The 115,343-nt window shown below is 39.9% G+C and carries 120 protein-coding genes and 1 other RNA gene (1 of these 121 running past the window's edge); 53 read left to right on the top strand and 68 right to left on the bottom strand.

Annotated features, from left to right (window positions below; translation table 11 throughout):
* Positions 1–66: 66 nt before the first annotated feature.
* Positions 67–483, bottom strand: a complete 417-nt coding sequence (locus ACWPWK_RS13095; protein WP_109371887.1) for a DoxX family protein — start codon at positions 481–483, stop codon at positions 67–69.
* A gap of 270 nt (positions 484–753) precedes the next feature.
* Here ACWPWK_RS13095 and ACWPWK_RS13090 point away from each other — a divergent pair, with 270 nt between their 5' ends.
* On the top strand, positions 754–2,772 hold the full coding sequence (locus tag ACWPWK_RS13090) for an oxidoreductase (RefSeq protein WP_109371889.1): 2,019 nt from the start codon (positions 754–756) through the stop codon (positions 2,770–2,772).
* 105 nt (positions 2,773–2,877) lie between these two features.
* On the opposite strand, the gene sstT is transcribed toward ACWPWK_RS13090, so the two are convergent.
* The gene (gene sstT, locus ACWPWK_RS13085; RefSeq protein ID WP_109371891.1) at positions 2,878–4,131 is read right to left on the bottom strand and encodes a serine/threonine transporter SstT; all 1,254 of its coding nucleotides are present in this window, start codon (positions 4,129–4,131) and stop codon (positions 2,878–2,880) included.
* A gap of 713 nt (positions 4,132–4,844) precedes the next feature.
* On the opposite strand from sstT, the gene ACWPWK_RS13080 reads away from it, so the two are divergent.
* The 5 genes from ACWPWK_RS13080 (at position 4,845) to ACWPWK_RS13060 (ending at position 7,356) form a co-directional block, all read left to right on the top strand.
* Positions 4,845–5,504 carry a DedA family protein gene (locus ACWPWK_RS13080; RefSeq protein WP_109371893.1) on the top strand — a complete coding sequence of 220 codons (660 nt, stop codon included), beginning with the start codon at positions 4,845–4,847 and terminating at the stop codon, positions 5,502–5,504.
* Between the two features lie 267 nt (positions 5,505–5,771).
* A complete protein-coding gene (locus ACWPWK_RS13075) occupies positions 5,772–6,077 on the top strand; it encodes a DUF883 family protein (RefSeq protein ID WP_098941181.1) in 306 nt (101 codons plus the stop codon).
* Between the two features lie 6 nt (positions 6,078–6,083).
* Entirely contained in the window at positions 6,084–6,494 is a 411-nt protein-coding gene (locus ACWPWK_RS13070) for a phage holin family protein (protein WP_109371895.1), read from the top strand.
* The gene (locus ACWPWK_RS13065) at positions 6,475–6,780 is read left to right on the top strand and encodes a YqjK-like family protein (RefSeq protein ID WP_232797544.1); all 306 of its coding nucleotides are present in this window, start codon (positions 6,475–6,477) and stop codon (positions 6,778–6,780) included. The genes ACWPWK_RS13070 and ACWPWK_RS13065 overlap by 20 nt, the downstream gene beginning before the upstream one ends.
* Before the next feature lie 183 nt (positions 6,781–6,963).
* On the top strand, positions 6,964–7,356 hold the full coding sequence (locus ACWPWK_RS13060) for a DoxX family protein (protein ID WP_109371897.1): 393 nt from the start codon (positions 6,964–6,966) through the stop codon (positions 7,354–7,356).
* Between the two features lie 86 nt (positions 7,357–7,442).
* On the opposite strand, the gene ACWPWK_RS13055 is transcribed toward ACWPWK_RS13060, so the two are convergent.
* Positions 7,443–8,345 carry a LysR family transcriptional regulator gene (locus ACWPWK_RS13055; RefSeq protein WP_023582840.1) on the bottom strand — a complete coding sequence of 301 codons (903 nt, stop codon included), beginning with the start codon at positions 8,343–8,345 and terminating at the stop codon, positions 7,443–7,445.
* A 113-nt stretch (positions 8,346–8,458) separates the two neighbouring features.
* On the opposite strand from ACWPWK_RS13055, the gene ACWPWK_RS13050 reads away from it, so the two are divergent.
* Positions 8,459–9,163, top strand: a complete 705-nt coding sequence (locus tag ACWPWK_RS13050; protein ID WP_109371899.1) for a pirin family protein — start codon at positions 8,459–8,461, stop codon at positions 9,161–9,163.
* A 67-nt stretch (positions 9,164–9,230) separates the two neighbouring features.
* Here ACWPWK_RS13050 and rnpB read toward each other — a convergent pair.
* Together rnpB and rsmI are read right to left on the bottom strand one after the other, a co-directional pair.
* Positions 9,231–9,606: RNase P RNA component class A (gene rnpB, locus ACWPWK_RS13045), an RNA gene on the bottom strand.
* A 60-nt stretch (positions 9,607–9,666) separates the two neighbouring features.
* A complete protein-coding gene (gene rsmI, locus ACWPWK_RS13040; RefSeq protein WP_023582842.1) occupies positions 9,667–10,545 on the bottom strand; it encodes a 16S rRNA (cytidine(1402)-2'-O)-methyltransferase in 879 nt (292 codons plus the stop codon).
* Between the two features lie 61 nt (positions 10,546–10,606).
* Here rsmI and ACWPWK_RS13035 point away from each other — a divergent pair, with 61 nt between their 5' ends.
* From ACWPWK_RS13035 to dolP, 4 genes are all read left to right on the top strand, one after another.
* On the top strand, positions 10,607–12,364 hold the full coding sequence (locus tag ACWPWK_RS13035; RefSeq protein WP_454209035.1) for a penicillin-binding protein activator: 1,758 nt from the start codon (positions 10,607–10,609) through the stop codon (positions 12,362–12,364).
* Between the two features lie 80 nt (positions 12,365–12,444).
* Positions 12,445–12,822: a YraN family protein gene (locus tag ACWPWK_RS13030; protein WP_109371903.1), complete on the top strand. Its 378-nt coding sequence runs from the start codon at positions 12,445–12,447 to the stop codon at positions 12,820–12,822.
* 22 nt (positions 12,823–12,844) lie between these two features.
* Complete coding sequence (diaA, locus tag ACWPWK_RS13025; protein WP_004245257.1) at positions 12,845–13,435, top strand: DnaA initiator-associating protein DiaA; 591 nt, start codon at positions 12,845–12,847, stop codon at positions 13,433–13,435.
* Positions 13,436–13,444: 9 nt separating this feature from the next.
* Positions 13,445–14,023, top strand: a complete 579-nt coding sequence (gene dolP / locus ACWPWK_RS13020) for a division/outer membrane stress-associated lipid-binding lipoprotein (protein WP_023582845.1) — start codon at positions 13,445–13,447, stop codon at positions 14,021–14,023.
* 113 nt (positions 14,024–14,136) lie between these two features.
* Here the strand turns inward: dolP and ureG are convergent, their stop codons facing one another.
* The 7 genes from ureG to ACWPWK_RS12985 are packed head-to-tail and all read right to left on the bottom strand — an operon-like array spanning position 14,137 to position 19,176.
* Complete coding sequence (gene ureG, locus ACWPWK_RS13015) at positions 14,137–14,754, bottom strand: urease accessory protein UreG (protein ID WP_006535303.1); 618 nt, start codon at positions 14,752–14,754, stop codon at positions 14,137–14,139.
* Between the two features lie 9 nt (positions 14,755–14,763).
* Entirely contained in the window at positions 14,764–15,429 is a 666-nt protein-coding gene (locus ACWPWK_RS13010; protein WP_160229966.1) for an urease accessory protein UreF, read from the bottom strand.
* A 24-nt stretch (positions 15,430–15,453) separates the two neighbouring features.
* A complete protein-coding gene (gene ureE / locus ACWPWK_RS13005) occupies positions 15,454–15,954 on the bottom strand; it encodes an urease accessory protein UreE (protein WP_109371907.1) in 501 nt (166 codons plus the stop codon).
* 26 nt (positions 15,955–15,980) lie between these two features.
* Positions 15,981–17,684, bottom strand: a complete 1,704-nt coding sequence (ureC, locus tag ACWPWK_RS13000) for an urease subunit alpha (RefSeq protein WP_109371909.1) — start codon at positions 17,682–17,684, stop codon at positions 15,981–15,983.
* Positions 17,681–18,007 carry an urease subunit beta gene (locus tag ACWPWK_RS12995; protein ID WP_069368686.1) on the bottom strand — a complete coding sequence of 109 codons (327 nt, stop codon included), beginning with the start codon at positions 18,005–18,007 and terminating at the stop codon, positions 17,681–17,683. Before ACWPWK_RS12995 ends, ureC begins: the two co-directional genes overlap by 4 nt.
* A gap of 8 nt (positions 18,008–18,015) precedes the next feature.
* The gene (locus tag ACWPWK_RS12990) at positions 18,016–18,318 is read right to left on the bottom strand and encodes an urease subunit gamma (RefSeq protein WP_023582851.1); all 303 of its coding nucleotides are present in this window, start codon (positions 18,316–18,318) and stop codon (positions 18,016–18,018) included.
* A 21-nt stretch (positions 18,319–18,339) separates the two neighbouring features.
* Positions 18,340–19,176 (bottom strand): urease accessory protein UreD, encoded by an 837-nt coding sequence (locus ACWPWK_RS12985; protein ID WP_109371911.1) that lies wholly within the window; start codon positions 19,174–19,176, stop codon positions 18,340–18,342.
* Between the two features lie 493 nt (positions 19,177–19,669).
* Here ACWPWK_RS12985 and ACWPWK_RS12980 point away from each other — a divergent pair, with 493 nt between their 5' ends.
* Positions 19,670–20,560: an AraC family transcriptional regulator gene (locus ACWPWK_RS12980; RefSeq protein WP_109371913.1), complete on the top strand. Its 891-nt coding sequence runs from the start codon at positions 19,670–19,672 to the stop codon at positions 20,558–20,560.
* A 5-nt stretch (positions 20,561–20,565) separates the two neighbouring features.
* Here the strand turns inward: ACWPWK_RS12980 and mtgA are convergent, their stop codons facing one another.
* The 3 genes from mtgA to arcB form a co-directional block, all read right to left on the bottom strand.
* A complete protein-coding gene (gene mtgA, locus ACWPWK_RS12975; RefSeq protein ID WP_109371915.1) occupies positions 20,566–21,264 on the bottom strand; it encodes a monofunctional biosynthetic peptidoglycan transglycosylase in 699 nt (232 codons plus the stop codon).
* Between the two features lie 20 nt (positions 21,265–21,284).
* Entirely contained in the window at positions 21,285–21,935 is a 651-nt protein-coding gene (gene elbB, locus ACWPWK_RS12970; protein WP_109371917.1) for an isoprenoid biosynthesis glyoxalase ElbB, read from the bottom strand.
* Between the two features lie 236 nt (positions 21,936–22,171).
* Positions 22,172–24,508: an aerobic respiration two-component sensor histidine kinase ArcB gene (gene arcB / locus ACWPWK_RS12965; RefSeq protein WP_109371919.1), complete on the bottom strand. Its 2,337-nt coding sequence runs from the start codon at positions 24,506–24,508 to the stop codon at positions 22,172–22,174.
* 674 nt (positions 24,509–25,182) lie between these two features.
* Between arcB and gltB the strand changes: the two genes are divergently transcribed.
* The 4 genes from gltB to ACWPWK_RS12945 all read left to right on the top strand — a co-directional run bounded on the left by gltB (position 25,183) and on the right by ACWPWK_RS12945 (position 34,117).
* Positions 25,183–29,643: a glutamate synthase large subunit gene (gene gltB, locus ACWPWK_RS12960; protein WP_109371921.1), complete on the top strand. Its 4,461-nt coding sequence runs from the start codon at positions 25,183–25,185 to the stop codon at positions 29,641–29,643.
* A 9-nt stretch (positions 29,644–29,652) separates the two neighbouring features.
* The gene (locus ACWPWK_RS12955) at positions 29,653–31,050 is read left to right on the top strand and encodes an FAD-dependent oxidoreductase (RefSeq protein ID WP_109371923.1); all 1,398 of its coding nucleotides are present in this window, start codon (positions 29,653–29,655) and stop codon (positions 31,048–31,050) included.
* A 509-nt stretch (positions 31,051–31,559) separates the two neighbouring features.
* Complete coding sequence (gene dcuC, locus ACWPWK_RS12950) at positions 31,560–32,834, top strand: C4-dicarboxylate transporter DcuC (protein WP_109371925.1); 1,275 nt, start codon at positions 31,560–31,562, stop codon at positions 32,832–32,834.
* Between the two features lie 14 nt (positions 32,835–32,848).
* Positions 32,849–34,117, top strand: coding sequence for an amidohydrolase (locus ACWPWK_RS12945; protein ID WP_109371927.1), 1,269 nt, complete (start codon positions 32,849–32,851; stop codon positions 34,115–34,117).
* A gap of 115 nt (positions 34,118–34,232) precedes the next feature.
* Here the strand turns inward: ACWPWK_RS12945 and sspB are convergent, their stop codons facing one another.
* The 5 genes from sspB to zapE form a co-directional block, all read right to left on the bottom strand.
* Positions 34,233–34,742: a ClpXP protease specificity-enhancing factor gene (gene sspB / locus ACWPWK_RS12940; RefSeq protein WP_109371929.1), complete on the bottom strand. Its 510-nt coding sequence runs from the start codon at positions 34,740–34,742 to the stop codon at positions 34,233–34,235.
* Between the two features lie 6 nt (positions 34,743–34,748).
* Positions 34,749–35,390: a stringent starvation protein SspA gene (gene sspA, locus ACWPWK_RS12935; RefSeq protein ID WP_023582862.1), complete on the bottom strand. Its 642-nt coding sequence runs from the start codon at positions 35,388–35,390 to the stop codon at positions 34,749–34,751.
* Between the two features lie 656 nt (positions 35,391–36,046).
* Positions 36,047–36,439, bottom strand: coding sequence for a 30S ribosomal protein S9 (rpsI, locus tag ACWPWK_RS12930; RefSeq protein WP_004245284.1), 393 nt, complete (start codon positions 36,437–36,439; stop codon positions 36,047–36,049).
* A gap of 15 nt (positions 36,440–36,454) precedes the next feature.
* On the bottom strand, positions 36,455–36,883 hold the full coding sequence (gene rplM / locus ACWPWK_RS12925; protein WP_109371931.1) for a 50S ribosomal protein L13: 429 nt from the start codon (positions 36,881–36,883) through the stop codon (positions 36,455–36,457).
* Between the two features lie 434 nt (positions 36,884–37,317).
* Positions 37,318–38,433, bottom strand: a complete 1,116-nt coding sequence (zapE, locus tag ACWPWK_RS12920) for a cell division protein ZapE (RefSeq protein WP_109371933.1) — start codon at positions 38,431–38,433, stop codon at positions 37,318–37,320.
* Between the two features lie 203 nt (positions 38,434–38,636).
* Here zapE and zapG point away from each other — a divergent pair, with 203 nt between their 5' ends.
* From zapG to degS, 3 genes are all read left to right on the top strand, one after another.
* Positions 38,637–39,041 (top strand): Z-ring associated protein ZapG, encoded by a 405-nt coding sequence (gene zapG / locus ACWPWK_RS12915; RefSeq protein ID WP_023582864.1) that lies wholly within the window; start codon positions 38,637–38,639, stop codon positions 39,039–39,041.
* Between the two features lie 231 nt (positions 39,042–39,272).
* Complete coding sequence (gene degQ / locus ACWPWK_RS12910) at positions 39,273–40,664, top strand: serine endoprotease DegQ (protein WP_109371935.1); 1,392 nt, start codon at positions 39,273–39,275, stop codon at positions 40,662–40,664.
* 206 nt (positions 40,665–40,870) lie between these two features.
* Positions 40,871–41,941, top strand: a complete 1,071-nt coding sequence (gene degS, locus ACWPWK_RS12905; RefSeq protein ID WP_109371937.1) for an outer membrane-stress sensor serine endopeptidase DegS — start codon at positions 40,871–40,873, stop codon at positions 41,939–41,941.
* Positions 41,942–41,967: 26 nt separating this feature from the next.
* On the opposite strand, the gene ACWPWK_RS12900 is transcribed toward degS, so the two are convergent.
* The 9 genes from ACWPWK_RS12900 to mlaF form a co-directional block, all read right to left on the bottom strand.
* Positions 41,968–42,213 carry a CPCC family cysteine-rich protein gene (locus ACWPWK_RS12900; protein ID WP_109371939.1) on the bottom strand — a complete coding sequence of 82 codons (246 nt, stop codon included), beginning with the start codon at positions 42,211–42,213 and terminating at the stop codon, positions 41,968–41,970.
* 33 nt (positions 42,214–42,246) lie between these two features.
* A complete protein-coding gene (locus ACWPWK_RS12895) occupies positions 42,247–43,308 on the bottom strand; it encodes a DUF2157 domain-containing protein (RefSeq protein WP_109371941.1) in 1,062 nt (353 codons plus the stop codon).
* Between the two features lie 194 nt (positions 43,309–43,502).
* A complete protein-coding gene (gene murA, locus ACWPWK_RS12890) occupies positions 43,503–44,765 on the bottom strand; it encodes a UDP-N-acetylglucosamine 1-carboxyvinyltransferase (RefSeq protein WP_088493805.1) in 1,263 nt (420 codons plus the stop codon).
* A 47-nt stretch (positions 44,766–44,812) separates the two neighbouring features.
* Complete coding sequence (ibaG, locus tag ACWPWK_RS12885; RefSeq protein ID WP_006535338.1) at positions 44,813–45,067, bottom strand: BolA family iron metabolism protein IbaG; 255 nt, start codon at positions 45,065–45,067, stop codon at positions 44,813–44,815.
* Positions 45,068–45,207: 140 nt separating this feature from the next.
* Entirely contained in the window at positions 45,208–45,501 is a 294-nt protein-coding gene (mlaB, locus tag ACWPWK_RS12880; RefSeq protein WP_109371943.1) for a lipid asymmetry maintenance protein MlaB, read from the bottom strand.
* 1 nt (position 45,502) lies between these two features.
* A complete protein-coding gene (gene mlaC, locus ACWPWK_RS12875) occupies positions 45,503–46,132 on the bottom strand; it encodes a phospholipid-binding protein MlaC (RefSeq protein WP_109371945.1) in 630 nt (209 codons plus the stop codon).
* A 96-nt stretch (positions 46,133–46,228) separates the two neighbouring features.
* Entirely contained in the window at positions 46,229–46,765 is a 537-nt protein-coding gene (gene mlaD, locus ACWPWK_RS12870; RefSeq protein WP_109371948.1) for an outer membrane lipid asymmetry maintenance protein MlaD, read from the bottom strand.
* A 3-nt stretch (positions 46,766–46,768) separates the two neighbouring features.
* Positions 46,769–47,548 (bottom strand): lipid asymmetry maintenance ABC transporter permease subunit MlaE, encoded by a 780-nt coding sequence (mlaE, locus tag ACWPWK_RS12865; RefSeq protein WP_109371950.1) that lies wholly within the window; start codon positions 47,546–47,548, stop codon positions 46,769–46,771.
* Positions 47,549–47,551: 3 nt separating this feature from the next.
* Positions 47,552–48,364, bottom strand: a complete 813-nt coding sequence (mlaF, locus tag ACWPWK_RS12860; protein WP_100159974.1) for a phospholipid ABC transporter ATP-binding protein MlaF — start codon at positions 48,362–48,364, stop codon at positions 47,552–47,554.
* 239 nt (positions 48,365–48,603) lie between these two features.
* On the opposite strand from mlaF, the gene ACWPWK_RS12855 reads away from it, so the two are divergent.
* The 12 genes from ACWPWK_RS12855 (at position 48,604) to rnk (ending at position 57,261) form a co-directional block, all read left to right on the top strand.
* On the top strand, positions 48,604–49,584 hold the full coding sequence (locus tag ACWPWK_RS12855; protein WP_109371952.1) for a calcium/sodium antiporter: 981 nt from the start codon (positions 48,604–48,606) through the stop codon (positions 49,582–49,584).
* Positions 49,585–49,602: 18 nt separating this feature from the next.
* Positions 49,603–50,577, top strand: coding sequence for an arabinose-5-phosphate isomerase KdsD (gene kdsD, locus ACWPWK_RS12850; protein ID WP_109371954.1), 975 nt, complete (start codon positions 49,603–49,605; stop codon positions 50,575–50,577).
* Positions 50,578–50,604: 27 nt separating this feature from the next.
* A complete protein-coding gene (gene kdsC / locus ACWPWK_RS12845; protein ID WP_109371956.1) occupies positions 50,605–51,162 on the top strand; it encodes a 3-deoxy-manno-octulosonate-8-phosphatase KdsC in 558 nt (185 codons plus the stop codon).
* Positions 51,163–51,178: 16 nt separating this feature from the next.
* Positions 51,179–51,757: an LPS export ABC transporter periplasmic protein LptC gene (gene lptC / locus ACWPWK_RS12840; protein WP_075671457.1), complete on the top strand. Its 579-nt coding sequence runs from the start codon at positions 51,179–51,181 to the stop codon at positions 51,755–51,757.
* Entirely contained in the window at positions 51,738–52,271 is a 534-nt protein-coding gene (gene lptA / locus ACWPWK_RS12835; protein WP_075671459.1) for a lipopolysaccharide ABC transporter substrate-binding protein LptA, read from the top strand. The genes lptC and lptA overlap by 20 nt, the downstream gene beginning before the upstream one ends.
* A 6-nt stretch (positions 52,272–52,277) precedes the next feature.
* The gene (gene lptB / locus ACWPWK_RS12830) at positions 52,278–53,003 is read left to right on the top strand and encodes an LPS export ABC transporter ATP-binding protein (RefSeq protein WP_006535352.1); all 726 of its coding nucleotides are present in this window, start codon (positions 52,278–52,280) and stop codon (positions 53,001–53,003) included.
* A 59-nt stretch (positions 53,004–53,062) separates the two neighbouring features.
* On the top strand, positions 53,063–54,544 hold the full coding sequence (rpoN, locus tag ACWPWK_RS12825) for an RNA polymerase factor sigma-54 (protein ID WP_109371958.1): 1,482 nt from the start codon (positions 53,063–53,065) through the stop codon (positions 54,542–54,544).
* 23 nt (positions 54,545–54,567) lie between these two features.
* Positions 54,568–54,855 carry a ribosome hibernation promoting factor gene (hpf, locus tag ACWPWK_RS12820; protein ID WP_036913954.1) on the top strand — a complete coding sequence of 96 codons (288 nt, stop codon included), beginning with the start codon at positions 54,568–54,570 and terminating at the stop codon, positions 54,853–54,855.
* A 149-nt stretch (positions 54,856–55,004) separates the two neighbouring features.
* Positions 55,005–55,472 (top strand): PTS IIA-like nitrogen regulatory protein PtsN, encoded by a 468-nt coding sequence (ptsN, locus tag ACWPWK_RS12815; protein ID WP_023582879.1) that lies wholly within the window; start codon positions 55,005–55,007, stop codon positions 55,470–55,472.
* A 79-nt stretch (positions 55,473–55,551) separates the two neighbouring features.
* On the top strand, positions 55,552–56,406 hold the full coding sequence (gene rapZ, locus ACWPWK_RS12810) for an RNase adapter RapZ (RefSeq protein WP_023582880.1): 855 nt from the start codon (positions 55,552–55,554) through the stop codon (positions 56,404–56,406).
* Positions 56,403–56,675, top strand: coding sequence for a PTS phosphocarrier protein NPr (gene npr / locus ACWPWK_RS12805; RefSeq protein WP_006535359.1), 273 nt, complete (start codon positions 56,403–56,405; stop codon positions 56,673–56,675). The genes rapZ and npr overlap by 4 nt, the downstream gene beginning before the upstream one ends.
* 175 nt (positions 56,676–56,850) lie before the next feature.
* Positions 56,851–57,261 (top strand): nucleoside diphosphate kinase regulator, encoded by a 411-nt coding sequence (rnk, locus tag ACWPWK_RS12800; protein WP_075671465.1) that lies wholly within the window; start codon positions 56,851–56,853, stop codon positions 57,259–57,261.
* A gap of 116 nt (positions 57,262–57,377) precedes the next feature.
* On the opposite strand, the gene pmbA is transcribed toward rnk, so the two are convergent.
* Complete coding sequence (gene pmbA, locus ACWPWK_RS12795) at positions 57,378–58,706, bottom strand: metalloprotease PmbA (protein ID WP_109371960.1); 1,329 nt, start codon at positions 58,704–58,706, stop codon at positions 57,378–57,380.
* 187 nt (positions 58,707–58,893) lie between these two features.
* On the opposite strand from pmbA, the gene yjgA reads away from it, so the two are divergent.
* Entirely contained in the window at positions 58,894–59,454 is a 561-nt protein-coding gene (gene yjgA / locus ACWPWK_RS12790; protein ID WP_088495963.1) for a ribosome biogenesis factor YjgA, read from the top strand.
* 73 nt (positions 59,455–59,527) lie between these two features.
* Here the strand turns inward: yjgA and ACWPWK_RS12785 are convergent, their stop codons facing one another.
* The 10 genes from ACWPWK_RS12785 to mreB form a co-directional block, all read right to left on the bottom strand.
* The gene (locus ACWPWK_RS12785) at positions 59,528–59,809 is read right to left on the bottom strand and encodes a barstar family protein (RefSeq protein WP_109371962.1); all 282 of its coding nucleotides are present in this window, start codon (positions 59,807–59,809) and stop codon (positions 59,528–59,530) included.
* On the bottom strand, positions 59,809–60,309 hold the full coding sequence (locus ACWPWK_RS12780; protein ID WP_109371964.1) for a ribonuclease: 501 nt from the start codon (positions 60,307–60,309) through the stop codon (positions 59,809–59,811). The genes ACWPWK_RS12785 and ACWPWK_RS12780 overlap by 1 nt, the downstream gene beginning before the upstream one ends.
* An 86-nt stretch (positions 60,310–60,395) precedes the next feature.
* On the bottom strand, positions 60,396–61,841 hold the full coding sequence (tldD, locus tag ACWPWK_RS12775; protein ID WP_109371966.1) for a metalloprotease TldD: 1,446 nt from the start codon (positions 61,839–61,841) through the stop codon (positions 60,396–60,398).
* Positions 61,838–62,698 carry a deaminated glutathione amidase gene (nit1, locus tag ACWPWK_RS12770; RefSeq protein ID WP_109371968.1) on the bottom strand — a complete coding sequence of 287 codons (861 nt, stop codon included), beginning with the start codon at positions 62,696–62,698 and terminating at the stop codon, positions 61,838–61,840. Before nit1 ends, tldD begins: the two co-directional genes overlap by 4 nt.
* Positions 62,695–66,495 (bottom strand): AsmA2 domain-containing protein YhdP, encoded by a 3,801-nt coding sequence (yhdP, locus tag ACWPWK_RS12765; protein ID WP_109371970.1) that lies wholly within the window; start codon positions 66,493–66,495, stop codon positions 62,695–62,697. The genes nit1 and yhdP overlap by 4 nt, the downstream gene beginning before the upstream one ends.
* A 45-nt stretch (positions 66,496–66,540) precedes the next feature.
* Entirely contained in the window at positions 66,541–68,010 is a 1,470-nt protein-coding gene (gene rng, locus ACWPWK_RS12760) for a ribonuclease G (protein WP_109371972.1), read from the bottom strand.
* Positions 68,007–68,594, bottom strand: coding sequence for a Maf family protein (locus ACWPWK_RS12755; protein ID WP_109371974.1), 588 nt, complete (start codon positions 68,592–68,594; stop codon positions 68,007–68,009). Before ACWPWK_RS12755 ends, rng begins: the two co-directional genes overlap by 4 nt.
* Positions 68,595–68,646: 52 nt before the next feature.
* The gene (mreD, locus tag ACWPWK_RS12750) at positions 68,647–69,135 is read right to left on the bottom strand and encodes a rod shape-determining protein MreD (RefSeq protein WP_100159963.1); all 489 of its coding nucleotides are present in this window, start codon (positions 69,133–69,135) and stop codon (positions 68,647–68,649) included.
* A 5-nt stretch (positions 69,136–69,140) separates the two neighbouring features.
* Complete coding sequence (gene mreC / locus ACWPWK_RS12745) at positions 69,141–70,193, bottom strand: rod shape-determining protein MreC (protein WP_109371976.1); 1,053 nt, start codon at positions 70,191–70,193, stop codon at positions 69,141–69,143.
* Positions 70,194–70,284: 91 nt separating this feature from the next.
* On the bottom strand, positions 70,285–71,328 hold the full coding sequence (mreB, locus tag ACWPWK_RS12740) for a rod shape-determining protein MreB (RefSeq protein WP_023582893.1): 1,044 nt from the start codon (positions 71,326–71,328) through the stop codon (positions 70,285–70,287).
* A 687-nt stretch (positions 71,329–72,015) separates the two neighbouring features.
* On the opposite strand from mreB, the gene acuI reads away from it, so the two are divergent.
* From acuI to fis, 9 genes are all read left to right on the top strand, one after another.
* Complete coding sequence (gene acuI / locus ACWPWK_RS12735) at positions 72,016–72,990, top strand: acrylyl-CoA reductase (NADPH) (protein ID WP_109371978.1); 975 nt, start codon at positions 72,016–72,018, stop codon at positions 72,988–72,990.
* Between the two features lie 478 nt (positions 72,991–73,468).
* Positions 73,469–73,912, top strand: a complete 444-nt coding sequence (gene aroQ / locus ACWPWK_RS12730; protein ID WP_006535378.1) for a type II 3-dehydroquinate dehydratase — start codon at positions 73,469–73,471, stop codon at positions 73,910–73,912.
* Positions 73,913–73,945: 33 nt separating this feature from the next.
* The gene (gene accB / locus ACWPWK_RS12725; protein ID WP_023582895.1) at positions 73,946–74,416 is read left to right on the top strand and encodes an acetyl-CoA carboxylase biotin carboxyl carrier protein; all 471 of its coding nucleotides are present in this window, start codon (positions 73,946–73,948) and stop codon (positions 74,414–74,416) included.
* A 12-nt stretch (positions 74,417–74,428) separates the two neighbouring features.
* Positions 74,429–75,778: an acetyl-CoA carboxylase biotin carboxylase subunit gene (gene accC / locus ACWPWK_RS12720; protein ID WP_109371980.1), complete on the top strand. Its 1,350-nt coding sequence runs from the start codon at positions 74,429–74,431 to the stop codon at positions 75,776–75,778.
* 272 nt (positions 75,779–76,050) lie between these two features.
* Positions 76,051–76,299, top strand: a complete 249-nt coding sequence (locus ACWPWK_RS12715; RefSeq protein WP_023582900.1) for a YhdT family protein — start codon at positions 76,051–76,053, stop codon at positions 76,297–76,299.
* The gene (gene panF / locus ACWPWK_RS12710; RefSeq protein WP_109372079.1) at positions 76,289–77,734 is read left to right on the top strand and encodes a sodium/pantothenate symporter; all 1,446 of its coding nucleotides are present in this window, start codon (positions 76,289–76,291) and stop codon (positions 77,732–77,734) included. The genes ACWPWK_RS12715 and panF overlap by 11 nt, the downstream gene beginning before the upstream one ends.
* Positions 77,735–77,757: 23 nt before the next feature.
* The gene (gene prmA, locus ACWPWK_RS12705) at positions 77,758–78,639 is read left to right on the top strand and encodes a 50S ribosomal protein L11 methyltransferase (protein WP_109371982.1); all 882 of its coding nucleotides are present in this window, start codon (positions 77,758–77,760) and stop codon (positions 78,637–78,639) included.
* Between the two features lie 321 nt (positions 78,640–78,960).
* Complete coding sequence (gene dusB, locus ACWPWK_RS12700) at positions 78,961–79,932, top strand: tRNA dihydrouridine synthase DusB (RefSeq protein ID WP_069368388.1); 972 nt, start codon at positions 78,961–78,963, stop codon at positions 79,930–79,932.
* Between the two features lie 20 nt (positions 79,933–79,952).
* Entirely contained in the window at positions 79,953–80,249 is a 297-nt protein-coding gene (fis, locus tag ACWPWK_RS12695; protein ID WP_004245342.1) for a DNA-binding transcriptional regulator Fis, read from the top strand.
* Between the two features lie 1,069 nt (positions 80,250–81,318).
* Here the strand turns inward: fis and ACWPWK_RS12690 are convergent.
* The 15 genes from ACWPWK_RS12690 to ACWPWK_RS12620 all read right to left on the bottom strand — a co-directional run bounded on the left by ACWPWK_RS12690 (position 81,319) and on the right by ACWPWK_RS12620 (position 92,152).
* Positions 81,319–82,980 (bottom strand): terminase large subunit, encoded by a 1,662-nt coding sequence (locus ACWPWK_RS12690; protein WP_109371984.1) that lies wholly within the window; start codon positions 82,978–82,980, stop codon positions 81,319–81,321.
* The gene (locus tag ACWPWK_RS12685; protein WP_004245345.1) at positions 82,977–83,330 is read right to left on the bottom strand and encodes a phage terminase small subunit P27 family; all 354 of its coding nucleotides are present in this window, start codon (positions 83,328–83,330) and stop codon (positions 82,977–82,979) included. Before ACWPWK_RS12685 ends, ACWPWK_RS12690 begins: the two co-directional genes overlap by 4 nt.
* A 273-nt stretch (positions 83,331–83,603) precedes the next feature.
* The gene (locus ACWPWK_RS12680; protein ID WP_049237069.1) at positions 83,604–84,050 is read right to left on the bottom strand and encodes an HNH endonuclease; all 447 of its coding nucleotides are present in this window, start codon (positions 84,048–84,050) and stop codon (positions 83,604–83,606) included.
* Positions 84,051–84,353, bottom strand: coding sequence for a head-tail connector protein (locus tag ACWPWK_RS12675; RefSeq protein ID WP_049237071.1), 303 nt, complete (start codon positions 84,351–84,353; stop codon positions 84,051–84,053).
* Complete coding sequence (locus ACWPWK_RS12670; RefSeq protein WP_049237073.1) at positions 84,340–84,681, bottom strand: phage head closure protein; 342 nt, start codon at positions 84,679–84,681, stop codon at positions 84,340–84,342. The genes ACWPWK_RS12675 and ACWPWK_RS12670 overlap by 14 nt, the downstream gene beginning before the upstream one ends.
* A complete protein-coding gene (locus ACWPWK_RS12665) occupies positions 84,678–85,898 on the bottom strand; it encodes a phage portal protein (protein ID WP_109371986.1) in 1,221 nt (406 codons plus the stop codon). Before ACWPWK_RS12665 ends, ACWPWK_RS12670 begins: the two co-directional genes overlap by 4 nt.
* On the bottom strand, positions 85,898–86,452 hold the full coding sequence (locus ACWPWK_RS12660) for an HK97 family phage prohead protease (protein ID WP_109371988.1): 555 nt from the start codon (positions 86,450–86,452) through the stop codon (positions 85,898–85,900). The genes ACWPWK_RS12665 and ACWPWK_RS12660 overlap by 1 nt, the downstream gene beginning before the upstream one ends.
* Before the next feature lie 57 nt (positions 86,453–86,509).
* Positions 86,510–87,661, bottom strand: a complete 1,152-nt coding sequence (locus ACWPWK_RS12655; RefSeq protein ID WP_109371990.1) for a phage major capsid protein — start codon at positions 87,659–87,661, stop codon at positions 86,510–86,512.
* Positions 87,662–87,902: 241 nt separating this feature from the next.
* Positions 87,903–88,160, bottom strand: coding sequence for a hypothetical protein (locus tag ACWPWK_RS12650; protein ID WP_102086848.1), 258 nt, complete (start codon positions 88,158–88,160; stop codon positions 87,903–87,905).
* A gap of 12 nt (positions 88,161–88,172) precedes the next feature.
* A complete protein-coding gene (locus ACWPWK_RS12645) occupies positions 88,173–88,733 on the bottom strand; it encodes a hypothetical protein (protein ID WP_109371992.1) in 561 nt (186 codons plus the stop codon).
* Between the two features lie 246 nt (positions 88,734–88,979).
* On the bottom strand, positions 88,980–91,307 hold the full coding sequence (locus ACWPWK_RS12640) for a primase-like DNA-binding domain-containing protein (protein ID WP_109371994.1): 2,328 nt from the start codon (positions 91,305–91,307) through the stop codon (positions 88,980–88,982).
* The gene (locus ACWPWK_RS12635) at positions 91,300–91,620 is read right to left on the bottom strand and encodes a hypothetical protein (RefSeq protein ID WP_109371996.1); all 321 of its coding nucleotides are present in this window, start codon (positions 91,618–91,620) and stop codon (positions 91,300–91,302) included. Before ACWPWK_RS12635 ends, ACWPWK_RS12640 begins: the two co-directional genes overlap by 8 nt.
* Positions 91,621–91,622: 2 nt before the next feature.
* Positions 91,623–91,793 carry a DUF4222 domain-containing protein gene (locus ACWPWK_RS12630; protein ID WP_075204518.1) on the bottom strand — a complete coding sequence of 57 codons (171 nt, stop codon included), beginning with the start codon at positions 91,791–91,793 and terminating at the stop codon, positions 91,623–91,625.
* Entirely contained in the window at positions 91,786–91,983 is a 198-nt protein-coding gene (locus ACWPWK_RS12625) for a hypothetical protein (protein WP_109371998.1), read from the bottom strand. Before ACWPWK_RS12625 ends, ACWPWK_RS12630 begins: the two co-directional genes overlap by 8 nt.
* Entirely contained in the window at positions 91,976–92,152 is a 177-nt protein-coding gene (locus tag ACWPWK_RS12620) for a host cell division inhibitor Icd-like protein (RefSeq protein ID WP_109372000.1), read from the bottom strand. The genes ACWPWK_RS12625 and ACWPWK_RS12620 overlap by 8 nt, the downstream gene beginning before the upstream one ends.
* Before the next feature lie 193 nt (positions 92,153–92,345).
* Here ACWPWK_RS12620 and ACWPWK_RS12615 point away from each other — a divergent pair, with 193 nt between their 5' ends.
* Positions 92,346–92,528 (top strand): YlcI/YnfO family protein, encoded by a 183-nt coding sequence (locus ACWPWK_RS12615; RefSeq protein ID WP_075206332.1) that lies wholly within the window; start codon positions 92,346–92,348, stop codon positions 92,526–92,528.
* Positions 92,529–92,763: 235 nt separating this feature from the next.
* Here the strand turns inward: ACWPWK_RS12615 and ACWPWK_RS12610 are convergent, their stop codons facing one another.
* The 4 genes from ACWPWK_RS12610 to ACWPWK_RS12595 all read right to left on the bottom strand — a co-directional run bounded on the left by ACWPWK_RS12610 (position 92,764) and on the right by ACWPWK_RS12595 (position 96,016).
* A complete protein-coding gene (locus ACWPWK_RS12610) occupies positions 92,764–93,363 on the bottom strand; it encodes a BRO-N domain-containing protein (protein WP_109372002.1) in 600 nt (199 codons plus the stop codon).
* Between the two features lie 128 nt (positions 93,364–93,491).
* Positions 93,492–93,773, bottom strand: a complete 282-nt coding sequence (locus ACWPWK_RS12605; protein ID WP_049221536.1) for a helix-turn-helix transcriptional regulator — start codon at positions 93,771–93,773, stop codon at positions 93,492–93,494.
* 189 nt (positions 93,774–93,962) lie between these two features.
* Entirely contained in the window at positions 93,963–94,799 is an 837-nt protein-coding gene (locus ACWPWK_RS12600; protein ID WP_049221534.1) for a hypothetical protein, read from the bottom strand.
* Positions 94,796–96,016, bottom strand: coding sequence for a tyrosine-type recombinase/integrase (locus tag ACWPWK_RS12595; RefSeq protein ID WP_049221532.1), 1,221 nt, complete (start codon positions 96,014–96,016; stop codon positions 94,796–94,798). The genes ACWPWK_RS12600 and ACWPWK_RS12595 overlap by 4 nt, the downstream gene beginning before the upstream one ends.
* Positions 96,017–96,433: 417 nt before the next feature.
* On the opposite strand from ACWPWK_RS12595, the gene ACWPWK_RS12590 reads away from it, so the two are divergent.
* Both ACWPWK_RS12590 and ACWPWK_RS12585 read left to right on the top strand, forming a co-directional pair.
* Entirely contained in the window at positions 96,434–97,066 is a 633-nt protein-coding gene (locus ACWPWK_RS12590) for a hypothetical protein (RefSeq protein WP_109372004.1), read from the top strand.
* A gap of 1 nt (position 97,067) precedes the next feature.
* The gene (locus tag ACWPWK_RS12585; RefSeq protein ID WP_109372006.1) at positions 97,068–97,820 is read left to right on the top strand and encodes a DUF3307 domain-containing protein; all 753 of its coding nucleotides are present in this window, start codon (positions 97,068–97,070) and stop codon (positions 97,818–97,820) included.
* 4 nt (positions 97,821–97,824) lie between these two features.
* Here ACWPWK_RS12585 and ACWPWK_RS12580 read toward each other — a convergent pair whose 3' ends face one another.
* The gene (locus ACWPWK_RS12580; protein WP_244185006.1) at positions 97,825–98,352 is read right to left on the bottom strand and encodes an SMI1/KNR4 family protein; all 528 of its coding nucleotides are present in this window, start codon (positions 98,350–98,352) and stop codon (positions 97,825–97,827) included.
* A gap of 140 nt (positions 98,353–98,492) precedes the next feature.
* Here ACWPWK_RS12580 and ACWPWK_RS12575 point away from each other — a divergent pair, with 140 nt between their 5' ends.
* The gene (locus ACWPWK_RS12575) at positions 98,493–99,227 is read left to right on the top strand and encodes a hypothetical protein (RefSeq protein ID WP_109372010.1); all 735 of its coding nucleotides are present in this window, start codon (positions 98,493–98,495) and stop codon (positions 99,225–99,227) included.
* Between the two features lie 118 nt (positions 99,228–99,345).
* The gene (locus ACWPWK_RS12570; protein WP_109372012.1) at positions 99,346–100,536 is read left to right on the top strand and encodes a cyanate transporter; all 1,191 of its coding nucleotides are present in this window, start codon (positions 99,346–99,348) and stop codon (positions 100,534–100,536) included.
* A 100-nt stretch (positions 100,537–100,636) separates the two neighbouring features.
* Here ACWPWK_RS12570 and ACWPWK_RS12565 read toward each other — a convergent pair whose 3' ends face one another.
* Both ACWPWK_RS12565 and ACWPWK_RS12560 read right to left on the bottom strand, forming a co-directional pair.
* Complete coding sequence (locus ACWPWK_RS12565) at positions 100,637–101,584, bottom strand: carbamate kinase family protein (RefSeq protein ID WP_109372014.1); 948 nt, start codon at positions 101,582–101,584, stop codon at positions 100,637–100,639.
* 323 nt (positions 101,585–101,907) lie between these two features.
* On the bottom strand, positions 101,908–102,642 hold the full coding sequence (locus ACWPWK_RS12560) for a glycerophosphoryl diester phosphodiesterase (RefSeq protein ID WP_109372016.1): 735 nt from the start codon (positions 102,640–102,642) through the stop codon (positions 101,908–101,910).
* A 174-nt stretch (positions 102,643–102,816) separates the two neighbouring features.
* Here ACWPWK_RS12560 and ugpB point away from each other — a divergent pair, with 174 nt between their 5' ends.
* The 5 genes from ugpB to loiP all read left to right on the top strand — a co-directional run bounded on the left by ugpB (position 102,817) and on the right by loiP (position 108,269).
* Positions 102,817–104,124: a sn-glycerol-3-phosphate ABC transporter substrate-binding protein UgpB gene (gene ugpB, locus ACWPWK_RS12555; protein WP_109372018.1), complete on the top strand. Its 1,308-nt coding sequence runs from the start codon at positions 102,817–102,819 to the stop codon at positions 104,122–104,124.
* A gap of 62 nt (positions 104,125–104,186) precedes the next feature.
* Complete coding sequence (ugpA, locus tag ACWPWK_RS12550; protein WP_109372020.1) at positions 104,187–105,071, top strand: sn-glycerol-3-phosphate ABC transporter permease UgpA; 885 nt, start codon at positions 104,187–104,189, stop codon at positions 105,069–105,071.
* The gene (gene ugpE / locus ACWPWK_RS12545) at positions 105,071–105,919 is read left to right on the top strand and encodes a sn-glycerol-3-phosphate ABC transporter permease UgpE (protein ID WP_109372022.1); all 849 of its coding nucleotides are present in this window, start codon (positions 105,071–105,073) and stop codon (positions 105,917–105,919) included. Before ugpA ends, ugpE begins: the two co-directional genes overlap by 1 nt.
* Position 105,920: 1 nt before the next feature.
* Positions 105,921–107,021, top strand: a complete 1,101-nt coding sequence (gene ugpC, locus ACWPWK_RS12540; RefSeq protein WP_109372024.1) for a sn-glycerol-3-phosphate ABC transporter ATP-binding protein UgpC — start codon at positions 105,921–105,923, stop codon at positions 107,019–107,021.
* A 495-nt stretch (positions 107,022–107,516) separates the two neighbouring features.
* On the top strand, positions 107,517–108,269 hold the full coding sequence (gene loiP / locus ACWPWK_RS12535) for a metalloprotease LoiP (RefSeq protein ID WP_109372027.1): 753 nt from the start codon (positions 107,517–107,519) through the stop codon (positions 108,267–108,269).
* A gap of 55 nt (positions 108,270–108,324) precedes the next feature.
* On the opposite strand, the gene ACWPWK_RS12530 is transcribed toward loiP, so the two are convergent.
* Entirely contained in the window at positions 108,325–108,792 is a 468-nt protein-coding gene (locus ACWPWK_RS12530; RefSeq protein ID WP_109372029.1) for a MarR family transcriptional regulator, read from the bottom strand.
* A 115-nt stretch (positions 108,793–108,907) separates the two neighbouring features.
* Between ACWPWK_RS12530 and ACWPWK_RS12525 the strand changes: the two genes are divergently transcribed.
* Positions 108,908–110,095: an MFS transporter gene (locus ACWPWK_RS12525; RefSeq protein WP_109372031.1), complete on the top strand. Its 1,188-nt coding sequence runs from the start codon at positions 108,908–108,910 to the stop codon at positions 110,093–110,095.
* Positions 110,096–110,106: 11 nt separating this feature from the next.
* Positions 110,107–110,514, top strand: coding sequence for an aspartate 1-decarboxylase autocleavage activator PanM (gene panM / locus ACWPWK_RS12520; protein WP_109372033.1), 408 nt, complete (start codon positions 110,107–110,109; stop codon positions 110,512–110,514).
* Positions 110,515–110,686: 172 nt separating this feature from the next.
* Here the strand turns inward: panM and ACWPWK_RS12515 are convergent, their stop codons facing one another.
* From ACWPWK_RS12515 to ftsY, 5 genes are all read right to left on the bottom strand, one after another.
* Positions 110,687–111,829, bottom strand: coding sequence for a glycerate kinase (locus tag ACWPWK_RS12515; RefSeq protein WP_109372035.1), 1,143 nt, complete (start codon positions 111,827–111,829; stop codon positions 110,687–110,689).
* Between the two features lie 94 nt (positions 111,830–111,923).
* On the bottom strand, positions 111,924–112,778 hold the full coding sequence (gene rpoH, locus ACWPWK_RS12510) for an RNA polymerase sigma factor RpoH (RefSeq protein ID WP_023583733.1): 855 nt from the start codon (positions 112,776–112,778) through the stop codon (positions 111,924–111,926).
* Between the two features lie 372 nt (positions 112,779–113,150).
* Entirely contained in the window at positions 113,151–114,128 is a 978-nt protein-coding gene (gene ftsX / locus ACWPWK_RS12505; protein ID WP_109372037.1) for a permease-like cell division protein FtsX, read from the bottom strand.
* On the bottom strand, positions 114,121–114,786 hold the full coding sequence (ftsE, locus tag ACWPWK_RS12500) for a cell division ATP-binding protein FtsE (RefSeq protein WP_023583735.1): 666 nt from the start codon (positions 114,784–114,786) through the stop codon (positions 114,121–114,123). The genes ftsX and ftsE overlap by 8 nt, the downstream gene beginning before the upstream one ends.
* Positions 114,787–114,791: 5 nt before the next feature.
* On the bottom strand, positions 114,792–115,343 hold the 3' end of the coding sequence (gene ftsY, locus ACWPWK_RS12495) for a signal recognition particle-docking protein FtsY (RefSeq protein WP_109372039.1). Its footprint extends 1,203 nt past the window's final position; 552 of the gene's 1,755 nt are visible here — the last part of the coding sequence; its start codon lies beyond the right edge, outside the window; its stop codon occupies positions 114,792–114,794.

The raw sequence follows: 115,343 nt of genomic DNA, 5'->3' as shown, positions 1-115,343 counted from the left end.
GCGTTTAATCATCTATTTTAATCAAGTTATAAAGATAATATTCAAATTTATTGATTATTAAATTTATTAATCTTTCTTAACAGCGAAACGACCGCTACCTAAAAACATGACAGCAATTGCCGCAAATAAATAGAAGCCCGCGCTTTCTGGCGCCCATCCCCCTGTTTTAGGGTTTAATGCAAATAAATCACCTGAGTGCACCATCAGTACAGCAACAAACATTGTACCCGCTAAAACTAGCGCTGAAGCACGAGTAAATAAACCAATAATCAGTAGAATAGGTGCAACAACTTCTCCAATCACTGTGCCATAAGCAATAAATGCAGGTAGATTAGCATTGGTCAACATTCCCTGAATACCTGCTAATCCACCCGGTTCCATTTTATGAAGTCCATGTAATAACATTAAAACCCCAAGAGAAACACGTAATACCAATTTACCCAAGTCAGAACAGTCAACAAGTTGATTAAATTTATTAATCATAACGTCTCCAAATTCAAAATAGTGATGTGTGTTTTTAATGCGTATTAATAGGTACACTACATTATATGATGAAATATTATGAATGAGTGTGATTTTTATTATCACTATTTGTTCTCATTAACTAATCACTTAGATTATTATTGATTTATAGTCCTCTATTCACCTTTTCCATGATTAAGATCACAACTTATTAACATAATAAACTCTTAATTACTCACTTCTCGTTATGCTAATAGATATCTCATCTGACCAGTATAAAAAGGGTATCTGATGGCACATTATTCTCATCTATTTTCGCCTCTTGATTTAGGGTTTACCGTACTTAAAAACCGTATTCTTATGGGCTCTATGCATACTGGACTTGAAGAAAATCCGAATGATGCCCCAAAACTTGCACAGTTTTATGCCCAAAGAGCCGCGGCAGGTGTTGCACTAATAGTGACTGGCGGGATCTCTCCCAATAAACAAGGCGTGTTATTGCCACACGCTGCAACATTGATATCTGAAAGCCAACTGGCAACTCATCAACTTGTTACTAATGCGGTTCATCAACAAGGCGGTAAAATTGCATTACAGATATTGCATACAGGTCGTTATAGCTACCAACCTAATTTAGTTGCACCTTCAGCTATTCAATCGCCAATCACCCCGTTTATGCCAAAAGCCATGAGTCATGAACAAATCGAACAAACCATCAATGATTACATTCATTGTGCTCAATTAGCTCAAAAGGCGGGTTATGATGGTGTTGAGATAATGGGATCAGAAGGCTATTTAATTAATCAGTTTTTAGTCAGATACACTAATCAGCGAGACGATCAGTGGGGAGGAAATATCGAAAATCGTTGTCGCTTTGCTTTACGAATTCTTGAAGGCATTAAAAAAACCGTGGGTGAGCCGTTTATTATTATTTACCGCCTTTCTATGTTGGATTTAATCAAAGATGGCGCAGAGGCATCAGAGGTACTTTATCTTGCCAAAGCCATTGAAAAAGCGGGCGCTACAATGATTAATACAGGGATCGGTTGGCATGAAGCGCGAATTCCGACCATTGCCACGATGGTACCAAGAGGTCAATTTGCGAATGTCACACGCAAATTAATGGGAAAGTTGAATATCCCACTGATTACATCAAACCGAATTAACACACCACAAACCGCAGAAGCTATTTTAGCTGAAGGCTGTGCTGATATGGTTTCAATGGCTCGCCCTTTCCTTGCTGATCCTGAATTTGTGCTTAAAGCACAACAGGGGCGCGAAGATGAAATCAATACTTGCATTGCTTGCAATCAGGCATGCCTTGATGAAATATTTTCAGGTCAAACCGCCTCTTGTTTAGTTAATCCCTTTGCTTGTCAAGAAACCGAACTTCTGGTTATTCCAACTCAACAACCTAAAAAACTGGCTGTTGTTGGTGCGGGACCCGCGGGATTATCTTTTGCGGTAACCGCCGCGAAACGAGGCCATCATGTCACCCTGTTTGAAAAAGAAGATGTGATTGGTGGTCAACTTAATATCGCCAGCCAAATTCCGGGGAAAGAAGAATTTAAAGAGACATTACGTTACTTCAAACGACAATTACAACTCACGGGAGTCATTGTTAAAAATAATACCGAAGCCACTCCTGAACATCTTGAAAACTTTGATGAAGTGATTTTAGCAAGTGGCGTTAAACCTCATATCCCTGAGATTGAAGGACTTGATGATCCCATTGTGAAATCTTATCTCGACGTTCTTAAATACCACCAGCCCGTAGGTAAAAATATCGTGATCATGGGGAGTGGCGGAATTGGCTTTGATACCAGCCTTTATCTTACGCAAAAAGGGCAATGTAGTAGCCTGAGTCCTTGCGCCTTTAATAAAGAGTGGGGCATTGATCCGACTCTTTCTTATCGTGGTGGCATAAAACCCGCTAATCATTCAAAAGACGATACTAAACACATTGTTATGACACAGCGTAAAGCAGGGAAAATAGGCTTAAGCTTAGGTAAAACAACGGGTTGGATACATCGTTTAACGCTAGAGAAAAAAGGCGTTAAATTTTTAACCCATTGCAACTATCAAAGGATCACACCAGAAGGTCTCATTATTGAACAGGATGGAAAGCAACAGCTTATCCCTGCCGATAACATTATATTGTGTACAGGGCAACGCGCTTATCACCCATTGCTTACGCCTTTAGAAAAAGGAAACAAAACAGTTCATCTTATTGGTGGAGCAAAAGATGCCAGTGCATTAGATGCAAAACGCGCTATTAGGCAAGGCACAGAACTCGCCCTCGAAATTTAATCAATTAAGGTTAGCAAGACAAAAATAAACCCCACAAAATGTGGGGTTCTATTTTTTTATTAATTATTATTTTTACTACTCTTCCTGTCTTACTACTTACCCTTTTTACCCATTATTTTTTTCAGTTAATGGATTTTCTGAAATACGATTATCTTCAGCAATACAAACTGTTGCAGTAAACAGAACGTCAGTTGATGAGTTCAGTGCAGTTTCAGCTGAATCTTGTAACACTCCGATCATCACGCCCACAGCAACCACTTGCATAGCAATATCATTGCTAATACCAAACATGCTACAAGCCAGTGGAATTAACAGTAAAGAACCACCTGCAACACCTGATGCACCACACGCACAAATCGCAGCAACAAGGCTTAACAATAACGCTGTTGGAATATCAACTGGCATACCCAGTGTATTAACCGCAGCTAATGTCAAAATAGTGATAGTGATTGCAGCCCCCCCCATATTGATAGTTGCACCTAATGGAATTGAAACAGAATAAGTATCTTCGTTTAAATTCATACGACGACACATTGCCATATTCACTGGAATATTTGCAGCTGAGCTACGTGTAAAGAAGGCAGTTACACCACTTTCACGCAAACATGCCCATACTAATGGATATGGATTACTGCGGATTTTCCAAAATACGATCAGTGGATTCACGACTAAAGCAACGAACAACATACAGCCAATCAATACAGCAAGAACTTGTAAGTAACCAGCTAAGACTTCAAAGCCTGTTGTTGCAATCGTTGATGACACTAAGCCGAAAATACCGATAGGCGCTAAACGAATAACAACACGCACTAAGTTAGTTACTGCGTCAGCTAAATCTTGCGTTAAGGCTTTAGTAGTATCACTTGCGTGGCGTAATGCTAAACCAAGCCCGATAGACCACGCTAAAATGCCCATATAGTTACCATTGATAAGCGCATCAACAGGGTTTGCAACCACATTAATTAATACGCCTTTAAGAACTTCAGCAATATTTTCAGGTGGTGACAATTGTGATTCGTTAACAACTAACGTTAAAACTGATGGGAACATAAAGCTGGCAACAACTGCGGTTAACGCAGCAAAGAACGTTGCTAACAGATATAAAATTAATACAGGACGAATATTAGATTTTTGCCCTTGGCGGTGGTTTGCAATTGAAGCCATAACCAGTACCCAAACTAAGATAGGGGCAACAGCTTTTAATGCACTAATAAACAGAGTACCTAACAGGCTCATCATCTTGGCAGCTTCTGGCGCTAACCAAGCAAGTAAGATCCCTGCGACTAATCCCACGAGAATTTGTTTAACGAGACTTCCCTGAAAGAACAGGCTGAAGACTCTGGATTGTTGTTTATCCATAGCTATTCCATTACTTAAAATAATATTTAAAAAAGGCATTTTTGAGTGTTTGCAATGCCAGTATAAGGAATTGAATCGCGCTGAAAAGCTGATTATGCAAAATATACAGCATTAACCGTTTTTGTTAACAATAAAATAACATAACTGTGATCATAATAGGATTTTGTTCTTTTTAATAGACCGACATGAAATGAAAGAAATTATTATTATCAGTAAGTTATACCTAGTCATCTTACTTATTTTTTATTTTGTTTCTCTTCTTTTATATTTTCTTAATCCATTAATAGTCTTTTTTATTAACATTATCACTAACAATTATTCTCTCTAGCCCTTCTTGATTTGAATAAATAATAAACAAGATAATGTTTTATTTTTTCGCAAATAATATTAAAAACTTATCTTTTATGAACGCTATAAAATAGAAAACACCTCTTGGTATTATCCCTCTTCTTAAGTTTTTCTTTTTAAAAAGCGCCTATTCTGAACTCAAAAAGAGATTAGATGTCTATTTTTCGAGATCCAATATCCATGTATAAATAGTGTCGTCATCCAGTTAAAAAATTTTCTGTCTAGTTTTTCATGATTTTGTTAGAGTGTTGCTGTTTTAAACAATGAAAAATAGACCCTATGAAGTAGAAAACGGGTAAATAGATTACAACACCTATTGATTCTATATTTACCCCCAAATGACTCAGTTTTAGGAAGCCTTTTATATGGAAATCGTAAGAGAGCTATTCTTGGCGCTATGGCACCAAGATTACGAAACCTTAGCTAATCCTTCATTAATATGGATTATCTACATTTTATTATTCACCATACTATTCCTAGAAAACGGAGTATTGCCCGCAGCTTTCTTACCAGGAGATAGCTTATTAATTTTAGTGGGCGTGTTAATTGCTAAAGATACAATGGATTTTCCATTAACCTTACTTATTTTAACTGCAGGCGCGAGCCTAGGCTGTTGGTTGGGCTATCTTCAAGGGCGATGGCTTGGAAATACCAAATTAGTACGCAGTTGGCTATCGCATCTGCCAGAACATTACCACCAACGTGCTCATGGGCTTTTTCATCGTCATGGCTTAGCCGCACTGTTAATTGGACGTTTTTTAGCCTTCGTGAGAACACTGTTGCCAACGATTGCGGGTCTTGCTGGATTAAACAACACGCGCTTTCAAATCTTCAATTGGTTAAGTGGGCTTTTATGGGTTGGTATACTGACTACGTTAGGTTACTTATTAGGTAATAGCCCGCTCTTTCGCCAATATGAACACCATTTAATGAATATCCTTATGCTATTACCAGTTTGCCTATTAGTTATGGGATTAATTGGTAGTATCTGGGTTGTGATTAAAAAGAAAAAGAAAGTGAGCTAAAGCGCCGCTTTTTCTAATAACATCAAGATATTCTGAATACAAAATAGAGTCATAAAACTCATACTTAAAGCCTGTTTCAGATAACTGAACAGGCTTTTATTTTATGGGTGACCTCTTCTTTTTTTATCTCAAGTAATACAGTAAATATTCCCGTTTAATTAAGACTTTTCTCTTTTTTACCTCATTACATCAATATTTAATTTTATTAAGAGATAAAATTGGTCTATGGTTATAAGTATTAACCTGTCACTATTAAAGGAGTTAATTATGTCTCATCAACGTTCAAATGAAGATCTGCGTAGTGAATTGAAATCTCTTGCTGATACTCTAGAAGAAGTGCTGAACTCCTCTGCTGATAAATCCAAAGAAGAAATCCAAAGCTTACGCGCAAAAGCAGAATCGGCAATCAAAGGTTCTCGTGCAAAATTGAGCGATGCAGGTCGTGAAATTGTCGATAACACCAAAGAAATTGCAGGCAAAGCAGACAACTATGTTCGTGAAAATCCGTGGACAGGTGTCGGTATTGGTGCTGCAGTTGGTGTTGTTCTTGGTGTTCTTCTAGCTAAACGCTAATCACCCATGAGTGATACGCAAAGACCACAGGGCCCCACATCTGGGGTTCTGAATTCTCTCAGTAAGATTGGCGCTATCATGATAGGCATGGTTGAAACACGCCTAAACTTGATTGCCGTTGAGCTAGAAGAAGAAAAAACCACGCTTATCCAGCTTATTTTAATGGCTGGTGTTACTTTGTTGCTCACCGCCTTTGGCTTAATGAGCCTACTTATTCTGATTTTTTGGGTTATTCCACCTGAATATCGAGTCCATGCTTTAGCCATCACAACCGCTACTTTACTTTTTTGTGCACTGATTGGTGCCATCATGACATTAAGAAAAGCGCGAAATTCCACCTTGTTAGGCGATACTCGCCAACAATTGGAATTAGATAAACGTCTTTTGGAGCAATATCATGATGAACAAACAAAATAAGCAGGCGATCCTCGCAAGACGTAAAAAGCTGTTGTTGAATAAAATTCAGCAACAGCGCTCTGATTTAGGGCAAAGCACGCAAACTTGGCTTGATGTGACAGAGCCTTATGATAAAGCATGGAGAATTATCATTTCGTTAAAACCTGCGCTTTTAGTGGGTGCCAGTTTTATTTCTCTTTACAGCATTAAACATCCTAAAAAAATCATACGATTAGGACAACGAGCTATCGGTGCAATTGGTTTAATTCGTACAATCCAAAAGTCCTTCAAAAAAACCTCAGATTGAACATCAATTTTTTTGTCTAAGAATGTTAATTCTTCTTAATATCCTCTTTACTCAACTCACATTATTATATATCTCACAACGTAGCCGTGGTTATTAAATCTAAAAATAGAAAAATAGCCGACGAAAATACAATACAAATCGATATACATTGCGAATAATAGAGTTTAATTAGGAATAAACATCATGAAAAAATTTGAAGATATTACGTTATTAATTGCCCGCATTTTAATGCCAATTTTATTTATCAGCGCAGGCTACGGAAAAATTGGTGGTTACGAAGGTACACAGCAATATATGCAAGCAATGGGTGTTCCAGGTTTCTTATTACCACTGACTATTTTATTAGAATTAGGCGGTGGATTAGCAATCTTATTTGGTTTCTTAACTCGCACAACAGCAATCTTTACCGCGGTATTTACTCTTCTAACCGCACTACTGTTCCACAGTAATTTTGCTGAAGGCATGAACCAATTAATGTTTATGAAAAATATGACAATCGCAGGTGGATATTTATTACTGGTTATCACCGGTCCAGGTAAATGGAGCTTAGATCGTATTTTCAATAAAAATTGGTAATAACCCTTTGAGAAACAAAAAAGATCCTCTAGAGGATCTTTTTTTGTTTTAAGCATAAAATCTAAAGATTATCTGAGCTTCAAAAACTATTTTTTATTGTTCGCAAAGAGTTTAGGTATTTCACGTAAACACCACGATTTTGCTTCGCCCATGCTGTCTCTTCGCCATGCCATAATAATATTATTTTCATGGTGATATTCAGGGCCAACAACACGTAAACGCCCTTCTTTGATATCATCTTCAATCAAATCAATTGGCATCGTCGCTACACCTAAACCTGCAATTAACGCTCGGCGTTTATCTTCAATAGAACTGACCGTTAAACGGCGCTGTTTATCTAATAGCAGTACAGTTAAAACTGGACGCTCTCTTGCGGTATCTGCAATGGCAATGCCTCGATATTTTAAGCGAGTTTCTTCTGCTAATGGCTCAGGTTCGTTATGGATGGGGTGATCTGGGCTGGCAACATAAACGCTAGTGGTATTGTATAAAGGACGAAAGTTGATTTCCGATGAAGTGCGAAAATGCATATCAGGTGAAATCACAATATCACATTTACCGCTTTCTAAGCTTTCCCAAGCACCAGCTAAGACTTCTGTCACTAAAGAGAGTTGGGTATTGGATTTTTCAGCTAATTTATCAACCAAAGGAAAGAGTCTAGATGCAGGAGTAAGAGCTTCACAAACAATGGTGATATGAGGCTCCCAGCCTCTTGCTAAGGCTTCGGCATCTGACGTTAATTTGTCGGCAGCCTCAAGTAATATGCGTCCTCTATCAAGTAGCATTCTGCCGACATTAGTAAATTTAGTTCTATGGCCAGAACGGTCAAAAAGGACAACATCTAAATCTTCTTCTAATTTTTGCATGGTATAACTGAGTGCCGATGGAACTCGATTTAGTTCATCAGCTGCAGCTGCAAAACTCCCTCTACGATCAATGGCATCCATGACTCGTAAAGATTCCAACGTAATTGCTTTGTCTTTACTCATTATACTTATCTCTATCAAATAATTTGATTATAGGCACCAGATTAACTTGCTAACAATAGACAGTCCATACCTCTATGATAAATATATTGATAATCTACTCGAAAAATACCGCTATGATAAAATACAGAACAGCACAACAGTGTGGCAAAGCGGACTATGGCTGGCTACAAGCTCGCTACACATTTTCCTTTGGCCACTACTTTGACCCTCATTTTTTAGACTACGGCACGCTAAGAGTTCTCAACCAAGAAGTGCTTGCCCCAAATTCTGAATTTAAAGCAAAGACTTATCCTCATGTTGATGTGGTTAACTTGATCCTTCAAGGAGAAGCGACATACCTTGATAATATGGGGCGTACAGTGACGGCAAAAGAAAATGAGTGCTTACTTATTTCACCGCATAATACTGATACGTATATAGAGAGAAACAGCAGCCCTGATACACCGTTAACCCGTATTCAGTTGTGGTTAAATGCGTGTCCACAACAAGAAAGTTTAGCTTCACAAAAATTGGCTTTAGATGAAAACTTAAAATATCAATTGTTAGCTTCACCTACCGGTGATGATGGCTCATTAATATTAAGGCAAACAATTTGGCTTTATCATATTCATTTGCAAGCAGGCGATGAAATTACGCTGCCAATAAAAGGACAGAAAGGCTTTTTACAATCCATAAAAGGTGGCACCTATTTGCAAACATCAACACAAGAAAATGGGCAAATTCAGTGTGGTGATGGAGCTTTCATCCAAGAGAGCCACAGTATCACGTTAAAAAGCTCGGCTGAGTTTCGTGGCTTGTTTATTGATATTATTTCGTGATAGTTGATTTGGATTGGCTTAAAAACAGAAAACCCTCGAAACACAGTGTGAATCGAGGGTTTTTTATGAGGTGAGTTGACCGTTAAGCCGGGTTCTGTCGTGGACAACCATTCATCTAGGCCAGAACTTGCGCGCTGGCTCCAGCAACCTACCCGGGTTCAATGCGGGCCGCACCATAAGAACCCCTATTTGGTCTTGCTCCGGGTGGAGTTTACCATGCCACAAACTGTTACCAGTTGCGCGGTGCGCTCTTACCGCACCCTTTCACCCTTACCTGATCCTGTAAACAGGCCATCGGCGGTTTACTCTCTGCTGCACTTGTCGTAGGCTCGCGCCTCCCAGACGTTATCTGGCACCCTGCCCTGTGGAGCCCGGACTTTCCTCCCCTCTATCCGTCTCCCCCGAAGGGACAACGATAAAGCAGCGGTTGTCTAGTCAACTCAGGGTGCGGATTATAGGGATTTTGGTAGAAAATGTATAGCAAAAGAAGCTAAAAAATCACTTTACTCGTCTTGAGCTTCACCATTTTGCTCAATGACATGTTTATAGAGTGCATTTTTCTTCACGCCATAAATCTCAGCAGTGACTGCTGCCGCTTTTTTCAGTGGTAACTCTTTTTGTAAAATCGCAAGTGTCCGTAATACTTCTGGGGAAAAATCGTCATCAACGGGTTTTTCATAACCTTCAACAATTAATACCATTTCACCTTTACGACGGTTTTCATCTTCAAGTACCCACTTAAGTAATTCACCAACAGGCATGCCTTGAATAGTTTCCCACGTTTTTGTGAGCTCTCTCGCTAATACTACGTAGCGATCTTCACCCCAAACTGTCACCATATCAGCTAAACTATCTAACAGCCGATGTGTTGATTCATAAAAAATCAATGTACGAGGCTCTTCTGATAATGCGCGTAAACAATCTTGACGACTTTTTGTTTTTGCTGGCAAAAATCCTTCATAACAAAAACGATCAGAAGGAAGCCCTGCCGCAGAAAGTGCCGTAATAGCAGCACAAGCGCCGGGTAATGGCACGACATTGATGCCATTCTTACGACATTGATTGACTAAATGATAGCCAGGATCGTTAATTAATGGTGTACCTGCATCAGAGACTAATGCGATACTTAGCCCCTGTTGTAATTTGCTAATTAGTTGATCCGCTTTTTGCTGTTCATTATGATCATGTAACGCATACAAACGTGCGTTAATGGCAAAGTGCTGTAATAGAAGCCCTGTATGACGGGTATCTTCTGCAGCAATTAAATCGACATGAGACAGCACATCAAGTGCCCGCTGGGTGATATCGCCCAGATTACCAATAGGTGTGGGTACTATGTACAGTGTGGATGTCGTTACCGCTGCTCGATTAGGTTGATTCATTGTTTATTCCGAATGACCGATTTAAAATTGAGCATAATTATAAAACATCACTGGGTACAGTATGCTTTCCTCAATTTTTGTGCGTTTTAAAACAGGTTTATCCTATACTGCGATACTCTCTGCGTTGATTATGTCAGGTTGTACCCTGACGGGGCAACAAGAACAACCTCTCACTCCAGCTGCAAAAGCAGAAATGGAGATGAAACAATTTCAAAAAGTGATTGATGACGCTCAAGGGCTAGCATCTTTAGATGTTATTAGAGCCTATATTGGGTTAGAAACATTAATTACTGATCCTCAACTGCATCAGAAAAATATTGATGATACATGGCTCACGCTAACCAAACTCACACCAGAGCAACGCCGTGGCGTTGTTATCAAAGCAGATGAAAATACACTGCAAGGTTGGTTAGATTTACTGAATACCTATGAATACAACAAAGATGATGCTGATAAGCTATCAGCAGCAGTCAGAGAATGGCAGACTCGCTATCCTCGTAATCCAGCTGCATTAACCCTTCCAGCATCATTATTACGTCTTTCACAACCCTCTGTAAGTACGAGTAGCCAAATCGCATTATTATTACCTTTAACAGGGCAAGCGAAAGTCTTTGGTGAAGCTATTCGCCAAGGTTTCCTTGATGCACAAAGTGGTTTACCGCAACCTCAAGCTATGCCGACAGCATCGCAAGAGCCTAAAAAAGATGACAGCCTTGCATCAATTTTAGAAGAGTTGGGCATCAATAATACAGAGACACCAGCAACAGATACGGCAAAAGAAACAACCGAAAATACGCAAGCGACTCAAAATCAAGAAAAAGAGAGCTCAACATTTTCTGGTGATACAACATTACGCTTAGATCCTGTTGCACAAAACTCACGCCAAGTAATTGTTTATGATACCAATAGCCAGCCTATTGATGTTTTAATGAAAAAAGTGCAACAAGACGGCGCTAACTTAATTGTTGGCCCGCTGCTAAAACCTGAAGTCATGAAGACGATAGAGCTTCAAAGTGGTTTACCTGTATTAGCACTCAATGAGTTAGATAATGTGCCTTCTGCAACCACGGTTTGCTTCTTCTCGCTTTCGCCAGAAGATGAAACACGTAATGCGGCACAACATTTACGTCAGCAACAAAAATCAAACCCATTAATTATTGTTCCTGATAATAAATTTGGTCAAAGAATGGCTCAAGCATTTGCTGATGAGTGGCAACGCACAGGTGGTGGCACCGTTTTACAACAAACTTTTAGTTCTGTTGATAGCTTAAAAGCCTCTATTAACCGTGGTGTGGGTATTCGTATGACAGGTACGCCTGTTCTACCAACAGCTAATGCACCTTTACCATTAGAGACACAATCTATTCCATCTGTGGGTGGTGCCATTGATTCGGTTTACATCATTGCCACCAGCGATGAATTAACCTTAATTAAGCCAATGATTGATATGGCGATCAGCACCCAAAAACGTCCACCAATTTATGTTAGTTCGCGGAGTAACCAAGGTGGAACAGGCCCTGATTTCCGTATGGAGATGGATGGTATTCAATTTAGTGATATTCCATTGATGGCTGGCGCTAATTTGCCGTTAATGCAAAAAGCATCCAGCAAGTTTGCGAACGATTACTCATTAATGCGTCTTTATGCCATGGGAATTGATGCATGGTCATTAGCAAACAATTACAATGATCTGACAAAAGGCACATTACGTTTTAATGGTATTTCAGGTTCATTACGTGTTGAAAACAACTGTACTGTTTATAGAGAACTTCCTTGGATGCAGTTTAAACAAGGTAAAATTGAACCTGTGGTACAGTAATACACATATTTAGTTATCATTAAAATAAACCGCCATAAAGGCGGTTTATTTTATGAGTGAGATAAAGAAGGAAATCATGGATGATTTTTTCTAAAAGCCCTTATTTTTTAGGGCTGTATTATGAGCAAAAAGCGCTAAAATATTTACGCCAACAAGGATTAATATTGATTGAGCGTAATGTCCGATATCCCTGCGGAGAAATTGATCTTATTATGCAGGAAAAGAGGACATGGGTATTTGTTGAGGTTCGTTTTAGACGTAACATCTTATTTGGTGATGCAATAAGCTCTATTACTCCCTCAAAACGACGTCGCTTGTGGCGTACAGCACAGTGTTGGTTAGCACAACGCCAAGAAAGTATCGAGACATCAGACTGTCGCTTTGACATTTGTGCATTTAATCAACGCCAGCTAATATGGTTAAAAAACATTCTCGATTATACGGAATTTATTCGTTAAATTAGATTATATAGGTCTTAACGTGCTTGATAGAATCAAAGTCTGCTTTACAGAGAGTATTCAAACTCAAATTGCAGCAGCAGAAGCATTACCAGATGCCATTTCCAGAGCCGCCATGATGATGGTTCAATCTTTGTTAAACGGCCATAAAATATTAAGCTGTGGAAACGGTAGCTCAGCAGCAACAGCACAGCGATTTGCCGCAAGCATGATCCATCGTTTTGAAACTGAGCGCCCAAGCTTGCCTGCATTATCGTTAAACACAGATAGCGTTGTGATGACTGCAATTATGGGGAATCAGCAGCACGATGAAATCTATGCAAAACAAGTGCGTGCATTAGGACAAGCTGGAGATGTGCTACTTGCTATCTCAACGCACGGTAACAGCAGAAGTATTATTAAAGCCGTTGAAGCCGCTGTTACACGAGATATGACCATTGTTGCATTAACAGGTTATGATGGCGGAGAGCTTGCCGGATTATTAGGTCCTCAAGACGTTGAAATTCGTATTCCATCTCAACGCACCGTCAGAATACAGGAAGTTCAGATGCTAACAGTCAATTGTCTCTGTGATTTGATTGATAATACATTATTCCCACATCAGGATGACTAAGGAGTTACTATGAAATTGCTTCCTATCACTGCAGTGCTGTGTTCTGCACTTTTACTGCAAGGTTGTATCGGCGCAGCTGTTGTCGGCACAGCCGCAGTTGCGGGTAAAACTGCAACCGATCCTCGCTCATTAGGGCAACAAGTTGACGATGGTACCTTGGAAGCTCGTGTTTCTGGTGCTCTAAACAAAAACGAACAGATCAAGAAAAGTAATTCACGTATTGTGGCGACTGCTTATCAAGGCAATATTCTGTTAACAGGTCAAAGCCCTGATATGTCTGTTGCGAATACAGCAAAACAAGTCGCAAGTCAGGTTGAAGGGGTGAATAACGTCTACAACGAAGTGCGCCAAGGTGAGCCTGTGACATTAGGCACAGCATCTTCAGATACATGGTTAACAACCAAAGTTCGCTCTCAAATTTTAGGCAGTGATTCAGTAAAATCCTCTTCTGTAAAAGTGATCACTGAAAATGGTGAAGTGTTCTTGTTTGGTATTTTAACCCGCCAAGAAGGGGCTGCTGTTGCAAAAATTGCCAGTGAAACCAAAGGGGTAGTAAAAGTCACTACCGCATTTACTTACCTTAACTGATCCCATTGCTAATATCGTTTTTAGATTATCCTGACAGTATCGGTCTTTATAATAAAATGACCGATACTATCAGTTTCTTTCTCGACTAAAACTCGCCTTTACTCAACAAGTAGTTAGCGTCTTAACATCCCTTTATCAATGATAAAATCGATAATCGTTTCCAAGCCCACTTTTTCTTTTAGATTTGTGAAAACATAAGGCTTCACAGGACGCATTCTTGCTGTGTCTGCTTCCATCACTTCTAATGATGCTCCAACATAAGGTGCTAGATCGATCTTGTTGATCACGAGTAGATCGGAATGAGTAATACCAGGACCACCTTTACGAGGGATCTTTTCACCTTCGGCAACATCAATGACGTAAATAGTTAAATCAGCAAGCTCAGGGCTAAATGTCGCACTTAAGTTATCACCACCGCTTTCCACAAAAACGATATCAAGATTTTTGTGGCGCATAGCTAATTCTTCAACCGCCGCAAGGTTCATTGATGCGTCTTCACGAATAGCAGTATGAGGGCAACCGCCCGTTTCGACACCAATAATACGATCCGCATCTAATGCTTCAGCACGCGTTAAGATCTTGGCATCTTCTTGAGTATAAATATCGTTAGTCACAACCGCGATTTCATAAGTGTCGCGCATTGCTTTACAAAGAACTTCTAACAGTGCGGTTTTTCCTGATCCAACAGGACCACCCACACCAATACGTAGTGGTTGATTATATTCTTGCATATAGATTTCTCATGAACGAAAAAGTCGAGTGTATTGTGTTTCATGGCGACTACTGGCAATAATTTGTGCGGGTGTAAAACTCCCAATATCTTCCGTTGGCCAATGTGCAGATTGCTCAACAATGGCAGGGATCTGCTCTGCTAATGTAAACAATATTTTCTGCCCCGCACTTTGCCCTAATGGGATCAGTTTTACGCCTGACATCACTGTATTTTCAAGCCAACCCCAAGCGTAAGCACAACATAACTTTTCAGAGGAGATATTCCATTTCACAGCAGCTAACGCAAACGCCATGAGTTGTGTCTGTTTTACACATGCTTGTAAAGTTTCATCTAACTCAATATCTAATTGAGGAAGTAAACGAGCAAAAGCGATACCTCGTTGGCGCTCTTCTTGTCTTAACTCTTTAGTTTCACGACTTGCGACAATAAAATCACACCAATATTTCACTTCACTCATTTTGGCTTGTGCCAAATTTTCTTGTAATCGCCGTAAGATAGGGAGCTCTAACGTCGCTATAGTGCTGGTCATTTGGGTACTTAACCAATCCGATAATGTTTGCGGACAACAAACCCAACCCTTTTCAATCGCCCACTCTAACCCTTGGGAATAAGTAAACGATCCCACAGGTAGAGAAGGACTGACTAATTGATATAAGCGCAGATCTGCAAGCATCAATAGGCTCCCTTATTCAAATAATTAGTGATGATGATGGTGATCGTCATGAGAGTGATGGTGATGATGACCACCTGACGATCCACCATAAGCGCCTGGCTCAGGTTGATATTTCTCTAAACCCACCACTACATTGGCGCCTAAACCTCTCGCCATATCATCTAAAACATGATCATGAAAATAACGACACCAACCCGCTTCGATTTGTAATGGAACATGACGATTACCTAAGTGGTAACAAACACGAGCCAATAACAGCGGATCGTCACTATACACGGTTGAAACTTGCTCTTTTGCCGCTTCAATCGTTACCAGCGTATTATCTTCTGATAGTAAGATATCGCCCTCTTTTAGCACCGTACCACGAGGCAAAAATAGCCCAGCTTCTTGCCCATCACTTAAGGTCACTTTTAAACGGCTTTTGGTTCTTTCATCCATCGTTAAGCACAAAGTAAGAGCCTGTTTTTCTGACGTTGCTATTTCAAGCACTTTTTGTTTATCAATAAGTTGAGTAAATCGTTTCATTCTCTATATTCTCGGTAAAACGCTAATCAAAAGAGGAAATAGCGTTGTGCCATAGGTAATTGCGTTGCAGGTTCGCATACTAATGGCACACCATCAGCTTTCACAATATAGGTTTGAGGATCAAGCTCGATATGAGGCACATAACTATTGTGGATCATCGAAGCTTTAGTCACATTACGACAACCTTTAACACGACCAATTAAGCTCTTTAAGCCCAGCTTTTCAGGTACACCTGCGTCGATCCCCGCTTTCGACATAAAGATCATCGACGTTTGATATTTCGCTTTACCTAAACACGCATACATTGGACGATAATGCACAGGCTGAGGCGTTGGAATAGCCGCGTTAATATCACCCATTGGCGCATAAGCCACCATGCCACCTTTCATGATCAATGCGGGTTTCACACCAAAGAAAGCCGGATCCCATAAAACCAGATCAGCCAATTTTCCTTTTTCAATAGAACCAACTTCATGTGCAATACCATGCGCTAAAGCAGGATTAATAGTGTATTTCGCCACATAGCGTTTAATGCGATGGTTATCACTTTCAGGTGTGTCACCTTCTAATATGCCACGTTGTAATTTCATTTTGTGTGCACATTGCCAAGTACGAAGGATCACTTCACCTACGCGCCCCATTGCCTGCGAGTCCGACGACATAACAGAAATAGCGCCCATATCATGCAAAATATCTTCCGCAGCAATGGTTTCACGGCGAATACGAGATTCAGCAAAAGCCACATCTTCAGGAATAGAAGGATCAAGGTGATGGCAAACCATCAACATATCAAGATGCTCATCTACCGTGTTAATGGTATAAGGCATTGTAGGATTGGTTGAAGCGGGGAGAATATTTGGCTCTCCGACTGATTTGATTACATCGGGTGCATGCCCACCACCCGCGCCTTCGGTGTGGAAAACGTGGATCACACGACCAGCAATTGCTTTCACAGTTTCTTCATAGAAACCGCCTTCATTTAAGGTGTCAGAGTGAATAGCAACTTGCACATCCATTTCATCGGCAACATTAAGGCAGTTATGAATTGCCATTGGTGTTGCGCCCCAGTCTTCATGAATTTTTAGACCAATAGCACCCGCTTCAATTTGCTCACGAACGGCTTCAGGTTGACTCACACAGCCTTTACCAAATAAACCAACATTAATCGGGAGTTCATCAACAGCCTCTAACATGCGGTGCATGTTCCAAATACCCGGAGTGACTGTGGTTGCATTTGTTCCAGCTACTGGTCCTGTACCACCACCAATAAACGTGGTGACACCAGACACTAAACCTTCTTGTGCTTGTTGAGGGCAGATAAAGTGAATATGCGTATCAACGCCACCCGCGGTAACAATTTTACCTTCACCAGCAACCACTTCAGTGGCAGGCCCTACAACAATATCCACATTAGGCTGTACATCAGGATTACCGGCTTTACCGATACCCACAATGCGACCATCTTTAATACCGATATCCGCTTTTACGATACCCCAATGATCTAAAATAATGGCGTTTGTAATAAGTACATCGACACATTCAGCATTGATGACTTGGCTCTGCCCCATACCATCACGAATAACTTTACCACCACCAAACTTGACCTCTTCGCCATAAGTGGTGAAGTCTTTTTCAATTTCAAGAAAAAGCTCAGTATCGGCTAATCGCAGACGGTCGCCAGTTGTGGGGCCAAACATATCTGCATAAGCTTGACGTGAGATAGTTTTCATTTTTTCTCACTCTCCAATTTACCCATCACTTTGCCATGAAAACCGTAAATTTCACGTTTTCCTGCAAAAGCCACCAATTCGACTGTGCGGCTTTGACCGGGTTCAAAACGAACCGCCATGCCCGCTGGAATATTTAAACGAAAACCCAAAGTGCCTTCTCGTTCAAATTTCAGTGCGTCATTCACTTCATAAAAATGATAATGAGAACCGACTTGCACGGGTCTATCACCATGATTAGCAACCTGTATTGTTTTTGTCTCTCGACCGGCATTAAGCTCGATATCCCCTAATGCCTGATTAACTCTAATTTCACCGGGTATCATGTTATTACCTACACAATAGGATCGTGAATAGAAACAAGCTTTGTGCCATCAGGGAATGTGCATTCTACTTGAATGTCTTTGATCATTTCTGGCACCCCTTCCATGACTTGCTCTGCCGTCAAAACAGTACGCCCTTCACTCATCAATTGGGCAACAGTTTTACCTTCGCGCGCGCCTTCCATAATGGCGCAACTGATAAGTGCAACCGCTTCAGGATAATTAAGCTTGAGCCCTTTCGCTAAACGTCTTTCAGCAACAAGACCCGCGGTAAAAAGCAGTAATTTATCTTTTTCTCTTGGTGTTAATTCCATTTCTGCTCCTAAAATTAACGATTATGTCGCCCATATACGAGGCGGCTCAGGGCAATACCCTAACCAGTGTTGTCTGACGGTTTGCCAAACTTGAGCAAAACACGCCATCATCGGCTCTGTTTGCGAACCTAATAACCGTAAAACTAAAATACCGTCTACATCCGTTAAGCCATATTCGATAACATGATCGTAATCAGCTGAGAAAGCCTCGATACTTTGTTGAATAAGGCTTTTTAATTCGTCTGTTGCGGGATAAATATAAAGTGACCCCAACATCGGAAATTCACGCATGGCAGCCGATCTTTTTTGCAAACCATCGACAAAAAGCGACTCAGTTAATGTTAGCTTTTCATCGATATAGAAATTTAAACGCCCTTTTACATTGCCATTTTCAAACCATTCATTTAAAACGGGGCGACCAAAACATTGGATTTCCCAGCCAATAAATCTGGCTGTAGATGCAATATGAATATGCGTTTCTAGGCAAACTTGAGCTTCAGGAAAAAAGATATTCTCTTGAGGTAACCACTCTAAAAAACCATTAGCTGCCACTTTTAAAGTTTGAACTTGCCGAGCAACACCGCCTGCACTACGGTAAAACTTAGTGGCTCCAGGTGTTGTGAGCAACGCGTGCGCTTGAGGCTGCACATCAATATTGATCAATAGCTTATCGCCACCAACCACGCCGCCTGGGGGATGAAGCAAATAAGTGTGTGCAATACCTTGCTCAGGATAAAAAGGACGCTGAACCATTAATGGGCCAATATGGCGTTTTTCTGTAAGACGTGTTATTTCGCGTTTTACTTCATAGCGTAAAACGATTTCAGCAAGCCAACCCTTCCCTGAAAAGTCAGACATACTCACTCCTGCCAACTCGGAAAAATTATCAATAAATCAGGAAAATACGTGAATACATACAGCACTATCCATAAGATTGAGTCATTCAAAATCAAATAGAAAATAAGCTAATGAATGTTGGATAGGGTGTGGATAAAAGACAAACAGTGATATCCTAAGAACAGGATAATCTCCTTCGTCTGTGACGCGCGATTCTACACCTTATTACGAAAAATGCGTTTTGAATAAATAACAATTTATTTAGAAAAAATGACACTGTTTAAAATAAATGTAAAAAATGAGCAAATATCTATATTGTCATGTTTTATCAACAAGATTATATTCTGCTGCATGCTGATTCTGCTTTGCATGACAACACCTGTTTAAATTAGAATAAACTCTCTATTATTATTCTAGACGTGGCTTATTAATTTATACAACAAATGAGCTAATTTTGAGCATTGTTCATTTAAGCAAGATTGATGCTTAACTTGCCTACGGTATATCGGAGATCATGGAATACAAACACATCCTGTCCTCTAACCAAATATCTTTAAAAACGTTTTACATCGAAAACCCGATGATAGCGATGGTTAGTGGCGCAAAAGGTACAATTTGCATCAATGGGCAAACTATTGATGTATCTAGCCATTTAACGCTTATTATTCCGAAATACAGTCAAGTTTCTTGCGATATTGTCAGCCAATTTACGCATAAATCTATTGAACTACACACGCTTGTGTTATGTGAAACAGAGCTTCAATCGGTTTTCTCTTTACTAAAACCTTTAATTAAATCTAGCTCGCCACTCACAAGCCACCTTCCTTCTTACCATTTATCAACTCCTGAAGTGATAAAAAGTAATTTTGGAATTTTAAAACAGTGTTTACCGCTACCACATGGCTCTCCATCACAAGAAACCATGTTTATGCAGCAGTGCTTATTCTTTATTTTAATGGCGGTACATCAGGCAGGTGTGGATATTCTAAATATCTTTCGTTTTAACTATGATGAGCCGAAAAATCAGGCGATTACACACCTGATAACACAAGATCCACAACGAAAATGGCATTTAGACGATGTCGCAAAAACATTGTTTACGACGCCATCGACATTACGTCGGCATTTAAATAAAGAAGGGGTTTCATTCTGCCAATTGCTATTAGATGTCAGAATGGGGATCGCCTTAAACTACCTTACATTCTCTAATTACTCGGTATTTCAAATCAGCCATCGTTGTGGATTTGGCAGTAATGCTTATTTTTGTGATGCCTTTAAACGTAAATACGGCATGACGCCGTCACAGTTTCGTATTCAATCTCGTCAAGCTAATGATCCATCGACAATAAACAAAATGTCAGAAAAAATTGCAGAGCCAGAAAATAAAGTGTTTCCAACCTTATAAAAGTGTTACAAATTATTTTTCTTTAAAAAGGATATTCCACCCATTAACCGCATCTGATTTAAGATCCACTGTTGCCGTTTTAGGGTATAAGCAGAAGGTTTATTTACGTGATAAATATGCGGATTAGGTAATACTGCAGCTAATAATGCAGCTTCATGACTTGTAAGTTGTTTCGCTGGCTTTCTAAAATAGTGTTGAGAAGCCTGCTCTACACCGAAGATCCCATCACCAAATTCAACAATATTCAGATACACCGTTAAAATACGTTTTTTTGACCAAATAAGCTCCACAACGGGCGTCATTCCCGTCTCAAGCCCTTTTCTTATCCAACTACGACCATCCCATAAAAAGAGATTTTTGACCGTTTGCTGAGAAATAGTCGATGCACCACGTAATGTTTTCCCGTTGTTATGATTTTTTTTGAAAACTTTCTCAATAGCATCAAAATCAAAGCCCCAATGTTTGGGGAAATTTTGATCTTCAGAGGCAATAACGGCTAAATACATCACAGAGGCTATCTCTTTTTCACTTACCCAAGTGGAATGTGATACATAAGAGAAATCAAACTCACTCCAAGCAGAAATTTGTCTTTGAACCATCACAGCAGAAAAAGGTACGGGCAAAAAAGAAAACAGCACAACTGTTAACAGCCATAAAGCAATTAAAATAATTAATAGTTTCTTTAACTTTCTCACCAGTACCATCTGCTGTTTTTACCTACTATTTATGCCATCTCAAGGACTTTCTTAACTAGTTTCTCAATACCTACCTGTGCTTGTGCAATAGATTGTGCAAGCATATACGCAGGAGTTGTGACAACACGATATTTTTCATCAACAACAATATCATCAACCGGGCAATCTATATGGACGCCGCCCATCTTTTCAATTGCACGAGCTGTTTCTGCGTCATTTCCAATTGTTAATTTTACTGGAGAATTTAACATTTTTGGTAACATTACAGGCGCAATACATATTAACCCTAATGGCTTATTTTGCTGATGCATCGCTTGTACAAATCTTAAGAGATCTTTGTTAATTTCACAGTCACTCCCTTTTGTTGCGAAATTGCATAAATTCTTCGCGGCACCAAAGCCACCAGGAATAATGACAGCATCAAAGTTTTCAGCCTTTGCCTCTGATAAAGGGGAGATTTTTCCACGAGAAATACGAGAGGATTCTTCCATCATATTCCTTTTTTCTGATTTTTCCTCACCTGTAATATGATTAATTACAGTTGGTTGCAAATCATTAGGTGAAAAATAATGAACTTCAGCATTATTTTGGCTTAAAGCAAGCATTGTGAGCACTGATTCATGGATTTCGCTCCCATCGAATACACCACAGCCACTTAAAATTACCGCAATTGATTTCATATCTTTCTCCGTTTGTAGTAGATTACTAGTTACCCATTTATAGGTGTAAACACCAATCGGCATCACATATTTAAATGTTTCTTGTAACAAAAAAACTTATCTTTGCTATTTTGTTGCTTGTATGATGTATGGAATAGTTTCATCCTATTCGCCTATGTAATGAGAATCAAAAAAAGCGGATAGAAAAGTTTCCCTGGTGTTGGCGCAGTATTCGCGCACCCCAACTTCGGTTGGGGTTATTTTTTTCTAGCGTCTGCCAACCAGTTTCTTAAACTTTCCACATCCTTTCTCCAATCCTTCCCTAGCTCATCGACCCACTCTTGTACATTGTCCCACCAAGCAGGTAATTCCGGTGATTGGATCTGTTTAGCGAGTTGCTGTAAATGTTTTAAACCAATAGAACCTGCTGCACCTTTGATTTTATGTCCTTCCTCAGTGATGCCCTTCTGATCACGCGCTGTTAGGTTAGATTCAAGGACTGACATATAACTTGGCATCATCTTTTCAAAAACATCTAGACCATCAGTGATTAATTGAGGTCCGACAAGTTCGATGTATTGATTCAGCATGTCTATATCTAATAATTCTTCATTTTTATTCAACAATTCCGATGGATCATTACATGGCATAGAAACCGCACCATCACCCCAGAATTTGTTGATAATCGCGGTAAGTGCATCCACAGAAAGTGGTTTACTTAGCACATCATTCATTCCCGCATCCAAATACTCTTTTTTGTCTTTCAAAACATTTGCTGTTAAAGCGATAAGAGGAGGAAGTTCATTACTGTCGAATTCTTGACGTAATTTTCTTGAAATATCGAAGCCAGTCATATCAGGTAATTGAATGTCTAGTAGCACTAAGTCATATTCATCAGGCTTAAACATCGATAGCGCTTCTTGCCCTGTCATTGCCACATCAACGGTATTACCCAATTTTTCTAAAACAGAGCAGGCAACAATCACGTTAAGTTCTATATCTTCAACAAGCAGAATATTTAAAGCAGGTAATAAGAGTTCATCATCACTTTCGATATCGTGGTGCTCTTCAATCGCAGGAGCGACGATAGAGAGCGTAAAGGTAGAACCCTCACCTAACTCACTCTCAACACGAATATCGCCGCCCATATGCTGTGCTAGGCGTTTTGAGACAGCAAGTCCGATACCCGTTCCCGTTGCAGAACGACCACCTTGACTATCATTGACTTGATAGTACATAGCAAAGATCTTCTCAAGCTCACTTTTTGGAATACCAATTCCGCTATCTTTCACTTCAAATAACAACTTATCTGGCGCTTCTTGCCAAATACGCACTTTGATTTCACCTTCTTGAGTAAACTTCACAGCATTACCAATGAGATTCCATAAGATCTGGCGTAATCGAGTCCCATCAGAGGTTATCTTATGCGGTAGCGTTTCTTCGGCTTCGAGTGTGAATTTCAATCCTTTTGGCTGTACTAACAATCCAGACAGGTTTTCTAAATCAGAAATAAATTCAGTAAAGTCAATTGGCTGGTTATCTAACTGAATTTTTCTACGCTCAATTTTGTCCATCTCAATCACGTCATTAAAAATATTCCCTAACGTAATCGCACTCACATGGATCGTTTTTAAGTAATTGAGTTGTTCTGGTGAAAGCTCGGTATCCAATAAGATACGACTTAATCCAACAATACCATTTAGCGGTGTACGCAATTCATGGCTGATTGTTGAGATAAAGGTGGTTTTATCACGGCTCGCGTTCTCTAACGCGTCTTGATAGCGCTTACGCTCTGTAATGTCACGTCCAAAGCCCATTAAGCCATGACGTTTACCAATACGATCATAAAACGGCACTTTTCGTAGTTCAAAACAAGCCTTGCGGCCATCAGGATAAACTAACCACTGCTCATAAGTGAGCGACACATTATGACGGAAGACTTTTTCATCCGTTTCCATCACTTTTATCGCAATATCTTCGTCATACACATCAAGTGGTGTTAAACCGATAAGTTGCTTTTCACTTTTACCTGTCAGTAATTCCGTCGCACGGTTACATCCTGAAAATTCATTATCTTCATTGCGGTAATAAACTAAGTCAGGAGAGGCATCTAGGAATGAGCGTAAAAGTGAGGATTGCTGTTCAAGCTCGATTTGCGTCAATTCACGACGCTTCATTTCACTTTTTAGTTTTTCTAGTAGTTCAAGGTGTGCTTTTTCAACTTTTTCACGCTCTTGAATTTCCAAGTTTAATTGCTCAATATTCTCTTTTAATTGAGAGTTAAGCTCTAAGTCGCGCTGGCGCATTACACCTAGTTTATCCACCATACGAGATAAACGGCGTCGTGATTCTTCAAGTTGTTCAACCACAACAGAGAGAAAATAGACAGCCCAAGGCGTAATAATCAGCCCAAAGAAAATAGAGCGAACAAGGTCAATACTGGTAACATCACCTGCAAGCAAGAATGTCACCGCCATTTGAACAACCATCGCTAAAACAACTAATGCAGAAGCTAACAACAATGAGAAGCGAATTAGCCCCAGCCTCATCATTAAGTCAACGTAGTATTGGGCAAGCCCTTTGAGCAATTTCATTGAAAACTCCAATATATTGAATCTATGGAATGATAACCCAAAAATGAATTGGCGCAGTGGCGAACATTCAGAAATCTTACTAAGAGTGGTTATTTCTCATTACTTTGTTTGATTTAACCCTCTATTTTCTCTCAACGAGTCTATTCAGACATATGCATTCATAAAAATAATACAAAAACCAAGCAACATAGACGATAGCAATATCAACGATAAATAGACCTTATTAGAAAAAATTCAATTTGTCTTTTTTTATACAAAATGTATAAAAACAATAAAACTCCAAAATCAATATATTCAGTAGAATAACTCACTACCCGTTTTTATCATTAAAGGATGAGATAAAGCTAAACCGCTCAAATAAAGTGATATAGCTCACATTAAAAAATCGCTCTCATACTATTTTAAAATAGAATAATTTAGTTATTAATCAATGTATTAAAATAAAAATATCCTTATCTATTTTATCTCAGTCAAATATCCCTACACATTGACCTGATTTTTATTTATCGATAAGTTGAAAAGGCATTGCATAGCAATATAAAAAACACACCAAGCTAGGCAAACACAACATCACCCGACTGAGCACCCATAAATTTACCTACATACTTAGAGCCAAAACGTTCCTTTTGCGCTCTTTTTTGAGGCGCCCAGTAAACTAAGTAGGAAGCAAAAAAATGCTCTATCAAAAGACACAGGAAAAAGACAATTGTGGGTTTGGGTTGATTGCACATATTGAAGGGCAAGCCAGCCATAAGATTGTCAGAAATGCCATACATGGTCTTGCCAGAATGCAACATCGTGGTGCGATTCTTTCTGATGGTAAAACCGGCGATGGATGCGGATTACTCTTACAAAAACCAGAGCGTTTCTTCCAATTAGTTGCACAAGAAAAAGGCTGGCATTTAGCAAAAAATTACGCCGTAGGGATGCTATTTTTAAGCCAAGATCCCAATATTGCCAAACAATGCCGTCTCATCGTTGAAGAAGAGCTACAACGTGAAACACTTTCTATTGTCGGCTGGCGTAAAGTGCCTATTAACACTGATATTTTAGGGAGTATTGCCCTTTCTTCTCTTCCTTTAATCGAACAAGTTTTTGTTAATGCCCCCGCAGGATGGCGGATAAGTGATATTGAGAGACGACTCTTTATTGCCCGCAGACGTATTGAAAAGCGCATTACTGACAATGATTTTTATATTTGTAGTCTTTCTAATTTAGTGACCATCTATAAAGGTCTCTGCATGGCCATTGATTTACCGCGCTTTTTTACCGATCTTGCCGATCTACGCATGGAATCTTCAATTTGTTTATTCCACCAGCGTTTTTCAACTAACACCACACCAAGATGGCCTCTTGCACAACCTTTTCGCTATCTTGCTCATAATGGTGAAATAAATACCATTACAGGCAATCGCCAATGGGCAAGAGCGCGTGCCTATAAATTCCATACACCACTTATTCCTGATCTACAAAGTGCAGCGCCTTTTGTGAATGAGAGTGGCTCAGATTCAAGTTCACTCGACAATATGCTAGAACTTTTTCTCAATGGCGGTATGGATATTGTTCGTGCAATGCGATTGTTAGTGCCGCCTGCATGGCAAAATAATCCACAAATGGATGAAGATCTTCGTGCCTTTTTTGATTTTAACTCAATGCATATGGAGCCTTGGGATGGCCCCGCAGGCATTGTATTATCAGATGGTCGTTACGCTGCGTGTACGCTAGATAGAAACGGTTTACGCCCTGCTCGTTACGTTATTACCACAGATAACATCATCACTTGTGCTTCTGAAATTGGTATTTGGGATTATCAGCCTGATGAAGTGCGAGAAAAAGGACGTGTAGGTCCTGGTGAGCTGATGGTCATTGATACTCATCAGGGGCGTATTTTGCACTCTGCCGAAACCGATGAAGATTTAAAAAGACGCCATCCTTATAAACTGTGGTTAGAGCGCAATGTCAAACGTTTAACGCCCTTTGAAGAGTTACCAGAACAACAAGCTACAGGACAACGTGCCTTTGATGACACTTTATTAGCCACTTATCAAAAACAATTTGCATATAGCCAAGAAGAACTTGAAAGCATTTTGCATGTGCTTGCAGAAAATGGGCAAGAAGCCACAGGATCAATGGGCGATGACACACCATTTGCTGTACTTTCTCAACGCCCTCGGCTTATTTATGACTATTTCAGACAAAAATTTGCGCAAGTAACAAATCCTCCCATAGATTCATTAAGAGAAGCACATGTTATGTCTTTAGCGACCTGCATTGGGCGCGAGATGAATGTGTTTTGCGAAGCGGAAGGTCAAGCTCATCGACTGAGTTTTAAATCGCCTATTTTGCTTTATAGCGATTTCCAACAGCTTATTAATCAAGAAAGTCCTTATTACCAATCTGTTCATCTTGATATCACATATCAACCAACAGAATGCAACCTAGAAACAGCGTTACGCCAATTATGCGCAAAAGCACAACAGGAAGTTCACCGTGGTGCGGTATTATTGGTTTTATCAGATAGAAATATCACTAAAGAGCGATTGCCTATTCCTGCTCCTATGGCAGTTGGAGCGGTACAAAAAGCATTGGTAGATAATAACTTACGCTGTGATGCCAATATTATTGTCGAAACCGCCAGTGCTCGTGATCCTCACCATTTCGCCGTATTACTCGGATTTGGTGCTACCGCTATTTACCCTTACCTTGCTTATGAATCTTTAGCTCAGCGTGTTGATAAAAAAATCCTGCAAGCAAGCTATGCCCAAGTGATGCTTAATTACCGTAACGGCATAAATAAAGGATTGTATAAGATCATGTCCAAAATGGGCATTTCAACCGTAGCTTCTTACCGTTGCTCTCAACTTTTTGAAGCGGTGGGATTAAATGATAGCGTTGTCGAGCTCTGTTTTGCGGGCGTTGATAATCGGATTAATGGCGCTGACTTTAGTGATTTTGAACACGACTTATTCAATCTATCTAAACGAGCTTGGTTAACCCGTTACCCTTTAGAGGCGGGGGGATTATTGAAATATGCGCATAAAGGGGAATATCACGCCTACAATCCTGATGTCGTTCAAGCACTACAACAAGCGGTAAATAGCGGGGAATATGCCGAGTATCAGCATTATGCTAGTCTGGTACAACAACGCCCAATAACCACATTGCGCGATATGCTAGTCCTCAATAACAAGGCAACGCCTATCTCGATTGAAGAAGTCGAACCTGAAACAGAATTATTTAAACGCTTTGATACCGCCGCAATGTCCATTGGTGCCTTAAGCAAAGAAGCTCATGAAGCCCTTGCGCAAGCGATGAATACGTTGGGCGGATTTTCAAATTCAGGCGAAGGCGGTGAAGATCCGGCTCGTTACGGTACTAATAAAGTCTCACGCATTAAACAAATTGCCTCGGGTCGTTTTGGCGTGACGCCTTCTTATCTAATGAGTGCAGATGTTTTGCAAATCAAAGTCGCACAAGGAGCAAAACCCGGTGAAGGAGGACAACTTCCCGGCGATAAAGTCACCCCTTATATTGCGCAATTACGCTACGCTGTTCCTGGTGTTACTTTAATATCACCGCCACCTCATCACGATATATATTCTATTGAAGATTTAGCACAGCTTATTTTCGACTTAAAACAGATCAATCCCACTGCACTGATTTCTGTAAAACTCGTATCAGAGCCTGGTGTGGGTACCATTGCTACTGGTGTTGCCAAAGCCTACGCGGATTTGATAACCATTGCAGGTTATGACGGAGGTACAGGTGCAAGTCCTTTAACTTCTGTAAAATATGCAGGTAGTCCGTGGGAATTAGGTTTAGTGGAAACCCAACAAGCGCTGGTGGCAAACAATCTTCGTCATAAAATTCGTTTACAAGTCGATGGCGGATTAAAAACAGGACTCGATATTATTAAAGCGGCGATTTTGGGCGCAGAGAGTTTTGGTTTTGGTACAGGTCCTATGGTCGCGTTAGGCTGTAAATACTTGCGTATTTGTCATTTAAATAATTGCGCAATGGGTGTTGCAACTCAAGATGAAACGCTACGTCGTAACCATTATCACGGATTACCTGAACGTGTTATTAACTACTTCCGCTTTATTGCACAAGAAACCCGTGAGTTAATGGCATTGCTTGGAGTACGAAAAATTACCGACTTAATCGGTCGTACCGATCTGCTTTCTTGTTTAGAAGGTGTGACGAGCAAACAGCAAAAACTCTCATTAGGCGGATTACTAGAAACAGTGACATCCCCCATAGGTAAAGCCCTTTATTGTCAGGAAAATAATGAAACTTATGATAAAGGTGAATTAAACCAGCGTATTGTTACTCAAACGATTGAAGCCGTTGAACAGCAAAAAAGCCAAACACACTATTTTGATATTCGTAATACAGACCGCTCTGTGGGTGCAACGTTATCTGGCATTATTGCTAAGAAATATGGCGAGAATGGGTTATCTGCAACACCTATAAAACTCCATTTTACGGGCACCGCAGGTCAAAGCTTTGGTGTCTGGAATGCACAAGGCCTTGAATTAACCTTAGTCGGTGATGCAAATGATTATGTTGGTAAAGGTATGGCGGGCGGTCGTATTGTAATTTCACCTCCAGTTGGTTCTGCTTTTAAAAATCATCATGCAACCATTATGGGTAATACGTGCCTTTATGGCGCAACAGGCGGGAAACTGTATGCTTCAGGCTTGGCAGGTGAACGTTTCGCCGTCAGAAACTCTGGTGCGATTGCTGTTGTTGAAGGCGTTGGTGATAACGGCTGTGAATATATGACGGGCGGTATTGTCTGCGTTCTCGGTAAAACAGGGATTAACTTTGGTGCAGGAATGACGGGGGGATTTGCCTATCTATTAGATGAAGACCTCACATTATCGCAACGGATCAACACTTCGTCGATTGAGTTGCTTCCTGTTGCATCCTTTGCCATTCTCGCTGAACATCTACGTGGCATGATTGCAGAACATGTCAGACTAACAGGCTCACAGCAAGGAGAAAGATTACTTTCACAGTGGGAATATTGGTCACAACACTTCAAGTTGGTTAAACCAAAGTCCAGTGATGTCAATGCGTTGCTTGGTCATCCTCGTCGTTCATCTGCTGAATTACGCGTTCAGGCACAATAGGAGAATATTATGAGTCAGAATGTGTATCAGTTTATCGACTTAAATCGTGTTGAGCCAACTAAAAAACCGTTAGCAATTCGCAAAATTGAGTTTGTTGAAATCTATGAGGCCTTTTCACCACAGCAAGCCTCCGCACAAGCTGATCGCTGTTTAGGTTGCGGGAATCCTTATTGTGAATGGAAATGCCCTGTTCATAATTACATTCCTAATTGGTTAAAGCTGGCAAACGAAGGACGTATTATTGAAGCGGCCGAGCTTTCTCATCAAACAAACAGTTTGCCTGAAATTTGTGGTCGCGTTTGCCCTCAAGATAGGCTTTGTGAAGGCGCCTGCACGCTTAATGATGATTTTGGTGCAGTCACAATTGGCAATATTGAACGTTACATCAATGACACCGCCTTAGCGCAAGGATGGCGCCCCGATCTTTCTCACGTCACAATGACTGATAAAAAAGTTGCGATTATCGGTGCAGGCCCTGCGGGTCTTGCCTGTGCAGATGTTCTTATTCGTCAAGGTGTGAAACCGGTTGTTTATGATAAACATCCAGAAATTGGCGGATTACTTACGTTTGGGATACCCTCTTTTAAACTCGAAAAATCACTGATGATCCGACGCCGCGAATTATTTAGTGAAATGGGTATCGAGTTTTGCCTTAATACGGAAATAGGCAAAGATATCGCCCTAAATACCCTAATAACACAATATGACGCAGTTTTTCTAGGATTGGGCACCTATCACAGTTTAAGCGGTCATTTTCCTAATGAAAATGCTGATGGTGTTTATAGCGCCCTACCTTATTTAATTGGTAATACACGTTATTTAATGGGTTATGGTGAAGATCCTCAAACACCTTATATCGACCTTAAAGATAAAAATGTAGTGATATTAGGCGGTGGCGATACCGCAATGGACTGTGTGCGTACTGCAATTCGACAAGGTGCAAATAAAGTCACTTGTGTTTATCGTCGTGATGAAAGCAATATGCCAGGTTCAAAACGTGAAGTAAAAAACGCCAAAGAAGAAGGTGGCGAATTTTTATTTAATCTTCAACCTACAGATATAGAAGTTGATAATCAAAATAAAGTGGTTGGTATTCGCGTTATTAAAACTCAAAGTGATAAAACATTAACGCCGATTGAAGGAAGTGAGCATTTGTTATCTACTGATGCGGTTATTCTGGCATTTGGCTTTAAACCTGCACATTATCCATGGTTAGATGAAAATAATATTGAATATGCATCTTCAGGCAGAATTATTATTTCAGATAATCAAGAAATACCAAATCAAACAACAAACCCTAAAGTGTTTGCTGGGGGCGATATTGTACGAGGTTCTGATCTTGTGGTAACAGCAATAGCAGAAGGAAGAGAGGCTGCCGAAGGAATATTGCAATATTTATCATGTTAAATATTTTTTATTTCCGTTATTTTAAATAACAATTTCTCTTGTTTATTATCCCATTTGATTTAAGTGGGATAATTTTTCAATATTATCGATGAAATTAATAAATAGTATTTAAGGATCATTAAGATATCAGACTAAATAATCATTCTCATTACCATTTAATATAATTTATAGAATAATATTTTGATAAAAAGCGATATTCTTTTTTGTATCAAAATAACACTCTTTATCTATAGTAAATATAATTTATTTTCGTATTTTTTACTTTATCTCTTTTTATTTAACCTTTTCGTCATCTTTTAATGATCATTGTTTTACCGCATTTGTTAATAACATCACAGTCTAAAAAAATAGATTTTATTTCGGCTATTAAATTTGATAACAATCAAATATTGTCAACCTACCAACTTCATAATGGAGTCACCTAATAACTTTACAGAAAAATATAATTTATTGATGTTAGGTTCGCTTTCATAATTAATAGTATTGTCATAATTAACTAGGGGATCACCATGGTGATGCAACTTATAGCCGTAGCCGTTATTATCGTAACTGTCTATTTGCTAATAAAAAAATATGAAACCCGAATGGTACTTATCGGTGCGGGTTTATTGCTTTGTATTTTGAGCCTAAGCCCATTAGATGCGTTTGCCGCATTTAGTGAGCGCATGGTATCTTCATCATTAATTCAAGCAATCTGTTCGAGTATGGGTTTTGCTTATGTTATGAAATATACCAAATGCGATATGCATCTGGTTCATGTTTTATCAAAAGTAATGACTCGTCTGGGCTTCTTCCTTATTCCAGCTACGGTCGTCGTAACGTATTTTATTAATATCGCAATCCCATCAGCAGCAGGTTGTGCGGCAGCGGTAGGTGCGACACTCATTCCATTATTAATCGCAGCACGTATTCACCCAGCTATCGCTGGTGGTGCAGTGTTATGTGGTACTATCGGCTCAATGCTAAGCCCAGGTATGTCGCATAACGCCTTCGTTGCTAACATGGCGAATATGGAAGTGGTTGATTTAATCGCTCGCCATAGCCCATATAGCTTAATGGCTGGTGGTATCGCAGCAGTTTCACTGGCGGTTGTCGCTTTAGTGAAAAAAGAGTTCAAAATGGCTTCTGTTGCGGGTGATGCATCATCTTCATCAGCACAAGCAACGCCAGAAGCTATTCGCCCTAACTACTTATATGCAACAGCACCTTTCATTCCATTAATCCTGTTAATTCTGCCATTCTTCGAGACTTTCAGTACATTTAAACTGTCTGTACCAGCGGCAATGTTAATCGGTTCTATCTATGCTCTGTTCATCACATTAACTAACCCAGCTCAAATTACGAAAGAGTTCTTTAAAGGTATGGGTAATGCTTATGGTGATGTATTAGGTATCATCATTGCAGCAGCAGTATTCGCAGCAGGTCTGAAAGCATCTGGTTTAATCGACGCGTTCATCAACTTCTTAACTCATTCTCCTGAATTCGCTCGCTGGGGTGGTACTTTAGGGCCATTCTTAATGGGTATTATCACAGGTTCTGGTGACGCAGCAGCATTCGCATTCAACGAAACAGTAACACCTCATGCTGCACAATTCGGTTATGAAATCCCAGATATGGGTATGGCAGCGGCATTATCTGGCGCGTTAGGTCGTACTATGTCACCACTGGCAGGTGCAGCAATTGTTTGTGCTGGTCTTGCAAACGTAAACCCTATGGAAATCGCAAAACGTACTGCACCGGGTATGATTATCGGCGTCATCGCTGTTGCGTTATTCATGTTATAAGTGGAGAAATGAATATGTCAGCAATTACACTAGAAAAATTAATTAAATGGCGTCGTGAGTTTCACCAATATCCAGAAATTGGTTGGTCAGAATTTTTAACCACAGCAAAAATCGTCAAAGAACTACGTAGCTTAGGTTTAGAAGTTAAAGTTGGCCCAGACGTTATCAATCAAGAGTTTGCTTTTGGTCGCCGCCGTCAAGTCGTTGAAAAAGGTCTAGCTGTTGCAAGAGAGCATAAAGTTGATGAAGCTCTACTTGATGAAATGAAAGAGCTAACTGGCTGTGTGGCTATCTTTGACAGTGGTAAAGCAGGCCCAACAGTAGCACTGCGCTTTGATATCGACTGTGTTGGTGTTAACGAAGCAACAGAAGCAAAACACCGTCCTCATGCAGAGAACTTTGCTTCTTGTCACGCAGGCGAAATGCATGCTTGTGGTCACGATGGACACATCTCTATCGGTTTAGGTGTTGCTCACTGGTTAGTTGAGAATAAAGATAAAGTGGTTGGTAAAGTTAAAATTCTATTCCAACCAGCAGAAGAAGGTGTTCGTGGTGCTCGTGCAATGGCAGAAAGTGGTATCGCAGATGATGCTGATTACTTCTTAGGTGCTCACTTAGGCTTTATCGCCAACAGTGGTGAAATTGTTATTAACCCAACACATTTCTTATGTACCACTAAATATGACTTCCGCTTTAAAGGCGCACCGTCTCACGCAGGCGCAGAGCCAGAACTTGGTCGTAATGCTTTAGCGGGTGCTTGCCACGCAGCAACACAAATGCTGGGCATTTCTCGCCATGGTAAAGGAATGTCACGTATCAACATCGGTGTATTAAAAGCCGGTGAAGGCCGTAACGTCACCCCTGCTAACGCTGAAATGCAAATTGAAGTTCGTGGTGAAAATGAAGAGATCAACAGCTTTATGGCTGCAAATGCGGTACGTATGGCTGAAGGCGCAGCACATAGCTTCCAGTTAGAAATGGAAAGCGAAATCATGGGTGAAGCCGTTGACTTGACGAATGACCAAGAGCTGATTGATGTTATGACCAAAGTTGTGGGTAAACATTCTGAGCTAACTGCGGTTGCAACTCGCCCATTCGGTGGTAGTGAAGATGCAACAGTATTAGCAAAACGTGTACAACGTTGTGGTGGTAAATCACTGTACTTCGTTGTTGGTGCCGATAGAACAGCTGGTCACCACCAAGCAGGCTTTGACTTCGACGAAAAACAATTAATGACTGCAGTTAATCTTTACACTGGTTGTTTAGAAGAACTGCTGAAATAATTTCAGCCCAATCATTAATCTAAACGCCCTATAGAAATATAGGGCGTTTTTTTGTGTACAAAAAAACCCAGTTAAAATGAACTGGGTTTTTCATTAATATAAATAAGATAATCTCTTATTTCACTACACGCAATGATGGACGACCTGTAGGACGAGGTGGCTCTGGATCATCATCTGGTGGCGTTACATCATCAGAAACAGATTTATCCGTTACTAATGATAAGACTTCGCCAACAGGAGCATCTGGTGTTTCTTGATGCTCATCTTCAGCAAACTGTAATGATGCGCCAGATTCATAAGCAGGCTCTGGCTCAAACATCATTCCCGCACCGTTTTCTCTCGCATAAATAGCCATAACAGCAGCCATAGGCACTCGCACTTTACGAGGTATGCCACCAAAGCTTGCACTAAATAAAACCTGATACGGTGTTAACTCTAATTCATCTACAGCACGAGATGAAATATTTAGTACAATTTGACCATCATGCGCATATTCCATTGGGACTTGAACACCGACAACATTCACATCAACAACTAAATGTGGTGTTAAATCGTTTTCGATGATCCAGTCATAATGCGCACGTAATAAATGCGGACGACGCGGAGACATATCCATAATCTCCATACTTAATTACCCTCTTGAAGGTAAGCGCATCTCACGCTCTGCTTCGGTTAATGACGCGAGGAAAGAATCACGCTCAAAAACACGCTGCATATAAATTTGTACATCTTTAGCGCCAGCACCACTTAAATCTACACCGAGCACTGGTAAACGCCATAACAGAGGAGCAAGGTAGCAATCTACTAAACTGAACTCTTCACTCATAAAGTAAGGATATTCTTTAAACACAGGAGATACAGCCAGTAGCTCTTCTGCTAACTGTTTACGAGCAGCATTTGCTTGCTGTTCAGTTCCTTTTTCGATGGTGTTCATTAAAGAATACCAATCATGCTCGATGCGATGCATCATTAAACGGCTGCTACCACGAGCAACAGGATAAACTGGCATTAAAGGAGGATGAGGGAAGCGTTCATCAAGGTATTCCATGATGATGCGTGAATCATACAGAGTCAGCTCACGATCAACCAAAGTCGGTACACTTTGGTAAGGGTTTAGATCGATAAGATCCTGTGGAAGATTACCAGCTTCAACCTGTTCAATTTCAACACTGACACCTTTCTCCGCTAGGACAATTCTGACCTGATGGCTGAAAATATCAGTCGGACCGGAAAACAAAGTCATTACCGAACGTTTGTTGGCAGCGACAGCCATGAAAACCTCCAAGTTAATCAATTAAAGAAATGAATTAGCACAATGCCTTTTCCATTTCCCCATTCCTAAAAGACAAGCACACAAACGCAGTAGACCTAAATAAACATTTAAGCTATTAACTGCATTGGGTAACTACCTGTATAACAGTGTTATCGTGGGATAATCATATTTTACAGGGTTAAAAACTCACCTGTCTTTGCGGCACATATCATTATCAAGTAATACCAAAATAATCATTCAACAATCATTATTGTCATAATAATTTTGGTATGACTTTCAAACTCATCACTGGTATTACGATCAATATACCCATTGGCAACATGATGAAGTCATAGAAAGAAAGACATCAAAGCTCGCTATTCTACCAGAATTCATGTTACTTAGGGGGGCTAATGCAAATAATTCAACACAATATGCCACACTACCTTAAAAGTAAGATTATAATATCAAAAAATGAAATTATTTAGAGATAACATCTGAAAAATAGACTTTTTAATACTATCGCTATCTTACATATAGCCTGTTTTATGAGTAACAGCCTCATGTATTAGCAACATTATGTTTTTATTATTAATAAGCACAAATAAGTTAAAAATAAAAAACCCGCCTGTGAAGACGGGTTTTCAACATCAAATTGATATCTAAAAGATAACAAATTAACGTTTAGAGAACTGTGGACGACGACGTGCTTTACGCAGACCCACTTTCTTACGTTCAACAGAACGCGCATCACGGGTTACGAAACCAGCTTTACGCAGATCAGAACGTAGAGTCTCATCATATTCCATCAGTGCACGAGTGATACCGTGACGGATCGCGCCAGCTTGACCAGAAATACCACCACCTTTAACAGTGATGTATAAATCTAATTTACCCAGCATATCAACTAATTCCAGCGGTTGACGAACAACCATACGTGCTGTTTCGCGGCCGAAGTAAACTTCTAGGCTACGTTTGTTGATTACGATATTACCGCTACCTGGCTTAATGAAGACACGTGCGGAAGAACTTTTGCGGCGACCTGTGCCGTAGTATTGATTATCAGCCATTGCCTATTATCCCGATTAAATGTCCAGAACTTGCGGTTGTTGTGCCGCGTGGTTGTGCTCAGATCCTGCGTAAACTTTCAGTTTACGATACATCGCACGACCCAGAGGCCCTTTTGGCAGCATGCCTTTTACCGCGATTTCGATTACACGCTCAGGACTACGGGCGATCATCTCTTCGAAAGTCGCTTGTTTGATACCACCTACGTGACCAGTATGACGGTAGTAAACTTTGTCAGTACGTTTATGACCAGTTACCGCTACTTTCTCAGCGTTTAAAACGATGATGTAATCACCAGTATCAACGTGCGGAGTGTATTCCGCTTTGTGCTTACCGCGTAAACGGCTAGCAATTTCAGTTGCTAAACGGCCTAAAGTTTTGCCGTTTGCATCAACAACGTACCAGTCGCGTTTTACGGTTTCTGGTTTAGCTGTAAAAGTTTTCATTATTGAAAATTACCCAATGTTTAGTTACACGTTGGTGAACGCTCGGTTCAAATACTATTGAGGTTCACACGACTCTTGTGTCCAGCAAACCTACCCCTTCGAGTAGCACTGCTGACTCTAAAATGCGAGTTTTTTGGGAAATAAAAAACTTGCTGCAACGTGGGGTCGCAAGATTATAGAGAAGTCAGAAAAAAAAATCGAGTCATAATTGAAAAACAATTGAATTCTTTTTCAATATTTCAGCGAAAAAAACGAATCTGGCACTTTTTTCTGATTTGACTGATAAATTCTTGCTACCTGAAGAGAAGAATTGTTCCTTTCCAGAGCGCTTGTAAGCTGCCTAATGCACTCTATTTTCATAGAAAAAAACATCAAGCAACTTAACCTGCGTCATCCTACCATAATGAAAGATGACTTTCTTCAAGAATTAAAAATTAAGCGAGATGGGGTTGTACTAAATATTCTTCACTTTGCATCTCTTGTAAACGAGATAAGCAACGTTGATATTCAAAACGTAAAAAATCACCTTGGTAAATCTCGTTCATTTCTACATTTGCATTAATAATAAGTTTCACCTTACGCTCATAAAACTCATCAACAAGCGCTAGAAACCGACGCGCAGCGTCTTCATTTAATGTCCCCATTTGCTCCATGTCATATAACAAAACAGAGTGGTAATGCTTAGAAAGCTCAATGTAATCAAGCTGACTACGTGGTTCCATACACAAGGTTGAAAAATTAATAGCGAGTACCCCATTAGATGCTTTTCTTACTTTCATGGGGCGATGGTTAATGGTTAAGGTACAATCAACTTGCGGTTCGCTGGTTGCCAAATCCGTGAAAATTCTATCCATTTCCTGACGATTTTTATCATTAAGTGGAGATAAAAAAAGATGCGCTTGCGTTAATGTTCTTAGTCGATAATCAATCCCTGCATCCACATTTAAAATATCGCAGTGTTGTTTGATTTGCTCTATTGCAGGTAAAAAACGAGAACGCTGTAATCCGTTACGATAAAGCTCATCAGGTGGAATATTTGATGTCGCCACCAATGTGATACCTCTAGCAAATAACGCCTCAAGCAAGGTACCTAAAATCATCGCATCAGTAATATCAGAAACGAAAAACTCATCAAAACAGAGCACATCAGTTTGCGTTTTAAATCCATCAGCAATAATTTCTAGCGGATTTTCATGGCCTTGTAAGTTTTTTAGTTCTTCTTGAACACGTAACATAAAGCGATGGAAATGTAAGCGAAGCTTTCGTTCTGTCGGCAAGCTTTGATAAAACATATCCATGAGCCATGTTTTACCTCGTCCAACACCGCCCCACATATATAGACCACGTTCTGGTGTAACAATCTGTTTTTTTGTGCGAATTCGCCCGAATAATCGTTGGGTTAGCGAATTTTTTTCTGGTGGAGTCTCTTTTAATAATGCATGGTATATCTGTTGAAGATGGAGAACCGTTTTTCTCTGAACATCATCAGGTTGATAATCACCTTGCTTCAATGCGGCTTCATAAAGTGATAACGGCGTACTAACAGTCATGAATGCCCTCTTATCCTTAATTTTCTGACATACTGATTTGTGTCTGTCGAATGGCTCTATTATAAGCATTAAGAATTGTTTTAACATCAACGTAACACACGAATTTTATATTAAGCTTAAGGATATTATTCCACCCATGCCTTTTAGCGGTTATGATGTTATAAGAATCCATCGTCCTCACTATTAGATGAAAAGGAGTTGCCATGGTTTGGGTTTATGCACTGATTGGATTAGTTGTCGGTCTTATTATCGGCGCACTTGCAATGCGTTACGGTAACAGCACCCTTCGTCAACAAGATGCTATCAAAGCAGAGTTAGACACAAAAAAAGAAGAACTTGATACTTATCGCAATGAGCTTGTCAGCCACTTTGCTAGAAGTGCTGAACTATTAGATAACATGGCGAGAGATTACCGTCAGCTTTATCAACATATGGCAAAAAGCTCTAATGAGCTCATGCCTGATATGCCTGCTCAAGAAAATCCATTTAATTACCGTTTAAGCGAATCAGAAGCAGCGAATGACCAATCTCCAATAAAAATGCCACCTCGTGATTACTCCGAAGGAGCATCTGGATTGTTCAGACCCACAGATAAAAAAGACAGTTAATATTAAAAACGCCACATTTTTTGTGGCGTTTTTCTTTCTAACAAACGTCATAAAATGACAATTATTTGCTATGGTTTTAAAGATAGCTTTTGTCTTGTAAATCCGTGTAAAAGGAAGCAAAGCACATCATGTCTTAATGAACTTTCCTTTGTCAGTACAGGTCTTAGTGACATCGCGCTCATTTTGAGCAATAACTTTTATTTTGATAACTGTATCAAGAGACTCTAATTCATGTTGACTAAAAAAAGAAAATTATTACTTAGTGCATTAGCAATGAGTGTCGGACTTTCACTCTCTACTATTCCAGCAACCAGTATGGCCGCGCTGCCTGCGGTTATGCCATCAGGTGAACAACTGCCAAGCCTTGCACCAATGTTAGAAAAAGTGTTACCTGCGGTTGTCAGTGTCCACGTTTCTGGAACGCGAGTACAAAACCAGCAAGTACCCGAAGAGTTCAAATTCTTCTTTGGCCCCAATTTCCCATCACAACAACAAAGTGTACGCCCTTTTGAAGGCTTAGGCTCTGGCGTCATTATTGATGCACAAAAAGGCTATGTATTAACAAATAACCACGTTGTTGATGGCGCAGATAAAATTCAACTGCAAATTAATGATGGCCGTGAATTTAGTGCAAAATTAATTGGTAGCGATCCACAAACCGATATCGCATTACTGCAAATTGAAAAACCAACCAACTTAACTGCAATTAAAATGGCGGATTCTGACCAACTACGTGTTGGTGACTTTGCGGTTGCAGTCGGTAACCCATTTGGTTTAGGCCAAACAGCAACATCTGGTATTATTTCCGCACTAGGTCGTAGCGGTTTAAATCTTGAAGGTTTAGAGAACTTTATCCAGACCGATGCTTCAATCAACCGTGGTAACTCTGGTGGCGCGCTCGTTAACTTGAATGGTGAGTTAATCGGAATTAACACTGCTATTTTAGCACCAGGTGGTGGCAACATCGGTATTGGCTTCGCCATCCCAAGTAATATGGCGCGTGACCTTAGCCAACAACTGATTTCTCATGGTGAAGTTAAACGTGGCATATTAGGTATTCGCGGTACAGAAATGAATTCTGATCTGGCAAAATCCTTTAATATTGATGCACAACGCGGTGCTTTTGTTAGCGAAGTAATGCCAGATTCATCTGCTGCAAAAGCAGGCATTAAACCGGGTGACGTTTTAATTTCAGTTGATGGTAAACGTATCAATAGCTTTGCTGAATTAAGAGCTAAAGTGGGTACAACACCGCCGGGTAAAGAGATCCTAATTGGTTTAATCCGTCAAGGTAAACCAATGGATGTTAAAGTGACATTAGAGAAACAATCGGCAGATGCAACACGCGCAGATAACTTCTCTCCTGCACTACAAGGTGCAACATTAAGTAACTATGTGAATAAACAAGTGAAAGCTGTTGCAGTCGATTCTGTAGAAAAAGATTCAGCCGCTGCTGCATCTGGTTTACAAAAAGGCGACCTTATTATTGGTATTAATAATACGCCAATTACATCACTAGGCGATTTACGCAAAGCAATTGATGCTAAACCGCCTGTTCTTGCATTGAATATTCAACGTGGCAATGAACAAATTTATCTACTGTTACGTAATACACCGCGCTAAGAAGTAAGCTTTCACCTATCTAATTTATTGATTTCCTTAGCCCTGTAATATCTATTATAGGGCTTTTTTTATATCTATTTTTGATGAGAGTCAGTGGCTTAAAAGGGGATTTTATGCGTTGAGCGATGCTTTCATAAGTTAAACTATGCTATTCTCACCCCTTCTACGCGAATAATTTCACAGTCAGACATAAATATAGGATTTTTATGTTAACTAAATTACTGCGATCAACTCTAATTGGTCTTCTCACAGCAGCAATTCTTTTGATTGCAGTTCCTTCAATTCGCCCTATTTTTATTGAACGCCTACTTAATGGCGATTTTCTCAATGCGCCTTTTAGCTATAACACAGCAGTACGACGGGCCGCCCCTGCGGTTGTTAATGTTTATAGCAGTACGATGGGAAGCTTTTCTCAAGAAGGTCGTGAGCTGACATCTTTAGGCGCTGGCGTCATTATGGATGGTCGTGGTTATATTCTGACAAATCAACATGTTATTAATAATGCTGATCAAATTATTGTTGCGTTACAAAATGGTGATCTCTATGAAGGTTTACTCGTTGGCTCTGATCCATTAACTGATCTTGCTGTGTTAAAGATTGATGCAGATAAACTCCCGACTATCCCCATTAATAGTAAACGAATTTCTCATGTTGGTGATGTTGTACTGGCTATTGGTAATCCCTTTAATATTGGACAAACTATTACTCAAGGGATCATCAGTGCTACGGGTCGAGTTGGGTTAAGTCCAACACGCTACCAAAACTTTCTACAAACAGATGCCTCAATTAATGAAGGCAACTCGGGTGGCGCATTAATTAATACTGAAGGCGAACTTGTGGGTATTAATACCATGACGTTTGATTCAGGTACTTATAATGGATATCGCCCTAGTGCAGAAGGATTAGGCTTCGCCATTCCGACTGAACTTGCTGTAAAAATTATGAATAAGCTTATTCGTGATGGTCGTGTTATTCGTGGTTTTATTGGTATCACAGCAAAAGAATTACCTAAAATTCGTTCATCAAATACCGACATCAAACAAATTCAAGGGTTGCGCATTTTCCGTATCACACCAAATAGCCCAGCAGATAAAGCAGGAATAAAAACTGGCGATATCATTCTTAGCATTAATCATGCACCAGCGACTTCTGCGATGGAAATGATGGATTATATTGCTGAAACGCGCCCCGGTACGGTATTACCTGTAACATTATTGCGTGATGGCAATGAAATTAATGTCGATGTCACCATTTCGGAATACCAACCAGAATCATAACTAACAAAAAATCTCCCTATTTTTGGCTAGTAGGGAGATTTCATATAGAACGTTGCACTTTGTAAGCAACTTTCTTTAAAGCTTTGGGTATTACGATAGTCCTCTAATGTGCTGTGATTACAACCGCTATATTCTCCTTCTTTAGTACCATCATTTTGCCAGCCACATACGGGGCAGATCTCAAAAAATGCCTCATCTTTATCTTTGAAAACAAAATAATGGCATGCAACACAGCTCACTTCTAAAGGAAGATGACAACTTCGCTTTTCCATAGGATTAGCTCTCCTATCACATCGTTAATTATACTATTCGCTCTTACTCTCTTTATTAGCAATTGAGTTATTTTCAACAGCGTGCCAAATTTTTTCGGCTTTTCGTCCAATTAAAATTAGTGAAACCGCCAAAATAAAGAAAAAAATCGCACTGTGTAAACTATCCCAGAAATATTCAAAGAATCGGGTATAAAGGTTGATACCAAGGAATGTTAGGCCAAATCCTCTTAACATACCGTCATCTGTTTTAAGGCTTATATAAATACAGATAACGGCGACAACACCAAATAATAGCGCCCAAGGCAATAAATTCACACTTGAAGTGCGATACCATGTATCTGGATCGTAATTACCGAAAATAGACATTATCCATAGTGCAATAAACAGATAAGTCAGCCCCATTATTTTTGTCATGGTAAATAAACGACGGTGTATCAATATATTTTGTAGGAAATAACAGCCTGCTAATAATACTGCGCCAAAGAAGACAAAGCGGATAGGATAGTTCATCCCTAACCAATAAGCGCCCCATCCTGACATATAGCCAGTTTCAGCACCAAACCAATTTCCTAACATCAATAAGAAGAATAACCACACCAACGAGGAACGACTGATAAATCCAATTGCACCATAAATGACACAACCGATTAGAAAGAGAGGAGCAATATGACCACTTCCTGTATCCAGTAATTCTCCCAGTTGCCAAAGGAAAATAGCCGTAAACATCACACCTAAAAAGAGAATAAACTCAGTACTGTAATGCCACTGTGCTTCTTTTCGCTGACGTTTAAATCCCCATAAATAGAGCGCAGAAGCAATAAGTGCAGGAGAGATAACTCGCATAATTTCAGAAACACTAAAAATCTCAATTAAATAATAGACTAATGCGCTATCGCTAAAGATACTCCCAGCGGCAATAATCAAACAGACCATTGCTATCCAAAATGCGTAGCGACTTAATCTTTTCCAATCAAAAGGAATACGATGCAATGTACTTCCTAATTGTTGATATTCTTGTGTCGAGATTGCACCAGATTGTTGCCATTCATCCAGTGCTTGGCGAACTAAGCGCTCTTGTTTCCTTGTTACCTGCATATATGTCCCTTCCTTTTAGCTCATAGAGATTTCTCTAAAACAGGTTTATTTTCTTACTGTATCTTGTCACACAAGAAATGCCTTATGAATTATCCTATTCTATTGAGAGTCCTATTGAAATAATGCGCAAAAAAAACCATAGCACAACAATGCACTATGGTTTTAAATCGCTAAAAAAGGATAACTAAAATAAATTAGTCATTAGAGCGCAAACGTTCTATTTTTGCCCCTAATCCCTGTAATTTAGCTTCAATATTTTCATAACCACGGTCGATATGATAAATACGATCAACAATGGTTGTGCCTTCTGCGATACAGCCCGCAAGTACTAGGCTTGCAGAAGCACGTAAATCGGTTGCCATTACTTGTGCGCCTGACAGTTTTTCAACACCGTGGCATAACACAGTATTGCTTTCAATTTCAGCGTGAGCGCCCATACGGATAAGCTCAGGAATGTGCATAAAACGATTTTCAAAAATAGTTTCAGTGATCATGCCCGCGCCTTCAGCAACTAAATTTAAAAGGCTAAATTGTGCTTGCATATCGGTTGGAAAACCAGGATGTGGCGCAGTACGCAATGTTACCGCTTTAGGGCGTTTACCATGCATATCAAGGCTTATCCAATCTTCACCCACTTCAATATCTGCACCAGCTTCACGTAATTTTGCCAACACAGCATCTAACGTATCAGGTTTTGCATTACGACAAACAACGCGACCACGCGAAATGGCAGCAGCAACTAAGAAAGTCCCTGTTTCAATACGATCAGGTAGAATTTGATAAGTACCGCCACCAAGGCGTTCTACACCTTCAATAGTAATGCTGTCTGTACCTGCACCACTAATTTTGGCACCTAATGTATTGAGGAAGTTTGCGGTATCTTCAATTTCAGGCTCTCTTGCCGCATTCTCAATGATGGTTTTGCCTTCAGCTAATACCGCAGCAGTCATAATAGTGATAGTGGCGCCCACGCTCACTTTATCCATGACAATATGTGCGCCTTTTAAACGCCCATCAACGCGTGCTTTCACATAACCTTCATCCAGTGTGATTTCAGCGCCTAATTGCTCTAAACCTGTGATATGAAGATCAACAGGACGAGCACCAATGGCACAGCCACCCGGTAAAGAAACCTGACCTTGACCAAAGCGAGCCACCAGCGGGCCTAAAGCCCAAATAGAAGCACGCATGGTTTTTACTAACTCGTAAGGAGCGCAAAATTCATTAATGTTACGAGCATCAACGAAAACAGAGCCATTACGTTCAACATTAGTTCCCAAGCGATTAAGTAACTTAATCGTTGTATCGATATCTTTTAATTTAGGAACATTGGTTAATTCTACTGGCTCTTCGGCAAGGATCGCAGCGAACAGGATTGGTAGTGCGGCATTTTTTGCGCCTGAAATAGTGACCTCACCTGATAAACAGGTTGGTCCTTGTACTCTAAATTTATCCATCTGTAGAACTCTCTTTTTATTTTGCTGTACGCTGTATACCTACTGAATTAAAGCCCGTTAAGTTTACGATCTCTCTTCCACTCTTCAGGTGTGTAGGCTTTAATAGACAAAGCGTGAATACGGTTATCTGCGATATATTCCATCAAAGGGGCATAAATGGTTTGTTGCTGTTTTACTCTGCTCATTCCCTCAAACATTGCGCCAACAACGACAACTTGAAAATGACTACCATCACCATTGACGATGACTTCATCTAACGACAGGCTGTCCATTAATACTTGTTTGATTTCATTTGTATCCATAATTGCTCAATCTCAACGTTAAAATAATAATCAGTCGTCTATCCTAATGGAATCCGCCCTACTCTTAAACCATCAAAAACCCCCTTAATGATAAAAGTATCATGAAGGGGGCTTTTTAATACCTTTACTCAAAATCTGTATTAGGCAATATTCATAATTTCATCAAGATCATAGAGTGTAATTAAGGTTTGAAAACGCTCACTGACACCTTGAATAATAAATTGACGATTTTGCTCTTCCATTTCTGCTTTTAAGTGAACAAAAAGTGCCAACCCTGTTGAATCAATATGTCCTAAGGCAGAAATATCAATGATATTAATATCAGCTAATAATGCTTTACGTTGCTGCCAAGCAGGCAATAACGTTTCACGATCTAGCGTTCCTTGGAAATAAAGGACACCATCCTTTTTTTCCCAATTTAACGAAGCTGACATGTTATTTTTTCTCATCCAGTGTGATTGGTGTTTTAGCACTGATTTCTAACTGTTTTGTTAAACCATCAACACCTTTAGAATTTAAAATATCTGACCACTCATTCTGTTTGGTTGTGATCATGCTTACACCTTCAGCAATCATATCATAAGCTTGCCATTCGCCTGTTTTACTGTTTTTACGCCATTGGAAATCAAGGCGAACAGGTGGGCGACCATTTGTATCGATAATGGTGACGCGAATAGTTAGCGTTGATTTATCTGCGAAAGGTTTTGCTGGCTCAATACGGTATTCTTGACCTTCATACATTGCTAATGCTTGACCATAAACTTGGGCAAGATACGCTTCAAATGCAGTGAAATAAGCATCACGTTGCGCAGGTGTTGCATTACGATAATGAGGCCCTAACACTAATGCACCTGCATATTTAATATGCACATAAGGCAGTAATTCTTGCTGAACAATTTGACGTAAAAGTTCAGGATTTTTACGAATTTCAGGCTGTTCATTTTTTAATTTACTAAAGGTCTTTTGAGCCGCATCTTCCATCAATGCGTAAGGATTGGTTTTATCTACCGCCATGGCAAAAGGCGTTATCACTAATAGTGCGACCATCAATAAGCGTTTAAACATATGTTCGCTTCTCCTCAAATAGGGTTTCAATAATACGATGCATTTATTACGCTAAATCTAGCTAAATGTATAAGTGCATCGTATAGGAATTCATGATTAAGGTAATGTAGAGTGTTCTTCTGTTGGTTTAGATTCAGATTTAGCTGAATCATCACCATCACCCGTTTTATAAAGGAATTGACCAATAAGATCTTCTAGCACCATTGCTGAATTGGTGTTTGTGATCCGTCCCCCGTCTTTTAACAGAGTAGAATCTAACGCTTCATCATAAAAACCTAAATTCAATGCAAGGAACTGCTCACCTAATAAACCAGATGTACGAATAGACAGTGAGCTACTTTCTGGAATGTGGTCATAAATGCTCAGAATATCGAGCGCGACTTCAGGGCGATAGTTTCCTTCATCTTCTTCTTTTAAGGTGATAGAAGAAACACGACCAATCACCACACCACCAATCTTAACTGGAGAGCGCTCTTTTAACCCACCAATATTACCGAAGCTGGCATAAACGCGATAAGTCGGTTGATTACCCATTTCTTTAATATCAGCGACTTTAAGGCATAAGAAAATCACAGCAGCTAACGCAATCAGAACAAATAGACCAACCCAAACTTCAATTTTTTTACTTTGCATGACTTAGTTCCCAAACATCAGTGCTGTTAGCACAAAATCTAAACCCAATACGGCTAACGATGAATGAACAACAGTACGTGTTGTTGCTCTGCTAATCCCTTCTGATGTTGGGATTGCGTCATACCCGTTAAAGAGCGCTATCCAAGTGACGGTAATGGCAAAAACGACACTTTTAATAAAGCAGTTCACTAAATCGAGTCGCCATTCAACGGCACCCTGCATAGATGCCCAGAAAAAGCCTTCATCGATCCCTTTCCAATCCACCCCCACAATTGCACCGCCCCAAATACCGATGGCAACAAAAATAAGTGAAAGTAATGGCATACTAATAAGCCCCGCCCAAAAGCGAGGAGCAACGACACGTCTTAAAGGATCGACTGCCATCATTTCTAAACTAGAAATTTGTTCTGTGGCTTTCATTAAGCCGATTTCAGCAGTTAAGGCTGAACCTGCTCGACCTGCAAATAATAATGCAGTCACCACAGGACCTAATTCTCTTAACAATGAAAGTGCGACCATCATGCCAAGACTAGCTTCAGCACTAAAAGTGGTTAAAACAAGATAGCCTTGTAATCCCAACACCATGCCAATAAACAGTCCAGACACCATGATAATTAATAAGGATTGAACACCAACGTTATACAGTTGCTTCATTAACAGAGGCCACTGTTTACGAAATTCGGGCTTACCGACTAATGCTCGAAAGAGCATAATGCCAGCTCTTCCGAAGGTAGCAAAAATCGCCAATGCTCTAGTGCCAATGCGAGATAATAAATTTACCACGTACTAATTTCCTCGTCCTAATAGGTCGTCCTGATAATCTCCCGCAGGAAAACGGAAAGGCACAGGGCCATCAGCAATACCATCTAAAAACTGCCTTACTTGCCTATCTGGATTATCCTGTAATTCTTGTGCACTGCCTTGAGCAATCACTTTCTGCTCCGCAACAATATAAGCGTAATCTGCGATACTTAACACTTCGGGTACATCATGGGAAACCACAACACAAGTCACACCAAGCGCATGATTTAACTCATCAATTAGCTTAACCAGCACACCCATTGTGATAGGATCTTGCCCAACAAAAGGCTCATCAAACATAATCAGTTCAGGATCAAGCGCGATAGCTCTTGCTAATGCCGCCCTTCGCGCCATTCCTCCTGATAATTCAGAAGGCATTAAACTTGCCGCACCACGTAATCCCACGGCTTCAAGTTTCATCATCACCGTTGTACGGATCAATGCTTCAGGTAAATTTGTATGCTCTCTTAGTGGAAACGCCACATTTTCAAACACATTCATGTCTGTGAACAGTGCGCCTGATTGAAAAAGCATACTCATTTTTTTTCTTGCCTGATACAACGCAGAACGTGATAGCGCAGGAATATTGTCGCCATCAAACCAAATTTCACCACTATCTGGAAGGATTTGTCCTCCCATTAGGCGTAACAAGGTTGTTTTACCAATCCCTGAAGGGCCCATAATCGCAGTCACTTTCCCTCTCGGTACAACAAGATTGATCTCAGAGAAGATCTTTCTGCTACCGCGAGTGAAGTTCATATTGCGCACTTCAATTAGATTGTCAGATTGTGCGTTCATGAATAAAACATCCTCAAGCCTGTCTGCATAAACGAATTTTTACGCTATTTTGGCAGGTCATTCGCCATGTTACAAAGAAATCACCACTATTTAGCAATTTATTGCACGGTTAATTTTACTTTTCGTGCTTGGCTAGTCAAAATATGGTGAATTAGCAAAACCTTTTGACAATATGTTTTTTTATCAGCCCTGTCTTATTGGTTTTTTCTTTATTCGCTCATTGTTGGAAAACTGATGGCATGTTGATTACTTTGTCTCTTTTAATTTTTGGGTTGATGTTACTTGTTTATGCATCAGACCGATTAGTTTATGGTGCGAGCGTTTTTGCGCAATCGTTAAAAATTCCGCCAGCCGTCATCGGTATCTTAATTGTAGGTACAGGTACTTCACTGCCTGAGCTTTTTGTTTCGACTGATGCCGCAGTTCATAATTTGCCGGATATCGCTATCGGGACAGCCATTGGCTCGACACTCACCAACCTTCTCCTCATCGCAGGTATTGGCGCGATGATTTACCCCATGAACATTCAGTCCGCAGTGCTAAAAAAAGAGCTTCCCTTGATGATTATAGTCATCATGCTCGTTGGCATTATTGTTTCTAGCGGAAACTTAGGGCTCAGAGAAGGCACACTGCTCTTTTTTATTGGTTTTGCATCCATTTTTCTAATGATAAAAACAATGCATAAAACACTAGCACAAGAGCGCCACGTATTACCTTTAGAAACCTTAACCCGTTTTGAATTACAGACAAATCCCCGTAATTCTGTTGCACTTTTTTGGGTCGTTATTGCGTTACTGATTATTCCAGTTGCGACCCAAATGATATTAGATAATGTCTTTATTTTAATGCAACAGTATCATCTTAGTGGATTTTTTGTTGGTTTAACCTTGCTATCTATTGGAACAAGCCTACCTGAGTTAGCAACAACCATTGTGGCAGCACTAAGACGCGAGAATGAGTTAGCATTAGGGAATATTATAGGTGCTAATATTTTCAATCTAACTTTTGTCTTGGGCATGCCAGCATTACTCTCACCAAGCACATTTAATATCAATACATTTTATTTTAGTTTTGCTGTACTTGGTGTCGCCAGTTTACTGTTTTCTCTCTTTTCATTAGGGCGCAAACAGCGTCTTAATCGAGGAAAAGGGATATTCTTGTTAGTTTGCTTTATTGTTTATATTACGGTGTTGTGCGTCGCACATTCTCTCTTAACCTAAAATAAATGGTACAAAAAAATGACCGAGTTTGATTTTCAGCAAGCGGGTAAAAAAGTCCTTCATATTGAGCGTGATGGGTTAGCTGAACTAGAACAATATATCAACGATGATTTTACGCTTGCCTGTGAAAAAATTTTTCACTGTCAAGGTCGAGTGATTGTGATGGGTATGGGTAAATCTGGCCATATTGGGCATAAAATTGCTGCAACATTCGCCAGTACAGGAACACCTTCTTTCTTTGTTCATCCTGGTGAAGCCAGCCACGGTGACTTAGGAATGGTGACAGAAAAAGATATCGTCCTAGCGATTTCAAACTCAGGGGAAGCCAGCGAGATCCTAGCGCTTATTCCAGTACTTAAACGTAAACAAATAACTCTGATTTGTATGACACGCACTCCTCAAAGTACAATGGGGAAAGCGTCCGATATTCATCTTTGTATCAAAGTACCTAAAGAAGCCTGTCCTTTAGGACTTGCCCCAACAACCAGTACAACGGCAACCTTGGTCATGGGGGATGCGCTAGCGATCGCACTTTTACGTGCCCGTGGTTTTACCGCTGAAGATTTTGCACTTTCTCATCCTGGTGGTGCACTAGGTCGTAAATTACTCCTTCATGTCAGTGATTTAATGAATAAAGAGGCAGATATTCCGCGTGTCACCAAAGATGCCACTTTACGTGAAGCACTTGTCGAGATAACCCGTAAAAAATTAGGAATGACCGTCATTTGCGATGATAATATGCTGATCAACGGTATCTTTACTGACGGTGACTTACGAAGAATATTTGATTTAGGGATAGATCTAAATAATGCCAAAATCTCAGATGTGATGACAAGAGGCGGTATTCGTATTCGCCCAGATTGTTTGGCCGTTGAAGCACTGAATTTAATGCAAGCAAAACATATCACCTCGCTATTAGTAACAGAACAAGATAGTGATATCCTGTTAGGTGTTTTACATATGCATGATTTATTACAGGCTGGTGTTGTATAAGATAGTCATAACGTTCGAAGGATAAAAATGAATACAATGATAGAAACTTGTTATGGTGCAGTAAGCGAACAAATCATCAAAAAAGCAGAAAAAATCCAATTGCTGATTTGTGATGTTGATGGTGTGATGTCAGACGGACTCATTTACATGGGCAATAATGGCGAAGAATTAAAAGCTTTTAATGTCCGTGATGGGTATGGAATCCGTTGTTTGCTTACATCCGGCATTGAGGTTGCTATCATTACAGGTCGTCAGTCTAAACTGTTAGAAGACCGTGCTAAAACCCTTGGTATTACATATCTTTACCAAGGTCAGCATAATAAGCTTTTGGCGTATCAACAACTGTTAGATACACTAAACCTTAAACCTGAACAAACAGCCTATATTGGTGACGACCTGATTGATTTACCTGTAATGGAAAAAGTGGGACTTTCTGTCGCCGTGGCTGATGCTCATCCATTACTTACACCTCATGCTAATTATGTAACTCGCATTGCGGGTGGTCGTGGTGCAGTACGAGAATTGTGTGATTTAATCCTTTTAGCGCAAGGTCGGCTTGAAGAAGCTAAAGGTCTTTCGATTTAACGTATAACGATACAGAATGAATAAATTAAAATCCTGGTTTACCTTAATTCTTGCCATTATCGCCCTTGGGCTGATTGGCTGGAACTACACTAATAACACTGAATTCGGTGATGGTGAGATTGTTGATGATGGTCAGCCAACTTATCAATCCAAATCATCGATATCTTTTGTTTACGAGCCAACGGGTATACTCGGATATAAACTTGTTGCTGATGATGTCAAAAATTATGCTCAGCAAAAGTTTACATGGTTTACTAACCCTGTCTTAACTACCTATTCACCGACAGGGGATGCAACATGGACAGTACGTGCGAATAAAGCCAAGCTGACAAACAGTAAAATGCTCTATCTTTATGGCGATGTTCAAATTGATAGTTTAACCGATGATTCTCAACTACAGAGAATAAGCACAGACAATGCTATCGCAAATTTGGATACACAGGATGTTTCCTCTGATGATGAAGTGACTATTATCGGCGTCGGACTGAAATCAGTCGGCTTAAAAATGCGAGGCAATCTGCGCGAGAAACGTGCAGAGCTGATTGAAAAGGTAAACACCTATTATGAGATCCCTAATGAATCAAAAAATCCGTAATACACTGATTATCGGTACACTTTTAGCGATAAGTGTACCTGCGATGGCGCTAAAAGATGACACACAACAACCTATTGTTGTGAACTCAGAGAAACAGTCGCTTGATCTAGAAAAAAACGTCACAACCTTTACACAAAATGTTGTGATCAAACAAGGTTCTATCGATATTCGTGCTGATAAAGTTGTTGTCACACGCCCAGGTGGTGACTCCAAAAGGATCGTAATAGAAGCTTTTGGTAACCCAGTGACTTTTTATCAGTTACAAGATGATGGTAAACCTATCAAAGGTCGTGGCGAGAAAATGACCTATGAAATGGATAAAGAGTTAATGACCTTAACGGGTAAAGCCTATCTTGAACAATTAGACAGTAATATCACCGGTGATAAGATCACTTATCTCGTCCCAACTCAGCAAATGGAAGCTTTTAGCGGTAAAGGTAAACAAGTGACTACTGTTTTACTGCCTTCCCAGTTGCAAGAGAAAGGCCCTGGTGTTAACAACAAAGGTAAGTAACACTTTATGGCGCTGTTAAAAGCTGAAAATTTAGCGAAAGCATACAAAGGGCGCACCGTCGTCGGTGATGTAAGCCTGAACGTTAATTCAGGTGAGATTGTCGGCTTACTTGGACCAAATGGTGCAGGTAAAACAACCACATTCTATATGGTTGTTGGCATTGTCGCTCGTGATGCAGGTAGTATTACAATTGATGATGAAGACATTACGCTGTTACCGTTACATGAACGAGCACGTAAAGGCATTGGCTATCTTCCTCAAGAGGCGTCTATTTTTAGACGCTTAAGCGTTTATGACAACATTATGGGGATCTTAGAAATCCGCCATGATTTAACGCCTGAAGAACGAAAAGATCGAGCAGAAGAACTGCTAGAAGAGTTTAATGTCAGCCACTTACGTAACAGCTTAGGGCAATCATTATCAGGGGGAGAACGCCGCCGCGTTGAAATCGCGCGGGCATTGGCAGCAAACCCTAAATTCATTTTATTAGATGAACCTTTTGCGGGTGTTGACCCTATTTCGGTATTAGATATTAAAAAAATTATCCAGCATCTACGTGATTATGGATTAGGTGTACTGATTACTGACCATAACGTTCGTGAAACATTAGATGTGTGTGAACGTGCTTATATCGTCAGCCAAGGTCACCTTATCGCTCATGGTTCACCAGAAGAAATTCTTGAAAATGAGCAAGTTAAACGTGTTTACTTAGGTGAAGGCTTCCGCCTGTAATCTTTGATTCACTTTTACTCTGTCATGGATGACAACAGCAAAGGACTCATCGCATTATTATGAAACAAAGTCTGCAACTTCGTCTTAGTCAGCAACTGGCAATGACGCCACAGCTACAACAGGCTATTCGTTTGTTGCAACTTTCGACGCTTGAATTACAACAAGAAATTCAGCAAGCGCTTGAGTCTAACCCACTTCTAGAACAAGACGACGATCAACAAGATCCCGTTTCAGATGAGACCTCTCATACAGAGAATCAGTCAGACTCTACAACAGAAACAACAACTGAAAACGGAGTTGAAGAGTTCGACACGCTGGATGCTTTAGAGCAAAAAGAGATGCCTGATGATCTCCCTTTGGATACTCAATGGGAAGAGATCTACACCGCGGGCACGCCTTCTGGCACTAGTAATGACTATACTGATGATGAGCTTCCATTGTATCAAGGTGAAACAACTGCCTCATTGCAAGATTACCTAACATGGCAGGCTGATCTCACGCCATTTTCAGAAACAGACAGAGCGATTGCGATAAGTATTATCGATGCTGTTGATGAAACAGGATATTTAACGGTCACAACAGATGACATCCTTTCTGGAATGGGCGATGATGAATTAGAGCTTGATGAAGTCGAAGCCGTATTAAAACGTATTCAACGCTTTGATCCTATTGGTGTTGCTGCTCGTGATTTAAAAGAGTGTCTTTTGATTCAGCTATCCGCTTTTTCAACAGAAACCCCCTATCTTAAAGAAACGCAGTTAGTTATTAGCCAATATTTAGAGTTGTTAGGTAACCGTGATTTTCGTCAATTGATGCGTCAAACAAAGTTACGAGAAGAGACACTAAAATCTGTTATTGAGATGATCCAGTCTCTTGATCCTAAGCCCGGATTAAGTATTGATACAGGCGAGTCAGAGTATGTTATTCCAGATATACTGGTAAAAAAATCAGGTGAACGCTGGCAAGTTGAGTTAAATACAGATAGCATTCCTCGCCTACGAATAAATGAGACTTATGCAGCTTTAGGTCAATCGACTCAAAATGAAAGCGATGGAAAATTTATTCGTGACAATTTACAAGAAGCCAAATGGCTGATAAAAAGTTTAGAAAGCCGTAATGAGACATTATTAAAAGTCGCTCATTGCATTGTTGACACACAGCAGGCATTTTTCGAATTGGGTGAAGAGCATATGAAACCCCTAGTGTTAGCCGATATTGCTGAACAGGTTGAAATGCACGAATCCACCATTTCTCGCGTGACAACGCAAAAATTTTTGCATTGCCCGAGAGGAATTTTCGAATTGAAGTATTTTTTCTCTAGCCATGTGAATACTGATAGCGGAGGCGAAGCCTCTTCAACAGCAATCAGGGCTTTAGTGAAGAAACTAATCGCAGCAGAAAATCCAGCGAAACCACTTAGTGATAGTAAACTGGCTGATATGCTCGCAGAACTTGGAATACAAGTTGCTCGACGCACTGTTGCGAAGTATAGAGAGTCATTATCCATCCCGCCTTCAAATCAACGCAAAGAGTTGGTTTGAGCATAATTGAGAAGGAAGACACTATGGAACTTCAAATCACTGGTCATAATATTGAATTAACCGATGCTCTGCGTGATACCGTCAAAGCAAAAAGCGCGAAATTACCTCAGTTCTTTGACAAAATTAATAACGTTCAGGTTATCCTGAAAGTCGAGAAAGTTAATAAAATCGCGGAAGCGACCATTCAAGTTAATGGCGGTGAATTGCATGCCTCTGCAGAAGCAGAAGATATGTACGCAGCAATTGATGGATTAATGGATAAACTGGCTCGTCAATTAACCAAACACAAAGATAAACTGAGACAACATTAATTCATTTCCCATTGTGAAATGGAGATACAATCGGCGAAGTTACTGCGTTGTTTATGACTCGGTTTAAACCAACGCCTAATCAATATCAGTAACGAAAAACCAGATGTCACTTTGTGGCATCTGGTTTGCTGGTCTAAGTGAATAAGACAATGAACAACGATACAAAGATGAATATTAGCGACGTACTTTCTCTGGCATGTACGCATAATGATGTACATTGCACGAGTAAAAAGCGCGCGTTAGAAATTATCAGTGAAAATGCAGCAAAAGCACTTAATTTACCCGAAACACTGATATTTGAAGCCTTATTGACGCGTGAAAAAGTCGGTACAACAGGGATTGGGGGTGGTTTGGCTATCCCTCATGGACGTATTGAAAGTGATGAAACAGAAAAAGTAGTTGGAGTGTTTCTTCACCTAAGCGAACCTATTGCCTTCGACGCTATTGATAATCAACCTGTCGACTTGTTGTTCGCATTACTCGTTCCTGCAACACAATGTAAGGAACATTTACACACACTGTCTTTGATTGCAAAACAGTTGGCAGACAAAAATTTATGTCGCCGACTACGCTCCGCACAAAGTGATGAAGAGCTTTATCAGATTATCACTGAATAACCCCTACGGGTTTAGTAGGACGCGATTAGCATACAGTGGAATGATATTCATCACTGGGAAATTATAGGGGAGCTACCTCATGGTGCTGATGATAGTCAGCGGACGCTCTGGTTCAGGTAAGTCGGTCGCTTTGCGTGCGCTTGAAGACATGGGATTTTATTGTGTTGATAACTTACCTGTTGATCTTTTACCTGAGCTCGCAAAAACACTGGCTGAACGTGATGCTTCTGCTGCCGCAGTCAGTATTGATGTCCGAAATATGCCAGAGTCGCCGGAGATCTTCGAAAAAGCGCTGGAAAGTTTACCCGCTGAATATTCTCCACAACTCTTATTTTTAGACGCAGATAGAAATACCTTAATTCGTCGTTATAGTGATACACGACGTCTACACCCTCTCTCAACTAAAAATCTTTCATTAGAAATGGCGATTGATACAGAGAGTGATCTGCTTGAGCCATTACGATCACGAGCTGATCTCATCATTGACACCTCTGAAATGTCAGTTCATGAGCTTGCAGAAATGCTGCGTACTCGCTTATTAGGCAAGCGTGAACGTGAGCTAACGATGGTTTTTGAATCCTTTGGCTTTAAGCATGGTATTCCTATTGATGCGGATTATGTTTTTGATGTGCGATTCTTACCAAATCCACATTGGGATCCTAAACTGCGTCCAATGACAGGTCTAGATCGCCCTGTCGCGGCATTTTTAGATAGACACACCGAAGTTCATAACTTTATTTATCAAACTAGAAGCTATCTTGAACTTTGGTTGCCGATGTTAGAAACCAATAACCGTAGTTATTTAACGGTTGCGATCGGTTGTACGGGAGGTAAACACCGCTCTGTTTATGTTGCTGAGCAACTCGCAGATTATTTCCGCTCTAGAGGGAAAAACGTACAATCACGCCACAGAACACTAGAAAAACGCAAATGACCCAATATCGACAAGTTGCGATTAAAAATCGGCTCGGTATGCATGCAAGACCTGCAATGAAGTTGTTTGATTTAGTAAAAACATTTCAATCAACCGTCATTTTACGCAACAACGAAGGGGTTGAAGCACAAGCGGATAGTGTGATTGCTATGCTAATGTTAGATTCAGAGCAAGGCAGTCAAATTGATATAGAAGTTACTGGTAGTGATGAAAATGAAGCTATTGATGCTATTATCGCATTATTTGAATCGGGGTTTGATGAAGAATAATCGCAATAGAAAACAATAGATTAGCATTTCTTAACTAAATAACCCGAAAGAGACTGTGATCACTGTCTCTTTCTTTTTTATACAGAACCGCCTATTATCTCTTATATGAGTTTAACAACACCCCCACCTCACTCGTGGGGGTGTTGTTTTGCATTGGAATAAATTGGAGTGTGGTATGACAAAGCCAACAATTATCATCAACGAACTTGATGCAGAACGTTTAGATTCATTACTTGAACAACCGGCATTTGCAGATAGTCCGATTGCTGAAGCATTGAATGAAGAATTAGATCGTGCTGACATTGTTACACCAGCTGATATCCCTGCTAATATTGTCACAATGAACAGCAAAGTCCGTTTTATGGACTTAAAAAATAATGAAGAGCGTACTCGTACTTTAGTGTATCCCGCTTCATTAAAAGACAGCACTACTGAACTCTCCGTCATGGCACCAATGGGTGCTGCGCTATTGGGTTTAGCCATTGATGATGAAATTAGTTGGAAGCTGCCTAATGGCCTTGAAACCAAGGTTAAAGTATTAGAAATTCTATACCAACCGGAAGCTGCGGGTGAATTACACCGTTAAGCAGAGCTGAAGGTTCGCGTCTTATTTTTATCTTATCGTTTGAAAAGCACACTGATAAACGCGATATCTCAGCCCATTGCGGGCTGAGATTAAGGGTTGTGACGAGTGTCTAAAATTTACTCACCTGCAATGCTCATTTCTGGTAACAACAACGATCCACACTGAACATTACTGCGCGTCTCAATATCATCACCCATCGTGGCAATATTTGCCCACATATCTTTTAAGTTACCTGCAATAGTCACTTCGCTTACAGGATATTGAATTTCGCCATTCTCAACCCAAAAACCGCTCGCACCACGAGAGTAATCACCTGTTACTGTACTGACACCTTGTCCCATCAATTCAGTAACAACAAGACCTGTTCCCATCTCTTTTAACAGTGCATCAAACGATAAACCTTGCCCAGGGATATACCAGTTATGAATACCACCAGCGTGACCATTACTCTTTAAGCCCAGCTTTCTTGCTGAATATGTGGTTAACAACCACTCTTGTAATACGCCATCTTTGATGATTTCAGCATCTGTGGTACGTACACCTTCACTATCAAACGGTGTTGATGCCAAACCTCTCATTAAGTGAGGGCGCTCTTGAATATTTAACCACTGAGGAAAAATTTGCTTACCTAAGCTATCGAGTAAACAAGAAGATTCACGATAAATCATGCTACCACTAATTGCTGCAACCAAATGACCAAAAATACCTGTCGCCACATCTGCCGCAAAAATAACGGGGGCTTTCATGGTGGGTAGTTTACGAGGTGCAAGGCGAGATAAAGTACGGCGAGCGCACTCTTGACCAACCCATTCAGGTGATTCTAGATCATCAAAGCGACGACTAATAGTGTAAGCATAGTCGCGCTCCATATCTTCACCATCACGAGCAATAACACAACTCGACATCGAATAGCGTGAAGATGAATAGCTTTTTAATAAGCCAAGGCTATTACCAAATACACGGGTTCCACTGTGACTATTAAAACTGCCACCTTCGGTGTTGATAATACGGCTATCGCTATCTAAAGCGGCTTTTTCTGCTCTCGATGCTAATTCAATCGCTTTATCTGCCGTGACTTCGGTAGGATGGTAAAGATCAAGGAAAGGTGCATCAAACGCTAATAGCTCTTGATCAGCAGGCCCTGCATATGGGTCAACTGAAGTGTAGCGTGCAATATCCACAGCAGCTTGTACAGCTCGCTTAATCGCATCAGGACTTAAATCTGTTGAAGATGCACTACCTTTGCGTTGTTGTTGATAAACAGTGATGCCTAAAGCGCCATCACTGTTAAATTCAACATTTTCAACTTCACCATAACGCGTACTTACACTAATACCCGTCGATTTATTAATAGCGACTTCAGCTCCATCACACTGTTTTGCAGCCAGCTCTAATGCGAGTGAGACGGCGTCTTCAAGCTGTTTTACCTGATCTGAATTATTCATTGAGAACCATTTTTCCTAAGGAGAACACCACTTTTTACTTATTTTTAGCAAAGTAAATCAATTGACAGGTGGTCAACAAGCGATTTTCCCAGTTACAATAGAAGATATATGAATGTTATCACCCGTCGGGCTTTTGGTCATTCACCAAATCACACTCCCGGCTTACTCTGCAACAGGAATTTTTATTATGGCAAAGCAGCCTGAAGAGTGGCATTACCTCAATCCTGAATTTGACGATACCTCGTCAGAAGAGGAAGAAGAGGACGAAATCATCTGGGTCAGCAAAAGCGAAATTAAACGTGATGCTGAAGCACTCAAAAAACTGGGTACTGAATTAGTTGAATTAAGTGCACAAGAATTAGAACGTGTTCCATTAGATGAGAAATTATTAGCCTCTATTCAATTAGCACAAAAAGTACAGCGTGAAGCACGCCGCCGCCAAATTCAATATATTGGAAAACTACTGCGCAATGTAGACGAAGATCCGATCCGCCAAGCGCTTGATAAACTCAAAAACCGCCACAACCAACAGATCTTAGTGTTACATAAACTTGAAGATCTGCGAATTCGCCTTGTTGAAGGTGGCAATGAAGTGATTGAAGAAGTCGTTGCGCTTTACCCAATGGCTGATCGCCAACAATTACGCACACTTATCCGTAATGCGAAAAAAGAAAAAGAAGCGAATAAGCCGCCAAAATCATTCCGCTTACTATTTCAATATCTAAAAGATTTATCAGAATCAGCATAAAACCTGATCATCCTGAAAACGCAGTGTAAATTTGGCCTCACTGCGATTTTCAGGGCGTATTTTCTACTCTGAATTACTTTTGTGCTTTATGTTCACAATAAAAGTTTAAAACATCTTTACCAAGCTCATTTTGTGCTTCTTGCATCAATTCCACCAAAGGTTGAAAATCACGGGAATGATGAGGTAAATGCCTGAAAACAATACTAACTGGCAATTCTATTCCACCCACTAACGCATCCCATAGTGCATCTAGGTTATCGCCAAATTTATCATCTAACTGAAATTGCAGTGCAAAATCGTGATAAAAGGCTTCTCTATCTGCCAGTGTCTTAAAATTGAAGATAACCTGTTTCATTAAGGTGCGACCTTTGTCATTGTACGATAATGATCAGTGGTAACATAAATCAGCCCATCATTCGAATAGAGCAATCTGTCACTACCACGATGACCACACTGATAATTTACATCCGCTTCATACCACTGGCGTCCAGCTTCTTCTGGCAACTGTTTTTCACGGTTCATAAAGCGATCGCCTCCGATTGCTCTTCCCGGTAAGACTTCACATAAATTGCCCGCTTTCGCATTCCAGCCTTTTTCTCTCGCCTCTTTTTTAGTGAGATAAAAATCTGGCAATTGTTGATGACGTTGCAAATAGTTAGCTACTACATTGGTTTGCGTTTTTTCATCAATAGATAGTGGAATTTGTGCTGGTTTATTGGTGTTATTGCTTGATGATGTCGGAATAGGAGCTGAAGATGAAGATGTTGGTGCTTTGGTTTCAGGCAATAGACCTTTATAAAGAACACCAAATAAAACCGCAATAACAATAATAACTGGTAATAAACGTTTACCCATAAGTTAGCTCCCTCACTGTTGCTAGGATAAAAAACTCCATCAAAAGATGGAGTTCAATAGATACTGACAAATAACGATAGCGATAATTAAGCTGTACCGCCAACCGTGATTTTATCAAGCTTCAACGTTGGTTGACCCACACCAACAGGGAGACTTTGTCCTTCTTTACCACAAACGCCAACCCCTTTATCTAAAGCAAGATCATTACCTACCATAGAAACTTGTTGCATGGCTTCAATACCTGAACCAATTAGAGTTGCTCCTTTAATTGGTTTGGTTATTTTTCCATTCTCGATTAAATAAGCTTCTGAGGTTGAGAAAACAAATTTGCCCGATGTAATATCAACCTGACCGCCACCAAAGTTTGGTGCGTAAATACCGCGATCAACACTGGCAATAATCTCTTCTGGTGAAGACTTACCTGCTAACATGTAAGTGTTTGTCATACGAGGCATAGGAAGATGCGCGTAAGATTCACGACGACCATTTCCCGTTGGCGCAACACCCATTAAACGCGCGTTCATCTTATCTTGCATATAGCCTTTTAAGATGCCGTTTTCGATTAAAACATTGTATTGACCTGGTACACCTTCGTCATCAATAGCCACAGAGCCACGACGACCTTCAATTGTGCCATCATCAACAATAGTACAAAGCTCAGAAGTTACTCTCTCGCCAATGCGTCCCGAAAATACAGAGGTTTCACGGCGATTGAAATCACCCTCTAATCCATGACCGACTGCTTCATGCAATAACACACCTGGCCATCCTGCGCCCAATACAACAGGCATCGTTCCCGCAGGTGCCGCAATTGCAGATAAATTCACTAATGCCATACGCACAGCTTCACGCGCATAAGTGATAGCGTGGCTTTCACCATCGACTTTAGTTAGGAAATAATCATAACCAAAACGACCACCGCCACCACTTGCACCACGCTCACGTTTGCCATCTTCTTCCACCAGCACACTCACTGAAAGGCGAACTAAAGGACGCACATCGGCGGCTAACGTGCCATCGGTTGCTGCAACAAGCACATGCTCATAGACACCCGTTAATGACGCATTAACTTGTTTAACGCGTTTATCTTCAGCTCGAGCCGCTTTATCTACCTCATGCAATAACGCAATTTTCTCTTCACGAGAAAGGCTTTGCAGAGGATCGTTTAAGCTGTATAGCGGAGAATGTTGAATAGCACCTAAAGTATGAATACGACCATTACCTTTAGCCTGAACAATACTTCGTGCAGCATGAGCACTTTGGTTAAGTGCATTAAGCGTTAGTTGGTCTGCATAAGCAAAGCCGGTTTTTTCACCGTAAATTGCTCTAACACCAACACCTTGATCAATATTGTAAGAGCCATCTTTAATAATCTGATCGTCTAGGATCCAAGCCTCGTGATAACTTGACTGAAAATAAAGATCACCATAATCAATTTGACGCTGTGCAAGCTGCTCTAGTGTTGATGCTAAATCATCTAAACTAAGTTTGTTTGCTTCCAACAGACTTTCGCTGACAACAGCTAAACTCATAATTCTTCTTTATCCTTAACTTTTTTGATTAAGTGGGTCAGTTTCGGGCGAAAGCGGTTATGTTTTACAACCCGTATCTGTTCACGCATACCGTGTAGACTTTCGACACCAACATTCAGCGTTAGCGCACTAACAGCATCAGGGTTCTTTTTCAAGACTTTACCCCAACCATCAATCGCCATCGTATGACCCCAAGTCCGGCGCGTATCATGTGTACCCACTTGTGCTGGCGCTAAGATAATACACTGATTCTCAATGGCACGAGCACGTAATAAAGGCTCCCAGTGCGCTTTACCTGTTAAACGGGTAAAAGCCGCTGGTACAGAGATTATCTCTGCCCCTTTTTCTCTTAATGCTTGGAAAATACCAGGGAAGCGTAAGTCATAACAGATTGTTAAACCTAATTTCCCAACCGGAGTATCAACGACTGTTAAGCGCTCACCGCGTTGATAAATAGAAGATTCGTTATATTCGCCTTGCTCATCATCAATGCTGACATCAAACATATGAATTTTGTCATAACGAGCACGAATAACACCTTCATCATCAAACACCAAACTACTGCTGGTAATTTGGTCTGGGGAGTCTCGACTAATCAATGGCATAGAACCGACTAAGATCCACACTTTATAGCGCTGAGCCATTTTAGCGATAGCATTTTGTAAAGGCCCATCGCCCTGAACTTCAGCATTTTTATGATAATCTTTAGAGTTCGAAAAAAGTAACGCATTTTCAGGTGTTAATACAAGCTTCACTGAATCGGGTAATTGCTTAATCTGTTGCTCAATTTGCGCCAGATTATTTTTTGTGTTTTTACCGCTACAAAGTTGCAAAAGTGCGACATTAACTTTTTTCATAACGCCTGATTCTCCTTAAGCTGACGCAGTACTTCGTCAATTTTGGGTTGTTCCATAGTTCCGGTCACATGATAACGGATAACTGAAATCTTACTCCAAAGTGGCCCCAGAACCTTTGATGCCGCAAACACTGCGGCGCCTGCAATTGGGTTTATCGCGAAAGCCGTAGCAACACCGACAGTTGCTGAAATCTCTGGCGTTACCACAACTTGTAGGTCCATTTTACGTTCAAGTAAATCAACTTTCCCACTTATCGCAATATCAGCAATAACACCATCAACTCGGACACTCTCAGCATTCATAATACCTTGATTGATCGTAATTTCACTCTTAATCGAGTCATACTCAAAATGCTCGCTGAAAGTATCCCTAAAATCAAACTGTAATTTACGTAAAAGCGCATCAAAACTCACAAGACGCAGTAATTTACCCGCTTGTCCAACATTCACTTTTTCGATACGCCCTTTCCCTAAGACAGATTTAATATCACCATTTAAGGTCGCCAGATTAAAATTCCACGGCGTATCACGCCATTGTAATGAAAAATCAGCAGAAAGTGGGGACTGGATAATAGGAATAATAAAACCGAAATAAGCGGCCATTTCATCAATTTCTTCCGCTTTTAATTTACCTATTAACTTCGTCGTATTATTACCTGCATTATCTTCAGACCACACACCATTAAGAGACAATTCACCGCTGCTATTTTCCAACTTACCGTCAGTTAGAAATAAAGCACCCTGATTTTGTTTTAACGAACCTTCAATTTTCCCTAAAAGCAAGCCATTTACCCAACATTCTCGGCACTCAAAATCAATAGAAGGAATGTTTTTAACTGAAAACTTCAATGCATTCACATCAGAAGTGTTTGCCATTTTTAACGATTTTTCTTCTTGAGATAGAGTTGCACCATTAAAATAGAGATAATTAATATTCACTTGCCAAGGTGTCGATGCTTCAGGAATAAACACATCGCCTCGTAATTCACTTCCTGAAAAGGCAAATTTTACCCCTTCACTAGCGCGCATAATCTCAGTTTGAGGATTACGCCATTTTTGCCCTGCAAAATTTAAATCAGGTAAACTGATATGCACATTATCAGGAAAAATGACTTCATTTTCAGACGGCGTTAAAGACGAAAAAGCCATTAATGTCGGCAACCATTTATCCCCCTCTAATCCTTTAAGAGCGATAGTTAAGCGTTGTTGTGAATTCAATTCAGGTAATTTAATAGAAGAAGAAACAACATGGCCTTGTAATAAACGTAGCTGTTTTCCTAATGCCCACTGGCTATTAAGTTTCCACTGTTTCTCAGCACTGGCATTCACGGTTAAGGTTTCACTGTTACCCTTGGCAGAAATCACAATAGGTGGTGAATTTTTTAAATCCTGTGTTTCAGGCGCTGTTAACTTGCTGCTTAATGCATTGATATTTCCGGTTAGATCGACTTGATAATCAACATCACCTTTTTCGGGGATCTTAACATTAACGTTGCCATGCCATGGAAATACACCACTAAACTTATGTTGAATATCACTAGGTAATCCTTGAATTTTTTGAATATCCCATTGGCCTTTTAAGCCGACATCAACCTGATAATTATCCGTATCATTGTAACTTGTAAATGAGAAAGCAAGCGGCTGCCCAAACCAATTAGCCGTTAATGTATCACTTTCAAGTTTGTCATTATGGTAACGAAACTGCCCACTCACGCCTTTCAATGTGGTATCCATGAAGTTCAAAGTGACATCATTATTTTTTAAATTAACCTCACCAGAAGCCACAACCTCATCACCACCAAAGGGGATATCAAGTTTCAATGTACCGTCAATTTTTCCTGCTACTTTTAGCTCTTCAAGTGTATGACCAATACTCGCCATTTGAGAATCTAAGAAATACTCTTTCAGCTCGTCGCCTGTGGCTTGAATATCCGCATTAATTAAGATTTTTTCTTGTTGATAGCTTTCAATGACTGCACTTAAATTCGTGGCTGTCGCTTTACCCACTTTTGCTTGTGCAGAAGACATCCATAAGCCGTCATTTTTAAAGTCTAGATTAATATCGAGATCAAATAACGCAGGCCATTCACTATCAAATTTAAAGGTCGCGTGTTTGACGGGCGCATAAACTTGGAACCATCCTTTGTGGTTATCAAAAGGAAAATCAGCGGGATCGCCATCAAAAATAAAGGTTCCATTATCGATATTACCCGCAATAATCGCATCTGAGAGATATTGAGTCAGTGCCTTCCCGACATACTCCTCAGGCAAATAACGCCATGTATCACCCGCATTTGTAACTCTAACACCTGATAAAATGGAAAGACGCTGATCTTCACCTTGTTTCTCATAACGAAAATCACCCGCAACCCATGCTGATGTAGCTTTAACATCGAGCCCTTGGCTCCAAAGAGACAGGTTATCCCCTGAATGTTGCCAATAAACCGTTCCTTTTCCTTTTTCAATATTCAACGGCGCTTTAAATAATTCGCCCGTGTCTATTTCACTATCTGCTAGGGCAAAGTTAAGCTCACCATGTTGCATACTCCCTTTTAATTGCCCGCTGAAATGTTGTACTGAGGGGATCTCTTGCCAACGCTTCCAACTCACATTTTCCCAAGAGAGATTAATGGTGCTTTGCTCGAAGTTTTCTGGGGTGAGATCTAATGCAAAGTCATTAACCACACCAGAAAATTGGCGATACTGCCACTGGCGAACAAAATCAGGTGTTAAAAAAGAGAATAATGGCAATACAGCATATAACCTATCTAACTCAATATTCTTGGCGCGAATACGCCATGCTTCATCATGCTGTTTTTCTTTTGGTTGATAAAGCACCGCTAAATAACCATCAGGCCACTCTTCACCATCCATTGTAATTTTTCGAGTATAAGGAACATCCGCAAGCCAGCCATTTTCTTGCCTTCTCATACGTAAAATTAAATCTTCAACATTTAATACGTGCGAGGTTCCATCACTACTCCAGTCCATTTCACCTTGATGAATTTGCAACTGACTTCCAGTAATACGCCCTTGAGTAATTTCAATCCAGTTAGACAAACTGGCTTTAGCTTCACCTACGCCACTATTATTTTTTACCCACTGACTAAGCCAAGGTGAGATATCGATGTCATCTGCGGTAAGAAATACTTTACCGTTATCGATCAAACCGTTCTCTTTGGTATAGAGATCAAGGCGTACCTTTAACCCCCCATAATGATTAATGGGTGTATCAAGAGTGACTTCACCTTGAGCTCGGTGACGATTTTTCTGATTCAACCACATTAATTCAGGCACATGTAATGTACTGGTATCTCCTGAAGGGGTTAAAAAAACAAAACGGCTTTCAATCAGTTTAAAACGATCAAACTGTTCGAGAAAAAGTGAAGAAATATCATCAGGTTCAGTTAAGGTAATATCACCACTTTGCCCCGTAAAAATTGGCTGTTGGTAATTAACATATAACTGTTCAAAGGTCAGTTCACGAAAATGAAGACGAAAAGCGAATAATGAACGCCACACGTCAAAAGAAAAAGTGACTTTCTCTGCCGTAACGTTCACATCTTTATTGGTAATATTCAGTCCTTCCACTTGAATATCAGGACCAAAATTTTGCCACTCCCCCGTGATCTTTGTCATTGAGACAGGGCTATTGAGTTGCTTCGTAAGATACGTTTCTATTTCAGGGCGATAACTATCTAAGCGTGGCAGAAAGTAGCGAAATCCGCTTAATACCAAGGCAAAAACGATGAGGCAAAAAACTGTTATCACTAACAGGTATTTAGGCAGCCGCTTCATTTTTGTCTCCTTTCTGCCATCATATTCATTAGGAAGGCGAATCCATTACATCATCACCACATCAAATTGCTCCTGACTATAGAGTAGCTCAGTTTGCACTTTCACTTGTTTACCGACAAAAATTTCAACCTCTGCTAATGCATGTGATTCATCGCCTTTTAATGCTTCTGCAACTGCTGAGGAGGCGTAAACTAAGAAGCGATCTGCATCAATCGTTTTATGCACGCGCACTATTTCACGTAAAATTTCATAACAAACTGTTTCAACTGATTTTACCGTACCTCGCCCTTGGCAAGTTGGGCAGTCATCACAAAGCACATGTTCAAGGCTTTCCCGCGTTCTTTTACGTGTCATTTCTACTAAGCCAAGTTGGGAGAAGCCATTAATCGTTGTTTTCACTCTATCTTTACTTAGCGCTTGTTCAAGTGATGCCAATACTCTGCGTTTATGTTCATCATTATTCATATCAATAAAGTCAATGATGATAATACCGCCTAAATTACGTAACCGTAATTGACGGGCAATGGCTTGGCTTGCTTCAATATTAGTATTAAAAATAGTTTCTTCTAAATTTCGATGACCAACAAATGCCCCTGTATTGATATCAATAGTGGTCATTGCTTCAGTTTGATCGATAATCAGGTAACCTCCTGATTTCAATTCAACTTTGCGTTCTAAAGCCCGCTGAATTTCACTTTCTACACCATAGAGATCAAAAATAGGCTGATTACCTTGGTGCAATTCAAGTTTAGCGGTTAATTCAGGAATATATTCACCAATAAATTCCTGTAGTTGATTGTAGGTCAATTTAGAATCAACTCGTATGCTATCTAATTCAGAGCCTGCAAAATCACGTAAAATACGCTGGGCTAACGCTAATTCGCCATAAATTTGAATACGGGTTTTATTTCTTTTCTTACGCTCAATGATTTTATTCCATAGGCGTTTAAGAAAGGCGGCATCTTGCTTAATTTCGTGTTCACCAACACCTTCGGCAGCGGTACGAATAATAAAGCCGCCATTTTCATCGCAATACTCTTCAACCAATTGTTTTAAGCGCTCACGCTCTTCTTCACTGTCAATTCGCTGGGAAACGCCTACATGAGACGCACCAGGCATAAACACTAAATAGCGAGAAGGCAATGTAATATCCGTGGTAAGGCGAGCGCCTTTTGTTCCTAAAGGATCTTTAACCACTTGTACAATTAAATCTTGCCCTTGATGCACCAGTTGCGCGATATCACGAACATTAAATTTCTTCTGCTCTTCACCAGCAATACATTCAGTGTGAGGCATAATATCAGAAGCATGTAGAAAAGCGGCTTTATCTAGCCCGATGTCAATAAATGCAGCTTGCATCCCGGGTAATACGCGACTTACCCGACCTTTGTAAATGTTTCCGACGATACCTCGTTTAGCTTCTCTTTCAACATGGATTTCTTGAAGTATGCCTCCGCGAATATAGGCGACACGAGTTTCAGAAGGCGTCACATTCACTAATAACTCTGCTGTCATGAAATCTCCTTCTCATTAGCTAGAGACGAAAATTGAGCTATCAATGCTTCGGTTTCAACAAGAGGCAATCCGACAACAGCATGATAACTCCCCTCAATCCGTTGAACAAAACGGCCTCCTTTTCCTTGAATACCGTAAGCGCCAGCTTTATCCATTGGCTCTCCTGACTCAATATACGCGCTAATCTCACTCTCTGTCATCACTCTAAAAGTGACGTGTGTGACGACTAATTGACTCAATGTGTGTGTTCTATTAGAGATAGCAATTGCTGTCATCACTTGATGTGTTGCACCTGAGAGTGAACGTAGAATTTGCGCAGCATGGGTTTTATCACGAGGTTTTTCAAGAATATGACCATCATAAACCACAATAGTATCAGATCCCAAAACGGGATAATCGTGAGGTGCTTGTCTTACACCTTCTTGTGATTTTTCTTTTGCTAAACGAAGAACATACTCTTCTGGTTTTTCACCTTGTTGCCAAATTTCATCAATTGCTGGCGTGATAATACTAAATTCAACATCTAATAACGCGAGAAGTTCACGTCTTCTTGGTGAGCTGGAAGCAAGGTAAAGTGTGGTCACAAATAATGTCCTCATGACGGTAACGCAAAAGTGACCGCCATGATCCAATAACTTAGTGAACTAAAAACTGGTGACGGATTTTGCGAAGTAAAAAATAAAGCCATGGCCAAAGAATACCACTGACTGGGCTATTCCAGAATACTTGAGGGTGAAAAGTCACAGGTGAAAGTAAAAATTCTGCCCAAAATACAGCAAGATCAACAACGACAACACTTAACATTACCACTAAGGCTTGTTGCCATAACGCTAAATTACAAAAAAGCTGATATTTAAAGGCGATGACATAACTCACTAAAGTATAGGCCAATGCATTGACACCTAGGGTAGTTCCTTGGACTAGATCCATAATCATACCCAAGACAAATGCGGTTCCGACACTAACACGATGAGGTATTGCTGTTATCCAATAAATAAGAAATAACATCGGCCAAATAGGTCGATACACTTCTAACTGTTCTGGCCACGGCATAATTTGTAAAACTAATGCGACAAGAAAAGAGAGCCAAACAACCCAACGCCCACGACTTTGATATGGATTCATCATGTCTACCTACTTCTATTTGTACTAGTCGGTGTATTTGTTGCAGCAGGAGTTGTTGCTGGTGTCGTGGTTCCGTTAGTTTCTTCTGTCGTACTGTCTAACGGCTCTTGAGACATTGAACGAGGAAGCGGTGGCCCTGCTTGTTCATAATTAGGTAAAACCTGAGGCATCAGTTGCATTAAACGCTCATTAGCCGCGTGATAAACCTCTGAAGGTAGAGGAGGCTCTCCCATTTTGTCTGATGCATTCCATAATAAAAGCAAATAGCGTAAACGTTGTAGCTCTGCTGAAGGTCGAACATTAATCACGGAATAAGCCCGCTGATTATCCACTTTAACTGAAGATACCACACCAACAGGATACCCTTCTGGAAAACGACCACCCAATCCTGATGTCACTAAAACATCGCCTACACGAATATCAATATTGGCAGGTAATGCTTCTAACAATAAATCATCGGCACAGCCCGCACCAGAAGCTATAACACGAATATCGTTACGTAAAACTTGTACAGGTAATGCATGAGAAGTGTCGCATATTAATAATACACGGCTCGTAAGCTCACTTACGGCAATAACTTGTCCTACGACACCTTTATCACTAATAACAGGTTGCCCTTCATAGACGCCATCGTTGGTTCCTTTATCAATAACCACTTGATCTCGATAAGGCGTGCTATTCCCAGACAAAACTTGCGTTACTGTCATTTGTTCATTTTGGCGCAGTGGTGAACCAAGTAATTCTCGTAAACGGGCATTCTCTTGCTTAAATTGCTCCAGTAATTGGCTTTCTCCGCTACGAACTAATAACTCTTTTCTTAACGCTTGATTCTCAAATTGTAAACGCTCACGCGTGGCAAATGTTTCTGAAATTTGATCAAGGAAACGGCGTGGACCATTTGCAAGAAAATAGAAGGGACTAACAGCAGTATCAAGATACTGGCGGACTTTAGAAAATGCACCAATACGATTATCAGCAATCAATAAAGAGATAGCGACAACCACGGCGATTATTAATCTTAGTTGCAGGGAAGGACCCCGACTAAAAATTGGCTTCATAAACTCTAAGATCACTCACACGGAGAAGTAAAAGAACAGGTGTTAATATTCTCATCAAGGGGGAATCCATTCTCCCTTGTCAGAATTAATCTCAATCTTCGCTAAACAGATCGCCACCGTGCATATCGATCATTTCTAATGCTTTACCACCGCCACGAGCGACACAGGTCAGAGGATCTTCAGCAACAATCACAGGAATACCTGTCTCTTCCATTAATAAACGGTCTAGGTTACGTAATAATGCACCACCACCTGTTAATACCATACCGCGCTCTGAAATATCAGAGGCCAATTCTGGTGGACATTGTTCTAATGCAACCATCACTGCACTAACGATACCCGTTAATGGTTCCTGTAATGCTTCAAGAATTTCATTAGAGTTTAAAGTAAAGCTACGAGGTACACCTTCTGCAAGGTTACGACCACGAACTTCAATCTCATTGACTTCATCAGAAGGATAAGCTGAACCGATATCGTGTTTGATACGTTCTGCGGTTGCTTCACCAATCAGTGAACCGTAGTTACGACGCACATAGTTAATGATAGCTTCATCAAAACGGTCACCACCGATACGAACAGAAGAAGAGTAAACGACACCGTTTAATGAAATCACGGCAACTTCTGTTGTACCACCACCAATATCGACCACCATTGAGCCTGTTGCTTCAGAAACAGGTAAGCCTGCACCGATTGCCGCAGACATAGGTTCTTCAATTAAGAACACTTCACGAGCACCCGCACTTAATGCTGATTCACGGATAGCTCTGCGTTCTACTTGAGTGGCTCCTACTGGTACACAAACTAATACACGAGGACTTGGACGCATAAAGCTATTGTTATGAACCTGTTTTATGAAGTGCTGAAGCATTTTTTCGGTTACATAAAAATCAGCAATCACACCGTCTTTCATTGGACGGATAGCAGCGATATTCCCAGGTGTACGCCCTAACATCTGTTTGGCTTCATGCCCTACAGCTGCAACACTTTTTGATGTGCCAGCGCGATCTTGGCGAATAGCGACAACGGAGGGTTCATCGAGAACAATACCCTGTCCTTTGACATAAATAAGGGTATTGGCGGTACCCAAGTCAATAGACAAATCGTTGGAAAACATGCCACGAAATTTTTTAAACATACGAAAGGATAATCCTGCAAGCCGGGACGGAAAAATCCGTCTACTCTATCAACCACAATAAGCAGCGACAAGGCGCGATTCACTACTTAGATTAAAGTGGACACGTAAATAATCATAAAGGCACAATATTCTACGTTACTTTTCCCAATTGGAGCAGAAAAAAACTGCATAAAAATGGGCTAATTAGAACGATTAACGCATAATTTCGATCCTACGCTGTTTATATTTGACTTATGTAACAATACAAACAACGCTCACATCAATAAAGAAAAATCTTACTTAGTTGCCACACTGTGACTCAAAAGTCTCATTGCAAGTTCAAATAAAATTTATTCATTTGAATAAGCACAATTATTCTATTGATATTAAATGGTGTTTTACTGGCAAAATTTGACTGAGATAACAACCAAAGTACCCACCTCGAATACTTCTAAGACGATACATTATCTTTATTTCGAGCATAAAGAGAAATGCTAATTTTTATCCAATCGTAACCCATTAACGGTGTTATCTAATTACCAAGATATAAAACTCAGAATAATCTCTGCACCAATAAACGTAGAACCCCCGTTTATACACTAAAAAAGGATTATTTGTCTCATTATTACAATAGATATTGTGCACAATCACGACGAAATCTAAAAAATCACCTATCATGACACAAATAGAAATCGATGAGGGGTCAAGATGAAAGCATTATTAGTAGAACAAAATGACAACAAACTCAGTACCAACGTACAAAACATTGATGAAAAAATACTGCCTATTCATGATGTTATTGTCGATATTCATTACTCAACGCTTAACTATAAAGATGGACTCGCTATCACAGGCAAGGGAAAAATACTGCGCCAATTTCCAATGGTGCCGGGTATCGATTTTTCGGGTGTTGTTCATCACACCGAAGATCCTCGCTTCCACATTGGTCAACATGTCTTATTAACCGGCTGGGGAGTAGGTGAAAATCACTGGGGTGGCCTTGCACAAAAAGCAGGTGTAAAAGGTGATTGGTTAACCGTTGTGCCAGAAGGACTCTCTTTAAAAAATGCCATGATAATTGGGACTGCGGGTTTTACTGCCATGCTTTGTGTGATGGCATTAGAACAAGGCGGCATTACACCTGAAAGTGGTGATATTTTAGTCACTGGAGCCAGTGGTGGTGTCGGAAGTACCGCTATTAGTTTGCTAACAGCATTAGGCTATCAAGTTACCGCATTAAGTGGCAGAGCGAGTAACCATGACTATTTACGCAAACTTGGCGCCAAAAATATTATCACTCGTGAAGAGTTTGAGCCTGCGGGCAGAGCTTTAGATAAACAACGCTGGGCGGGTGCAATTGATACCGTAGGTGGGCAAATTCTTGCCAATATTCTGTCACAGACAAACTATAACGGAACAGTAGCGGCTTGTGGATTAGCTGGTGGTTTCTCTTTGCCAACAACCGTCATGCCTTTTATTTTACGTAATGTTCGCTTACAAGGCGTCGATTCTGTTTATTTCCCAGCAGAAAAACGCGCTCAGGTTTGGCAACGTTTATTAAAATTACTACCAGAAACGTTCTATCAGCAAGCGATGACAGAAATTACACTTGATGAAGTTCCTCGTTATGCTCAGATGATTATGGATAATCAAGTGACAGGTAGAACCTTAGTAAAACTGTAACTGCTACCCACCCGCATTAGGCGAAGGTTTACGGTATTTTTTTGCTAATTCTCGGTTTTTATCTGCTTATTTCTGGCATTAATTCACCTTATTTAGTGCCAGAATAAGCTTCTTTGTGTGTGAAACAGATGTAAAATTGTGATTCAGATCACATTTATGATATATATTGATGATTGATCTCAAAGAAGTTCAGATTTCCAGTGACATCAATAAATAACGTGGTGTTATGATTATTTTTTAGACACCTGTTTATTTTGCTTTCTCCCGTTTACAATCTTGTAAAAAATTTTAACTTTTCATCAAAATAAACCCTTCATTCCCTGATTAGACCAGTATTTTGCTGTTATCTTCTGTGAAATGTCTATAATGTCGGACTTTGTGATATGTATCGTAGCAATGGATACAATAAAAGATGACAAAACGAAAAGCACAGGTTATTTTGTCATTTCGTTGACGAATTGACGGAGATAGAAGCATAATGTCGGAAAATTTTCATATTTTGCTCCTGAATGGTCCGAATCTAAACCTGCTTGGAACAAGAGAGCCGGAAACCTACGGACACCTAACTCTGGATGATATCGTTCAAAGTTTGTCAGCAGATGCTCAGGCATTAAATGTGAAACTCAGTCATTTTCAGTCTAACGCTGAATTTGAGCTGATAAATAAAATTCATGCAGCTCGGGGTAATGTCGATTATATATTAATCAATCCTGCAGCTTTCACGCATACCAGTGTTGCACTGCGTGATGCATTATTAGGGGTGAATATTCCATTTATTGAAATTCACCTGTCCAATGTCTACAGTCGGGAGCCTTTCCGTCACCATTCATATCTCTCTGATATCGCAACAGGCGTAATCTGTGGATTAGGTGCAGAAGGTTATCGATTTGCTTTACAGGCAGCGGTCAGCCGCTTGTCTTAATAAAAAACATCAAAAAGAGTACGGAATCAACTCATGGATATTCGTAAAATTAAAAAACTGATCGAGCTAGTCGAAGAGTCTGGCATTTCTGAACTGGAAATCTCTGAAGGTGAAGAGTCAGTACGTATTAGTCGTAACTCTGGTCTTCAGGGTCAAATGGCTCCTCAGCAATATTTTGCGGCACCAGTGGCACCTCAACCTGCATTAGCAAATGCAGTTGCGCCTGTAGCGCCAGAAACACCAGCGGCTACACCAACGCAAGAAATCAGTGGTCACGTTGTTCGTTCACCAATGGTCGGAACGTTCTACCGCTCACCAAGCCCTGAAGCTAAGAAATTTGTTGAAGTCGGTCAGCAAGTCAATGTAGGCGATACTCTGTGCATCGTTGAAGCAATGAAAATGATGAACCAGATTGAATCTGACAAAGCGGGTGTTGTTAAATCTATCCTTTGCCAAGATGGCGACAACGTTGAGTTTGACGCTCCACTCTTTGTTATCGAATAACGAGGCAGGTCCATGCTAGAAAAAATCCTCATTGCCAACCGTGGTGAGATTGCACTGCGTATCCTAAGAGCATGTAAAGAGCTTGGGATCAAAGCAGTTGCTGTTCACTCCACGGCAGACCGTGATTTAAAACACGTTCTGCTGGCAGACGAGACTATCTGTATTGGTCCCGCTGCTTCAGCAAAAAGTTACCTAAATATCCCTGCAATTATCGCAGCGGCTGAGATCAGTGGCGCACAAGCCATTCATCCAGGATACGGTTTCCTGTCTGAAAATGCTGATTTCGCAGAGCAAGTTGAACGCTCTGGCTTTATTTTTATCGGTCCGAAAGCTGAAACCATCCGCCTAATGGGTGATAAAGTTTCTGCTATTGAAGCGATGAAAAAAGCGGGTGTTCCTTGTGTACCAGGATCGGACGGTCCTTTAGGTAACGACACTGCGAAAAATATTGAAATTGCTAAACGTATTGGCTACCCAGTTATCATCAAAGCCTCTGGTGGTGGTGGTGGACGCGGTATGCGTGTTGTTCGTGCTGAAAAAGATCTTGAACAATCCATTACAATGACGCGTGCGGAAGCAAAAGCGGCATTTAGCAACGACATGGTATACATGGAAAAATACCTTGAAAACCCACGCCATGTTGAAATTCAAGTTATGGCTGATGGTCAAGGTAATGCAATCTATTTGGCTGAACGTGATTGCTCAATGCAACGTCGTCACCAAAAAGTTGTTGAAGAAGCTCCAGCACCAGGTATTACCCCTGAAATCCGTAAAAATATCGGCGAACGCTGTGCGAACGCATGTATTGAAATCGGCTATCGTGGTGCAGGTACATTCGAATTCCTGTATGAAAATGGCGAATTCTACTTTATTGAGATGAACACCCGTATTCAGGTTGAACATCCAGTAACAGAAATGATCACTGGCATCGACTTAATCAAAGAACAGTTACGCATTGCATCTGGCTTACCGTTATCAGTAACGCAAGATCAAGTTAACGTTCATGGTCATGCAATTGAATGTCGTATCAACGCAGAAGATCCAAAAACCTTCATGCCAAGCCCGGGTACAATTACTCGCTTCCACTCACCAGGTGGATTTGGTGTACGTTGGGAATCGCATATTTACGCAGGTTATACTGTTCCACCTCACTATGATTCAATGATTGGTAAATTGATCACTTACGGTGAAACACGCGAAATCGCGATCTCTCGTATGAAAAATGCGTTGGCGGAACTTATCATTGATGGTATTAAAACCAATATTGAACTGCACCAGTTCATTATGAATGATGAGAATTTCCAAAAAGGTGGTACAAACATTCACTACCTTGAAAAACGTTTAGGTTTAGCTGAGAAATAATCTTTCTCGCTTAACAAAAAAAGGCATAGTTTATTTACTATGCCTTTTTTATTGCTGATGACCCGCCATAAACAGATCCATAGAGGACAAATTAAGCGCATTTCTTAATTAAAACCCGTACTGTTTTCTTTCATATTTATATTTAAAAACAATAAGATAATCTATTTTTAATACTCCCTCATGACTTTGTGATTAATTTTCACTGAATCAATACTCACTTTCCCGTACAATCCTCCCATTCATTTTTAACCCTATTAAGATTGGGAGAACAGATGGACAAACGTTTTGTTCAGGCCCACAAAGAAGCCCTTTGGGCCCTAATTTTAACTTTTATGTATTTGTTGGGTTGGTTAATTACCGCCTATTTACCTGATAACACACTAGGCATTACTGGTTTACCTCTTTGGTTTGAGCTTTCATGCTTATTCCTACCTGTTTTGTTTTTTCTGTTGTGCTATCTGATGGTGCGCTACTTTTTCAAAGATATGCCGTTAGGAGATGAGCATGACGATGCAAACTGAAGTCATAGTGCCACTGATTGGCTACCTTCTGTTAGTTTTTCTGCTGTCAGCTTATGCTTATCGTAAGCGTGAAAAAGGCGAATTTCTTAACGAATATTTTCTTGGTAACCGCTCAATGGGTGGCTTCGTGCTAGCCATGACTATCACTGCAACTTATGTCAGTGCAAGCTCCTTTATTGGCGGGCCGGGTGCTGCCTATAAATACGGTATTGGTTGGGTATTACTTTCAATGATCCAACTTCCCGCTATTTGGCTCTCTTTGGGTGTTTTAGGGAAAAAGTTTGCCATTTTAGCGCGCCGTTATAATGCTGTTACCTTAAATGACATGCTTTATGCTCGTTACAAAAGTCGTTTCCTCGTCTGGTTTGCCAGTTTAAGCCTGTTAGTCGCTTTTGTCGGCGCGATGACTGTGCAATTTATTGGTGGAGCACGCTTATTAGAAACTGCAGCAGGCATTCCTTATGAATTCGGCTTGCTGATCTTTGGGATCTCCATTGCGCTGTATACTGCGATTGGCGGATTTAGAGCCAGCGTATTAAACGATGCCTTACAAGGCCTTGTGATGCTACTTGGTACATTTATTCTCCTGTTTGCCATTATCTATAAAGCAGGTGGATTAGATGTTGCGATACAAAAACTCAATACCATCGATCCTGCATTAACCTCTCCTCAAGGAGCTGATGGGATTTTAAGTGGCCCGTTTATGGCATCATTCTGGGTTCTTGTCTGTTTTGGTGTTATTGGCTTGCCACATACTGCGGTACGTTGCATCTCTTACAAAGACAGTAAAGCCATGCATAAAGGGATCATTATTGGCACAATCGTGATGTCATTATTGATGTTTGGTATGCACTTTGCTGGCGCATTAGGTCGGGCGATCATTCCTGATCTCACTGTTCCTGATCAAGTTATTCCAACATTAATGGTTGAAGTATTACCGCCTATTGCAGCCGGTATTTTCCTTGCTGCGCCTATGGCCGCCATTATGTCGACGATAAATGCGCAACTGTTACAATCGTCAGCAACTTTGGTCAAAGATCTCTATCTCAATATCGCTCCGCATGCGATAACTAACGAGAAACGCATCTCTCGTTTATCGAGCCTTTCGACCTTGATTTTAGGTGTGTTACTGCTATTTGCAGCATGGAACCCACCATCAATGATTATTTGGCTTAACTTACTTGCTTTTGGTGGCCTACAAGCTGTTTTCTTATGGCCTTTAGTTCTTGGGCTTTATTGGGAAAAAGCTAACCGTTATGGTGCTATTGCGGGCATGATCACAGGTGCCACACTCTATGCCACCCTTGCGACATTTAACATCCAGATCGCTGGATTTCACCCCATTGTTCCATCACTGTTATTGAGCTTAGTCGCGTTTCTTGTGGCTAATCGATTTGGAGAGCATACTCTGCCTCAATCAGCATCATTACAGTGAATTCGTTTTTAAAGAGACTAATTATGCCTTGGATACAATTAAGACTTAATGCAACCGCCGCTAATGCAGAAGCTATTGGTGATGAATTGGTTGAAAGCGGTGCCGTTTCAGTGACTTTCCAAGATAGTCACGATACCCCTATTTTTGAACCGTTACCGGGTGAAACTCGCCTTTGGGGTGATACTGACGTTATCGGTTTATATGATGCAGAAACTGACATGAAAATCGTTGTGGCGATGTTAGAAAATACGCCACTACTCGGTAAAGGCTTCCTGCACAAAGTTGAACAACTCGAAGATAAAGATTGGGAACGTGAATGGATGGATAACTTCCACCCAATGCGTTTCGGTGAGCGTTTATGGATTTGCCCAAGCTGGCGTGAAGTACCTGATCCTAACGCCGTGAACGTCATGCTAGACCCTGGTCTTGCCTTTGGTACAGGTACCCACCCTACTACCTCATTATGCCTTCAGTGGCTTGATGGTTTAGATTTAGTGGGTAAAACGGTTATCGACTTCGGTTGTGGCTCTGGCATTTTAGCTATTGCGGCATTAAAGCTGGGTGCAGCTAAAGCAATTGGTATTGATATCGATCCTCAAGCCATCCAAGCAAGCCGTGATAATGCGCAGCGTAATGGCGTTTCTGACGCACTCACACTGTATCTGGCAAAAGACCAACCAGATAACCTCAGTGCCGATGTTGTCGTCGCTAATATTTTAGCAGGTCCATTGCGTGAACTTGCACCTGTTATCAGTACACTGCCACGTCAAGGTGGACACCTAGGCCTTTCTGGTGTGTTAGCGACACAAGCAGAAGGTGTAGCAGCCGCCTATGAAGGACTATTTAACTTAGATCCTGTTGCCGAAAAAGAAGAGTGGTGCCGTATTACCGGTGTGAAAAAATAACATCGAACAAATATTAACCAAAATGAGATAATCTCATTGCGTTAAAATTTCACTTAATTATTGTTTATCAGGCATTAATCACATTTTTGCCTGATAAACTCTACTTAGTTCCACTTGTTTATCAATTCTATATCGTCAATTTTTAATTTTTTAAAAATACATAACATTATGTTTTTATTGATTAAATAATCAGTTCATAAAAAATCAAGTGTAAAAAAGTAACTTTTTTTCGCAATTTGGTTAAACTTTGTCCTTTCATATCTGGCAAAAAATGCGTAATATACGCGCCCTTGCAGTCACAGTTTGGCCCTCTTTTCATCTATGCGAATCGGACAGTATCAGTTAAAAAATTGCCTTATCGCGGCTCCCATGGCTGGCGTTACAGACCGACCTTTTCGGTCACTTTGCTATGATATGGGTGCGGGTATGACAGTTTCTGAAATGCTTTCTTCCAATCCTCAGGTTTGGCAGACAGACAAGTCTCGATTACGAATGGTACATAGTGATGAATTGGGGATCCGCTCCGTACAAATTGCAGGAAGTGATCCCGTTGATATGGCGGCAGCTGCGAAAATAAACGCAGATAGTGGCGCTCAAATTATCGACATTAACATGGGTTGCCCTGCAAAAAAGGTGAATAAAAAGCTAGCCGGTTCAGCACTACTTCGTCATCCCGACCTTGTCGCAGAGATCCTCTCTGCTGTGGTTAACGCGGTAGATGTTCCTGTTACTCTCAAGATCCGTACTGGCTGGTCACCTGATGAACGTAACTGTGTAGAGATTGCCAAATTGGCTGAACGTTGTGGTATTCAGGCTCTCACTATTCATGGACGTACACGCGAGTGTTTGTTCAAAGGGGAAGCCGAATACGACAGTATTCGGACAGTTAAGCAGAGTGTTTCTATTCCCATTATTGCGAATGGAGACATAACAGACCCGCTAAAAGCCAGAGCAGTATTAGACTACACTGGAGCCGATGCTTTGATGATCGGTCGCGCTGCTCAGGGAAGACCCTGGATCTTTCGGGAAATCCAGCACTATCTGGACACAGGTGAACTGTTGCCCCCTCTGCCGATTGCAGAGGTACAACAAATAATGCAAAAGCATGTGCGTGAGTTGCACGACTTTTACGGTCAAGGCAAAGGAACTCGCATTGCACGCAAGCATGTCTCTTGGTATCTCAAGGAACATGCCCCTGATGACCAGTTTCGGCGCTCCTTCAACGCCATAGAGGATGCCAGCGAACAGCTGGAGGCGTTGGAAGCATATTTCGAAAATTTTTTGCGTAAATAAATAAAAGAGCTGACAGAACTATGTTCGAACAACGCGTAAATTCAGACGTACTAACAGTTGCCACCGTAAATTCACAAGATCAGGTGACCCAAAAACCTTTACGTGACTCAGTTAAACAAGCACTGAAGAACTATTTTGCTCAATTAAATGGTCAAGATGTTAATGACTTATATGAGCTAGTATTGGCTGAAGTTGAACAGCCATTGTTGGACATGGTAATGCAGTACACCCGTGGCAACCAAACGCGTGCAGCGCAAATGATGGGCATTAACCGTGGCACACTGCGTAAGAAACTGAAAAAATACGGCATGAATTAATAGAAGTCGTATAACACATTGAATCAAAAAGCCCTTTTCATTATTTGTTAAGGGCTTTTTTGTTGTTGTTTATACATATATTTATACACGGATACCTGAACAATTGTATAAACAACCGATAAGATAGATACAAACGTGATGATTGTTAGCTTTCTAACTATGTTATGCCAAAGGTATGATCAAAATGGTGGCAGCTGTTTCGCCAGACTGATTGCTTAATGTGAAAAGAAAGAGATAGGTAAACTACAAAACTTTCGTAGTTTAAATTATGTACAAATAAACTTTATTATCCTGCGATTTGTTCCTTACCCCCCCTATAAATCTTTTTGAAGCCCTCAACTGTGCACCCTATGCACCATCAACTTAATCAATTGATATTTAACAATAAATAAGGGTGAATACGGTGTGCACCAACTGTGCATACTGTGCACTTTTTTATAGCATAATGATTTCTATTAAAGTTCAAATGTGGGTGCAGTCTAATTTTACCAATAAAATCAATCTACTCATTTTTGAGTCTATATTTATCAATAAAATCAGTCTTCTCAAAATTGAGGCTAGTCTTAACGCTTGTAATTATAGGCATAGTCGGAAAGGGTAACAGTACTAAGAAGTATGTCGATATACAGGTTATAGTTTGACTGTTTTTGAAGGTGTGATGATTTCCGTTACACCTTTTCCCATCTTTATCATCTGAATGGTGATTTCTACAACGTAGGTTTTAAACCATTAATCATTTCAACCGATGCACTTTTTATTGCATCACTTACTTCGAAGTCCTCACTTTAGACAATAGGTTCCGAAGAAATTCGTCGCAACATCTCAACTATCAGGATAACTAATTGATTATAATTAATTACCACACAAAGTGGGTTTATGTTTATAACTGCTTGATAACACTTAATTCTGTCATAAAACTAGATTAACGCTCATTGGTCATTGTTTTAGTGACCAATGGTGATAAGTTACAACACATTGTTTTTATTGCTAACGGTCAATTTGACCGTCTGCAACTATGGTGATTCTCATCGTGGTTGATAACGAAAATTTGCAACTGACAATAAATCAGTTACACCCCATCGAATGAGGCTAAACGCTCTTTTTGCTCATCCGTTAAACTAAAGACAAAATCCTCATGCTCTATCTGCCATGTACCAAAACTCATTAAGAACGCAACGGCTGGGTCTATTTTATTCGCTGATTTCTTTTTATTGGGCTTGATATTGGCGTTTGCGTCCGTTTCCATTACAACATTAGCCATCGCCCACGCAAGCACCGGATCGCCATTGTGACGAATGATTTTACGATTAACGAATACCTCGGCTGATTTCGCCACAGGGCTAAACTTCATGTAAGTTTGAGGGAATGGCTCAACATCTAACCCCGCACCTTGTAGCTGTGTCCTTAAATGGGTAGCGTTCCATGTATCAAAACCTGTCAATTTGATATTAAATTGTTGGCTGTCTCTAAGCACATCATCACGAATGCGATCATAATCAATACAATCACCAGGAGTGGTACGAAGCCAACTTGACTTAACCCATTGACGGTAAATAGCCCTGTTCTTATTGGCGGGGTTCTGTAACTGCGCTTCGGGGATATAGTGGCGAGTTAATAACAACAATTCATTATCAACAGGAAAGGTATAGCAGACACTGGTAATATCCCCCGTAGAAGATAGATCCATCCCAGCATAACACTCCAAGCCTCGTAGATCAGTTTCGGTATAGTCCATTTTACACGCTAACCATGCCCCTTCCCCCATCCAAGGAGTCTCACCCTGACACCAGATATTAAAGCGTTTAGTTAACATTTCCGTCCATTGAGAGGGAATGCCTCGTGCCTTTTGTATCGTGTCATATAAAGCATCACCATCAACTGACACATTAAGATTGGGATTCGCCTTTATCCACAGACGTTCATCGTCAATTTCTTTTTCGTCATCGAGTTCATAAATCAAAGCAAATAACGATTCATTTTGTTCTTCACCTGCAAGGATTTGACAACAATAATCATAATGTTGTTTACAGGCTGAAATGACATTACTGCCTGCCGTTGTGATCGCAAATAAAATCCCTTCAGGACGTGCCCCCATCCCTAATTCAAGGGCAGAATAAACCGCATTATCAGGGTGTAAGTGATATTCATCAACAATCGCTAAACTGGGATTGGTTCCCTCAATAGTCGCGGCTTTAGCGGCAAGAGGTTTCAATAAGCTATTACGTTTCGGATTAATAACTTTATGTTGCTGTATGACCACCCGTTTTTTAAGTGGTTTAGACAACACACACATTTGACGGGCATCATCAAAGACAATACGCGCCTGATCTCGGCTCACTGCGGCGGTATAAATATCTTGTTGCCCGTTTTCCATCACCAAGAACCAATTAGCCAGTATTGCCGCAACGGTGGATTTTGCATTTTTGCGGGGAACCTGAATATAAGCACTGCGGTATTTTCTTCGCTCCGTTGAGGTCACCTTGAAACCAAGGAGATTAGCAAAGGCAAATTGTTGCCACGGCTCAAGCTCTATCGGCTTACCTCGCAAGTGCCCTTTAACATGCGAGCAAACGCGGGAGAACCCGATAAAACGCTCTACGACCTCATTATCAAAGGTGTAAAGCGGGTTATTTAAGTCATTATAGTAACGTTCAACGGCTTGCTTTAACCGCTGACAGGCGGGGATTTTGCCTGTTTTGATGTCGCTTGCGTACTGCTCCCATGCGTTCATAGGCGATCTAATTCGTCCTCTTCCTCGGTTTCAATTGGATTTTTACGACGAGAAACGGGATCGAACCCCAGTAAGGAAGACATTTTAATCATGATTTTTTCAGCATCAGCCTTGGCACTCAATGAGGGATTACGGCTCTCACTGCCTTGACTATTGATAATGCTAAACCCTCGATTATCTAAGTCCTCAACCGCTTTACGGTACATCGCATAATTGACGCAATACAATTCTAAATTGTTCCAATCGGCTAACGTCAGATCGTCACGTTCTGCCAATATTTTGGCTTTTGTTTTCCACTCTTTCGTCGCTATCTCATTAAGATAAACAGGGGGTTTAGGTGCTCTTGCCATAACTATTTCTATTTCCTAGTAAATTATTTTCAAAAAAATTGCCGTGCGTAAAAATTCGAGGAGGTGCGCGGTTCCTGAAACGAGAGCGTTTGTCATTTTTGATGCCCCCACTCCTTCTATGCGCTTCTATAACGATTTCGGAAACATTCCATAAGCTCCCTATCGCGTTGTGTTGTGCGCCTTGCTGTGTGCGTTGTAGGCGTTTTTAGTTGTCGTTGTCGATACGGTTCACTGTGCTTAAGAAGCCCTTTAACCAATTGATTTACTTCATCTTCACGCATTACGGTTATACTCATCTCGCCAATCATTATGTCGTGTCGCCTTTTCCTCTAACTCTCGATATTCCCCATTTTTACGCTTTTGTTTAGTAAGAGGATCATGCTTAAAGGTTTTGGTATTATGGCAACTGTGGCATAACGCTTGATGATTAAAATCCACCCAAAACAACACATCACTATCACCATTAATAGGGATAATGTGGTCAACAATAGTTGCAGGGGTATATATCCCTTTTCTGAGGCAATGCACGCATAACGGATTTAACTTGAGATACTGCAAGCGATACTGCCCCCATCGATTGCTATAACCTCGTTCGGTTCGCGTTCCTCGCTGACTGTCCTGTTGTCGTCTAGCCTCTCGTTTATGTTCATCACATCGCCCAGACTTCACACGCTTATTACAGCTTGGATAGCTACAACGCTTTAGTGGTTGCCATGGCATCTAATACACTCCCACATCGCGATAAACTGACCACAATGATTTAATCGTAAACGGGATTTCTTTTATCTCACCTTCACTGATAAAACCTCGGTTCTCATACAGCAATGAGATATACATTAAACAGCCAATCTTTATCGCGGGAGTAAAGTCCAGTCCTGCTTCAAATCGTTTGCCAATATGTTGTTGACAGACTTCTAATGCTGCCGTGATATAAGACTCAATCAGTTTGTCTTCATCACTCCCATCAATACGGCAATGTAACTTCACTTCATCAAGACCAATTTCTGGCTTAGTTGTCGTCACGTTCTGCCCCCACACAAATCATTTCCATACTGCCCTTGGCTTTATCGGCCACAATACTTTTAATATCCCAATACTTGCCGTCCGTACCTGCGTAGTGAAACATCAACTGATCCGCGGTAGTCACATCAGGAAAATAACGCAACCAAACTCTCACGGTGGTTTCACTTTGTGTCTGTTGACTACTGAAATATTCCCGCCCTCGAATGCCTTTTACCTCTGCCCAGACTGTCGCAATATCAAACCACATCACCTCATTACCACTGAGGGCATCTGGTTTTAGTTTTGAGCGTTGAATAGTCACCCGTTGATTCATGCGCCCTGCTTTCATTCATCCTCCTTGTCAGCACCTTTCTTGACCTCGACGGTCTGTTTCCATGCCTGACTAAATTCATCACCGCCTTCACGAGGCGGCAACCCCTCACGCTCACGGGCTTCATTCGGACACATAACCCCTGACTTAATCGCGGTTTCATAACTGCGGAAACGTTCGGTAGGATTAGCGCGGAGTAAATCTGCCGTATCAAATTCCACTTGATAACGAATATTTGGTGTGGGTGACGTGAGTAACAGCGCCGATTTAATTTGTTGCTCAAAGTTAGCTAACCACGGGCGCATAGTGATGGTCAGTAAGGCACGACTTGCCTCACTAAAGTTACTGTAGGTACTGTTGGAATACTCTTGTAAAAAGATAGGGCTAATGTTGAACATACGGGCAATATCTTCAATGGTAAAACGCCTTGAGGCTAACCATTCCGCATCTTGGTTACTCATGCCTAATTGTTCATATTCCATGCCACCCTCAAGAATGGGGGTTTTCCCTGCATTACGTGCCCCTTTGTAGCGTTCTAGGGCTTCTAATGCCTTAGTTCCTTTGAGGCTATCGAGCCATTCACCCGATTTAATAATGCCAGATGCCATCATACCGTCTTTCATGATACTCGCACCGTGTCGTTGTTGAGCTAATCCTAAGCCCAATGTTTCACGGCAAATCGTAACGGGTGAGCGTCCTAAAAAACCGTCATCGGTCGCATAACGTAAATGCAAAATTTCTTCTTGTAGGTAAGTTTTCACCTTACCGCTATACGGTTCAGTCACGGTATAACTGTATCGATGCTCCCCAAGTCGATTAATCACTACCGCACTGGGTGGATAAGGATGTATTGATTTAGGTTGTCCATCTTTGCCCCATGCAATCACCGCATAGGCGTTACCATTGAGCAAACAATGACGCATTAACGTGCGCTTAAATTGAAAAGCGGTCTGACAGTCATTTGGCTTTTCATTGAGAAGATAATCAACAGGATGATCACTTAACCACTCTCTTGATTCTCGCCCTTTATCATTGTGTACTCGATACAGAAAACAGGGCATGGAGGCAATAGCTTCACTAATGACCGTCACCGCATTCATCACGGCAGGTAAGCCCTCCGCTGTTGACGAGCTAACGTGTTCCCCTGAGTTTGTGTTAGATATCCCTGCCAGAGAAAGAAACTCATCAATACTTAGACTACGGGATTCGGAGGCTTTACGTTTGAATGGCCACATTATTCCACCTCAGCTAATTGTAACCAGCGGTCAAAATCTTTTACCGCTTGCGGTTTACTGAGTGTTAAGGAGCGTTTGGCAATTTCTACGCCGCTATCAGGATAAGCGGGTAAACTGGTGATGGTGATTTCATGGAGTTCGGCTTCTAATACGGTTCTGACATACGGCTCTTGACCAATATCCCACTGATCTTTAATCGTTCGAAAACCAAAGCTCATGCCTGAAATATCACCTCGTTCAACCAAGGTGAGAACATCACGCCCTAGTTGCGTATCAGGCGGAGTGAGTTCAAAACGTAACCCTGTTTCATCTTCGGTAAGCTGTAATGTGCCAGAAGTCGTGCGTCCCAATAGGTTAGTGTAATCATGTTCGTATAACGCCCTGACATCACTCCCCTTTGATAAGCTGTTACTGAACGCATTTAGGGCAAACTGTTCGACAAATTCATCCCAAAGCACATGAGAACGTAAGCCCCATTTAATGACATAACCTACCAGCTTTTTATCACTGGCAGACAGCGTGGCGGTACGGATTTCTAACTCAATATTTTTCATAACACATTCCTGACAATAAAGAGCGCTCCTGAGATCACAGGAACGCTTCCAGAGTTATTAACCCGCAGCTTTCACTTCCAACACTTTAATGGCGTTAGAATCCACCAGCCCACCTCCTAAATATTTATCGGTGTGAACTTTGATAAAGCCCGGTTCTGTAATATTGTCAGGACGAGTACGTGTCCCCGTTTCATGATCCACAATGAAGTAACCGCGTTTAAAGTCACCTAATGCAATCACATCGTCGGTCATATTTTCGAGGTAATGAACCGGCAAGCCTAATAAGGTATCAGGATCGCCAGACTGTAAACGGTCACGCCAGATATAATCCCCATTGCCATTTTTCAGTTTCTGTACTTTAGCGGCAGTATTGGAGTTCATCACCCAAACAGCATTTTTACGGTATTTCGCTCTAAGCTTAAATTTCAAATCAATCAAGCTATCCGCTGTCAGTGTCATTGCTTCCAGTTTTTCTAATTTGCCAAAAGCACGCGTTTTGTCATCTTTGGCTTCACGAGGATAAGCTAAAAAACCTTTTGCTTTTTTCAAACCATCTCCCGTGACGAGATCGACTTCTTCAGTATCAACGAACGTGTCACCAATCTCAGTGCTTAACCAGCTCAGAATATCCACATCACTAAAATCAATAATTTCTTGCGTGGTTTTTGGGTAGGCGTAGATAGGGAATAATTTAATACTCACTTCTTCTAACTTCGGTGTGCTGGTTTCAGTACGAGCGTGACCTTCTTCACCGTGATTGACTTTTGCACCACCGACAGAAACCAATTGTTTATATTCGTTACTGTGAGTGGTTTTGATGGTACAGATTTTACGCATCACCGAATCATCGGTTAATTGCTGCATAATTTGCTTATTCAACTCAGGAATAACGGTATAGCCACCATCAGCCGGAACCCCTGTAGATAACGCGCGCGTTTCGCCTGTCAGGATATAATGACGTAATTCATCATTACTGATGGCTTTATCACCTAATACCTGTTTGCCTGCTTGACTGCGTTCTTCTTCTGCCATCGCTTCATAGCGGGCAATTTCAGTATTCAGGGATTCCGACTGATGACGTAACTCATCAAAGCTTTTGGCCTCACCGTCAGTGAGAGAACGTTTTTCGTTTTCTGCTTTAGTGAGCAATGAGCGCATTTGCTCGGTGAGAGTTGCTTTTTGTTGGCGCAATTCGAGAAGTCTTTTCATGAAGTGGTTTCCATAAACAATAAAATGTTAAGACGTGAAACCAACACAGAAAGAGAGGAAGACCGAATAATCTTTTTCTGCATCCCGCAGGCTACCTCTCGTAACTTGATTAAACGGTCAAGTGGCGGCTCACGTCTGAGTGCCACTTATCAATATATATCTGAAAAATATAATAAAAAGCCTCTACAATTGAAGGGCTTAACATGCGAAAACATGAGGACAAAACATTTACAAAACTTTATTAATCAAAGTCGCCTTTTCCTGCTTCCTGCATTCTTTGTTTGTATATTTTTAACTGCTCTATCAGCGCATCAACCTGATCAGGGTAGTAAGCAATGATTTCACCTGAAAGCTGATGACGAAGTGCCTCATGATGATCCAGCCAGAAAAAAGCCTCTCTCAAGAGGAGTTGTTTGTATTCTTCTGTGTTCATTCGGCTGATATCACCAATATCGAAACGTTCTTGATGCTCTTTTATCTCTTTTAATGTAATTGTCATATTGCCACCTATTCAATCTGTATCTATAGAGTTGTAATAATCAGATATGTATTTTTGAGCTTCCTTTAGTTTTTTTTCACTCGGAACAAATAAGCGATAACATGCTATATAACACATAACAGCAATAAGAATGAACACTGGTAACATGACTAAGGTATATTTAGTTATACCTTCATACCAAAACGTTACAACTGCAAGGAATAAGAAAAAACTACCGACAATATAAGCGTATTGACTTTCTTTATCATAGAATTTTCTTTTTTCTTCATCGAGTTTGAATTGATGTGAGTCTCCATCAACAATTACACATTTATCAAATGGTGCAAAAAATCTGTAATTAGGAATTGTGGTATAGTGCTCACACATTTTTAATGCTTCTTTTTGTGCCGTCTCATTAGTGAGTCCAGTTATTCTTTGCCTAGTCATTCTTTCATTGTGAGCCATCTTTAAACGTTTATCTTCATCTGAATCATATTCGTTAATATCAATAAACTGATCTGATACCTTATTTTTAGATGTAACAAGAATGAACAACTCTTTTGCTAAACTAATTATATCTCCGATAAAAGCCATATCACCACCTCACTTACTCAATATCTTTACTTTAGCTGATGATGAATAATTCCTGACCTTCTCTTTTTATTCATCCGCCTTTTTTCCTACTTTAGCACCACTAAAAATATAAAAGGTGCACAGGGTGAACAGTTGGTGCACAGTTCAGAAGTAACTATGCACCCTGTTTTTATATTATAAATCAATCAAATATAAAAATTGGTGAACAGGGTGCACAGTTGAACATAAAACTTTATAACTAGGGGGCTAACTTTTTCTTAACTCAGGTACTGCAGGAAGCCACTCGTTAGCTTCATCAGTTAAATCAACGTTATAGTAATAACCCCGTTTCGTTTTAAACTTTCGATAGTCCTTTTTATACTCTTGCATCACCTTGGGTAATGAATCCCCAAACTTGGTTAATGTTAACGGTCTATCAAACCCGTAAGCTTCCATAAATGATAAATAAGCATGGTAGAGATAGATCCTCGGCGCACGAGGATAAATATTCTTATTCCCCATCTTCATCCCTAACTCTTCGCCTAGTGAAACCAAATAAGCACAAAAGCTGTACAAGGGATCTGAGTTACTTTTGACAGCTAAAGCTTCGCCTGAATCTCTCTGTTCTTGCAGTAATAATTTAGCCTTATCTTGGCAGGTAAATAATTTCAATAAATGGCGAATAATAACGGGTAACTCTTTGCTTATCTTCTCAGGTAACAAGGGATCTTTATCATTCTCTTTAACAGGGGTATTAAAAGAGAAAATAACCCGTCTACGCGCTATCCCTCCGTTACGTTCAGTAAAGCTCATTGGTTCGTTATTCGTCGCCAAAACAACCGCTTTAATAATGGTTGAGAATTGCTTCTCATACTTACCGTCAACCTCGATTAAATCACCGCCTGTAATAGCTTTAATGCCAGCCCCCTCTCCAACGTATTTTACTTGGTCAGGTAAGGTAATGAGACTTTTACCCACAAATTGATAACGCCCTCTCGCCTCATCTAAGGCTTTCATATTGCCACTGGCGGTATTGTGTGCCCCTGCAAGTAAAGTCGCGATAGAGGTAAAAACACTTTTACCACTCCCTCCTTCACCCGTCACCTCGATAAATAATTGCCAATCATACCGATTAGCTAAAATCATAAATAAGCCCGCATTAATACGGTTCATCTTTTCTTCATCGTTGCCAGCCGAATGAGATAACCACTTATAAAAACTAGGGGCATGTTGTTTTAAATTCTCATTAGATTCAGGCGCAGTGAATACGATCCCATTATGATTAAGTAACCAGTTTTCGGGTGCATGAGGCTTAAATTGTTGAGTCGATAAATCATACACGCCATTACTAAAACCAATTAACTCTCGCTTTTGCTCACCTAAAACTGGAATTTGTAATTTCAACGCACCAATCGCATTTTTAACCCCCGTTGGGCTATAAGGTGTTTCATATTCATCAAAAATCGCCACCATTGCCCGTTGTAAATCACTATCAGATACTTTGTTCCACACCCCATCAACATAGTGATAAACCATTTCACTATCAGGAATAATAGCGAGTTTTCCGTAACGTTCTGCGAGTAATGCGCCTCGTTGACTGGCCGCCATTTGTGAGAGATTGGTATTCGCCCCTTTTTTATCCGCATGAATAACTGTTACTGTGGCTAAATTATCCATTTGGTACATTCCTTCATTAAACGCCTGTTTTGCTTTCTCAATCCCAAATTGCTGACGGTAATCATCCCAATCGGCTTTATCTTCTGTCGGCGGTAAAGTTACCCAACCATTAACCGTTTTAGCGGCTTTTTCTGCTGAAATTTTACCCACATTTGGCTGACCAATCTTAATATCATTATCCGCAGCTATAATTATCTTTGCCTTGGGATAATGCTTTCTAGCCCATTCAGTGACGGATAATAAATTACCTTCATCAATCGCAGCCAACACCAAACCACTATGTAGTTGACTCACTGTTAAGGCGGTTGCATACCCTTCGGCAATCAATACTGTCTCGGTAGTTTCTGGTAATTCAGATAAGAGGATAAAACTCCCCTTTTTCTTTGTCCCTGATATCAGACGCTTTTCACCATTAGGCTTGATAATTTGCGCCCCTGTCACCTCACTACCACGCTGAATAATTAACAGCATCGAACCATCAGCAAGTAATTTTACGGGGCACTCATGCCCCTTTTGAGTCAGATACGCTGATTTGCCTACTGTCGTTTGAGCCACCAGCTTTTGTACCTTTTCTGTTATAGGTTGAGACTCTGATTTTGGAGCCTCCTTTCTGGCTGGTTCAGGTAAGGGCAATGACAAAGCTTGTGAGACTTCTTTGGCCGCCTCATAAATAGAGATACCCTTTACTTTGGCAATTAAATCCAATCCGTCACCGTGATTAGGCTCATCACATTGGCGACAAAACCAATTGCCGTTATGGTGATCATCAATAAAGTGAAAGCGGTCAGTTCCCCCACATACAGGGCATGCGCCATGTTTACCTCGTTCAGGTACATTAACCCCACACAGAGGTAATAAACTATCCCAATGATTGGTCGCATTACGTTTTACTTCACGGATCAACTCAATATTAGTCATTGCCTACCTCCGTATAAGGAAAGCCCTCACGTTGATAAATTTTAAATTCCGCTTCTTGCTCATTAAAACGCATGGCATCAACCAAACGAGGTAAATACATCAATGACTCACTAATACGAAATAAATCGTCCTTTGCCTGCTCATTAGAATATTCTTCGTTGATACATGCCCAGAATGCACACTCCCCCATTACCTTTAAACTAGATAGTAGACCGTGATAAGTATCAGAAGACACACTTTTCAGGAGGCGTAATTCGTCTGTACTCATTGAATCAAAATCCCTCCGCACAATAAAATCATAGATATCAGCCATGATTAAGCTCTCCCTGCGTAGGTATATTCTTTGGTGAATTGGTTAATAGCCATAATGACGGGGCTATCAAATCCATCACGGATAAAGATCACACGATTAAACTGAATGGACAGCACTTTGACTGTCTCACCGTTTTTGTGCGTGTAGAATTCATTAGGTTGAGGGTTACGCATGATTTTCCCCCATAGCAGAAGCCGCATATTGATGAATCTGCTGATTCATATCGCAGGCGATGCTTATCAGATCTAAAAGATAGTGATCTATTTCTTCCTGTTTACAAACGTAGTCAAAAATCACCTCAAATAACGTACCAATTTGCTGTGACTTATACTCTGCGTTATACAGCTCGATTGATTTATCCATGAGCCACATCCTTACGAATACGAGCAGAGAATAGGCAAGGAGAATCTGGAAGCATAGAACGGGCTTCTTGCTCACTGGTAGCTTCAACGGAAAAATATTTAGATTGCTGGCATGAGAAAAAACGCCATTTAAATTTAGGGTGAGTTTGGGTAGACTTATACATAGCCATAGTGTTACCTCGTATAACATTTTGGTTAAACGCCTCGATAGTGTTCCTAGCACTTCGGGGCGTTGCTATTTTCACACCAGAACAAAGCAAGGTGTACAAACACCTTATATCTAAGTGTATAAACACGTCAAGTATTTTAAATTGAAAAATTCCCTGTATAGTGTTCCTACACCAATTTAAGGAAACCCTATATATGGCTACTGGATATAAAAACAATAAATCAACAACCAAAGGAATTAGATTTCCACATGAATTACTTGAAGAAATTGACTCAAGTGTAAAACGTGAAAATTCTAATTTTTCATCATGGGTTATTGATGCCTGTGAGAAAAAACTTAAATCGGAGAAACGCAAAGCCAAACAATCAACAGAATGAACATCATTCACTAGGTTACTATGCTGAACTGCGTACGTATTACGTACAGACATCAAATCCCACCCTCCAATGGAGGATTGGAAATATTTAACCAACCCGATATAATTAGGGTAGTTAGTAGCTTGTTCCACTGAATGAAGTTGAATTAAGACAGCCTGCACGCTGTCTTTTTTCTTTTGTGCGTAACTATTAGTTACTCGCAAACTGAACAGATTTGTCGCTTGAGCAATGTTCATCAGTAACACTCCTCAATCCAATCAGATTGATGCTTATGCCACAACGCTATTTCTTCACGCTGTAAACTTGCTTTTTCTTCCCTACAAGCTTGTAAATCACGACCTAGTTGTGATGATTTTTCTTTGTATTGTTTTTGCCTTCTGGTTAAGTCATTTAATTCGCCAAAAGGAACCCCATAAGCTCCCTTTCTACGAATAGATGGAATGACATCACGAAATACCCAGTTAGCAAAACGGTGTGCAAAAGTCCCTTCCTTAGTGGCTTTACGGCTACGAGTAATTAGCTTATAAAAACCAGATTCAGCCACAAGGTTAAACAGGGGAAGTCCTGCACTGGATTTAATACCCTTTATTGAACATAGGGTATTCTCATCACCGTCTAATGTTTTAATCGCATTTGTTACGTTTTTAATTTCTAAAGCTTTACAGATATCCGCAGCAATAAACCACGGTTCATTATTAATTTTAATAATCCGCACCTGAATGCCTTCAAAGCGAATAACAGAAATATTATCTAAATTAATATTCAAAATATGCTCTTGACTGATTTTAGGGTGAGCAAATCCATCAGCAATTAAGCTGTTTTTTTCCAATTTCATATATTTATTCTCTTTTTATTTAATTAATAAGAGTTATCGCGACAACATATTTAGCTTGAATGAAATAAGTTGCAAAAGCTCGCAAATTCGTATTTTGGTTAATTGCTTGCAATTGCGACTTGCTTCTATTAACTCACTTTACGGCTATATGGATTATTAATGTTTTCCACGGCTGGAGGGTTACGAACCCATAGCAACAAATCACTTAATAGCCATGCACAGGAATTACGCCCCAGCGTTTTACGAGCAGGGAAACGCCCTTCTTTTTCTAGCGTGTAAGCTGTTGTACGTGAAATGGATGTGATGCGTTGGCGATCTTTCTCACGAACCAAACGGTCATATTGTTCGCCATATTCTAAAAGGATGGAGCGACGTTCTTCTGGTGTTGGTGTTAAGAATTGATTTTTCATGTACCCCTCACTGTATTTGTGTTTTCGTAAGGGTATTTTTACTAAAAAAATAGAATAAAAAAAGTTGGCTTAATTTAACTAAAAATTTTAGAATTAAACCGTTGGGGTTAATTATGTATATAAAAAAATTTAATACCATTGGCGCAAATCTATTAATTTTGTTTTTTTTACACCAATGGCTAGTAAATACTATCTTATGATAGACCTGACTTCTTCTATTGAAATATCTTCTTTTAAAAAAACGCCACTAATAGTTGCTGTTATATTATGAAGAGGGGTTCCAAAATTCTCCATAAAAAATTTTGATAATTTTCTAATAAAGAATGCCCTTCTAACTTGATTTTTTCTTTTTAAGATTGACTCACATTTAAATGAATCTGCTTTTTCACTTAAAGTTTGGAGTACTGAACCAATTGATGGAGAAGTTACACCTACACTCGTCCATGCCCATCCTATAGCTCCATCATATCCAGTTTTAGGAATATATTGTGAATTTTTAATTTCACAATATTTATCTAAATGATGGTCTAATCTATTTTTCTGAACGTCACTTTTTGCTATCATATTAAATCGTTCAAAGAAAAAGCTATAATTTGCAAAATTCATTACTGATAAGTCTAATGGCGTATTTGAGATTTCCTTACAAAGTTCAAAAGATAATTTTTTTATTTTTTCCATTTTTTCTTCTTTTTGTTTTTGTGTTAATAACTCCCAATTATTCGGGCCTGCATAAGCTTCAATTATCTCATGAGTCAAACTTTGATAAAATACATATGGAATACGAAATTCATTAGCTCTTTTTGATAAAGAAGACCATATAAAACGCATATCATCATTAAATATTAAAGTCTGTACTACTTCTTTTTCTGATAATGTTTCATTCCAAACATTCGAATCAAAAAAACAACCAGCTTTATCTAAATCATCTTTATTTTCATCAGGAATAGGTATTTTAAAATCTGATATTATATCAGACTCATACCACTTAATTATGGTATCATCTACATATTCAGGATATTCTTTCATCTTAACCTCACATTTAAAGTAACTACATTTTTATTATTCTCTGCCAATAAGTCTAATCGCTCACACCATTTATTAAGTGTATCTAATTTCTCAGGTAAGTATTGGCTACGATTATAAATAGCCATTACTCCTGGTAAAGCATGACCTAGTAATTGCTCTACAATATGAGGGAGAATTCCCATATCATTTAATTTTGTCGCAAATGTCCGCCTTAAATCGTGTAATGTCCAAGGCTCAGCATGACTAAATCTTTCCCATAAATTACGACCGTATTGAGAAACTGCCTCAGATTTTTTTAATTCACCTAATAAATAACCTGTCTTTTTATTTACTGAATATAATTCTTTAATGAAATCTCTTATATAAATAGGTATTGGACGAATAATTTTCTCATTTGTTTTTGTATGTTCCTTTGGTACAGTCCAAATCCAATTATCAAAGTCCCATTCTTTCCACTCTGATAATCTAGCTTCATGCGAGCGACATCCAAATATAATAAGAATTTTGAGTAAAAATTTATAATAGGGAATATGTTTATTCTCATTAAGTGATTTCCATAATTCCCCTAGTTCTTTATCAGTAAGTACCCGATCCCTTTTATTCTGTTTCTTACCAACATCAGGAATAGTTAAATCATCAAGAGCACTACTAACAGCATATCGCCTAACTCTGCAAAATTTTAATGCCTGTTTACACATCTGAAATACATAGCCAGTTGCAACGGGTGATTCTTGTCGTGCTCTATCAAAGCAATTTAACCAATAGCGGGTTTCACAATCACTTAAAGCCATTTCACCAATATAAGGGTAAATATGCTTTTCTAATTGAGCGACATGCCTAACTATATTAACTCGATTACCTTTCCCGTAATTTTCAACCCAATACTCTAAAGCATCTCTCACTGTGACAGGCTTTAATGAGGATTGAACCTCTATATTTAGTTGTAGCTTTGGATCTTTGCCTAATGCCAGCCAGTTACGACACTTATCACGGAGTTCTCTGGCTTCTTTTAAACTCATATCAGGATATCGCCCTAGTGTTAGGCGATTTAACTTTTTCCCATCTAGTCTATAAGTAAAAACCCAACTCACACCACCAGCGACAGATACCTTAGCGCTAAGCCCTGCCCCATCAGCTACGAACTCAATTTTAGATACAGGCTTGCCATAAAGGGCTTTAACCTTTTTATCGCTCAATTTATTTAGTTCATTTGCCATTGATAGTCCAGATTGTTTATACAAATGTTTATACATAGTGTGATGTACAAATACGAAAACGTCAATAAACACTGGAACAATATACAGTATAAGTTTTAATTATCTATTTGATTTTATTAAATATTAAAATAACACCAGATAGCATGAGAGCCAAAAGAATAAAAATACGGCATGAACTGATCCTAGTCAGTTAGGTCTATTTTTATAAAAAGCCTTTTCTGGGTTTCTAGAAAAGGCTTTTTTGTTGCCTATTTTTCACGCTTGCTCTATAACATAAATCATTAAGTTACCCAATATGGTAACATTTGACCATGTTACCAAATATGGTAACATTCTTTTTTGTATTTCAATTAAATAACTGAGTAAAAGATCACTATACTCATTCTATTTCTCTCACAAAATAATAAGAGCAAGCTAATGAATAAAGACATCGTAAGTGTGATTACAGGTGATATCATAGGCTCTAGAAACATCACACCTGAAAACTATGATGTTATGCTCTATACCTTGGAGCAGACGGTTCAATTACTCTCAGAACAGTTACCACTTAAATATGACAGATATCGCGGTGACTCCTTCCAACTTGTTTGCTTACACGCTTATGATGCCATTAAAGTTGCTATCGTTATTCAATTAGCATTGAAAACGTCAGAACTAAACATCAGTGCTCGTCAAAGTATTGGTATCGGTCAAATTAATCCATTGCGTAATGATATTAGAACATCAATGGGTGAAGCCTTTATCTTATCGGGCGAAGGATTAGATAAGATGAAAAGTGAAATATTAACAATATCTACATCAGATAAAGAATTTCAAAAAAATATTACTTTAGTGACTAAATACTTAGATATACAACTTAAAGAAATAACTCGAGCACAAGCGCAAGTTTTACTTAAATATATGGTTAATGAAGATAAATCTCATTATGCTATTGCCAATGAATTAAAAAAATCGAGAAGTAATATTACACGATTATTGAACGCTAGCCACTACCAGTTAATAGATGAATATATTCAATACGTTAATTATTTAATTAACAAGGCTTATTGATATGTATAATTTTACGCTTCTTATTTCTCTCTATATTGCTCATATTGCTTTTGATTTTTATTTACAACCTAAAGCATGGATAGAAGCGCGAAATGCTCTACATTACAAATCTAAAGAGCTTTACTTACACTCACTACTGCACGCTGGAATAACCTTTATTATTCTAGTTTTAATGTCTGAGATAAGTTTTAGTTTTATTTTCATTTACAGTCTAATTATATTAATAACACATTATTTTTTTGATCTTGGTAAATCTTATACTGATAACTCTTTAAGATGGTTTATTACTGATCAAGCTCTTCATTTATTCATGATTACCTTTTTATGGATAGTGCTTGTTGATCAAAATACTCAAATATTCCATGATCTTAGTTTTAAAAATATCAACTACAAATATCTTATTGTTGTTCTTGCCTACATCATTCTTTTAAAGCCTATTTCGAGCCTTATTTATATGTTACTAAAGAAATGGACACCTGTTGCAGTAGAAGGCTCAACACTCGTTTCTGCGGGTCAATCTATTGGTTATTTAGAAAGAATACTAATCTTAACTTTTATTCTTTTAAATCAATTTGCAGCAATTGGCTTTTTATTAGCAGCTAAATCAATATTTAGATTTGGTGAATTACAAAATGATCAAGATAAAAAGCTAACAGAATATGTTATGTTAGGTACACTGATTAGCTTTAGCATTTCTATCTTTATTGGACTTGCTACTTCCTATTTTGTGACTCAACTCCCCATAGGAAAATAACTCATCAAACTTCTGGGCTAAATATCATTTTTTCTGATGGGAATCCCTCGGGGAATGATTGGCAACGTATTCGTTTTGATAAAACTCCCTCTAAAAACCCTGTCAGATTCTCTGCAATAAATTCTACCTCTGATCCTCTAGATGGAATAATTGCCATTGTCCAAAGCTCACTATTTTCTGATAAAACAACCCAAAAAAGCGTATCACCATTATCAGTAACACCAATGGGTAAAAGCCCATTACATTTTGGATATAGAACAAAACGATAGTAATTAGGATCATCATTGATTAATGAGCTGAAATCTTCAAGGATCTGCTCTTTTTGCTGGAAAAAATTAATGTACTCATTTTTACTAAAGGGGTTAAATAACGTTATAAAATCAACTACCTGACCTGATCCATATTGGGTGATAAACGCAATATAATCTTTGGGAAAGGCATATTTATTATCAATTAATGGCCATCTCTCTTCTTTTCCATTTTCATGTATTGCAGAAGGAATAGGTAGTTGCTGATTTAATGCCGTTAACATCACTATCTCACTTATTTGAGTTCTATTACACCGTGTAATGTATGATATTTTAGAGTGAGCATCACTTTTATCATAATCATGCTGATAGTTATCACTCTATTACCCTAGTAAACAAACCTATATTTAAAAGAAAACAGACCATGACCACACCAGTACGTACCATTACTTTTATTGATAGTGCCTATCCGAAATCCCATAAAATTATAGAATTTGTCTGGTCAGGTCGATTAGATAAACATGGTCAACTTTGGTTTGATCTTCATCTTAGAAGTGCCGATTACTATTTAAGTGAAGGTGAGGATTATCTGGATGATATCGACGAAGATGAATCAGATGACGAAGAAGAATATACCAGCCTAGCTCACTGGCAAGCTCCCATTGTTTGGGATAATTATCACTGTTGTACACTCTCCTCAACTTATTGGTCTGATGACCAAGGTATTTTGCTCAGCACAGGAAATACGCCGTTCGATTTTGATAACTTTATTACTCATCAATTTAATGTTGATATTGTCCCTCAAATCGATAGTGATGAAGAAAGAGCAGAAGTCCCCGCTTTTAGTATTTACTTATTAGGTCATGATGCATGTAAAAATCATCAAATTCACTTCCAGCGCCAACAAGATAATACTTATCACATTAATTGGTCTGGAAAAATCGCACTCTTTTATGCTGGGTTTGATGAATTTATTCATCAATTTAGTACACAACTTGAAAACATCCCTTTTGATGGCTTTTATTTCCCTAAATCGTGGGATTTAGATAAAGCAGCACTGGAATTTAAAAAGGTACTTTCTCATTTTGAACATTATGAGTTTGTATTAATTAATCCCAACAGTCAGATTAAACAGTGGAAATTAAAATACATCGCTTAAATAGCGTGATGATTAATTAAAATACCTAATGATATTTATGTTGATATAAAACCCCTCATCTGTTTATATCAACATTGTCCATAAAGTAGATAATATTTATGTTTATCAGGGAATTATAATGACTGCCTTACCAAGAAAAAAAACATGGCAGATTGTCCTGACTATTATTTTAGTCGGGATAAATTTACGCCCCTTCTTAACTGGCCCAGGCCCTGTTATTGATAATATTATTGCATCAACAGGAATGAGTTATAGCCAAGTCTCATTACTTACCTTATTGCCCATGCTTTTAATGGGAATAGGCGCATTAATCGTTCCTTTCTTACAGTCTTATATTCAAGTTCGAAAAGGGCTTTTAGTCGCAATGTTGTTGCTTCTTATAGGCTCATTTTCTCGAGCTTATGTTTCTGATGGCAATCAGTTATTACTGACTGCCCTCTTTTGCGGTTTGAGCGTGGCTTATATTCAAGCGGTATTTCCTGGCATTATTAAAGGATGGTTTGGACATCGAACGCCTATTATGATGGGGCTGTATTCCGCCATGCTAATGGGGGGAGGCGCATTAGGTGCTCAATTATCCCCGATTATTACGGCATCTAATGGTCATTGGCAAAATGCTTTAGCGTGGTTTGCACTTCCAGCAGGCTTTGCATTTGTCGCTATTCTTTTTTCTATTAAAAACAGTGCCATATCTGCTAATAAAATATCACTCAATACCTTAATTTGGCGCCCCAGAACAGGATTGCTTATTTTAGGTTTTGGTTGCGTTAATGCAGGTTACGCTTCAGTTGTGACATGGTTGGCACCTTTCTACCAATCGTTAGGAATGCCAAGTGCACAAAGTGGCTCTCTTGTCGCTATCCTTTCGCTTTTCCAAGCCTCTGCTGCTTTAATTATTCCTTTCTTAGCGGCTAAAAATCACGACCGACGTTTTTGGCTTATGCTGACATTACTAAGTCAATTTATCGGTTTTATTGCAATAATGACTATTCCGATGAGTGCGCCTTATCTGTGGAGTATTTTCTTAGGCTGTGGCTTAGGTGGATGTTTTTCCATGATGATGATTGTCGCGCTCGATCATATTCCTGATCCAGCACAAGCGGGCGCGCTGTCGGCATTAATGCAAGGTGGAGGATTTATCATTGCTGCCTTTGGACCGTTAGTGGCAGTGATATTGCGTCAACCTGACGGAAGCTTTACTTATGCATGGGCATTTCATGCGGTTTTAGTGATTATCACGATAGGATTATTTTCACGATTAAATCCGCGCCATTACGCGAAAGCCTACCCCGCTAATCACACTATTTAATCATCGATATATTAAGAAACTCTGCATAAAATAAGCGCCTTACTCTTTTATAAATAAGGCGCTTATCAATTAAATAACGGAGTACTTTTGATTGCGAAAATTAAACAACAATATGCGTTCCGGTTTCACCTTTTAAGGCAGAAGCCAGTTTTTCTGGCGTTGTGATAATCACTCTTTTTCCACCCGCGGCTAAAAATGAGAGGCTGGCTTCGATTTTTGGAAGCATACTGCCCGGAGGGAAATGCCCTTCATGCATATATTGTGTCATTTCCTCAACCGAGGTTTCACCCAATGCTTTTTGTTCTGGCTTACCAAAATGAATACAAACTTTTTCAACACCTGTGGTGATGATAAGAATATCTGCATGTAATTCTTTTGCTAGCAATGTTGATGACAAGTCTTTATCAATAACGGCATCGACACTTTGGTAATTTCCCTGTTCATTTTTAATCACAGGAATACCACCGCCACCCACAGCAATAACAACATAGCCGCATTCTGATAGTGACTTAATTGCACTAGATTCAATAACATGTTGTGGAATTGGAGAGGCAACAACACGACGATAACCACGACCAGAGTCTTCAACAAAATGCCATTGAGGATTTTCTTGCTTTAATTGCACCATCTCTTGTTCAGAGAAAAATGCACCAATAGGTTTTGTTGGAGAAACAAAATTAGGATCGTTTTTATCTACTTCAACTTGTGTGATAAGGGTAACTGCTTGTTTATTTTGTTGAACACGAAGCTTATTCGTTAACGCTTGTTGTATTAAATAGCCGATACCGCCTTGTGTATCTGCAACACAGTTGGCCAAAGGTGTTAACGGTAAACCTTCTTGCACATGCGCCACTTCAGCGCGACGTAAATCAAGCCCTACTTGTGGCCCATTACCATGAGTTAAAACAATATTATACCCTTCAGCCACCATATCACTAATATGGGCTGCAACCTCTTGTACTGCTTGTTCTTGATGAGCGATAGACTGGCTAGCATTGTCTTTAATAATACTGTTGCCTCCAATGGCAACAACAACGAGTTCTTTCATATTTCACTCTCAATTATATTATTGGCAATTAAAGTAGAAATAATGCACCTCTACTCTTAGAGGTTGGGTTGATAAGGTCGCCATATTTGCTAACCATTTTCCCCATTTTTATTTTTAATGAGATAAATATTACCTAGTTGAATAATATCTATTCATTAATTGCGCAGGATAATAGCAGAGAATGTAAAGAAAACATCTATTACTCAACGTTTCTCTTATTTAATTTCTGTAATTAAAATACGGAAAGAAAAGGATAAAAGGCGTCATCAAACACATCAATAACGCCTTATTCAATACAAGTAAGCAGGATTGTTAGTGCTTTTTCACTTTGCTATTTGATCAACATTTGGTAGATAAACATCAGGCATATCAGTGATCAGCATATCAACACCCCATTGCTCAAAATCTTTCACTTCTTCAGGATTATTCGGGGTATAACAATAAATTTCATAACCCGCTTGTTTCAACATTTGAGCTTGTTCTTGTGTGAGATATTTGTAATTACAATGCACACTAAAACCATCGATCGCTTTTAGTGTTTCTAACGCATTATCAGGAATTTCATCCCACAATTGGCCTCTGCGAATAAAAGGCAGGTATCGTTTCATAACGATCAGTGCATGCGTATCAAAAGAAGAAAATAAAATTTGCTCATTCGGAATATCTGCACTTTTTATCATGTCAGAAACCGCTAAACATAAACGTTCAACATCATCATCAGGCCATGTTTTCAATTCAATATTGAGCTTTGTTCCTGAACGCTTAATAAGCTGCAATCCTTGTCTTAAAGAAGGAACTTTCTCACCTTGATAGAGTGAACTAAACCAACTTCCTGCATCAAGGCGATGTAAATCATCTAAGGTATGAAAACGCACAGCACCTTGCCCATTCGTGCAACGATTAACTGTTTTATCATGAATAAGCACAGGAACATGATCCGCGGTTAATTGCACATCCGTTTCAATCCATTCGCACCCAAAATCAATCGCCATTTTAAACGCAGCCAATGTATTTTCAGGCGCTTTTCCAGAAAAACCTCGGTGAGCAGCTATCTTCATTTCTCTCTCCTTTTCATTTGTGCCGACATCATGACAACCATTTATGACAGCAATTTGACAGTCATACCATCAATATATCTTCATTTAATTGTCACCCATTTGTCATAAACAACATTTAGGGTAATTCGCAGATTAGATTGCACCTTTAACTTTCGATTAAAAAGGAAATTCTGCATGTCGATAAAATCAATAACAGGTCTTGCTGTTGCAATGGCGTTATTTACTTCTCCTACACACGCAAAAACACAAATTGAATGGTGGCATGCAATGGGAGGTGCGCTCGGTCAAAAAGTAAATCAAATCGCCTCTGATTTTAACGCCAGTCAATCTGAATATGAGATAAAACCCGTTTATAAAGGCACTTACGCTGAAACGATGACCAGTGCAGTGGCTTCATTTCGTGCTAAAAACCAACCCGCTATTGTGCAAGTCTTTGAAGTGGGCACAGCGAGCATGATGGGGGCAAAAAAAGCCGTTTTTCCTGTTTATCAATTAATGGAAAAAACTAACGAGCCTTTTGATCCTAATAGTTATTTATCAACTGTCACGGGCTATTACACCACCAGCGATGGAAAAATGATGTCACTGCCGTTTAATAGCTCTACGCCTGTACTTTATTACAACAAAGCCCTCTTTAAAAAAGCAGGCATAGAGCAACCACCAAAAACATGGAAAGAGATGGAAGCTGTTTCTCAGAAACTGCTCGATTCTGGAGTAAAATGTGGATTTACCACCACATGGCAATCATGGACACAAATCGAAAATTTTGGTGCGCGTAATAATTTACCTATTGCGACAAAAAATAACGGTTTCGATGGTTTTGACACTACCTTCCTTTTTAATAAAGCGCCTTTCGTTAATCATATTCAACAAATGGCAGATTGGTCGAAATCTGGTATTTTCAAATATGGCGGACGTCAATCGGATGCAATGCCACTGTTTTATACCCAAGAATGCGCCATGGTGATGGAATCATCAGCAGGTTTTGCGGGCATTAAAGAGAATATGAAAGGGATTGATATTGGTGTTAGCCAATTACCTTATGACGATTCTCTTGTACAAAAACCTGCGAATACCATTATTGGCGGAGCGTCTTTATGGGTTATGTCGGGACGTCCAGATGCCGAATATAACGGTGTTGCCAAATTCTTTACCTATCTTTCAAGCCCTGAAGTACAAGCCGATTGGCACCAAGCAACAGGTTATTTACCGGTGACTAAAGCCGCTTATGCGTTAACACAACAGCAAGGCTTTTATCAGCAAAATCCGGGCGCAGATACGGCAATATTACAAATGACAACCTCTGAACCTACCGCCAATTCCAAAGGATTACGCTTTGGTAATTTCCTGCAAACTCGAGAAATCGTTGATGAAGAGTTAGAAAAAGTGTGGTCAGGAAAACAGACCGCTCAGGCTGCGTTAGATAATGCTGTTGCGCGTGGGAATGAGCAGTTACGCCGTTTTGAACGAACTCAACAATAGTCACTTATATTAGGCGAGCAAAGTCGCTCGCCTTCTGTTTTTATCGATTTACTGGACATTGTATGGCTTCTCAATCCATTTATTTTAAACAAAAATGGTTACCTCTCGCGCTAATTTTTCCTCAATTAGCTATCACGCTTATCTTTTTCATTTGGCCTGCGGGGCAAGCTTTCTTTCAGTCATTTCAATTAGAAGATGCGTTTGGACTTAGTCGAGAATTTGTTGGTTTTGAAAATTTTCAGCGACTTTTTAGTAATCGCTATTATTTTGACAGTTTAATCACGACATTAATTTTCAGTATCAGTGTCGTGTTTCTCTCTATGCTGTCAGCGCTTATTTTGGCGGGTATTGCAGAGCAAGTCTTACGTGGCAAACTGTTTTATCGCACTATTTTAATTTCACCCTATGCCATTGCGCCAGTTATTGCAGGCTTTCTGTGGCTATTTATGCTTGATCCCACAATTGGTGTATTAAGCCAACAATTAAAGAAAATAGGTATTAATTGGGATCCTGTACTTAATACACATCATGCTATGTGGATGGTGATTTTAACGGCGACATGGAAACAAGTGAGTTATAACTTTCTGTTTTTCCTCGCCGCCTTGCAATCTGTACCTAAATCTCTTTTAGAAGCTGCAGCTATTGATGGTAGTGGCCCCATTAAACGCTTTATTACTATCAGTTTTCCTTTAATTTCTCCCACAACCTTTTTCTTACTTGTGGTTAATTTTGCTTACGCCTTTTTTGATACTTTCGCCATTATCCACGCGATGACGCAAGGTGGCCCTGGTAGTAGCACCTCAACACTGGTTTATAAGGTCTATAACGATGGTTTTGTGGGATTAGATTTAGGCTCCTCCGCCGCACAATCCGTTATTTTGATGTTTATTGTCGCGATATTAACCATTATTCAATTTCGTTATGTTGAGAAAAAGGTGGCTTACTGATGGTTGAACGTAGACCTTTATTTCATGCTTTCTGCCACTTTATTCTTATTGTTGGCATTCTTTCTGTGGCATTCCCTGTGTGGATTGCGCTAGTGGCAACAACCCATCAAAACACCGAGTTTGCCACAGGCTCTCCTCTTTGGTTTGGTACTGAAGGCTTCAATATTTTTAAAACGATATTTTCACAGGCAGGTACAACGCAAAATAGTGCGATTTCAATTAACAGCATGTTATTGAATTCGTTAGTTATGGCGTTAGTGATCACCATAGGGAAATTAGCTATATCGATTTTATCGGCCTATGCCGTGGTTTTCTTTCGCTTTCCAGGACGGATGCTCGCCTTTTGGACTATCTTTTTTACCTTAATGTTACCTGTTGAAGTTCGCATTATGCCGACATTTGAAGTTGTCACTGATCTTAATATGTTGAACTCTTATGCCGGATTAACCATTCCATTAATTGCTAGCGCCACAGCCACTTTTTTGTTTCGTCAATTTTTCCTGACCATCACCCCTGAATTAATTGAAGCCGCAAAAATTGATGGCGCTGGGCCGATTAAATTCTTTTTCACTATCTTGCTTCCTCTTTCTCGCACCAATATCGCTGCCCTTTTTGTTATCACCTTTATTTATGGGTGGAATCAATATCTTTGGCCAATGCTTATCACAACTGATACCCACTACTACACCATTGTGATGGGAATTAAACAGATGGTTGCGGTTTCTGATGGTGTCGTTGAATGGAATAAAATTATGGCAACTACATTGATCGCCATGTTGCCGCCAGTCCTTATCGTCATTCTGATGCAAAGAGCCTTTGTAAAAGGCTTTATTGATACGGAGAAATAATATGACAACCGTAACGCTCACTGATTTAGAAAAACGCTATCCTAATGGACACCAAGCTATTTCGAAATTGAACCTTTCTATTGAGCAAGGTGAAATGGTGGTGTTAGTTGGCCCAAGTGGTTGTGGCAAATCAACATTACTGCGAATGATTGCAGGATTAGAAACCATCACACAAGGTGATTTACTCATTGATAATTTACGTGTTAATGAACATGAACCGAGTGAGCGAGATATCGCAATGGTGTTTCAAAACTATGCGCTTTATCCTCATATGTCTGTCTATAACAACATGGCATATGGTTTACGTAATCGAAAAACACCCAAAACCCAAATAGAAGAACTTGTCACAAATGCGGCTAACATGCTGGAAATCAGTCATTTATTGGATAGAAAACCCAAAGAGCTTTCCGGTGGACAACGTCAACGTGTCGCAATGGGAAGAGCCATTGTGCGTAAACCCAAAGTGTTTTTATTTGATGAACCACTCTCTAACCTTGATGCAAAATTACGTGTTCAGATGCGTCTGGAGATCAAAAAATTACAGCGAAAACTCTCCACAACCTCGATTTATGTGACGCACGATCAGGTAGAAGCGATGACATTAGCCGATAAGCTGGTGGTTTTAAATCAAGGAAATATAGAGCAAGTGGGGACGCCTTTAGAGATTTATGAAAGTCCAGCTTCCGTGTTTGTGGCAACGTTTATGGGCTCTCCCGCAATGAATATCTTAGATGTCCTAATTAATCATGGTGTAATTGAAATCGCTGATGGGCATATTGCCGTTTCATCTCAGCATCTTCCTTATCAAGCCATTAAATTAGGTTTACGCCCTGAACATTTGATCATTAGCCATCAACATCCCCTTTTTCATGTTGAAGTGGAATTTATTGAAGCACTAGGCGCTGATGTTTTAATTTATGCCACGACTTGCGATAAACAAAAACAGTCTATTGTTATTCGCGCACCTAACAATCATGGTGTGAATATTGGTAATAAAATTGGTCTAACCATTCATCCTGAAAACCTTCATTTCTTTAATGAGCAAACAGGAAAACGTATTAACCGCCCTTTTATGCTCATCAGTGAATTAATGGTTTCCTGATACATCGATATCAATTTATTCATTTTCGGTTTAATCTTAATAGCGGTGCTTTAAGCATCGTTATTTATTTATCACTAAGCAATAAATATTAAAAATATAAAATTTGTCAGAATTAAACAAATAAAACCCACATCTAAATACAACGTTCCTTTGATATTATTCCAAGTAAATTCAAAACAGCATAACGTACACTCAGAGTAAGTATAATCAATGATCTACATAGATATTACTAAGAAAAATTTATCTTCTCCCTATTAGACACTATATTAATCTTCTTAAATTTAAAGAAGTTAAAATAACCAATATGTTTTTCCATCATCATTTTAAGAATAAAAAATAATATTTTTTAGATGAAAAAAATAGAAATATATATTGAGATAATATTTATTACATAAAATGCTTATATTGCACCGATAGATAAGCACTGTTATTCTTCCGCTCGTATTTAATACGCAATTATATAAAACTGCGCAGCAGAAAAGGACTTAAATCAAAATGAAAATCAAATTACTTGCTACAGTGATGGTATCAGCAGCACTACTCTCTGGTTGTCAAAACCTTAATACCGATATGTTGACCAAATCAGGCACTCAACTATTCCAAGCTGCAACATTAAGCGATAACGATATCAAAGCGCTAACGAATGATGCTTGTAAAGAAATGGACGCTCAAAATAAAGTTGCACCCGCAAATAGTACCTACACTAAACGTTTAAATAATATCGCTAAAGCGTTAGGTAATGAAGTTAATGGCACGCCAGTAAACTACAAAGTTTATATGACTAAAGATGTGAATGCGTGGGCTATGGCTAACGGCTGTGTTCGTGTTTATAGCGGTTTAATGGACATGATGACAGATAACGAAGTTGAAGGCGTGTTAGGTCATGAAATGGGTCACGTTGCTTTAGGTCATACTCGTAAAGCAATTCAAGTTGCACACGCAACAGTTGCAGCACGTACTGCGGCAGCATCCGCGGGGGGTGTAGCAGCGCAATTAAGTAGCTCTCAGTTGGCTGAAATGGGACAGAAACTGGTTAATGCTCAGTTCTCTCAACACCAAGAGTCAGAAGCAGATAATTTCTCTTACGATCTGCTGAAAAAACGTGGGGTAAGCACCGCAGGTTTAGTCACAGGTTTTGAGAAATTAGCTAAACTAGGTGGCGGTGATTCAAGTATGTTTGATTCTCACCCACCATCAAAAGAGCGTGCAGATAATATCCGTAATCGCATTGCTGAAGATAAAAAATAATTACCTTGCCCCTGTATCCCATGATATGGGGGTTTTCTTTTCAGGTTTATCCTTTTTACGAATGGCGAAAAGTGTTTGTCACATCAGCAAAAAAGCGTTGGATCGCTTGTTTTTCACTCTGATTATATTGTTCAAATAACGCAGACCATTTTGCTTGAGATTGTTGATGCAACACCTCATGCGCGTGAAAAAGCCGCTCGCCTTCTTCTGTTAAGATAAAAAATATTTCTTTCTGATTATCTGCTAATTTTATTTTTTCAATCGCGCCTTTCTTTTGTAATCGACTACATATCTTTGAGACAGCACCTCGTGTCATTGCCATATATTCACTGATAGTTGTGAGATTTCTCATACTCTCTTCACCAATACAATGGATCACATGCAGTTCTGTGAGTGAGTAATTATCTAACCCATTCTCTTCTAATACTTTTTTATGATCGCTATCGGCTTGTGCATCTTTAAGATGCAAAAAATCACTTAATCCTTTTAGTAAGTCCTGTGTGGTTATATTCTCTTTCGCCATTTTGTTTCCTTGGAAAAAATAGTATTAAAAATAGTATCAAAAGTATTTACAACAATCAAAATATCGCTATTATCTATTTTGTTTCCATGGAAACAAAATAACAAAGGGCAATATTATGAAACTATCAATCCGCAGTCTATTTTATCTCATTTGCTTTAGCGCGCTGCTGGGCTCTTTAGCACAAAATATCTATACACCTGTGCTTCCCTTGATCCAACAGCTATTTAATACCACGTTATCATTGGTTAATTTAACGGTATCTGCATTTACTTTTGCTATGGCTGTTATGCAACTATTTTACGGCTCATTGATTGATAAATGGGGAAGAAAACCTATTTTGCTCGGCGGATTAGCCATTTCAATCGTGGGAGCTTTGGGTTGTGTTTGGTCTGACTCTATTGGCGTATTGATTTTTTGGCGGGTGATCCAAGCCATCGGTATCGCGGCTATTCCTGTTGTTGCTGCCACTATTCTTGGGGATCTTTATCAAGGAAACGAGCGTGCTAAAGCAATGGGATCATATCAAATGTTATTAGCACTAGCTCCTGCTTGTGGTCCTTTATTAGGCGGGTATTTAGCGCAACATTATCAATATCAAGGTATTTTTATTTTCTTGGCCGTAGTCGGTGTCATATTACTTATTACGCATCTCTTTTATTTACCTGAAACACGTCCAGAACAGAAAGACGCCTTTACAAACATGTCTGCAATGCAACAAGTGCTTATAGCTCCTGCGGGTAAATCTGTATTTATCATCAGTTTTATGGTGTTTTATAACTATTTTTGTCTCTTAGTATTTTTACCCTTAATAGCCTTTCATCTCTATCAGCTTAACAGTACCGAAATCGGTGGATTATATATCCCTATGTCGATTGCTCTGATTTTAGGTAGTTATCTTTACCGTAGGATCTGCCATCTATTCAATGTGGAATATGGTGTGATTATTACCTCTTGTATTAACCTGATCATGTTGACGTTATTTGCACTCTTTTGGCAAATATCACTTCCTGTGATGTTGGGTTTAACCGTGTTATATGGGCTTTCTCTCGGATTAACCATGCCAACACACACCACATTATTGGCGAGCTATTTTAGTTCAACCAGAGCAACCGCAATGGGGATTTATAACTTTATTCGTTATTGTGGAATGGCTGCGGGTCCTATGGTGGCGACCTATTTTGTCACTGGTAATAGTTATGAGTATGTCTTTTATTCTTGTGTGATCTTCACGAGTTTGGCATTGTGTTTCGCATTCAAAACATTAATGTCATCATTAAAAGAAAAAAGGCACACTGCAAACTAACAGGAAATTTGATGAAACTGACTATTGAAAAACTGACACAGCTTTCAGCACAAGACCGTATCGATTTAGGTAAAATTTGGCAAGAGCCTTGTTATCAACATGCACTAACAACCGAAATTACCGAAGATAACACTCTCTTTGTGGCACGTTTTAATGAGCGATTACTGGCGGCTTGCCGTATTCAATTATCGGGTAATAAAGCGATAATCACCGATTTTATGGTCAGAGAAGTAACACGTCGCCGTGGTGTTGGGCATTATTTACTGACACAATGTTTATCTGCATATCCTGATATTACCCATTGGCAAGCAATAAGCTTATCCGCTGAAGAAAATGGATATGATGTTGCACATGCTTTTTTAACACACCATCAATTTAATCCATCACCACAATCTGATCTTTATGTTCTCAATATTTGACAATATTCTTACTCTAAACAATTCTACAACTTGAATATATGCAACATATACTCTAAATAATTCAAGATGTAGCTAGGCGACAAATGAAAGAGTCGCTAGGAGCATACATCAGTATGTTAATGCGAATGAACGCAGTCAACAACACTACAACTTGAAGTATGACGAGTAAACGCTACGGCTTGAAATATGAAGAATAATAAAGTCGAGCCACATTATAAGCTGTCTCATTAAGATTTTTTTGCGCATTACTTAACGCATCAGAAAGTGTAGAAACACCAGGAACAATAGAAAAAACCGCATCAATACCCTGCTGATGAACTACATCGTAATCCGGTAAATAACCACCGACCAACGCAATAACAGGAAGGTGGTATTTTTTTGCCAACTTAGCAACGCCTGTTGGTGTTTTACCTTGCGCCGATTGGCTATCCATTCTCCCCTCGCCCGTGATCACCAAATCTGCATCAATAAAATGTCTTTCTAATTCAACGGTTTTAGCTACCAATTCGACACCTTGCGAAAGTGTTGCTTGCGTAAATGCAAGCAAAGGCAGAGCCAATCCTCCCGCCGCACCACTTCCTGCTATATGGATAAGAGTGCGTTGCGTCATTTTCTCAAGATAAGTACCAAAATGGTGTAATGCGTTATCAAGTTGCGCAATATCGTCTTTGGTTGCTCCTTTTTGTGGACCAAAAATAGCGGATGCTCCTTTTTCGCCACACAATGGATTAGTGACATCGCAAGCAATCTCAATTTCAATATGTTTTAGTTTGGGATTGAGTTTGGTGATATCAATAGAATGAAGTTGGGCTAATGAGCGTCCACCAAAAGGCAAAGATGTACTAAATTTATCTTTAAGACCAAGACCGAGTGCTTGCATCATCCCTGCACCAGCATCATTTGTAGCACTTCCACCTAATCCTAAAATAATTTTTTTAACACCCATTTCAAGTGCAGCATTAATTAATTCACCTGTACCATAACTAGTCGTCAAATTGGGATCACGTTGAGATGAAGGAATAAGATGAAGACCAGAAGCTTGTGCCATTTCAATCACAGCGGTGGTGTTATCACCTAAAAGTCCCCACGTTGCGGTCACTTGTTTACCTAAAGGCGAACACACTTGTGTAGAGATAAAACGGCCTTGTGTTGCATCCACCAGTGATGTCACCGTTCCTTCACCACCATCAGCCATAGGAATACAACAATACTGTGCATCGGGTAAATAACGTGAAAAACCCTGTTTTATTGCTGTTGCAACTTCTTTCGCACTTAAACTTTCTTTAAAAGAATCAGGGGCGATAACTATTTTCACGTTATTTTCTCCAAGCAATAAAAAAGCGATATTTTCATATCGCTTTTATAACATACTCTACTTTATGGGAGCGTGTGCTTGGTCTGAAATGTGATTAATCTTCAATCGCTAAACGCAATTTCTTCATCGCATTTTTTTCTAATTGACGAACACGCTCGGCAGAAACACCGTATTTTGTCGCCAAGTCTTGCAATGTCGATTTGTTATCATCATCTAACCAACGAGCACGAATAATATCTTGGCTACGTTCATCAAGAGTTTCAATTGCTGACGTCAGTTTATCTGTCGCATGATTATCCCAGTTATCTTCTTCAATGCCGTCGGCAAAGTCAGAAGACTTATCTTCTAGGAAGAGTACAGGGGCAATAGGATGTGAGTCATCACTATCGTCAGCGGTCATATCAAATGCCATATCTTGTGCTGACATCCGTGATTCCATTTCTCGGACATCACTTTCTGATACACCTAATTCTCTTGCAACAAGCTCCACTTCATCTTGATTAAACCAACCTAAACGCTTTTTATTTTTTCGCAGATTAAAAAATAGTTTACGTTGTGATTTTGTGGTCGCGACTTTCACGATACGCCAGTTGCGTAGCACATATTCGTGAATTTCAGCTTTGATCCAATGCACAGCAAAAGAGACTAGTCGAACACCCACTTCTGGGTTAAAACGACGAACCGCTTTCATCAAACCAATATTACCTTCTTGGATAAGATCAGCTTGTGGTAAGCCGTAACCTGAATAGCTGCGAGCAACATGAATAACGAAGCGCAGATGTGAAAGGATAAGCGTTCTTGCTGCATCCAAGTCACCATCGTAATGCAGCCGTTCAGCGAGTTCCTTTTCTTCCTCTGCGGTTAACATCGGATAGGAATTGGCTGCACGTATATACGCTTCGATGCTGCCTTGCGGAACCAATGCTAAGGATTGCATTTCTTTTGTCATTCAAATCCTCATGAAAATCAAATAAATAATTAATTAAAATTATCGCTGTAAGGGAAAGTAGATGAGCCTTATAAATATAGCTTAAATAGGAAGTCTGTTAAGGTTTTTTACGATGTGTTTTTATCATAACGACTATTTGACCAGCATAAAGACTAAAGGTTCATCTCGCATCTATGTTTACATATCTTTGTACTTTTCTATCACAGAAGCAAATATGACTGTTGCCTTATCGTAGAAAAGAGTGCGTGCATTATTATGCCAGAGACGGGGCGTCGATAAAATGGCTGGGTGACAATATTAACGTAACCCAGCCTGATAAAAAAAATATCTTCTCATTATTTATGAGGATAAGTATAAAAACACTCTAATTCATTATTCTGGTGTGAATTGACGCAAATGTTGCATTGTTGTCAACCATGCAGCAAGCCAGCCAATTGTCATAGCAACTAGAATAAGAATGATAGATTCATCAAAACCTAGTCCTGAAATGGAAAATGAAGTCCCAAACACGATCGCGGCTTGAGTCACTACATCAGAGAGTTTCCACACCAGTAAAGCTGAAAAGATCAGGGCAAATACGGCACCAATAAAGCCGAGGATCAATCCCCAATTAAGGAAAGGACGCATAATAAAGCCATCAGTTGCACCAATTAGCTTCATCACATTAATGGTGTCTCGGCGACTGAAAATATTGAGGCGCACACTGTTACCAATTACCAATAACAGGGCAACAACCATCAATGTGCCAATCACCAAAGCAATTTGCCCGACTAATGAAGTTAACGTTGAAAGCCGAGTAAACCAACTATCATCCATTCTTACTTCGTCAACACCGGGTATTTTCGCTACTGTATCACGCAAATTCGTCATTAATTGTTGATCGCTAGGCTCCATAACAGGTGTCACAATCGCAACCGCAGGTAATGGATTCTCTTCTAACATATCTAACGCACTGCTAAAGCCAGCCCAAGAACGAAATTCTACTAGCGAATCTTGTCGTGAAAGATAGTTAACATCTTCGACTTTTTCTAAGGCTTCTATTTTTTTGATCGTGGCTTCAGCTAATGAATCATCAAGAGATTTATCAAGATAAACTGTTAATTGTGGTGTTGGATACCATTGTTCTGACGCAGTTGAGACATTCTTCCAGACAATATAGAAGATGCTAGGTAAAGTGAGTGATATAGCGACAACCATTACCGTTAAAAAAGAGGAGAGCGGCTGGCGTAAAAAATCAGCCATAGTATTACGCCATGCGTAACGCCATTGTTCTCGTCTTCCCCCTTTTAGCGCCTTGGTTTTTGCACCTGGCGTTGGCATTGATTTACGGGAACTTTTTGCTTTAGCCATTTTGTCCTCCCACCATTCTGCCTTGCCCTAATGTAAGAATGCGATAATTTCTGCGCTCTATCAGAGACATATCGTGCGTCGCCATTAACACCGTTACACCAACACGGTTGAACTCTTCAAAAAGGCGCATGATACCTTCTGAAAGCTCACCATCAAGATTACCTGTTGGTTCATCTGCAAGCAAAACTGTCGGTTTATTCACAACAGCGCGCGCAATACCGACACGCTGTTGTTCACCACCAGAAAGTTGAATAGGATAATTTTTGGCTTTATCCAATAGTCCTACTTTATCTAAAGCGGCTGAAACTCTTCGCCGAATATCCTCTTCACTCGCGCCAGCAATAATCAGGGGAAGAGATACGTTGTCATAAACCGTTCTATCCATCAATAAGTGGTGATCTTGGAAGATCATCCCAATTTGACGACGCAGAAAAGGGATCTCACTATTTTTTAGTCTACTGATATCATGACCAGCAAACCAAATAGCACCATCACTTGGTCGTTCTATTCCACAAATTAACTTAAGCAATGTACTTTTACCGGCGCCAGAGTGACCCGTTAAAAAAGCCATTTCACCAGGGCGAAGATGAAAATCAACCCCCTGTAATGCTTGTCTTCCACCTAAATAAGCCTTGCTGACGTGTTCGAAGCGGATCATTAAAACTACTCCTCGCGGGCAAACAGAGCCTCAATAAAATCGTCGGCTTTAAACGGACGTAGATCTTCAATACCTTCACCTACCCCGATATAACGGATAGGAATACTAAACTGATCAGCAATGGAGAAGATAACGCCCCCTTTTGCTGTACCATCGAGTTTAGTCAATGTTAATCCAGTTAGCCCAACTGTTTCATTAAAGAGTTTTGCCTGACTAACTGCATTTTGTCCAGTACTTGCATCTAACGTCAGCATCACTTCGTGTGGTGCTTCTTCGTCTAATTTCTTCATAACACGAACGATTTTTTTCAGCTCTTCCATTAAATGGGATTTATTCTGCAATCGTCCTGCGGTATCAGCAATAAGAACATCGACACCTTTTGCTTGGGCTGATTGAATTGCATCAAAAATAACAGATGCAGGATCAGCGCCAGTATGTTGTGCCACAACAGGGATATTATTACGCTCGCCCCAAACTTGTAACTGTTCAACAGCCGCAGCTCGGAATGTATCACCTGCAGCTAACATGACAGATTTACCTTCAGCTTGGTATTGTCG

The organism is Proteus sp. Marseille-Q3619 (assembly GCF_965283115.1).
Note: the sequence above shows the minus strand (reverse complement) of the source record. Positions and strands in the feature narration are given on the sequence as shown.

What these genes read in the sequence shown, in the direction of transcription:
- ACWPWK_RS13095 (WP_109371887.1), bottom strand. Translation starts at nt 483, where the DNA reads ATGATTAATAAATTTAATCAACTTGTTGACTGTTCTGACTTGGGTAAA.
- ACWPWK_RS13090 (WP_109371889.1), top strand. Translation starts at nt 754, where the DNA reads ATGGCACATTATTCTCATCTATTTTCGCCTCTTGATTTAGGGTTTACC.
- sstT (WP_109371891.1), bottom strand. Translation starts at nt 4,131, where the DNA reads ATGGATAAACAACAATCCAGAGTCTTCAGCCTGTTCTTTCAGGGAAGT.
- ACWPWK_RS13080 (WP_109371893.1), top strand. Translation starts at nt 4,845, where the DNA reads ATGGAAATCGTAAGAGAGCTATTCTTGGCGCTATGGCACCAAGATTAC.
- ACWPWK_RS13075 (WP_098941181.1), top strand. Translation starts at nt 5,772, where the DNA reads ATGTCTCATCAACGTTCAAATGAAGATCTGCGTAGTGAATTGAAATCT.
- ACWPWK_RS13070 (WP_109371895.1), top strand. Translation starts at nt 6,084, where the DNA reads ATGAGTGATACGCAAAGACCACAGGGCCCCACATCTGGGGTTCTGAAT.
- ACWPWK_RS13065 (WP_232797544.1), top strand. Translation starts at nt 6,475, where the DNA reads ATGATGAACAAACAAAATAAGCAGGCGATCCTCGCAAGACGTAAAAAG.
- ACWPWK_RS13060 (WP_109371897.1), top strand. Translation starts at nt 6,964, where the DNA reads ATGAAAAAATTTGAAGATATTACGTTATTAATTGCCCGCATTTTAATG.
- ACWPWK_RS13055 (WP_023582840.1), bottom strand. Translation starts at nt 8,345, where the DNA reads ATGAGTAAAGACAAAGCAATTACGTTGGAATCTTTACGAGTCATGGAT.
- ACWPWK_RS13050 (WP_109371899.1), top strand. Translation starts at nt 8,459, where the DNA reads ATGATAAAATACAGAACAGCACAACAGTGTGGCAAAGCGGACTATGGC.
- rsmI (WP_023582842.1), bottom strand. Translation starts at nt 10,545, where the DNA reads ATGAATCAACCTAATCGAGCAGCGGTAACGACATCCACACTGTACATA.
- ACWPWK_RS13035 (WP_454209035.1), top strand. Translation starts at nt 10,607, where the DNA reads ATGCTTTCCTCAATTTTTGTGCGTTTTAAAACAGGTTTATCCTATACT.
- ACWPWK_RS13030 (WP_109371903.1), top strand. Translation starts at nt 12,445, where the DNA reads ATGATTTTTTCTAAAAGCCCTTATTTTTTAGGGCTGTATTATGAGCAA.
- dolP (WP_023582845.1), top strand. Translation starts at nt 13,445, where the DNA reads ATGAAATTGCTTCCTATCACTGCAGTGCTGTGTTCTGCACTTTTACTG.
- ureG (WP_006535303.1), bottom strand. Translation starts at nt 14,754, where the DNA reads ATGCAAGAATATAATCAACCACTACGTATTGGTGTGGGTGGTCCTGTT.
- ACWPWK_RS13010 (WP_160229966.1), bottom strand. Translation starts at nt 15,429, where the DNA reads ATGCTTGCAGATCTGCGCTTATATCAATTAGTCAGTCCTTCTCTACCT.
- ureE (WP_109371907.1), bottom strand. Translation starts at nt 15,954, where the DNA reads ATGAAACGATTTACTCAACTTATTGATAAACAAAAAGTGCTTGAAATA.
- ureC (WP_109371909.1), bottom strand. Translation starts at nt 17,684, where the DNA reads ATGAAAACTATCTCACGTCAAGCTTATGCAGATATGTTTGGCCCCACA.
- ACWPWK_RS12995 (WP_069368686.1), bottom strand. Translation starts at nt 18,007, where the DNA reads ATGATACCCGGTGAAATTAGAGTTAATCAGGCATTAGGGGATATCGAG.
- ACWPWK_RS12990 (WP_023582851.1), bottom strand. Translation starts at nt 18,318, where the DNA reads ATGGAATTAACACCAAGAGAAAAAGATAAATTACTGCTTTTTACCGCG.
- ACWPWK_RS12985 (WP_109371911.1), bottom strand. Translation starts at nt 19,176, where the DNA reads ATGTCTGACTTTTCAGGGAAGGGTTGGCTTGCTGAAATCGTTTTACGC.
- ACWPWK_RS12980 (WP_109371913.1), top strand. Translation starts at nt 19,670, where the DNA reads ATGGAATACAAACACATCCTGTCCTCTAACCAAATATCTTTAAAAACG.
- mtgA (WP_109371915.1), bottom strand. Translation starts at nt 21,264, where the DNA reads ATGGTACTGGTGAGAAAGTTAAAGAAACTATTAATTATTTTAATTGCT.
- elbB (WP_109371917.1), bottom strand. Translation starts at nt 21,935, where the DNA reads ATGAAATCAATTGCGGTAATTTTAAGTGGCTGTGGTGTATTCGATGGG.
- arcB (WP_109371919.1), bottom strand. Translation starts at nt 24,508, where the DNA reads ATGAAATTGCTCAAAGGGCTTGCCCAATACTACGTTGACTTAATGATG.
- gltB (WP_109371921.1), top strand. Translation starts at nt 25,183, where the DNA reads ATGCTCTATCAAAAGACACAGGAAAAAGACAATTGTGGGTTTGGGTTG.
- ACWPWK_RS12955 (WP_109371923.1), top strand. Translation starts at nt 29,653, where the DNA reads ATGAGTCAGAATGTGTATCAGTTTATCGACTTAAATCGTGTTGAGCCA.
- dcuC (WP_109371925.1), top strand. Translation starts at nt 31,560, where the DNA reads ATGGTGATGCAACTTATAGCCGTAGCCGTTATTATCGTAACTGTCTAT.
- ACWPWK_RS12945 (WP_109371927.1), top strand. Translation starts at nt 32,849, where the DNA reads ATGTCAGCAATTACACTAGAAAAATTAATTAAATGGCGTCGTGAGTTT.
- sspB (WP_109371929.1), bottom strand. Translation starts at nt 34,742, where the DNA reads ATGGAGATTATGGATATGTCTCCGCGTCGTCCGCATTTATTACGTGCG.
- sspA (WP_023582862.1), bottom strand. Translation starts at nt 35,390, where the DNA reads ATGGCTGTCGCTGCCAACAAACGTTCGGTAATGACTTTGTTTTCCGGT.
- rpsI (WP_004245284.1), bottom strand. Translation starts at nt 36,439, where the DNA reads ATGGCTGATAATCAATACTACGGCACAGGTCGCCGCAAAAGTTCTTCC.
- rplM (WP_109371931.1), bottom strand. Translation starts at nt 36,883, where the DNA reads ATGAAAACTTTTACAGCTAAACCAGAAACCGTAAAACGCGACTGGTAC.
- zapE (WP_109371933.1), bottom strand. Translation starts at nt 38,433, where the DNA reads ATGACTGTTAGTACGCCGTTATCACTTTATGAAGCCGCATTGAAGCAA.
- zapG (WP_023582864.1), top strand. Translation starts at nt 38,637, where the DNA reads ATGGTTTGGGTTTATGCACTGATTGGATTAGTTGTCGGTCTTATTATC.
- degQ (WP_109371935.1), top strand. Translation starts at nt 39,273, where the DNA reads ATGTTGACTAAAAAAAGAAAATTATTACTTAGTGCATTAGCAATGAGT.
- degS (WP_109371937.1), top strand. Translation starts at nt 40,871, where the DNA reads ATGTTAACTAAATTACTGCGATCAACTCTAATTGGTCTTCTCACAGCA.
- ACWPWK_RS12900 (WP_109371939.1), bottom strand. Translation starts at nt 42,213, where the DNA reads ATGGAAAAGCGAAGTTGTCATCTTCCTTTAGAAGTGAGCTGTGTTGCA.
- ACWPWK_RS12895 (WP_109371941.1), bottom strand. Translation starts at nt 43,308, where the DNA reads ATGCAGGTAACAAGGAAACAAGAGCGCTTAGTTCGCCAAGCACTGGAT.
- murA (WP_088493805.1), bottom strand. Translation starts at nt 44,765, where the DNA reads ATGGATAAATTTAGAGTACAAGGACCAACCTGTTTATCAGGTGAGGTC.
- ibaG (WP_006535338.1), bottom strand. Translation starts at nt 45,067, where the DNA reads ATGGATACAAATGAAATCAAACAAGTATTAATGGACAGCCTGTCGTTA.
- mlaB (WP_109371943.1), bottom strand. Translation starts at nt 45,501, where the DNA reads ATGTCAGCTTCGTTAAATTGGGAAAAAAAGGATGGTGTCCTTTATTTC.
- mlaC (WP_109371945.1), bottom strand. Translation starts at nt 46,132, where the DNA reads ATGTTTAAACGCTTATTGATGGTCGCACTATTAGTGATAACGCCTTTT.
- mlaD (WP_109371948.1), bottom strand. Translation starts at nt 46,765, where the DNA reads ATGCAAAGTAAAAAAATTGAAGTTTGGGTTGGTCTATTTGTTCTGATT.
- mlaF (WP_100159974.1), bottom strand. Translation starts at nt 48,364, where the DNA reads ATGAACGCACAATCTGACAATCTAATTGAAGTGCGCAATATGAACTTC.
- ACWPWK_RS12855 (WP_109371952.1), top strand. Translation starts at nt 48,604, where the DNA reads ATGTTGATTACTTTGTCTCTTTTAATTTTTGGGTTGATGTTACTTGTT.
- kdsD (WP_109371954.1), top strand. Translation starts at nt 49,603, where the DNA reads ATGACCGAGTTTGATTTTCAGCAAGCGGGTAAAAAAGTCCTTCATATT.
- kdsC (WP_109371956.1), top strand. Translation starts at nt 50,605, where the DNA reads ATGAATACAATGATAGAAACTTGTTATGGTGCAGTAAGCGAACAAATC.
- lptC (WP_075671457.1), top strand. Translation starts at nt 51,179, where the DNA reads ATGAATAAATTAAAATCCTGGTTTACCTTAATTCTTGCCATTATCGCC.
- lptA (WP_075671459.1), top strand. Translation starts at nt 51,738, where the DNA reads ATGAATCAAAAAATCCGTAATACACTGATTATCGGTACACTTTTAGCG.
- lptB (WP_006535352.1), top strand. Translation starts at nt 52,278, where the DNA reads ATGGCGCTGTTAAAAGCTGAAAATTTAGCGAAAGCATACAAAGGGCGC.
- rpoN (WP_109371958.1), top strand. Translation starts at nt 53,063, where the DNA reads ATGAAACAAAGTCTGCAACTTCGTCTTAGTCAGCAACTGGCAATGACG.
- hpf (WP_036913954.1), top strand. Translation starts at nt 54,568, where the DNA reads ATGGAACTTCAAATCACTGGTCATAATATTGAATTAACCGATGCTCTG.
- ptsN (WP_023582879.1), top strand. Translation starts at nt 55,005, where the DNA reads ATGAACAACGATACAAAGATGAATATTAGCGACGTACTTTCTCTGGCA.
- rapZ (WP_023582880.1), top strand. Translation starts at nt 55,552, where the DNA reads ATGGTGCTGATGATAGTCAGCGGACGCTCTGGTTCAGGTAAGTCGGTC.
- npr (WP_006535359.1), top strand. Translation starts at nt 56,403, where the DNA reads ATGACCCAATATCGACAAGTTGCGATTAAAAATCGGCTCGGTATGCAT.
- rnk (WP_075671465.1), top strand. Translation starts at nt 56,851, where the DNA reads ATGACAAAGCCAACAATTATCATCAACGAACTTGATGCAGAACGTTTA.
- pmbA (WP_109371960.1), bottom strand. Translation starts at nt 58,706, where the DNA reads ATGAATAATTCAGATCAGGTAAAACAGCTTGAAGACGCCGTCTCACTC.
- yjgA (WP_088495963.1), top strand. Translation starts at nt 58,894, where the DNA reads ATGGCAAAGCAGCCTGAAGAGTGGCATTACCTCAATCCTGAATTTGAC.
- ACWPWK_RS12785 (WP_109371962.1), bottom strand. Translation starts at nt 59,809, where the DNA reads ATGAAACAGGTTATCTTCAATTTTAAGACACTGGCAGATAGAGAAGCC.
- ACWPWK_RS12780 (WP_109371964.1), bottom strand. Translation starts at nt 60,309, where the DNA reads ATGGGTAAACGTTTATTACCAGTTATTATTGTTATTGCGGTTTTATTT.
- tldD (WP_109371966.1), bottom strand. Translation starts at nt 61,841, where the DNA reads ATGAGTTTAGCTGTTGTCAGCGAAAGTCTGTTGGAAGCAAACAAACTT.
- nit1 (WP_109371968.1), bottom strand. Translation starts at nt 62,698, where the DNA reads ATGAAAAAAGTTAATGTCGCACTTTTGCAACTTTGTAGCGGTAAAAAC.
- yhdP (WP_109371970.1), bottom strand. Translation starts at nt 66,495, where the DNA reads ATGAAGCGGCTGCCTAAATACCTGTTAGTGATAACAGTTTTTTGCCTC.
- rng (WP_109371972.1), bottom strand. Translation starts at nt 68,010, where the DNA reads ATGACAGCAGAGTTATTAGTGAATGTGACGCCTTCTGAAACTCGTGTC.
- mreD (WP_100159963.1), bottom strand. Translation starts at nt 69,135, where the DNA reads ATGAATCCATATCAAAGTCGTGGGCGTTGGGTTGTTTGGCTCTCTTTT.
- mreC (WP_109371976.1), bottom strand. Translation starts at nt 70,193, where the DNA reads ATGAAGCCAATTTTTAGTCGGGGTCCTTCCCTGCAACTAAGATTAATA.
- mreB (WP_023582893.1), bottom strand. Translation starts at nt 71,328, where the DNA reads ATGTTTAAAAAATTTCGTGGCATGTTTTCCAACGATTTGTCTATTGAC.
- acuI (WP_109371978.1), top strand. Translation starts at nt 72,016, where the DNA reads ATGAAAGCATTATTAGTAGAACAAAATGACAACAAACTCAGTACCAAC.
- aroQ (WP_006535378.1), top strand. Translation starts at nt 73,469, where the DNA reads ATGTCGGAAAATTTTCATATTTTGCTCCTGAATGGTCCGAATCTAAAC.
- accB (WP_023582895.1), top strand. Translation starts at nt 73,946, where the DNA reads ATGGATATTCGTAAAATTAAAAAACTGATCGAGCTAGTCGAAGAGTCT.
- accC (WP_109371980.1), top strand. Translation starts at nt 74,429, where the DNA reads ATGCTAGAAAAAATCCTCATTGCCAACCGTGGTGAGATTGCACTGCGT.
- ACWPWK_RS12715 (WP_023582900.1), top strand. Translation starts at nt 76,051, where the DNA reads ATGGACAAACGTTTTGTTCAGGCCCACAAAGAAGCCCTTTGGGCCCTA.
- panF (WP_109372079.1), top strand. Translation starts at nt 76,289, where the DNA reads ATGCAAACTGAAGTCATAGTGCCACTGATTGGCTACCTTCTGTTAGTT.
- prmA (WP_109371982.1), top strand. Translation starts at nt 77,758, where the DNA reads ATGCCTTGGATACAATTAAGACTTAATGCAACCGCCGCTAATGCAGAA.
- dusB (WP_069368388.1), top strand. Translation starts at nt 78,961, where the DNA reads ATGCGAATCGGACAGTATCAGTTAAAAAATTGCCTTATCGCGGCTCCC.
- fis (WP_004245342.1), top strand. Translation starts at nt 79,953, where the DNA reads ATGTTCGAACAACGCGTAAATTCAGACGTACTAACAGTTGCCACCGTA.
- ACWPWK_RS12690 (WP_109371984.1), bottom strand. Translation starts at nt 82,980, where the DNA reads ATGAACGCATGGGAGCAGTACGCAAGCGACATCAAAACAGGCAAAATC.
- ACWPWK_RS12685 (WP_004245345.1), bottom strand. Translation starts at nt 83,330, where the DNA reads ATGGCAAGAGCACCTAAACCCCCTGTTTATCTTAATGAGATAGCGACG.
- ACWPWK_RS12680 (WP_049237069.1), bottom strand. Translation starts at nt 84,050, where the DNA reads ATGCCATGGCAACCACTAAAGCGTTGTAGCTATCCAAGCTGTAATAAG.
- ACWPWK_RS12670 (WP_049237073.1), bottom strand. Translation starts at nt 84,681, where the DNA reads ATGAAAGCAGGGCGCATGAATCAACGGGTGACTATTCAACGCTCAAAA.
- ACWPWK_RS12665 (WP_109371986.1), bottom strand. Translation starts at nt 85,898, where the DNA reads ATGTGGCCATTCAAACGTAAAGCCTCCGAATCCCGTAGTCTAAGTATT.
- ACWPWK_RS12660 (WP_109371988.1), bottom strand. Translation starts at nt 86,452, where the DNA reads ATGAAAAATATTGAGTTAGAAATCCGTACCGCCACGCTGTCTGCCAGT.
- ACWPWK_RS12655 (WP_109371990.1), bottom strand. Translation starts at nt 87,661, where the DNA reads ATGAAAAGACTTCTCGAATTGCGCCAACAAAAAGCAACTCTCACCGAG.
- ACWPWK_RS12650 (WP_102086848.1), bottom strand. Translation starts at nt 88,160, where the DNA reads ATGACAATTACATTAAAAGAGATAAAAGAGCATCAAGAACGTTTCGAT.
- ACWPWK_RS12645 (WP_109371992.1), bottom strand. Translation starts at nt 88,733, where the DNA reads ATGGCTTTTATCGGAGATATAATTAGTTTAGCAAAAGAGTTGTTCATT.
- ACWPWK_RS12640 (WP_109371994.1), bottom strand. Translation starts at nt 91,307, where the DNA reads ATGACTAATATTGAGTTGATCCGTGAAGTAAAACGTAATGCGACCAAT.
- ACWPWK_RS12635 (WP_109371996.1), bottom strand. Translation starts at nt 91,620, where the DNA reads ATGGCTGATATCTATGATTTTATTGTGCGGAGGGATTTTGATTCAATG.
- ACWPWK_RS12630 (WP_075204518.1), bottom strand. Translation starts at nt 91,793, where the DNA reads ATGCGTAACCCTCAACCTAATGAATTCTACACGCACAAAAACGGTGAG.
- ACWPWK_RS12625 (WP_109371998.1), bottom strand. Translation starts at nt 91,983, where the DNA reads ATGGATAAATCAATCGAGCTGTATAACGCAGAGTATAAGTCACAGCAA.
- ACWPWK_RS12620 (WP_109372000.1), bottom strand. Translation starts at nt 92,152, where the DNA reads ATGGCTATGTATAAGTCTACCCAAACTCACCCTAAATTTAAATGGCGT.
- ACWPWK_RS12615 (WP_075206332.1), top strand. Translation starts at nt 92,346, where the DNA reads ATGGCTACTGGATATAAAAACAATAAATCAACAACCAAAGGAATTAGA.
- ACWPWK_RS12610 (WP_109372002.1), bottom strand. Translation starts at nt 93,363, where the DNA reads ATGAAATTGGAAAAAAACAGCTTAATTGCTGATGGATTTGCTCACCCT.
- ACWPWK_RS12605 (WP_049221536.1), bottom strand. Translation starts at nt 93,773, where the DNA reads ATGAAAAATCAATTCTTAACACCAACACCAGAAGAACGTCGCTCCATC.
- ACWPWK_RS12600 (WP_049221534.1), bottom strand. Translation starts at nt 94,799, where the DNA reads ATGAAAGAATATCCTGAATATGTAGATGATACCATAATTAAGTGGTAT.
- ACWPWK_RS12595 (WP_049221532.1), bottom strand. Translation starts at nt 96,016, where the DNA reads ATGGCAAATGAACTAAATAAATTGAGCGATAAAAAGGTTAAAGCCCTT.
- ACWPWK_RS12590 (WP_109372004.1), top strand. Translation starts at nt 96,434, where the DNA reads ATGAATAAAGACATCGTAAGTGTGATTACAGGTGATATCATAGGCTCT.
- ACWPWK_RS12585 (WP_109372006.1), top strand. Translation starts at nt 97,068, where the DNA reads ATGTATAATTTTACGCTTCTTATTTCTCTCTATATTGCTCATATTGCT.
- ACWPWK_RS12580 (WP_244185006.1), bottom strand. Translation starts at nt 98,352, where the DNA reads ATGTTAACGGCATTAAATCAGCAACTACCTATTCCTTCTGCAATACAT.
- ACWPWK_RS12575 (WP_109372010.1), top strand. Translation starts at nt 98,493, where the DNA reads ATGACCACACCAGTACGTACCATTACTTTTATTGATAGTGCCTATCCG.
- ACWPWK_RS12570 (WP_109372012.1), top strand. Translation starts at nt 99,346, where the DNA reads ATGACTGCCTTACCAAGAAAAAAAACATGGCAGATTGTCCTGACTATT.
- ACWPWK_RS12565 (WP_109372014.1), bottom strand. Translation starts at nt 101,584, where the DNA reads ATGAAAGAACTCGTTGTTGTTGCCATTGGAGGCAACAGTATTATTAAA.
- ACWPWK_RS12560 (WP_109372016.1), bottom strand. Translation starts at nt 102,642, where the DNA reads ATGAAGATAGCTGCTCACCGAGGTTTTTCTGGAAAAGCGCCTGAAAAT.
- ugpB (WP_109372018.1), top strand. Translation starts at nt 102,817, where the DNA reads ATGTCGATAAAATCAATAACAGGTCTTGCTGTTGCAATGGCGTTATTT.
- ugpA (WP_109372020.1), top strand. Translation starts at nt 104,187, where the DNA reads ATGGCTTCTCAATCCATTTATTTTAAACAAAAATGGTTACCTCTCGCG.
- ugpE (WP_109372022.1), top strand. Translation starts at nt 105,071, where the DNA reads ATGGTTGAACGTAGACCTTTATTTCATGCTTTCTGCCACTTTATTCTT.
- ugpC (WP_109372024.1), top strand. Translation starts at nt 105,921, where the DNA reads ATGACAACCGTAACGCTCACTGATTTAGAAAAACGCTATCCTAATGGA.
- loiP (WP_109372027.1), top strand. Translation starts at nt 107,517, where the DNA reads ATGAAAATCAAATTACTTGCTACAGTGATGGTATCAGCAGCACTACTC.
- ACWPWK_RS12530 (WP_109372029.1), bottom strand. Translation starts at nt 108,792, where the DNA reads ATGGCGAAAGAGAATATAACCACACAGGACTTACTAAAAGGATTAAGT.
- ACWPWK_RS12525 (WP_109372031.1), top strand. Translation starts at nt 108,908, where the DNA reads ATGAAACTATCAATCCGCAGTCTATTTTATCTCATTTGCTTTAGCGCG.
- panM (WP_109372033.1), top strand. Translation starts at nt 110,107, where the DNA reads ATGAAACTGACTATTGAAAAACTGACACAGCTTTCAGCACAAGACCGT.
- rpoH (WP_023583733.1), bottom strand. Translation starts at nt 112,778, where the DNA reads ATGACAAAAGAAATGCAATCCTTAGCATTGGTTCCGCAAGGCAGCATC.
- ftsX (WP_109372037.1), bottom strand. Translation starts at nt 114,128, where the DNA reads ATGGCTAAAGCAAAAAGTTCCCGTAAATCAATGCCAACGCCAGGTGCA.
- ftsE (WP_023583735.1), bottom strand. Translation starts at nt 114,786, where the DNA reads ATGATCCGCTTCGAACACGTCAGCAAGGCTTATTTAGGTGGAAGACAA.